This window comes from Mycobacterium sp. KBS0706 (assembly GCF_005938675.2).
In the GTDB taxonomy this organism is placed as follows: Bacteria; Pseudomonadota; Alphaproteobacteria; order DSM-16000; family Inquilinaceae; genus Inquilinus.
In genome coordinates this window covers 1-113,080 of record NZ_VCCH02000014.1, presented here as the reverse complement: position 1 = coordinate 113,080, position 113,080 = coordinate 1, and the positions used below count along the sequence as shown (strand labels likewise).

At 69.5% G+C, this 113,080-nt stretch carries 106 protein-coding genes (1 of these 106 cut by a window edge); 64 read left to right on the top strand and 42 right to left on the bottom strand.

The window, feature by feature from the left end:
• From FFK22_RS10405 to FFK22_RS10375, 7 genes are all read left to right on the top strand, one after another.
• Positions 1-82, top strand: partial view of an ABC transporter permease gene (locus FFK22_RS10405; RefSeq protein ID WP_138886414.1) — the 3' end only. It extends 689 nt beyond the left edge of the window; 82 of the gene's 771 nt are visible here — the last part of the coding sequence; its start codon lies beyond the left edge, outside the window; it ends in the stop codon at positions 80-82.
• 5 nt (positions 83-87) lie between these two features.
• Positions 88-864 (top strand): ABC transporter ATP-binding protein, encoded by a 777-nt coding sequence (locus FFK22_RS10400; protein ID WP_138886413.1) that lies wholly within the window; start codon positions 88-90, stop codon positions 862-864.
• Positions 865-942: 78 nt separating this feature from the next.
• Entirely contained in the window at positions 943-1,191 is a 249-nt protein-coding gene (locus FFK22_RS10395; protein WP_138886412.1) for an antitoxin, read from the top strand.
• A 117-nt stretch (positions 1,192-1,308) separates the two neighbouring features.
• On the top strand, positions 1,309-2,745 hold the full coding sequence (radA, locus tag FFK22_RS10390; RefSeq protein WP_138886411.1) for a DNA repair protein RadA: 1,437 nt from the start codon (positions 1,309-1,311) through the stop codon (positions 2,743-2,745).
• On the top strand, positions 2,681-3,469 hold the full coding sequence (locus FFK22_RS10385) for a CvpA family protein (protein ID WP_138886410.1): 789 nt from the start codon (positions 2,681-2,683) through the stop codon (positions 3,467-3,469). The genes radA and FFK22_RS10385 overlap by 65 nt, the downstream gene beginning before the upstream one ends.
• A 68-nt stretch (positions 3,470-3,537) precedes the next feature.
• A complete protein-coding gene (gene purF / locus FFK22_RS10380; RefSeq protein WP_138886409.1) occupies positions 3,538-5,004 on the top strand; it encodes an amidophosphoribosyltransferase in 1,467 nt (488 codons plus the stop codon).
• Between the two features lie 4 nt (positions 5,005-5,008).
• Positions 5,009-5,728 carry an SDR family NAD(P)-dependent oxidoreductase gene (locus FFK22_RS10375; protein ID WP_138886408.1) on the top strand — a complete coding sequence of 240 codons (720 nt, stop codon included), beginning with the start codon at positions 5,009-5,011 and terminating at the stop codon, positions 5,726-5,728.
• Here FFK22_RS10375 and FFK22_RS10370 read toward each other — a convergent pair whose 3' ends face one another.
• Genes FFK22_RS10370 through FFK22_RS10355 form a run of 4 tightly spaced genes read right to left on the bottom strand, consistent with a single transcriptional unit; the run spans position 5,729 to position 10,115 of the window.
• Positions 5,729-6,907 carry an esterase gene (locus FFK22_RS10370; protein ID WP_138886407.1) on the bottom strand — a complete coding sequence of 393 codons (1,179 nt, stop codon included), beginning with the start codon at positions 6,905-6,907 and terminating at the stop codon, positions 5,729-5,731.
• Positions 6,908-6,962: 55 nt separating this feature from the next.
• Positions 6,963-7,856, bottom strand: a complete 894-nt coding sequence (gene mmsB, locus FFK22_RS10365) for a 3-hydroxyisobutyrate dehydrogenase (RefSeq protein ID WP_138886406.1) — start codon at positions 7,854-7,856, stop codon at positions 6,963-6,965.
• Between the two features lie 44 nt (positions 7,857-7,900).
• Positions 7,901-8,968 carry an enoyl-CoA hydratase/isomerase family protein gene (locus FFK22_RS10360; protein ID WP_138886405.1) on the bottom strand — a complete coding sequence of 356 codons (1,068 nt, stop codon included), beginning with the start codon at positions 8,966-8,968 and terminating at the stop codon, positions 7,901-7,903.
• 7 nt (positions 8,969-8,975) lie between these two features.
• Complete coding sequence (locus FFK22_RS10355; protein WP_138886404.1) at positions 8,976-10,115, bottom strand: acyl-CoA dehydrogenase family protein; 1,140 nt, start codon at positions 10,113-10,115, stop codon at positions 8,976-8,978.
• A 119-nt stretch (positions 10,116-10,234) separates the two neighbouring features.
• Between FFK22_RS10355 and FFK22_RS10350 the strand changes: the two genes are divergently transcribed.
• The 8 genes from FFK22_RS10350 to FFK22_RS10315 all read left to right on the top strand — a co-directional run bounded on the left by FFK22_RS10350 (position 10,235) and on the right by FFK22_RS10315 (position 19,241).
• Complete coding sequence (locus FFK22_RS10350) at positions 10,235-10,639, top strand: heme-binding protein (protein WP_138886403.1); 405 nt, start codon at positions 10,235-10,237, stop codon at positions 10,637-10,639.
• Positions 10,640-10,732: 93 nt separating this feature from the next.
• The gene (locus FFK22_RS10345) at positions 10,733-11,551 is read left to right on the top strand and encodes an ABC transporter ATP-binding protein (protein ID WP_138886402.1); all 819 of its coding nucleotides are present in this window, start codon (positions 10,733-10,735) and stop codon (positions 11,549-11,551) included.
• 163 nt (positions 11,552-11,714) lie between these two features.
• Positions 11,715-13,631, top strand: coding sequence for a long-chain fatty acid--CoA ligase (locus FFK22_RS10340; RefSeq protein ID WP_138886401.1), 1,917 nt, complete (start codon positions 11,715-11,717; stop codon positions 13,629-13,631).
• A gap of 4 nt (positions 13,632-13,635) precedes the next feature.
• Complete coding sequence (locus FFK22_RS10335; RefSeq protein WP_138886400.1) at positions 13,636-14,529, top strand: branched-chain amino acid ABC transporter permease; 894 nt, start codon at positions 13,636-13,638, stop codon at positions 14,527-14,529.
• A 173-nt stretch (positions 14,530-14,702) separates the two neighbouring features.
• Entirely contained in the window at positions 14,703-15,788 is a 1,086-nt protein-coding gene (locus tag FFK22_RS10330) for a branched-chain amino acid ABC transporter permease (RefSeq protein ID WP_138886399.1), read from the top strand.
• Between the two features lie 56 nt (positions 15,789-15,844).
• The gene (locus tag FFK22_RS10325) at positions 15,845-17,119 is read left to right on the top strand and encodes an ABC transporter substrate-binding protein (protein ID WP_138886398.1); all 1,275 of its coding nucleotides are present in this window, start codon (positions 15,845-15,847) and stop codon (positions 17,117-17,119) included.
• A 7-nt stretch (positions 17,120-17,126) separates the two neighbouring features.
• Positions 17,127-17,924 carry an ABC transporter ATP-binding protein gene (locus FFK22_RS10320; RefSeq protein ID WP_138886397.1) on the top strand — a complete coding sequence of 266 codons (798 nt, stop codon included), beginning with the start codon at positions 17,127-17,129 and terminating at the stop codon, positions 17,922-17,924.
• Between the two features lie 90 nt (positions 17,925-18,014).
• The gene (locus FFK22_RS10315) at positions 18,015-19,241 is read left to right on the top strand and encodes a phenylacetate--CoA ligase family protein (RefSeq protein ID WP_138886396.1); all 1,227 of its coding nucleotides are present in this window, start codon (positions 18,015-18,017) and stop codon (positions 19,239-19,241) included.
• Positions 19,242-19,459: 218 nt separating this feature from the next.
• Here FFK22_RS10315 and FFK22_RS10310 read toward each other — a convergent pair whose 3' ends face one another.
• Positions 19,460-20,107 (bottom strand): TetR/AcrR family transcriptional regulator, encoded by a 648-nt coding sequence (locus FFK22_RS10310; protein ID WP_138886395.1) that lies wholly within the window; start codon positions 20,105-20,107, stop codon positions 19,460-19,462.
• Between the two features lie 107 nt (positions 20,108-20,214).
• Here FFK22_RS10310 and FFK22_RS10305 point away from each other — a divergent pair, with 107 nt between their 5' ends.
• The 4 genes from FFK22_RS10305 to FFK22_RS10290 all read left to right on the top strand — a co-directional run bounded on the left by FFK22_RS10305 (position 20,215) and on the right by FFK22_RS10290 (position 24,541).
• Positions 20,215-20,964: an SDR family oxidoreductase gene (locus tag FFK22_RS10305; RefSeq protein ID WP_138886394.1), complete on the top strand. Its 750-nt coding sequence runs from the start codon at positions 20,215-20,217 to the stop codon at positions 20,962-20,964.
• A gap of 147 nt (positions 20,965-21,111) precedes the next feature.
• On the top strand, positions 21,112-22,386 hold the full coding sequence (locus FFK22_RS10300) for a tryptophan 2,3-dioxygenase family protein (protein WP_306770095.1): 1,275 nt from the start codon (positions 21,112-21,114) through the stop codon (positions 22,384-22,386).
• Positions 22,383-23,555, top strand: a complete 1,173-nt coding sequence (locus tag FFK22_RS10295; RefSeq protein ID WP_138886392.1) for an aminotransferase — start codon at positions 22,383-22,385, stop codon at positions 23,553-23,555. The genes FFK22_RS10300 and FFK22_RS10295 overlap by 4 nt, the downstream gene beginning before the upstream one ends.
• 8 nt (positions 23,556-23,563) lie before the next feature.
• Positions 23,564-24,541, top strand: a complete 978-nt coding sequence (locus FFK22_RS10290) for a phosphotransferase family protein (RefSeq protein WP_138886391.1) — start codon at positions 23,564-23,566, stop codon at positions 24,539-24,541.
• Here FFK22_RS10290 and FFK22_RS10285 read toward each other — a convergent pair.
• The 6 genes from FFK22_RS10285 to FFK22_RS10260 form a co-directional block, all read right to left on the bottom strand.
• Positions 24,538-25,758, bottom strand: coding sequence for an RNA polymerase sigma factor (locus tag FFK22_RS10285; protein WP_138886390.1), 1,221 nt, complete (start codon positions 25,756-25,758; stop codon positions 24,538-24,540). The genes FFK22_RS10290 and FFK22_RS10285 overlap by 4 nt on opposite strands.
• Complete coding sequence (locus tag FFK22_RS10280) at positions 25,755-26,117, bottom strand: YciI family protein (protein ID WP_138886389.1); 363 nt, start codon at positions 26,115-26,117, stop codon at positions 25,755-25,757. The genes FFK22_RS10285 and FFK22_RS10280 overlap by 4 nt, the downstream gene beginning before the upstream one ends.
• Positions 26,118-26,293: 176 nt before the next feature.
• A complete protein-coding gene (locus tag FFK22_RS10275) occupies positions 26,294-26,653 on the bottom strand; it encodes a YciI family protein (protein WP_138886388.1) in 360 nt (119 codons plus the stop codon).
• A 97-nt stretch (positions 26,654-26,750) separates the two neighbouring features.
• Positions 26,751-27,770, bottom strand: coding sequence for an ABC transporter permease (locus FFK22_RS10270; RefSeq protein WP_138886387.1), 1,020 nt, complete (start codon positions 27,768-27,770; stop codon positions 26,751-26,753).
• 11 nt (positions 27,771-27,781) lie between these two features.
• Complete coding sequence (locus FFK22_RS10265) at positions 27,782-29,308, bottom strand: sugar ABC transporter ATP-binding protein (RefSeq protein WP_138886386.1); 1,527 nt, start codon at positions 29,306-29,308, stop codon at positions 27,782-27,784.
• Positions 29,309-29,366: 58 nt separating this feature from the next.
• A complete protein-coding gene (locus FFK22_RS10260; protein ID WP_138886385.1) occupies positions 29,367-30,317 on the bottom strand; it encodes a substrate-binding domain-containing protein in 951 nt (316 codons plus the stop codon).
• Between the two features lie 192 nt (positions 30,318-30,509).
• Here FFK22_RS10260 and FFK22_RS10255 point away from each other — a divergent pair, with 192 nt between their 5' ends.
• A complete protein-coding gene (locus tag FFK22_RS10255; RefSeq protein ID WP_306770094.1) occupies positions 30,510-31,970 on the top strand; it encodes a mannose-1-phosphate guanylyltransferase/mannose-6-phosphate isomerase in 1,461 nt (486 codons plus the stop codon).
• Between the two features lie 21 nt (positions 31,971-31,991).
• Here FFK22_RS10255 and FFK22_RS10250 read toward each other — a convergent pair whose 3' ends face one another.
• Positions 31,992-33,452 carry a capsule assembly Wzi family protein gene (locus FFK22_RS10250; RefSeq protein WP_186002402.1) on the bottom strand — a complete coding sequence of 487 codons (1,461 nt, stop codon included), beginning with the start codon at positions 33,450-33,452 and terminating at the stop codon, positions 31,992-31,994.
• 277 nt (positions 33,453-33,729) lie between these two features.
• Between FFK22_RS10250 and FFK22_RS10245 the strand changes: the two genes are divergently transcribed.
• Positions 33,730-34,341 (top strand): hypothetical protein, encoded by a 612-nt coding sequence (locus FFK22_RS10245; protein ID WP_138886383.1) that lies wholly within the window; start codon positions 33,730-33,732, stop codon positions 34,339-34,341.
• Positions 34,342-34,355: 14 nt separating this feature from the next.
• Here the strand turns inward: FFK22_RS10245 and FFK22_RS10240 are convergent, their stop codons facing one another.
• From FFK22_RS10240 to FFK22_RS10220, 5 genes are all read right to left on the bottom strand, one after another.
• Positions 34,356-35,117 carry a DeoR/GlpR family DNA-binding transcription regulator gene (locus tag FFK22_RS10240; protein WP_138886382.1) on the bottom strand — a complete coding sequence of 254 codons (762 nt, stop codon included), beginning with the start codon at positions 35,115-35,117 and terminating at the stop codon, positions 34,356-34,358.
• Between the two features lie 311 nt (positions 35,118-35,428).
• The gene (locus tag FFK22_RS10235) at positions 35,429-36,094 is read right to left on the bottom strand and encodes an ABC-type transport auxiliary lipoprotein family protein (protein WP_221938509.1); all 666 of its coding nucleotides are present in this window, start codon (positions 36,092-36,094) and stop codon (positions 35,429-35,431) included.
• 2 nt (positions 36,095-36,096) lie between these two features.
• The gene (locus tag FFK22_RS10230; protein ID WP_186002401.1) at positions 36,097-37,074 is read right to left on the bottom strand and encodes an MlaD family protein; all 978 of its coding nucleotides are present in this window, start codon (positions 37,072-37,074) and stop codon (positions 36,097-36,099) included.
• Position 37,075: 1 nt separating this feature from the next.
• Positions 37,076-37,915 carry an ABC transporter ATP-binding protein gene (locus FFK22_RS10225; protein WP_138886380.1) on the bottom strand — a complete coding sequence of 280 codons (840 nt, stop codon included), beginning with the start codon at positions 37,913-37,915 and terminating at the stop codon, positions 37,076-37,078.
• Positions 37,916-37,917: 2 nt separating this feature from the next.
• Positions 37,918-39,072 (bottom strand): ABC transporter permease, encoded by a 1,155-nt coding sequence (locus tag FFK22_RS10220; RefSeq protein WP_138886379.1) that lies wholly within the window; start codon positions 39,070-39,072, stop codon positions 37,918-37,920.
• Positions 39,073-39,174: 102 nt separating this feature from the next.
• On the opposite strand from FFK22_RS10220, the gene FFK22_RS10215 reads away from it, so the two are divergent.
• Positions 39,175-39,690: an adenine phosphoribosyltransferase gene (locus tag FFK22_RS10215; protein WP_138886378.1), complete on the top strand. Its 516-nt coding sequence runs from the start codon at positions 39,175-39,177 to the stop codon at positions 39,688-39,690.
• A gap of 23 nt (positions 39,691-39,713) precedes the next feature.
• Here FFK22_RS10215 and FFK22_RS10210 read toward each other — a convergent pair whose 3' ends face one another.
• On the bottom strand, positions 39,714-40,031 hold the full coding sequence (locus FFK22_RS10210) for a hypothetical protein (RefSeq protein WP_138886377.1): 318 nt from the start codon (positions 40,029-40,031) through the stop codon (positions 39,714-39,716).
• 249 nt (positions 40,032-40,280) lie between these two features.
• Here FFK22_RS10210 and FFK22_RS10205 point away from each other — a divergent pair, with 249 nt between their 5' ends.
• The 7 genes from FFK22_RS10205 to FFK22_RS10180 all read left to right on the top strand — a co-directional run bounded on the left by FFK22_RS10205 (position 40,281) and on the right by FFK22_RS10180 (position 44,401).
• Positions 40,281-40,451 carry a hemin uptake protein HemP gene (locus FFK22_RS10205; protein WP_221938508.1) on the top strand — a complete coding sequence of 57 codons (171 nt, stop codon included), beginning with the start codon at positions 40,281-40,283 and terminating at the stop codon, positions 40,449-40,451.
• Positions 40,452-40,643: 192 nt separating this feature from the next.
• Positions 40,644-40,874 (top strand): hypothetical protein, encoded by a 231-nt coding sequence (locus tag FFK22_RS44400; RefSeq protein ID WP_306770093.1) that lies wholly within the window; start codon positions 40,644-40,646, stop codon positions 40,872-40,874.
• Positions 40,865-41,704 (top strand): hemin-degrading factor, encoded by an 840-nt coding sequence (locus FFK22_RS10200; protein ID WP_306770092.1) that lies wholly within the window; start codon positions 40,865-40,867, stop codon positions 41,702-41,704. The genes FFK22_RS44400 and FFK22_RS10200 overlap by 10 nt, the downstream gene beginning before the upstream one ends.
• A 196-nt stretch (positions 41,705-41,900) precedes the next feature.
• Complete coding sequence (locus FFK22_RS10195; RefSeq protein WP_138886375.1) at positions 41,901-42,335, top strand: hypothetical protein; 435 nt, start codon at positions 41,901-41,903, stop codon at positions 42,333-42,335.
• 10 nt (positions 42,336-42,345) lie between these two features.
• Entirely contained in the window at positions 42,346-43,014 is a 669-nt protein-coding gene (locus tag FFK22_RS10190) for a MotA/TolQ/ExbB proton channel family protein (RefSeq protein WP_138886374.1), read from the top strand.
• The gene (locus FFK22_RS10185) at positions 43,014-43,499 is read left to right on the top strand and encodes an ExbD/TolR family protein (RefSeq protein ID WP_138886373.1); all 486 of its coding nucleotides are present in this window, start codon (positions 43,014-43,016) and stop codon (positions 43,497-43,499) included. The genes FFK22_RS10190 and FFK22_RS10185 overlap by 1 nt, the downstream gene beginning before the upstream one ends.
• Positions 43,496-44,401, top strand: a complete 906-nt coding sequence (locus tag FFK22_RS10180; RefSeq protein WP_138886372.1) for a TonB family protein — start codon at positions 43,496-43,498, stop codon at positions 44,399-44,401. Before FFK22_RS10185 ends, FFK22_RS10180 begins: the two co-directional genes overlap by 4 nt.
• A gap of 18 nt (positions 44,402-44,419) precedes the next feature.
• Here the strand turns inward: FFK22_RS10180 and mobA are convergent, their stop codons facing one another.
• Both mobA and FFK22_RS10170 read right to left on the bottom strand, forming a co-directional pair.
• Positions 44,420-45,025: a molybdenum cofactor guanylyltransferase MobA gene (gene mobA / locus FFK22_RS10175; protein ID WP_221938506.1), complete on the bottom strand. Its 606-nt coding sequence runs from the start codon at positions 45,023-45,025 to the stop codon at positions 44,420-44,422.
• Positions 45,026-45,036: 11 nt separating this feature from the next.
• Positions 45,037-45,753, bottom strand: coding sequence for a DUF3592 domain-containing protein (locus FFK22_RS10170; RefSeq protein WP_138886371.1), 717 nt, complete (start codon positions 45,751-45,753; stop codon positions 45,037-45,039).
• Between the two features lie 107 nt (positions 45,754-45,860).
• Here FFK22_RS10170 and moaA point away from each other — a divergent pair, with 107 nt between their 5' ends.
• Positions 45,861-46,898 (top strand): GTP 3',8-cyclase MoaA, encoded by a 1,038-nt coding sequence (gene moaA / locus FFK22_RS10165; protein WP_138886370.1) that lies wholly within the window; start codon positions 45,861-45,863, stop codon positions 46,896-46,898.
• Positions 46,899-46,907: 9 nt separating this feature from the next.
• Here the strand turns inward: moaA and FFK22_RS44395 are convergent, their stop codons facing one another.
• The gene (locus tag FFK22_RS44395; RefSeq protein WP_306770091.1) at positions 46,908-47,033 is read right to left on the bottom strand and encodes a hypothetical protein; all 126 of its coding nucleotides are present in this window, start codon (positions 47,031-47,033) and stop codon (positions 46,908-46,910) included.
• A gap of 177 nt (positions 47,034-47,210) precedes the next feature.
• Here FFK22_RS44395 and FFK22_RS10160 point away from each other — a divergent pair, with 177 nt between their 5' ends.
• From FFK22_RS10160 to FFK22_RS10140, 5 genes are all read left to right on the top strand, one after another.
• A complete protein-coding gene (locus FFK22_RS10160) occupies positions 47,211-47,963 on the top strand; it encodes an NAD kinase (protein ID WP_221938505.1) in 753 nt (250 codons plus the stop codon).
• A gap of 130 nt (positions 47,964-48,093) precedes the next feature.
• Positions 48,094-50,025 carry a M10 family metallopeptidase C-terminal domain-containing protein gene (locus FFK22_RS10155; RefSeq protein ID WP_138886368.1) on the top strand — a complete coding sequence of 644 codons (1,932 nt, stop codon included), beginning with the start codon at positions 48,094-48,096 and terminating at the stop codon, positions 50,023-50,025.
• A 110-nt stretch (positions 50,026-50,135) separates the two neighbouring features.
• A complete protein-coding gene (locus FFK22_RS10150; RefSeq protein WP_138886367.1) occupies positions 50,136-51,149 on the top strand; it encodes an SPFH domain-containing protein in 1,014 nt (337 codons plus the stop codon).
• Positions 51,146-51,592, top strand: a complete 447-nt coding sequence (locus FFK22_RS10145) for an NfeD family protein (protein ID WP_138886366.1) — start codon at positions 51,146-51,148, stop codon at positions 51,590-51,592. The genes FFK22_RS10150 and FFK22_RS10145 overlap by 4 nt, the downstream gene beginning before the upstream one ends.
• Before the next feature lie 178 nt (positions 51,593-51,770).
• Complete coding sequence (locus FFK22_RS10140; protein ID WP_138886365.1) at positions 51,771-53,189, top strand: glutamine synthetase family protein; 1,419 nt, start codon at positions 51,771-51,773, stop codon at positions 53,187-53,189.
• Here FFK22_RS10140 and FFK22_RS10135 read toward each other — a convergent pair.
• Positions 53,183-54,388: a multidrug effflux MFS transporter gene (locus FFK22_RS10135; protein WP_186002400.1), complete on the bottom strand. Its 1,206-nt coding sequence runs from the start codon at positions 54,386-54,388 to the stop codon at positions 53,183-53,185. The genes FFK22_RS10140 and FFK22_RS10135 overlap by 7 nt on opposite strands.
• Positions 54,389-54,575: 187 nt before the next feature.
• Between FFK22_RS10135 and FFK22_RS10130 the strand changes: the two genes are divergently transcribed.
• Positions 54,576-55,316, top strand: coding sequence for a class I SAM-dependent methyltransferase (locus FFK22_RS10130; RefSeq protein ID WP_138886363.1), 741 nt, complete (start codon positions 54,576-54,578; stop codon positions 55,314-55,316).
• A 3-nt stretch (positions 55,317-55,319) separates the two neighbouring features.
• Here the strand turns inward: FFK22_RS10130 and FFK22_RS10125 are convergent, their stop codons facing one another.
• The gene (locus tag FFK22_RS10125; RefSeq protein ID WP_138886362.1) at positions 55,320-56,264 is read right to left on the bottom strand and encodes an alpha/beta hydrolase; all 945 of its coding nucleotides are present in this window, start codon (positions 56,262-56,264) and stop codon (positions 55,320-55,322) included.
• A gap of 76 nt (positions 56,265-56,340) precedes the next feature.
• Positions 56,341-57,438, bottom strand: coding sequence for an EF-P lysine aminoacylase EpmA (gene epmA / locus FFK22_RS10120; RefSeq protein ID WP_138886361.1), 1,098 nt, complete (start codon positions 57,436-57,438; stop codon positions 56,341-56,343).
• Between the two features lie 194 nt (positions 57,439-57,632).
• Here epmA and efp point away from each other — a divergent pair, with 194 nt between their 5' ends.
• From efp to FFK22_RS10085, 7 genes are all read left to right on the top strand, one after another.
• The gene (gene efp / locus FFK22_RS10115; protein WP_138886360.1) at positions 57,633-58,199 is read left to right on the top strand and encodes an elongation factor P; all 567 of its coding nucleotides are present in this window, start codon (positions 57,633-57,635) and stop codon (positions 58,197-58,199) included.
• A 9-nt stretch (positions 58,200-58,208) separates the two neighbouring features.
• Positions 58,209-59,036 (top strand): inositol monophosphatase family protein, encoded by an 828-nt coding sequence (locus FFK22_RS10110; RefSeq protein WP_138886359.1) that lies wholly within the window; start codon positions 58,209-58,211, stop codon positions 59,034-59,036.
• 152 nt (positions 59,037-59,188) lie between these two features.
• On the top strand, positions 59,189-59,887 hold the full coding sequence (locus FFK22_RS10105; protein ID WP_138886358.1) for an OmpA family protein: 699 nt from the start codon (positions 59,189-59,191) through the stop codon (positions 59,885-59,887).
• A gap of 11 nt (positions 59,888-59,898) precedes the next feature.
• Positions 59,899-61,116, top strand: a complete 1,218-nt coding sequence (locus FFK22_RS10100; RefSeq protein ID WP_138886357.1) for a flagellar motor protein MotA — start codon at positions 59,899-59,901, stop codon at positions 61,114-61,116.
• Positions 61,117-61,128: 12 nt separating this feature from the next.
• Positions 61,129-62,697 carry a peptidoglycan -binding protein gene (locus tag FFK22_RS10095; protein ID WP_186002399.1) on the top strand — a complete coding sequence of 523 codons (1,569 nt, stop codon included), beginning with the start codon at positions 61,129-61,131 and terminating at the stop codon, positions 62,695-62,697.
• Positions 62,698-62,787: 90 nt separating this feature from the next.
• Positions 62,788-63,417: an acyloxyacyl hydrolase gene (locus FFK22_RS10090; protein ID WP_138886355.1), complete on the top strand. Its 630-nt coding sequence runs from the start codon at positions 62,788-62,790 to the stop codon at positions 63,415-63,417.
• 141 nt (positions 63,418-63,558) lie between these two features.
• Positions 63,559-64,068, top strand: a complete 510-nt coding sequence (locus FFK22_RS10085; protein WP_138886354.1) for a cytochrome P460 family protein — start codon at positions 63,559-63,561, stop codon at positions 64,066-64,068.
• A 103-nt stretch (positions 64,069-64,171) separates the two neighbouring features.
• On the opposite strand, the gene FFK22_RS10080 is transcribed toward FFK22_RS10085, so the two are convergent.
• Positions 64,172-64,867 (bottom strand): DNA-3-methyladenine glycosylase I, encoded by a 696-nt coding sequence (locus FFK22_RS10080; RefSeq protein WP_138886353.1) that lies wholly within the window; start codon positions 64,865-64,867, stop codon positions 64,172-64,174.
• A gap of 181 nt (positions 64,868-65,048) precedes the next feature.
• On the bottom strand, positions 65,049-65,930 hold the full coding sequence (locus FFK22_RS10075) for a hypothetical protein (RefSeq protein ID WP_138886352.1): 882 nt from the start codon (positions 65,928-65,930) through the stop codon (positions 65,049-65,051).
• Positions 65,931-66,574: 644 nt separating this feature from the next.
• On the opposite strand from FFK22_RS10075, the gene FFK22_RS10070 reads away from it, so the two are divergent.
• Entirely contained in the window at positions 66,575-70,381 is a 3,807-nt protein-coding gene (locus FFK22_RS10070) for a ricin-type beta-trefoil lectin domain protein (protein WP_138886351.1), read from the top strand.
• Positions 70,382-71,041: 660 nt separating this feature from the next.
• On the opposite strand, the gene ettA is transcribed toward FFK22_RS10070, so the two are convergent.
• Positions 71,042-72,715 carry an energy-dependent translational throttle protein EttA gene (gene ettA, locus FFK22_RS10065; protein ID WP_138886350.1) on the bottom strand — a complete coding sequence of 558 codons (1,674 nt, stop codon included), beginning with the start codon at positions 72,713-72,715 and terminating at the stop codon, positions 71,042-71,044.
• 120 nt (positions 72,716-72,835) lie between these two features.
• Here ettA and FFK22_RS10060 point away from each other — a divergent pair, with 120 nt between their 5' ends.
• The 6 genes from FFK22_RS10060 (at position 72,836) to FFK22_RS10035 (ending at position 82,253) form a co-directional block, all read left to right on the top strand.
• Positions 72,836-74,026 carry a UbiH/UbiF family hydroxylase gene (locus FFK22_RS10060; RefSeq protein WP_138886349.1) on the top strand — a complete coding sequence of 397 codons (1,191 nt, stop codon included), beginning with the start codon at positions 72,836-72,838 and terminating at the stop codon, positions 74,024-74,026.
• An 87-nt stretch (positions 74,027-74,113) separates the two neighbouring features.
• Positions 74,114-74,452 (top strand): hypothetical protein, encoded by a 339-nt coding sequence (locus FFK22_RS10055; protein ID WP_138886348.1) that lies wholly within the window; start codon positions 74,114-74,116, stop codon positions 74,450-74,452.
• Positions 74,453-74,462: 10 nt separating this feature from the next.
• On the top strand, positions 74,463-75,503 hold the full coding sequence (locus FFK22_RS10050; RefSeq protein ID WP_138886347.1) for a C-terminal binding protein: 1,041 nt from the start codon (positions 74,463-74,465) through the stop codon (positions 75,501-75,503).
• Between the two features lie 299 nt (positions 75,504-75,802).
• Entirely contained in the window at positions 75,803-79,438 is a 3,636-nt protein-coding gene (locus tag FFK22_RS10045; RefSeq protein WP_186002398.1) for a TonB-dependent receptor domain-containing protein, read from the top strand.
• Entirely contained in the window at positions 79,439-81,433 is a 1,995-nt protein-coding gene (locus FFK22_RS10040; protein WP_138886345.1) for a CHASE2 domain-containing protein, read from the top strand.
• Positions 81,434-81,461: 28 nt separating this feature from the next.
• On the top strand, positions 81,462-82,253 hold the full coding sequence (locus FFK22_RS10035; protein ID WP_138886344.1) for a trans-aconitate 2-methyltransferase: 792 nt from the start codon (positions 81,462-81,464) through the stop codon (positions 82,251-82,253).
• Positions 82,254-82,275: 22 nt separating this feature from the next.
• On the opposite strand, the gene FFK22_RS10030 is transcribed toward FFK22_RS10035, so the two are convergent.
• The 5 genes from FFK22_RS10030 to FFK22_RS10010 all read right to left on the bottom strand — a co-directional run bounded on the left by FFK22_RS10030 (position 82,276) and on the right by FFK22_RS10010 (position 85,108).
• Positions 82,276-82,767 carry a DUF4304 domain-containing protein gene (locus FFK22_RS10030; protein WP_138886343.1) on the bottom strand — a complete coding sequence of 164 codons (492 nt, stop codon included), beginning with the start codon at positions 82,765-82,767 and terminating at the stop codon, positions 82,276-82,278.
• Between the two features lie 149 nt (positions 82,768-82,916).
• A complete protein-coding gene (gene rpmE, locus FFK22_RS10025) occupies positions 82,917-83,144 on the bottom strand; it encodes a 50S ribosomal protein L31 (protein WP_138886342.1) in 228 nt (75 codons plus the stop codon).
• Positions 83,145-83,215: 71 nt separating this feature from the next.
• Positions 83,216-83,647, bottom strand: a complete 432-nt coding sequence (locus FFK22_RS10020) for an HIT domain-containing protein (RefSeq protein ID WP_138886341.1) — start codon at positions 83,645-83,647, stop codon at positions 83,216-83,218.
• Positions 83,644-84,426, bottom strand: a complete 783-nt coding sequence (locus FFK22_RS10015; RefSeq protein ID WP_138886340.1) for an SDR family NAD(P)-dependent oxidoreductase — start codon at positions 84,424-84,426, stop codon at positions 83,644-83,646. The genes FFK22_RS10020 and FFK22_RS10015 overlap by 4 nt, the downstream gene beginning before the upstream one ends.
• A gap of 46 nt (positions 84,427-84,472) precedes the next feature.
• On the bottom strand, positions 84,473-85,108 hold the full coding sequence (locus FFK22_RS10010) for a hypothetical protein (RefSeq protein ID WP_221938504.1): 636 nt from the start codon (positions 85,106-85,108) through the stop codon (positions 84,473-84,475).
• Between the two features lie 26 nt (positions 85,109-85,134).
• On the opposite strand from FFK22_RS10010, the gene FFK22_RS10005 reads away from it, so the two are divergent.
• Positions 85,135-85,884, top strand: a complete 750-nt coding sequence (locus FFK22_RS10005) for an HAD family phosphatase (RefSeq protein WP_138886339.1) — start codon at positions 85,135-85,137, stop codon at positions 85,882-85,884.
• Here FFK22_RS10005 and FFK22_RS10000 read toward each other — a convergent pair.
• From FFK22_RS10000 to FFK22_RS09990, 3 genes are read right to left on the bottom strand one after another with little or no spacing between them, the layout of a single operon-like run.
• Positions 85,826-86,611 (bottom strand): inositol monophosphatase, encoded by a 786-nt coding sequence (locus FFK22_RS10000; protein WP_186002397.1) that lies wholly within the window; start codon positions 86,609-86,611, stop codon positions 85,826-85,828. The genes FFK22_RS10005 and FFK22_RS10000 overlap by 59 nt on opposite strands.
• A gap of 31 nt (positions 86,612-86,642) precedes the next feature.
• On the bottom strand, positions 86,643-86,960 hold the full coding sequence (locus FFK22_RS09995) for an antibiotic biosynthesis monooxygenase (protein ID WP_138886337.1): 318 nt from the start codon (positions 86,958-86,960) through the stop codon (positions 86,643-86,645).
• Positions 86,961-86,972: 12 nt separating this feature from the next.
• On the bottom strand, positions 86,973-87,698 hold the full coding sequence (locus FFK22_RS09990) for a GntR family transcriptional regulator (protein WP_138886336.1): 726 nt from the start codon (positions 87,696-87,698) through the stop codon (positions 86,973-86,975).
• Positions 87,699-87,875: 177 nt separating this feature from the next.
• Between FFK22_RS09990 and manD the strand changes: the two genes are divergently transcribed.
• The 5 genes from manD (at position 87,876) to FFK22_RS09965 (ending at position 94,191) form a co-directional block, all read left to right on the top strand.
• Positions 87,876-89,084, top strand: a complete 1,209-nt coding sequence (gene manD, locus FFK22_RS09985) for a D-mannonate dehydratase ManD (RefSeq protein ID WP_138886335.1) — start codon at positions 87,876-87,878, stop codon at positions 89,082-89,084.
• Between the two features lie 49 nt (positions 89,085-89,133).
• Positions 89,134-90,471 (top strand): MFS transporter, encoded by a 1,338-nt coding sequence (locus FFK22_RS09980; protein WP_221938503.1) that lies wholly within the window; start codon positions 89,134-89,136, stop codon positions 90,469-90,471.
• Positions 90,472-90,480: 9 nt separating this feature from the next.
• Positions 90,481-91,518 (top strand): L-idonate 5-dehydrogenase, encoded by a 1,038-nt coding sequence (locus FFK22_RS09975; RefSeq protein WP_138886334.1) that lies wholly within the window; start codon positions 90,481-90,483, stop codon positions 91,516-91,518.
• 152 nt (positions 91,519-91,670) lie between these two features.
• Complete coding sequence (locus FFK22_RS09970) at positions 91,671-92,960, top strand: MFS transporter (protein ID WP_138886333.1); 1,290 nt, start codon at positions 91,671-91,673, stop codon at positions 92,958-92,960.
• A 97-nt stretch (positions 92,961-93,057) separates the two neighbouring features.
• Positions 93,058-94,191 (top strand): cytochrome P450, encoded by a 1,134-nt coding sequence (locus tag FFK22_RS09965; RefSeq protein ID WP_138886332.1) that lies wholly within the window; start codon positions 93,058-93,060, stop codon positions 94,189-94,191.
• A gap of 298 nt (positions 94,192-94,489) precedes the next feature.
• Here the strand turns inward: FFK22_RS09965 and FFK22_RS09960 are convergent, their stop codons facing one another.
• Complete coding sequence (locus tag FFK22_RS09960) at positions 94,490-95,374, bottom strand: LysR family transcriptional regulator (protein ID WP_138886331.1); 885 nt, start codon at positions 95,372-95,374, stop codon at positions 94,490-94,492.
• 99 nt (positions 95,375-95,473) lie between these two features.
• Between FFK22_RS09960 and FFK22_RS09955 the strand changes: the two genes are divergently transcribed.
• From FFK22_RS09955 to FFK22_RS09930, 6 genes are all read left to right on the top strand, one after another.
• On the top strand, positions 95,474-96,463 hold the full coding sequence (locus FFK22_RS09955; RefSeq protein WP_138886330.1) for a zinc-dependent alcohol dehydrogenase family protein: 990 nt from the start codon (positions 95,474-95,476) through the stop codon (positions 96,461-96,463).
• Between the two features lie 175 nt (positions 96,464-96,638).
• On the top strand, positions 96,639-96,938 hold the full coding sequence (locus FFK22_RS09950; protein ID WP_138886329.1) for a hypothetical protein: 300 nt from the start codon (positions 96,639-96,641) through the stop codon (positions 96,936-96,938).
• Between the two features lie 168 nt (positions 96,939-97,106).
• On the top strand, positions 97,107-98,327 hold the full coding sequence (locus tag FFK22_RS09945; protein WP_138886328.1) for an SGNH/GDSL hydrolase family protein: 1,221 nt from the start codon (positions 97,107-97,109) through the stop codon (positions 98,325-98,327).
• Between the two features lie 49 nt (positions 98,328-98,376).
• Positions 98,377-98,715, top strand: coding sequence for a DUF1491 family protein (locus FFK22_RS09940; protein WP_138886327.1), 339 nt, complete (start codon positions 98,377-98,379; stop codon positions 98,713-98,715).
• Between the two features lie 55 nt (positions 98,716-98,770).
• Positions 98,771-100,819, top strand: coding sequence for a M3 family metallopeptidase (locus FFK22_RS09935; RefSeq protein ID WP_138886326.1), 2,049 nt, complete (start codon positions 98,771-98,773; stop codon positions 100,817-100,819).
• 135 nt (positions 100,820-100,954) lie between these two features.
• Entirely contained in the window at positions 100,955-102,547 is a 1,593-nt protein-coding gene (locus tag FFK22_RS09930; protein WP_138886325.1) for a peptide chain release factor 3, read from the top strand.
• Between the two features lie 6 nt (positions 102,548-102,553).
• On the opposite strand, the gene FFK22_RS09925 is transcribed toward FFK22_RS09930, so the two are convergent.
• The gene (locus tag FFK22_RS09925; RefSeq protein WP_138886324.1) at positions 102,554-103,081 is read right to left on the bottom strand and encodes an NADPH-dependent FMN reductase; all 528 of its coding nucleotides are present in this window, start codon (positions 103,079-103,081) and stop codon (positions 102,554-102,556) included.
• A gap of 219 nt (positions 103,082-103,300) precedes the next feature.
• On the opposite strand from FFK22_RS09925, the gene FFK22_RS09920 reads away from it, so the two are divergent.
• A complete protein-coding gene (locus FFK22_RS09920) occupies positions 103,301-104,386 on the top strand; it encodes a YeiH family protein (RefSeq protein WP_138886323.1) in 1,086 nt (361 codons plus the stop codon).
• A 117-nt stretch (positions 104,387-104,503) separates the two neighbouring features.
• Here FFK22_RS09920 and edd read toward each other — a convergent pair whose 3' ends face one another.
• The 4 genes from edd to FFK22_RS09900 all read right to left on the bottom strand — a co-directional run bounded on the left by edd (position 104,504) and on the right by FFK22_RS09900 (position 111,688).
• Positions 104,504-106,315, bottom strand: a complete 1,812-nt coding sequence (gene edd, locus FFK22_RS09915) for a phosphogluconate dehydratase (protein WP_138886322.1) — start codon at positions 106,313-106,315, stop codon at positions 104,504-104,506.
• 129 nt (positions 106,316-106,444) lie between these two features.
• Positions 106,445-107,143, bottom strand: coding sequence for a 6-phosphogluconolactonase (gene pgl, locus FFK22_RS09910; protein ID WP_138886321.1), 699 nt, complete (start codon positions 107,141-107,143; stop codon positions 106,445-106,447).
• Positions 107,144-107,172: 29 nt separating this feature from the next.
• A complete protein-coding gene (gene zwf, locus FFK22_RS09905; RefSeq protein ID WP_138886320.1) occupies positions 107,173-108,651 on the bottom strand; it encodes a glucose-6-phosphate dehydrogenase in 1,479 nt (492 codons plus the stop codon).
• A 172-nt stretch (positions 108,652-108,823) separates the two neighbouring features.
• On the bottom strand, positions 108,824-111,688 hold the full coding sequence (locus FFK22_RS09900; RefSeq protein WP_138886319.1) for an ATP-dependent Clp protease ATP-binding subunit: 2,865 nt from the start codon (positions 111,686-111,688) through the stop codon (positions 108,824-108,826).
• Between the two features lie 250 nt (positions 111,689-111,938).
• On the opposite strand from FFK22_RS09900, the gene FFK22_RS09895 reads away from it, so the two are divergent.
• The gene (locus FFK22_RS09895; protein WP_138886318.1) at positions 111,939-112,286 is read left to right on the top strand and encodes a hypothetical protein; all 348 of its coding nucleotides are present in this window, start codon (positions 111,939-111,941) and stop codon (positions 112,284-112,286) included.
• A 77-nt stretch (positions 112,287-112,363) separates the two neighbouring features.
• Here the strand turns inward: FFK22_RS09895 and FFK22_RS09890 are convergent, their stop codons facing one another.
• Positions 112,364-112,993, bottom strand: coding sequence for a chloramphenicol phosphotransferase CPT family protein (locus FFK22_RS09890; RefSeq protein ID WP_138886317.1), 630 nt, complete (start codon positions 112,991-112,993; stop codon positions 112,364-112,366).
• Positions 112,994-113,080: the final 87 nt, after the last annotated feature.

The window sequence follows — 113,080 nt, the reverse complement described above, 5'->3', positions numbered from 1 at the left end:
GGCGACCACCAATGCTGTGGTTTCCTCCTCGATCCTGATCCTGCTGTTCGACTTCATGATCACCGGCCTGTACGTGGGGTGACGGCGATGGCGACCACCCCCAAGATCAAGCTGGAGGGCGTGCACAAGGCGTTCGGCCCGAAGCAGGTGCTGCGCGGCATCGACCTGGAGATCGCGGCCGGCGAATCCCTGGTCGTGATCGGCGGCTCCGGCACCGGCAAGTCGGTGCTGCTGAAGTCGATCCTGGGCCTGATCCGCCCGGACCGCGGCCACATCCTGATCGATGGCGCCGAAACCACCCGGCTGTCGGGCGGCGACCGGGTTGACCTGATGAAGCGCTTCGGCATGCTGTTCCAGGGCGCCGCCCTGTTCGACAGCCTGACCGTCTGGGAGAACGTGGCCTTCGGCCTGATCCAGGGTCGCGGCGAATCCCGCAAGCGGGCGCAGGAGATCGCGGTCGACAAGCTGGCCCAGGTCGGCCTCGGGCCCGATGTCGCCGCCCTCTTCCCGGCCGAGCTGTCCGGCGGCATGCAGAAGCGCGTCGGCCTGGCCCGCGCCATCGCGGCCGAGCCGGAGATCATCTTCTTCGACGAGCCGACCACCGGCCTGGACCCGATCATGGCCGACGTGATCAACGACCTGATCGTGAAATGCCGCCGCGATCTGGGCGCCACCACCCTGTCGATCACCCACGACATGGCCAGCGCCCGCAAGATCGCCGACCGCATCGCCATGATCTATGAAGGCCGGATCATCTGGGCCGGGCCGGCGGCGCAGGTGAACGATTCCGGCAACGCCTATGTCGACCAGTTCGTGCACGGCCGGGCGGACGGGCCGATCCAGATGCAGGTCCGGGTTTCCTGACGCTGCCTGAGTGTGGCCTTTGCGGCTCTCCGAGCTGGATAGTATCTACTGGTGGTAGATATCAATTGGAGACGCCCCATGTCGAAAACCGGAATCGCCCGATTGTTCCGGCACGGGCGCAGTCAAGCCGTGCGTTTGCCCAAGGAATTTCGCCTGCCCGGCGAAGCCGTCCGCGTGACCCGCGTCGGCAATGGGGTGCTTCTGGAACCGATCGAAACGGATATCACGGTCTGGTTCGCCAACCTCGATCGCTTCGTCGAGACGCCTTTCATGCCGGAAGGCCGGGAGCAGCCCGCCATGCCGATTAACCAATTTGACCTTGTGTGATGCTCTGCCCATCAGCGAGTTTGCCCGGACGCCGATGCGTAGATGCTCCGTCCAACTCGGCATGACAGGATGAGAGTGCAACGCCTTTCCGTTCGGTTCCTCCGATAGGCCCCATCTGTGGCGAAGAACGCGACCCGCTACATCTGCCAGAATTGCGGCGCCAGCTATTCGCGGTGGGCTGGCCGCTGCGACTCCTGCGGCGAGTGGAACACCCTTGTCGAGGAGGTGGTCGAGGCCGCGCCGAAGGCGTTCGGGGGCGCCAAGGCCGGTGGCGGCCGGGCCATCGCCTTCACCGACCTGGCCGCGGCCACGATCGAGGAGCCGCGCTGGCGCAGCGGCAATGACGAGTTCGACCGGGTCTGCGGCGGCGGCATCGTCGCCGGCTCGGCCATCCTGATCGGCGGCGACCCCGGCATCGGCAAGTCGACCCTGCTGCTGCAGGTGCTGTGCCGCCTCGCCGGCACCATCGAATGCGCCTATGTCTCGGGCGAGGAGGCGGTCGACCAGATCCGGATGCGGGCCCGCCGCCTGGGCCTGGCCGACGCGCCCGTCCGCCTCGCCGCCTCGTCCAATGTCCGCGACATCATCGCCGCCATGGACCGGCCGGACGGGCCGAAGGTGGTGGTGATCGATTCGATCCAGACCATGTTCCTGGAGGCGCTGGAGAGCGCGCCGGGCACCGTGGCCCAGGTCCGCGCCTCGGCGGCCGAGCTGATCCGCCACGCCAAGCGCCGCGGCACCGCCCTTCTGATCGTCGGCCATGTCACCAAGGACGGCGCCATTGCCGGCCCGCGCGTGCTCGAGCACATGGTCGACACCGTGCTCTATTTCGAGGGCGAGCGCGGCCACCAGTTCCGCATCCTGCGCGCGGTGAAGAACCGCTTCGGCGCCACCGACGAGATCGGCGTGTTCGAGATGACCGATGGCGGCCTGGCCGAGGTCAGCAACCCGTCCGAGTTGTTCCTGGCCGACCGCAGCGGCGACGTCTCCGGCGCCGCCGTCTTCGCCGGGCTGGAGGGCACCCGGCCGGTGCTGGTCGAGATCCAGGCCCTGGTCGCGCCCTCGCCGCTCGGCACCCCGCGCCGCGCCGTGGTCGGCTGGGACAGCGCCCGCCTCGCCATGGTGCTGGCGGTGCTGGAGGCGCGCTGCGGCGTCGCCATCGGCATGAACGACGTCTATCTCAACGTCGCCGGCGGCCTGCGCATCGCCGAGCCGGCGGCGGACCTGGCGGTGGCGGCCGCCCTCATCTCCTCCCTCACCGGCGTGCCGGTGCCGCGCGACACCGTGGTGTTCGGCGAGATCGGCCTGTCCGGCGAGATCCGCGCGGTGGGCCAGGGCGATGCAAGGCTGAAGGAAGCCGCGAAGCTTGGATTCGCCGCCGCGATCGTGCCACAAGGACACCCGAAGCGGGGCCGCGCCGCCAGCCGCGACGCATTGCCGATCGAACGGCGCAGCATCGCCCGGCTGGAGGAGCTGGTGGCCCTGTTCCATGTCGACGGGCGCGGCGCTTCGGCAGGCCGCCGCAGGAGCTTCGAGGAGACCGATTCTGGATAGCCTTCCCATCGCCGCCGGCGACATCGCGATCCTGATCATCCTCGCCATCTCCGCCTTCCTGGCGCTGGCGCGCGGCTTCGTGGCCGAGGTGCTGTCGATCGCCGGCTGGCTCGGCGCCGCGCTGGTGACGCTGTGGACCTTCAACGACGCCCGGCCCTATCTGCGCCAGTACATCGAGATGCAGCTCCTGGCCGACATCCTGACCGGGGTCGGCATCTTCGTCGTGGCGCTGGTGATCTTCTCCACCATCAGCCACCTGATCGCCCGGGTGGTGAAGGGCTCCGCGCTCAGCGCGGTCGACCGCTCGCTCGGCTTCGCCTTCGGCGTGGTGCGCGGCGCCGTTCTGGTCTGCCTCGCCTATCTGCTGCTGACCTGGGTGTTCCCCGAGACCCGGCGGCCGCCCTGGCTGGAGAACGCCCGGATGCTGCCCTGGGTGCAGGCCGGCGCCGAATACCTGAAGACCCTGGTACCGCAGGAGGCGCTGGCCGGCGCCATCGACAAGGCCAAGCAGGAGGCCCCGGCCCTGACGCCGAAGGAGATTACCGACCCGATCGGCAGCCTGCTCAACCAGAACCAGCCCCCCGCCCCAGCGAACACTCCGGCCCAGCCGCAGCCCGCCCAGCCGCCGGCCTCCGCTCCGCCTGCCCCCGGCATCACGCCGACACACCCGACGCAGACGCATCCGGCCCCCCCGTCGAACGCGGGTGCAACCGGTGGCGGTTGACATTATATAGCTGCCAGACGTTCCGAATGGCGCCGATGGTGCCCAGGACCAGGAGCCCTCGCGGCGACATGCTGACGACTGATCCCTTCGATCTCACCGGCGACACGCTCCGTGAGGAGTGCGGCATCTTCGGCATCATGGGGCACCCCGAGGCCGCCGCGATGACCGCGCTGGGGCTGCACGCGCTGCAGCACCGCGGCCAGGAGGCCTGCGGCATCGTCTCCCATGACGGCGAGCAGTTCTACGTCCATCGGGCCAATGGCCTGGTCGGCGACGCCTTCTCGTCGCAAGCGGTCGTCGGCCAGCTCAAGGGCAATGCCGCGATCGGCCATGACCGCTACGCCACCACCGGCGGCGCGGGGCTGCGCAACGTCCAGCCGCTGTTCGCGGATTTCGAGTTCGGCGGCTTCGCCATCTCGCACAACGGCAACCTGACCAATGCCGGGCGGCTGCGGCACCAGCTGGTCAGCCGCGGCTGCCTGTTCCAGTCGACCTCGGACACCGAGGTGTTCCTGCACCTGATGGCGACCGCCCGCGGCGGCAACGTGATCGACCGGCTGGTCGAGGCGATGCGCCAGGTCGAGGGTGCCTATTCGCTGATCGCCCTGTCGTCCGAGCACGTCATCGGCATCCGCGACCCGATGGGCTTCCGGCCGATGGTGCTGGGCAAGCTGGAGACCGCGTCCGGCACCAGCCACGTGCTGGCGTCGGAGACCTGTGCGCTGGACATCATCGATGCCGAATTCGTGCGCGACGTCGAGCCGGGCGAGATGGTGGTGCTGACCGCCGAGGGCGTCACCAGCATCAAGCCGTTCCAGCCGGCCGAGCGGCGCTTCTGCATTTTCGAGTACATCTACTTCGCCCGCCCCGACAGCGTGGTCGAGGGCTCCTCGGTCTACGAGGCGCGGCGGCGGATCGGCGCCGAGCTGGCGGTCGAATCGCCGGTCGAGGCCGATGTGATCATCCCGGTGCCGGATTCGGGCGTGCCGTCGGCCATCGGCTTCGCCGCGCAGAGCGGTGTGCCCTTCGAGCTCGGCATCATCCGCAACCACTATGTCGGCCGCACCTTCATCGAGCCGACCGACCAGATCCGCCATCTCGGCGTGCGCCTGAAGCACAACGCCAACCGGGCGATGATCGAGGGTCGCCGGGTGGTGCTGGTCGACGATTCGATCGTGCGCGGCACCACCAGCCAGAAGATCGTGAAGATGGTGCGCGCGGCAGGCGCCAGGGAGGTCCATATGCGGATCTCCAGCCCGCCGACCACCAACCCCTGCTTCTACGGCGTCGACACGCCGGAGAAGTCGAAGCTGCTGGCGAGCAACTACTCGGTGCAGCAGATGGCCGAGCTGATCGGCGTCGACAGCCTGGCCTTCATTTCGATCGACGGTCTGTACCGGGCGATGGGCGCGCCGAAGCGGGCCGGCAACGCCCGCCAGTTCTGCGACGCCTGCTTCACCGGCGACTATCCGACGCCGCTGACCGACCACACGGCGGCGCCGCGCCGCAGCTCCGCCCTCTCCGAGCGCGTCTGACCCGATGGCCGAAACCACGAGGCCCCTGGAGGGCCGGATCGCGCTCGTCACCGGTGCGTCGCGCGGCCTCGGCGCCGCGGTCGCGGTCCGGCTGGCCGCCGCCGGCGCCCATGTCGTCTGCGCCGCCCGCACCGTCGGCGGGCTGGAGCAGACCGACGACGCCATCAAGGCTGTCGGCGGCAGCGCCACGCTGGTGCCGATGGACCTGTTCAAGTTCGAGCAGATCGACCTGCTCGGCGGTTCGCTGGCGCAACGCTTCGGCAAGCTCGACCTGCTGGTCGCCAATGCCGCGATGCTCGGCCATCTCGGGCCGGTCGCCTACAGCGACCAGAAGGTCTGGGGCCAGGTGCTCGACCTCAACCTCAACGCCAATTACCGGCTGATCCGCTCGGTCGACCCGTTGCTGCGTGCCGCCGCGGCGCCGCGCGCGGTCTTCGTCACCGATCGCATCGCCCGCAGCGGCATCGCCTATTGGAGCGCTTACGCCGTGGCCAAGGCCGGGCTGGACACCTTGGCCGGGCTGTACGCGGCGGAGACGGCGAAGACGGAGCTGCGGGTGGCGCTGTTCCATCCCGGCCCGATGGCCACCCGCCTGCGCGAGCAGGGCTTTCCGGGCGAGGCCCCCGGCGCCCAGCCGACGCCGGACGCCGCCGCCGCCCGGCTGGCCGCCCGCTTGCTGGCCGGGGACGGCCTCGCCCCCGGCAAGGTCGCGGACTGGGACTGATCAGTCCCTGAAAATCTTCTGCAGGAAATCCGCCAGCGAGGGGCGCCACGCCGCCATCTCGTGATAGAGGCCAGGATATTCCTTGTAGTCGTAGCGGATTCCGGCGGCGTCGAGGTCCTTGCGCAGCCCGGCGATGTCCTTGCCGGTGACGGTGTCGTCGCTGCCGACCGTCACGGAAAAGCCGCGCAGGCTGGCATTGACCTTGGCCGGGTCGGCCAGCGCCTTGGCGATGCCGGCATCCGGCACCGTGGTCTGCGACACGCCGCTCAAGGTCGCCAGCCAGGCGAAGGTGCCAAGATGGCCGAGGCCGGAGACCAGCGCCTGGTAGCCGCCCTGGGACAGGCCGGCCAGCGCGCGCCCCGCCGCATCGGTGCGCACCCGGTAATGCGCCTCCATATAGGGGATGATGTCGCCGATCAGCTCCTGGTCGGCCGCCGCGGCGTTCGCCGGGTAGAAGGTCTGGCGCCGGGTCGCGCCCGGAAAATCCTCCGGCACCGCCGCGGCAATGTCGGTCTCGGTGTCCGGAATGACCACGATCATCGGCACGATCTTCTTGTCGGCCAGCAGATTGTCGAGGATCTGCGGCGCCCGGCCCTGGGTGACCCAGGACCACACCGTGTCGCCGAAGCCGTGATAGAGATACAGCACCGGCAGCGGCGCCGAGCCGTCGCCATAGCCCGGCGGCGTCCACACCAGCATCTGCCGTTCGGAGCCCAGCGCCTGGCTGGTCAGGGTCACGACCCGCAGGTCGCCATGCGGCACCGGCTTGATGTCGACGATGCTGCCCGGCACCAGGATCAGGCTGCTGTTGACCTGGCGCTGCGGCTTCGGAGCGTTGCTGCCGGTGTCGGTGGCTCGGAAGCCATCGACGTTGAAATAGTACTCGTACAGGTCGGGCGCGACCGGGCCGATCGCGACGCTCCAGACGCCGCGCTCGTCCCTGGTCATCGCCGTCGCCTTGACCTTGGCCGGGTCCATCGAGCCGAACACGACCGAGACCGCATTCGCCTCCGGCGCGAACAGCCGGAAGGTGATGCGGCGATCCGCCTCGACCCGGGTGACGAAGTCGCGCAGCGGCTGATCGGCCGGCGGCAAAGCGGGAATGCCGGGATCGGCGGCCATCGACGGCGCTCCATAAAACGACAGAAGAACCGCGATCGACGCGGCGAACTTGCGCATGAGGTCCCTCCCGAGTCTTGGGCAGGAATTATGCCCGACAAACGGGAGAAGCCGCCTATTTCTCGCCGGAGATCAGCTTGAAGATGCCGGAGAAATCGGTGTCCGCAGCGCCCTCGTTGACGAACAGGGTGTACAGCGAGGCGGCGGCGGCGCCGAGGGGCGTGGCGGCGCCGGCGGCCTGGGCTGCGGCCTGCGACAGGCGCAGGTCCTTCAGCATCATCGCCGCGGTGAAGCCGGGCTTGTAGTCGCGGTTGGCCGGCGAGGTCGGCACCGGCCCCGGCACCGGGCAGTAGGTGGTCAGCGACCAGCATTGGCCGGAGCTCTTCGACGACACGTCGAACAGCTTCTGCCGCTCCAGCCCCAGCTTGTCGGCCAGGGCAAAGGCCTCCGACACCGCGATCATCGAGATGCCGAGCACCATGTTGTTGCAGATCTTCGCCGCCTGGCCCGTGCCCGGCCCGCCGGTGTGGATCACCGCCTTGCCCATCGCCTGCAGCACCGGCTCGGCCTGGTGGAAGGCCTTGTCCGGGCCGCCGACCATGAAGGTCAGGGTGCCGGCCGCGGCACCGCCGGTGCCGCCCGAGACCGGCGCGTCGACCATGGCGAAGCCGCGGGCCGCCGCCTCCTTCGCGATCAGCCGCGCGCTGTCGACATCGATGGTCGAGCAGTCGATCAGCAGCGCCCCCGCCGGCGTGTTGGCGCAGACCCCGTCGGCGCCGAGATAGGCTTCGCGGGCGTGGCCGCCGGTCGGCAGCATGCTGACCACCACCTGCGCCTCCTCCACCGCCGCAGCGATCGAGGGCTTGGCGGCGATCCCCTCCTTCGCCACGGCTTCCCGCACCGACTCCACCGGGTCGAAGCCGGACACGCGGTGCCCGGCCTTGACCAGGTTCAGCGCCATCGGCCGGCCCATATGGCCGAGCCCGAGAAAGGCGATTCGCAGCGACATCGGGGTCTCCTCACACCAGGGCGTTGGCCGCCCGTCCTGTTGGTTCAGTCGAAGCTCAGCTCATGGCCGGGCAGCGGCTGGAAATAGGCCGCCACCGCGGCATCGTCCACTGCGTCCAGCGTCGCCGGCCGCCACTTCGGATCGCGGGTCTTGTCGACCAGCTGCGCCCGCACGCCCTCGAAGAAGTCCGGCGCCGCCAGGAAGCGGTGGACCATGCGGTATTCCATCGCCGCCACCGCGTCGTAGATCATGGTCCTGCCCTGGCGGATCTGCCGCAGCGTCACCTTCAGGCTGGTCGGCGACCCGGCGCGGATCTGCACCGCCGCGGCCTGCGCCCAAGCGCCGCCTTCGGCATCGAGCGCCGCCAGGATCTCCTCCACCGTGTCATGGCCGAAGCAGCGGTCGATCGCCAGGCGCAGCGGCGCCAGGGTCGGCGCGCCCGGATCGGCGGCAAAATTCTGCAGCACCGACTCCGCCACCAGCCCCCCCTGGCCGATCCATTCGGCATCGGCCAGGGCGGCGACCAAGTCGTCGACCCGGGCCGAGGCGACGTGATGCGTGCCCATCCGGCTATACAGCATGTCGGCGGCGCCGATCCGTGCCCCGGTCAGGGCGAGGTAGGTGCCGATCTCGCCGGGGCACCGCGACAGGAACCAGCCGCCGCCGATATCCGGGAACAGGCCGATGCCGCATTCCGGCATGGCGCTCAACGTCTTTTCGGTCGTCACCCGGTGCGAGCCATGCACCGACAGGCCGAGCCCGCCGCCCATGGTGACGCCGTCCAGCAGTGCGATCCAGGGCTTGGGAAAGTGATGGATGGCATGGTTCAGCCGGTACTCGACCCAGAAGAAGTCCTGCTCCAGGTCGCCGTCCGGCGCGCCCGATTGCGGCCCCCGTTCATACACCGCACGGATGTCGCCGCCGGCGCAGAAGGCGCGGTCGCCGGCGCCGCGAACCACCACGGCATGAAGCTCCTGATCCTCCGCCCATTCCGCCAGCTTCGGCAGCAGCGCGCGGCACATCGGCAGCGTCAGCGCGTTCAGCGCCTTCGGCCGGTTCAGCGTCACGATGGCGATCGGCCCTTCGCGGTCGATCAGGATCTCGTCGGTCATCCGGCTTTCACTCTGCCAGCAGGCGGCGGGCCACGATCAGGCGCATGATCTCATTGGTGCCTTCCAGGATCTGGTTGACGCGGACATCGCGCAGGAAGCGCTCCACCGGATACTCCTTGATGTAGCCGTAGCCGCCATGCAGCTGCAGCGCATCGTTGCAGATCCGGAAGCCGGCGTCGGTGGCGAAGCGCTTGGCCATGGCGCAATGCTGGGTCGCGTCCGGGTCGCGCCGGTCGAGCGAATCCGCGGCGCGGTGGATCATCAGCCGGGCCGCGTCGAGGTCGATCGCCATGTCGGCCAGCTTGAACTGCAGCGCCTGGAACTCGGCGATCTTGCGGCCGAACTGGCTGCGCTGCAGCATGTGGCCGCGCGCCGCCTCCAGGCAGGCCCGGGCACCGCCGACCGAACAGGCGCCGATATTGACCCGGCCGCCGTCCAGCCCCTTCATCGCGAAGGTGAAGCCCTGCCCCTCCTCGCCCAGCCGGTTGACCACCGGGACGCGACAATCCTCGAAGATCACCATGGTGGTGACCTGGCTGTTCCAGCCCAGCTTCTTCTCCTTCTTGCCGAAGGACAGGCCGGGCGTGCCCTTCTCGACCAAGATGGCCGAGATGCCCTTCGGCCCCGCCTCCCCGGTCCGCGCCATCACCGCATAGACGTCGGAGGTCGAGCCGCCGGAGATGAAGGCCTTGGTGCCGTTCAGCACATAGTGGTCGCCGTCGCGCACCGCCTTGGTGCGCAGCGAGGCGGCGTCGGAGCCGGAGCCGGGTTCGGTCAGGCAGTAGCTGGCGAAGCGCTCCATCGTCATCAGCGACGGCAGGAAGCGCGCCTTCAGCTCCTCCGACCCGAAGCTGTCGATCATCCAGCCGACCATGTTGTGGATCGAGACATAGGCGGCGGTGGAGACGCAGGCCGCCGACAGCTCCTCGAACACGATCGCGGCGTCGCGCCGGGTCAGGCCGCTGCCGCCATGCGCCTCGCCGCAATAGATGCCGGCGAAGCCCAACGCGGCAGCCTGGCGCAGCGTGTCGACCGGGAAGATCTGCTCCTCGTCCCAGCGGGCGGCATGGGGCGCCATCTGCTCCACGGCGAAGGCGCGCGCGGCATCGCGGATGGCGTCCTGTTCGGCGTTCAGCGTGAAGCTCATGGAATGAGCGTGGCCGCAACCGGGCCCGGGATCAAGGGGTGCGCGTACGATTCTTTCGCGCTGCGGCGAAGGGGGCCGGCGCTGCTATCCTGGCCAGGCCGATTCCACCGGAGAGCGCCATGCCCGACTTCGCCCCTGCCCTCGCCGAAGCCCAGGCCGTTCTGGCCGCTGCCCTGGCCGAGGCCGGACGCCGCGAGCAGCAGGTCGCGGCGGTGGTGGTCGACCGCGGCGGCCACATCGTCGCCGCGGCGCGGATGGACGGCGTCGGCCACCTGACGCTGGAGATCGCCCGGCGCCGGGCGGCCGCGGCGCTGCATTTCGGCGAGCCGACCCGCGAGCCCGCCCTGCGACTTGCCCGCGACCCGGCCGAGGCGGCGCAGCTGGCCGGGCTGGGCGAGATCCTGGTGCAGCCCGGCGGCTTCCCGTGGCGCGACGCCGGCGCCGTGGTCGGAGCCCTCGGCATCGCCGGCGCCGGGGCCGAGGACGACCACGCCATCGGCGATGTCGCGATCGGCATGCTGTAGACGTTTTGCTGATTGCCTTTCCCGGCGCTTCCACGACACTGACTGGAACAAGGCATCCGCAAGAGATGCCGGACGCGAACAGGGGGAGAGAGCATGCAGGCTGGGGCCGCGCCGCCCGCACCGGGAGATGCGCTACTGACCGCGGACTCGGTCAGCCTGGCCTTCGGCGGGGTCAAGGCCCTGACCGATGTCGGCTTCAGCGTCCGCCGCGGCGAGCTGTTCTCGATCATCGGCCCGAACGGCGCCGGCAAGACCTCGATGGTCAACTGCATCTCCGGCCGCTACAGCCCGACCGCCGGCCGCATCCACTACAAGGGGCGCGACATCACCCGGCTCAAGCCCAGCGCCAGGGCCGAGCTCGGCCTCGGCCGCACCTTCCAGAACCTGGCGCTGTTTGCCCATATGTCGGTGCTCGACAACATCATGGTCGGCCGCCACCACCTGCTGAAGAACAACGTGCTGACCGGCGCGCTGTGGTGGCTGGGCGGGGCGCGGCAGGAGGAGCTGCGGCACCGCCGCGCGGTCGAGGAGATCATCGATTTCCTCGAGATCCAGCATGTCCGCCGCGCCCTCGCCGGCACCCTGTCCTACGGGCTGCGCAAGCGGGTGGAACTGGCCCGCGCCATCGCGCTGAAGCCCGATCTGATCCTGCTCGACGAGCCGATGGCCGGCATGAACCTCGAGGAGAAGGAGGACATGGCCCGCACCATCGTCGACCTCAACGCCGAATGGGGCATGACAGTGATCATGATCGAGCACGACATGGGCGTGGTGATGGACATCTCCCACCGCGTCATGGTGCTGGATTTCGGCCGCAAGATCGCCGAGGGCACGCCCGAGGACGTGCTGGCCGACGCCCATGTCCGCCGCGCCTATCTCGGCGAGGTCGATGACGAGGAGGCGGCGGCTTGAGACGGCGAGGCCATCCCCCTCACCCTCCCATTCGCCAACGCGAATGGGCCGCTCCCTCTCCCCGAGGAGAGGGATATGGCGCGCGACCCAGTCACCTCTCCTTGGGGAGAGGTCGAAATCGCATCGCGGTTTCGGGTGAGGGGGCGGCCGGGAACGGTCCGGCATGACCGACGCCTTCGACACCTTCCCCAAGCTGCTGGCCCGCAACGCCGCCCGATGGCCGGGCGAGGTGGCGCTGCGCGAGAAGGATTTCGGCATCTGGCAGGAGATCAGCTGGGCCGGCTTCCACGCCCGGGTGCGCGGCTTCGCCCTGGCGCTGCGGGCGCTGGGCATCGGGCGGGACACCGTGGTCGGGCTGATCGGCGACAACCGGCCGGACTGGGTGGCCGGCCAGATCGCCGCCCATGCCGCCGGCGCCATGAGCCTGGGCCTGTACCGCGACGCGCTGGATGAGGAGGTGGCCTATCTGATCGGCCACGCCTCGGTCGCCCTCGTCCTGGCCGAGGATGAGGAGCAGGTCGACAAGCTGCTGGGCCTGGGCGATCGCATCCCCAGCGTCCGCCACATCGTCTATTCCGACCCGCGTGGCATGCGGAAATACCAGGATCCGCGGCTGTCGCCGGTCGAGGATTTCATCACCCTCGGCGCCCCGCTGCTGGCAGCCGATCCCGGCCTGTACGACCGCATGGTGGCGGAGACGCGTGGCGAGGATGTCGCGGTGCTCTGCACCACCTCCGGCACCACGGCGCAGCCGAAGCTGGCCATGCTCTCGGCCGGGGCGGTGATCCGGCACACCGCCAGCTATCTGGCGGTCGACCCGCAGGGGCCGCGGGACGAGTACGTCTCGGTGCTGCCGCTGCCCTGGATCATGGAGCAGGTCTACGTCTTCGGGAAGGCGCTGCAATGCCGGATGGTGGTGAACTTCGTCGAGGAGCAGAGCACCAGCTGGGCCGATTTCCGCGAGATCGGCCCGACCTTCGTGCTGCTGGCGCCGCGGGTGTGGGAGGGGTTGGCCGCCGACGTTCGCAGCCGGATGATGGACGCCTCCTGGCTCAAGCGCCGCCTCTTCGATCTCGGCATGAAGTTTGGCCTGAAAGCGCTTGACCAGAAAAAGAAATCCGCGCTTGCGAAGATTCTTCTCTTCGCCGCTCTGCGCGACCGGCTGGGCTTCTCCCGGTTGCGTTCGGCCGCGACCGGCGGCGCGGCGCTGGGGCCGGAGACCTTCCGCTTCTTCCTGGCCATGGGGGTGCCGCTGCGCCAGCTCTACGGCCAGACCGAGCTGCTGGGCGCCTACACCATCCACCGGGCCGGCGATGTCGATTTCGACACGGTCGGCATCGGCTTCGACGACAGCGTCGAGCTACGGATCGAGGCGCCGGACCCGAACGGCGTCGGTGAGATTGTCACCCGCCACCCGAACATGTTCCTGGGCTACTACCGCAACGAGGAGGCGTCCAGGGCCGACCTGCGCGACGGCTGGCTTGCCACCGGCGACGCCGGCTATGTCGACGGCAAAGGCCACTTGGTCGTGATCGACCGGATGAAGGATCTCGCCACCACCAGCGGTGGTGACAGGTTCAGCCCGCAATACATTGAGAATAAACTAAAGTTCTCACCTTACGTCGGCGAGGCGGTGATCCTGGGCCATGGCCGGCCGGACCTCGCGGCGATCATCTGCATCCGCTTCCCGATCGTGTCGAAATGGGCGGAGAAGAGCCGCATCGCGTTCACCACCTACACCGACCTGTCGGCGCGCGAGGAGGTCTACGGCCTGATCCGCCGCGAGGTCGAGACGGTGAATGCCGGCCTGCCGGAGGCGCAGCGCATCCGCCGCTTCCTGCTGCTGTACAAGGAGCTGGACGCCGATGACGGCGAGCTGACCCGCACCCGCAAGGTCCGCCGCGGCGTGATCGGCGAGAAATACGGCGACATCATCGACGCGATCTATCGCGGCGACCCGGCGATCCCGGTCGACACCACCATCTCCTTCCAGGACGGCACGAGGCAGCGGATCCGCACCACGCTCAAGGTGGTCGACCTCGCGCCCGGCCGCGCCGGGCAGCGCCACGCGGCGGAGTGAGCCCATGAACCTCGCCTTCCTGTTCCAGCTGCTGGTCAACGGCGTGATCGTCGGCACGCTTTACGGCGTCGTCGCCATGTCCTTCGTGCTGATCTACAAGGCCAGCCGGGTGGTGAACTTCGCCCAGGGCGAGTTCCTGCTGATCGGCGCCTGGATCTGCTGGTGGGTGCTGACCAAGTACCAGGTGCCCTTCGTGCTGGGCTTCGCCATCACCCTGGCCTTCATGCTGGTGTTCGGCATCCTGCTGCAGGTGGTGGTGCTGCGGCCGCTGATCGGCGAGCCGGTGATCTCCGTCATCATGGTCACGATCGGGCTGTCGCTAGTGTTCCAGCCGATGATGGCCTGGATCTTCGGGGTCTCGGCGCAGCCCTTCCCGCCGGTGTTCGAGACCCAGTCGGTCGACATCCTCGGGCTGCAGGTGCAGACCGTCTACATCCTGTCGATGGCGATCAGCCTGTTCATCATGGGCGGCTTCGCCTGGTTCTTCAAATTCTCGCGCATGGGCCTGGCGATGCGCGCCACCGCCTTCGACCAGCAGGTGGCGCAGTCGATGGGCATCTCGGTGAAGCAGGTCTTCGCCACGGCCTGGGCGATCTCGGCCATGGTGTCGTCGGTCGCCGGCATCGTCGTCGGCGTGGTCAACGGCGTCTCCTCCGCCCTGTCCGGCTTCGGCATCAAGGTGTTCCCGGCGGTGATCCTGGGCGGGCTCGACAGCGTCGTCGGCGCGGTGCTGGGCGGGCTGATCATCGGCGTGCTGGAGCATTTCGCCCACTGGCTGGACGTCACCTTCCTGGGCTGGGGCAACATGCTGAAGATCGCGCCCTTCTACGTCCTGATCGTGATCCTGATGATCAAGCCATACGGCCTGTTCGGCACCCGCGACATCGAGAGGGTGTGAGGATGAGGGAATCCACCATCCTTTCCCCTAATGTCATGCCCGGGCTTGACCCGGGCATCCAGGGACGCAAGAGCGGCTCCAGGTGGCCCCTGGATCGCCGGGTCAAGCCCGGCGATGACAAAAAGGGGAAGCGTCGAGCCCTTGCCAATTCGCCGACGGGCAAGGCCTTCTGAATGGCCAACGCCTATGCCCGCCCCTGCGGCGACTTCCGCACCGGCTACGCCGCCGACACCACGATCTTCGCCGACGCCTTCAGCCGGCGCAGCGTCGTCGTCATCCTGCTGCTGCTGGTGGTCTCCCCGGTCGCGGTGCAGCTCGGCTGGCTGTCCAAGGGCTGGATCGACAGCTTCATCGAGATCGGCTACCTGGCCGTCGCCGCGCTCGGCCTCAACATCCTGGTCGGCTTCACCGGCCAGATCTCGATCGGCCATGCCGTGTTCTTCGGCTTCGGCGCCTTCGCCTCGGCCTGGCTGAACCGCACCACCGGCATCCCGGTGTTCTTCTGCATCCCGATCGCCGGGGTGATGACCGCCGCCGTCGGCCTGGTCTTCGGCATCCCGGCGGCGCGGATCAAGGGGCTGTACCTCGCCATCGCCACCCTCGCCGCCCAGGTCATCCTCGAGGACTTCTTCGCCCGCGCCGGCTGGTTCACCGGCGGCGTCGCCGGCGCCCATGCCGCCCCGGTCTCCCTGTTCGGCTGGGAGGTCGACCGCATCAACTACTTCTACATCGTGCTGTTCTGGGGCGTGCTCTTGTACCTGGCCGCGACCAACCTGATGCGCTCGCGCGACGGCCGCGCCTTCGTTGCCGTGCGCGACCACTACCTGGCCGCCGAGATCATGGGCATCAACCTGACCCGCTACCGGGTGCTGTCCTTCGGCATCGCCGCCTTCTACGCCGGGGTCGGCGGCGCGCTCTACGCCCATTACCTGCAGGTGGTCTCGGTCGAGGAGTTCACGATCCTGAAGTCGATCGAGTTCCTCGGCATGATCATCATCGGCGGTCTCGGCTCGATCATGGGCACCATCCTCGGCACCGTCTTCATGGTGTCGCTGCCCGACGTGATGGACTGGCTGGTGCGGCTGATCCGCGGCACCTGGCTGTACAAGACGCTCGACCTGCGGGTCGGCATCAACTTCCTGAAGGAGATGGCGGTCGGCGTCGCCATCATCCTGTTCCTGATCTTCGAGCCGGACGGGCTGGCCCATCGCTGGCGCCAGATCAAGGCCTGGTGGAAGCTGTACCCCTTCTCGTACTGAACATTATCTCAACGCCCATTGGCCGCGACAGAACGGCCGCCATGGAGGAGACACCGATGCGATCCTTGCTCGCCGCCACCGCCCTGGTCGGCCTCTGCGCCGCCCCGGCCCTCGCCGACGACATCCCGGTCGGCCATATCGCCGACCTGACCGGCCCGACCGCTTCGATCGGCGTGCCCTATGCCGACGGCGTCGCCGACACGCTGAACTGGGTGAACGAGAATGGCGGGGTCGACGGCGACGACATCGCCTTCGAGACCTATGACTACGCCTACAAGGCGCCGCAGGCCGTGTCGGAGTACCAGCGGCTGGTGGCGAACGAGCATGTCGTCGCCATCGCCGGCTGGGGCACGGCCGACACCGAGGCGCTGATCGAGTTCATCGGCAAGGACCGGATCCCCTACTATTCCGGCTCCTATTCCGGGGCGCTGACCGACCCGACCGGCAAGGCGCCGAAGGCGACCAAGGCGACGCCGTTCAACTTCTTCTACGGCCCCTCCTACTCCGACGCCTGCCGGGCGCTGGCGCAATGGGCGGCCGACGACTGGAAGAAGAAGGGCGGCCAGGGCAAGCCGAAATGGGTCCATATGGGCGACAACCACCCCTACCCGAACTCGCCCAAGGTTGCCTGCAACGAATACGCGCAGGAGCTGGGCTTCGAGGTGCTGGACCCGATCCAGTACACGATGGCGCCGGGCGACTTCACGCCGCAATGCCTGACGCTGAAGGAGAAGGGCGCCAACTACGCCTATGTCGCCAACATCGCCGGCTCGACCCCGTCGCTCCTGAACGCCTGCGCCACCGCCGGCACCAAGGTGCAGTTCGTGGCCAATGTCTGGGGCTATGACGAGAACATCATGAAGGCGGCCGGCCAGAACGCCGACGGCGTGGTGGTCGCGGTCCGCACCGGGTCGATCTGGACCGACAGGAACGCCGGCATGGACCGGGTGCGCGAGATCTCCAAGATCAGCGATTCCGGCGGCACGGCCTATCGGCCGCTGAGCTACATCGCCGGCGTCTGCGCCACCTCCTACATGGTCGAGGCGATCAAGGCGGCGAAGGCCAAGGGTACGGTCACCGGCGTCGCCATCCGCGATGCGATGTATGACAAGAAGGACTGGGTGCCGGCCGGGTTGGAAGGCGTGTGCCTGCCCTCGACCTGGACCGCGACCGACCATCGCGGGCTGATGACCGTGCCGATCTACCAGGGCCATGTGAAGGGCCCGACCCAGGGCAAGGAGGTCACGGCGCTGATGGCCGACGGCACCATGTCGCTCGAGAAGGTGGCCGAGATCACCCTGCCCCGCCGCCCGGAATGGCTGGGGTACTGAGCCGGGCATGACCGCCGCGCCGCTGCTCTCGGTCGAGAACATCGAGGTCGTCTACAACGACGTCATCCTGGTGCTGCGCGGGCTCAGCCTGGCGGTGCCGCAGGGGGCGATCGTGGCGCTGCTCGGCGCCAACGGGGCCGGCAAGTCGACGACGCTGAAGGCGATCTCGGGCCTCCTGCGCACCAAAGACGGGGCGGTCACCCGCGGCGCCATCCGCCATGAGGGCCAGCCGATCCACCACCTCGACCCCGGCGCCGTGGTGCGCCGGGGCATCTTCCAGGTGATGGAGGGGCGCCGCATCGTCGCCGACATGACCTGCGTGGAGAATCTCCGGCTCGGCGCCCACACCCGGCGCGACCGCGGGGTGGCCGACGACATCGACCGGGTCTACGGCTATTTCCCGCGGCTGCGCGAGCGCAACGGCCTGGCCGGCTACCTGTCGGGCGGCGAGCAGCAGATGCTGGCGATCGGCCGGGCGCTGATGGCACGGCCGAAATTGATCCTGATGGACGAGCCGTCGATGGGCCTGTCGCCGCTGATGGTGAAGGAGGTGTTCGGCATCATCCGCCGCCTCAACACCGATCTCGGCATTTCGATCCTGCTGGTCGAGCAGAACGCCCGGATGGCGCTGTCCTGCGCCGACACCGGCTACATCATGGAGAACGGCAAGGTGGTGCTGGACGGCACCGCCGAGGCGCTGGCCGCCAATGAGGACGTCAAGGAGTTCTACCTCGGCGGCGGTGGGGAGCAGCGCAAGAGCTTCAAGAACCTGAAGAGCTTCAAGCGCCGCAAGCGCTGGCTATAGCGGTATCCGCCTCCCGGCATTGTCTGCCCCGGCGGCCCGCGTCATGCTTGAGGACGGAGCTTTCGACACGACACAGGGTGGGGCAACCCGATGGCCGAGCACTATGACGATCTCGAGACCCGTCCGGCCGAGGCGCGGGAGGCGGCGCTGCTGGCCGAGCTGCCGGCCCAGATCGCCCATGCCAAGGCATCCGCCCCCGGCTACGCCAAGCGCCTGGCCGAATTCGACCCGGCGGCGGTGACCAGCCGGGCCGAGCTGGCGGAGCTGCCGCTGACCCGGAAATCCGAGCTGCCGACGATACAGGCGGTCGACCTGCCCTTCGGCGGGCTGACCACGATCCGGCCGGGGCAGTTCCGCCGGATCTTCGGCTCCCCAGGCCCGATCTACGAGGGCGAGGCCCACGGCATCGACAGCTGGCGCTTCGCCCGCGCCCTGTTCGCCAGCGGCTTCCGCGAAGGCGACATCCTGCAGAACTGCTTTTCCTACCACTTCACCCCGGCCGGCGTGATGTTCGAGACGGGCGCCGAGGCGCTGGGCTGCGCCGTGATCCCGGCCGGCACCGGCAACACCGAGCTGCAGGCCCGGGCCATGGCCGACCTGAAGCCGCGCGGCTATGTCGGCACGCCCGACTTCCTCAAGCTGATCCTGGAGAAGGCCGACCAGCTCGGCCACGACACCAGCTCGGTGAAACTGGCCCATGTCTCCGGCGGGCCGCTGCTGCCGCCGCTGCGCGAGTTCTACGCCGCCCGTGCCATCGACCTGTTCCAGAGCTACGGCACCGCCGATCTCGGCCTGATCGCGTACGAGACCGAGGCGCATGAGGGGCTGGTGCTGGCCGAGGGCATCCTGGTCGAGATCGTGCGTCCCGGCACCGGCGACCCGGTGGCCGAGGGCGAGGTCGGCGAGGTGGTGGTCACCAGCTTCGACCGCTGCACGCCCTGGATCCGCTTCGCCACCGGCGACCTGTCCGCCATCCTGCCCGGGCGCAGCCCCTGCGGCCGCACTGCGCCGCGGCTGCGCGGTTGGCTCGGACGAGCCGACCAGAGCACCAAGGTGCGCGGCCTGTTCGTCCACCCCGGCCAGGTCGCCGAGGTGCTGAAGCGCCACGGGCTGGAGCGCGGCCGGCTGGTGGTGTCGAGCCGCCAGGGCATCGACGACGTCGCGCTGCAGGTCGAGAGCGCCGACGCCGCGGTGGCCGAGGCCGTGTCGGAGACCATGCTCGACGTCACCAAGCTGCGTGCGGCGGTGTCGGTCGTGCCGCCGGGCAGCCTGCCGAACGACGGCAAGGTGATCGAAGACAGCCGCAAGCTCGCGTGATGACGGCCGGTCTGTCATCGAGGACGCCGACAGGCGATCAGGCGCCAGTCGCTGCCAACCAGCCCTGATGGGTGGGCGGGGCGGACCAAGATCAACCACCCCGCCGCTGACTGGATTCGATCCTGAGCGGACGGTAAAGAAGGACGCTCATTCCTTCTGGTATCCACTCCATTCCGGCCGTCTGGCTCGGCTGCTGTCAATGCGCGATAACTGCTGCCCTAATACTTAGCCTCCGCTGTGCCGCTCTGGTGTGCGACGAGATATGAACGGAACATAATTGTGAGCTGCCTTTCGGCCTCGATACCATCAGCGGGGGTCAAGACCCGGTGGCAGAAGGCCGGAACGGTTCCGTAAAGGGCTGCGGTCAGAGTCTGGGCGACCACGCCCGGATTGGCGATAGGGCCATCGCCGGTGGCGGACAGCATCACCTCGATCGCCCTTGCACTCCGCCGGGTCGCCGCCTCGATCAACTCGCGGGCGTCGAGCTCCATGGCGATGCGATAGAGGGCCGGAGAGATCTCGGCCTGCGCCATCTTCGCCTGAAGATAGGCCTTCACCACGGTCTCGGCGATCATCTCTTTCGTAGCGGGGCTTTCCTCGCATGCCGTCTCTATGGCGGCTGCCAGCATCGCGAGGTGCCGCTCCAGCACCGCGAAGAGCAAGGCCTGCTTGTTCGGAAAATACTGGTACAGGGTTCCGACCGAAACGCCTGCACGATGCGCGATGCGCGTGGTGTTCAGGCGGATCAGGCCATCACTCGACAGAACCTGAAGGGTCGCCTCGAAAATCGCCTCCACGGTGGCGATGGATCGGTCCTGACGCGGTGATTTCCGCGGGGTCAGCGGTGGCAGGGAGCCGTTTCCCATAAGCGAATCCAAAACCTGAAAGATGCTTCATATATATCGTCTGGTCCCGCCGCCCAGCAATACCGCGGTCCACGCCGGGCGCATTCGCAGACGAATTGGAGACGAAAATGGGCAGATTGGACGGCAAGGTCGCTGTCATCACTGGCGGCAATTCGGGAATAGGACTGGCAACAGCCAAGCTGTTCGCACGCGAAGGCGCAAAGGTTGTCATTACCGGTCGCGATCAGGCGGCGCTCGATGCTGCGGCGCAAGGCATCGGAAACGGCGCCGACGCGATCCGCAGTGATATTTCCAAGATGTCGGACATCGACGCGCTTCGCGAACATGTCGAGAGAAAGCATGGCCGCGTCGACATCATCTTCGCGAACGCCGGCGGCGCGCGACCGAACATGTTCGAATACATGTCGGAGGAAGAATTCGATTTCACGGTCCTGAACACGTTCAAAGGGACCTACTTTACCGTGCAGAAGCTTCTGCCACTGATGGGGTCCGGCGGCTCGATCATCCTGAACACCTCGACTCTGAGCACGCAAGGCCGCCCCTATGTCAGCGTCTATTCAGCAGGGAAAGCGGCCATTCGCTCGCTGGCACGGTCGCTCACCGTGGAGCTGACCGGGAAGGGGATCCGGGTGAATGCCATGGCGCCCGGCTACATCGATACGGATCAGGCGCGTAAGGCGGGAGTGAGCGAGGAGATGATCGAGCAGACGAAGACCCAGGTGCACGCCCAGATCCCGATGCACCGCAGCGGCACCGTTGACGAGATCGCAAGGGCCGTTCTGTTCCTGGCCTCTGACGACTCGGCCTACGTGACAGGCAGCGAACTGTGTGTCGATGGTGGCTGGGCCCAGGTCTGACCGCGCTTCCCGGCGCTCTTCGTGAGCGCCGGGTTGCATGCTGCCGCGCATCACCTCGCTAACGCTGCGACCGGGACGTCCGCTTTCGTTCGGAGCAGTCGTTTCGTGACCCACGCCCAACTTCCGCTCTCCGCGCTTCGCGGACCGATGACCGGCACGAGGTGGCGGTCGCGCTGGCAAGGCCGGGGGCTGTTATCGCCGGCTATACTCAGCCCTGACCCTTGCCGTCTCCGGCGCCGCCGCGCTAGCCTTCCGTCACCACCAGCACTGGACCGCGGCCGACTCCGTCGGCAACCGGCAGGCACAGCCACCGGGAGGCGCGCCATGGCCGAACCAGGCGTCCACTACGCATCCTATCTCCAGCTCGACAAGCTGCTCGACCTGCAGGCCCGCGAAAGCGAGAAGGCCGGGCGGCCGGCCCATGACGAGATGCTGTTCATCGTCATCCATCAGGCCTACGAGCTGTGGTTCAAGCAGATCCTGTTCGAGCTCGACGCCGTGCAGGGCGTGTTCGCCGCCGACCGGGTCGACGACCGCGCCATCGCCCGGGCCAGCCGCGCCCTGCACCGCATCCACGAGATCCTGAAGCTCGGCGTGCACCAGCTCGACGTGCTCGAGACCATGACGCCGCTCGACTTCCTCGACTTCCGCGACCTGCTGCGCCCCGCCTCGGGGTTCCAGAGCGCGCAGTTCCGGCTGATCGAGATCCGCCTCGGCCTGCGTGCTGCCGACCGGCTGGCCTATGAGGGCCGGTCCTTCGAGGCCCGGCTGGAATCGCCGGGGCGCGAGCGGGTCGAGGCTGCCGGCGGCCAGCCCAGCCTGTTCGACCAGCTCGACGCCTGGCTGGCCCGCACGCCCTTCATCGAGCTCGGCGGCTATCGCTTCCGCGAGGCCTACCGCCAGGCGGTGGTGGCGATGCTGGAGGGCGATATCGGCCACCTGACCGCCCATCCGACGCTGGACGAGACAGCACGGGAGGCCGAGGTCGCGGCGCTGCGCAAGGCGCTGTCGCGCTTCGATGCCCTGTTCGACGAGACGCGCCATGCCGAGGAGGCGGCGCAGGGCGCCTGGCGAATGTCCTGGCGGGCGCTGCAGGCGGCGCTGTTCATCAACCTGTACCGCGACGAGCCGGCGCTGCAGGTGCCGTTCGGGCTGCTGAGCCTGTTGATGGACCTCGACGAGACCATGACGCTGTGGCGCTATCGCCACGCGCTGATGGTCCAGCGCATGATCGGGCTGAAGACCGGCACCGGCGGCTCCTCCGGCCACGACTACCTGGCCCGCACCGCCGAGCGGCACCGGGTGTTCGGCGACCTGTTCACCCTGTCGACCTATCTGATCCCGCGCTCGGCCCTGCCACCGCTGCCGCAGGAAATCACCCGGCGCACCGGCCTGTCCTATGACGGGGAGGCCGGGGCATGAGCTTCAAGCCGCTGTTCTCCCGCTTCCTGGCGGCTGCGCCGGAGCGGCTGCACCTGGCCGCGCACAGCCACCATTTGTGGCCCGACACAGTGTTCGAGGCTCAGGCTCGGTATGTCGAGGACACCGCCCGCCTCGCCGACCACAAATGGGAGCTGATCTTCGGTGATGTGGTGCCGCGGCTGCAGGCGCGGATCGCCGCGATCCTGACTCTGCCCGATCCGGCCTCGCTCGCCTTCGCGCCGAACACGCATGAGTTCGTGCGGCGGCTGCTGTCCTGCCTGCCGACGGACCGGCCAGCCCGGGTACTGACCACCGATTCCGAGTTCCACAGCGTCCGCCGGCAGCTGGCACGGCTGGAGGAGGACGGGCTAGCGCGGGTCACCCGCGTGACGCAGGAACCGACAGCGGATTTCCCCGCCCGCTTCGCCGCAGCGGCCGAGGCCGGCGGCCACGATCTCGTCCTCTTCAGCCAGGTGTTCTTCAACTCCGGCTACGCCGTGCCCGACCTGGCGCCGCTGGTCGCGGCGGTGCCGGACCCGGAGACGCTGGTCGCGATCGACGGCTATCACGGCTTCATGGCGCTGCCGACCGACCTATCGGCCATCGCGCCCCGCGCCTTCTACATCGCCGGCGGCTACAAATACGCCATGGCCGGCGAAGGCGCCTGTTTCCTGCATGTGCCTCCCGGCTACGGCCCACGGCCGCGCGACACCGGGTGGTACGCCGCCTTCGGCGCGCTGGCCGGGGCACAGGACGGGCGGGTGCCCTATGGCGTCGACGGCAGCCGCTTCCTCGGCTCGACCTTCGACCCCTCCGGCCTCTACCGCATGCTCGCTGTGCTCGACCTGCTGGCGGAACGCGGCATCGACGTGCCGGCGATCCACGCCCATGTGCTGGCGTTGCTGGCGGCCTTCGCCGGGGCGCTGGACCAGGCCGGGCCGCCGGACCTCGCCCGCGGCCGGCTGCTGGTGCCGCTCGACACGTCGGTCCGTGGCCATTTCCTGACCTATCGCACCGACGCCGCCGGCCAGATCGACGACCAACTGCGGGCCGCCGGCATCATCGTCGACCACCGCGACGACCGGCTGCGCTTCGGCTTCGGCCTGTATCACGATCTCGCGGAGGTGCCGGCCATGGCCGAGCGCGTGGTCCGTGCCTTGGCCTGGTAGGCGGGATCATGCGCGAGAGCTGGTCGAGGCCCTATCCGGCGGCCGTCCTCAGCCCGGACCAGGCGTCTGCGCTGGTCCGGTCCCTGCCCGGCCGGCCGTCGGTGCTGCGGGTCACCGAGCTGTCGGGCGGCCTTGCCAACACCAACCTCCGCCTCGACCTCGACGGCCACCCGCCGGTGGTGCTGCGGCTGTTCCAGCGCGACCCGGCGCAGGCGGCCAAGGAACGGGCGATCCATGCCCTCGCCGCCGAACGCGGCCTCCCCGCCCCTCGGCTCCTGGGAAGAGGCGACGACCCGGTCACGGGGCTGCCCTTCACCCTGCTGGAATGGGTCGACGGGCAGCGCCTCGACGAGACAGCCCGCGGCCTCGAAGATCCGGCGCTGGTGCCGCTGGCCCGGTCCCTCGGCGCCGCATTGGCCGCGATCCACGCCGTGGCCTTCGACCGCAGCGGCTTCCTGGACGCGTCGCTCGCCGTGGCCGAGCCGGTCGATGCCGGTGGGGCCGGCCTGATCGGCTTCCTGCGCCACGTGCTGGTCGACGGGTCCGGCGGCCAGCGGCTGGGCCACGACCTCGCCGGCCGGCTGGTTGCCTTCGCCGAACGCGAGGCCGGGCTGCTCGACCGCTGGCCCGGCCCGCCCTGCCTGACCCATTCCGATTTCGGCGGCACCAACATCCTGGTCCGGCAAGGGCCGGACGGCTGGGCCGTGGCGGCCGTGCTGGACTGGGAGTTCGCCTTCAGCGGCAGCCCGTTCTTCGATTTAGGCAACCTGCTGCGGCCGCCGCTCGGCTCGCGCCCCGGCTTCGCCGACGCCGTCGCCGCCGGCTACCGCGCGGCCGGCGGCAGCCTGACGGTGGAATGGCGCCGGATGGCGGCGCTGGCGGATCTTTTCAGCTGGGCCGAGTTCCTGACCCGCCCGAGCGTCTCCGACGCGGTGGTCGCCACGGCCCGGCAGCGGATCGCGGAGACGATGAGGCTCCGGGACTAGCTCTCGGCAGCCCGCCGCAAGAGAAACGCCCGCATCGCCGGGTCCTCGCACAGGCCGATTGCGCGGTCATAGGCCGCATCCGCCGGCCGGCCGAGCCGGCGCAGGAGATGGGCGGCCAGCGCCCAATAGGGCTGGTAGCCCGCCACCGCCTCACCCGGGATCGCCTGCAGCAGCGCCCATCCGGCCGCGGCACCGCGCGCCTCGGCCACGGCGGCGGCCTGGCCAACCCGGGCGCCGATGGTGGGCGCCAGACGCACCAGCCCTCCATACAGCAGCGCGATCGATTCCCAGTCCGTGCGGCCAGTCCTGGCCCGTTGGGCATGCACCGACTGGATCGCCGCCTCCAGCTGGAACCGGCCGAAACGCTTGTCCTGGGCGGCGGCCGAGAGGATCCGCTCCGCCTCCGCCATCATTGGCGTCGACCACCGCGCCGTATCCTGCTCCGACAGCGGGACGTAGTCGCCCTCCGGATCGCGGCGCGCCTCCCGCCGGGCCTCGCAGTGCAGCATCAGGGCCAGCAGCCCCTCGACCTCCGGCTCGGCCGGCAGCAGCGGCCGCAGCATCCGGCCGAGATCGACCGCCTCCGCCGCCAGCCCCCGGCGGCGCGGATCGGCGCCGGCGACGTCGTCCCAGCCGCTGCCATAAGCGGCGTAGATTGCCTCCAGCACGGCGTCGAGGCGCGGCGGCAGCTCCTTCGCCTCCGGCAGCTCGAAGCCGATGCCGGCATCGCGGATCTTCACCTTGGCGCGCGACAGGCGCTGGCCCATGGCGGCGGGGCTGATCAGAAAGGCCGAAGCGATGCGAGCCGCGTCGAGGCCGAGCACGGTCTGCAGCATCAGCGGGGTGTGGATCGCCGGGTCGATCGCCGGATGGGCGCAGACGAAGAGAAGCTTGAGCCGCTCATCCGGGAACCGGTCGGCCTCGGCCAGATCCTCCGCCTCCTTCGCCACGAGGCGGAGGTCGGGAACGGCCTCCGCCCGCACCCGGAGATGGCGGGCGCCGTCGATCAGCCGCCGCCGCGCCGCGGTCAGCAGCCAGGCCTCCGGCCGATCCGGCACGCCGTCGCGCGGCCAGGTCTCCAGTGCCGCCCGGAAGGCATCGGCCAGTGCGTCCTCCGCCGCCGCGATGTCGCGCGAACGGGCGGCGAGGAAGGTCACCAGCCGGCCATAGGAGTCACGCGCCGCCCGTTCGACCGCGCGGCGCGTGTCCGTGCTCACTGCTGCGGCTTCGGCGGCGCCACCGGCCGAACCTCGACCCCGCCGCCCGGGCCGCCCGGATAGCGCGAGGCCCAGTCGAGCGCCACGTCCAGGCTCGGCACCTCGATGATGAAGAAGCCGGCGAGCTGCTCCTTGGTGTCGGCGAAGGGGCCGTCCTGCACCTGCCGCCCGTTGCCGCCGATGCGGATCGAGGTGGCGGTGGCGGGCGGCTCCAGCCCGGCGCCGGCGACCACGAGGCCGGCCTGCTTCAGCGCCGTCATATAGGGCATGAAGGCGGCCCAGAAGGCAGCCGCCTTCTCCGGATCACGGCGATCGGCAAATTCCTCGGGGGTCTGCTGGAACAGCAGGGCGTATTGCATGATCGACTCCTCGCATGGATCGAGCGGATCATTCCACTCACCCCCATGACGGGCCGGCAGATGGCCTTTCGACATCGTCCGCGAAAAAATCCGCAGCGGCTGCATCCGCCGGCGGCGCGACCTGGCGCCGTAGGAATCACGCGCCGCCCGTTCGACCGTGCGGCGCGTGTCCCGGGTCACGGGTTCATCGGCGGTAGGACGGGACGGACCTCGACGCCGGCACCGGCCGGCGCCGGATAGCGCGCCGCCCAGTCGAGCGCCGCATCGAGATTCGGCACTTCGATGATGAAGAAGCCGGCGAGCTGCTCCTTGGTGTCGGCATAAGGGCCATCCTGCACCAGCCGCTGGCCGTCGTTCAGCCGGACGGCGGTGGCGGTCTCCGGCGGCTCCAGCCCGGCGCCGGCCACGATGATTCCGGCCTCGCGCATCGCGGTCATATAGGGGAGGAAGGCGGCCCAGAAAGCGGCGCGCTTCTCGGGGTCCTGGCGGGCGGCAAACACCTCGGCGGTCTGGTGGTACAGCAAGGCGTACTGCATGATCGTCTCCATCCTATGGGTCGAGCGCATCTCGCTCACCCCCATGACGGGCCGGCAGATGGTCTTTCGACATCGTCCGCGAAAAATTCTGTGCGGGCTAGACCCGCCGGCGGCGCGACTTGGCGAAGGTGTCGAAGGCCACGGCCAGCACGATGATCACGCCGATGATGATCTGCTGGATGTAGGAGGAGACGTTCATCAGCACGAGGCCGTTCAGCAGCACGCCGATCAGCACGGTGCCGATCACCGTGCCGAAGATGGTGCCGATGCCGCCGAACAGGCTGGTGCCGCCGATCACCACCGAGGCGATCACCGTCAGCTCATAGCCCTGCCCCGCCACCGCCTCGGCCGAGTTCAGCCGGGCCGACAGCACGAATGCGCCGAGCCCGACGAAGAAGCCCATGATGATATAGACGCTGAGCAGCACCCGCCGCACCTTCAACCCGGACAGCCGCGCCGCCTCCGGATTGCCGCCGACGGCGTAGACCTGGCGGCCGAAGCGGCTGTAGCGCAGCACCAGATGAGCCAGCACGGCGAAGCCGAGGAAGACCAGCACCGGCACCGGGATCTCCAGGATCTTGCCCTGGCCCCAATAGCGGAAATCCGCGTCGAAGCCGCTGATCGGCCCGCCGCCGGACAGCAGCAGCGCGGCACCGCGGAAGGCGGACATGCCGCCCAGCGTGACCACGAAAGGCGGCACCTTCAGCCGGGTGATGCCGAAGCCCTGCACCGCACCAGCGGCCATGCCGAGCAGGATCGAGACCAGCGCGGCGGCACCCCAGCCCCAGCCCTGCGCCTCCTCGGAGCCGAGCGCGAAATTCCCGGTGGCGCTGCCCTTGGCGACGATCGCGGCGGCGAGGCCGCAGAAGGCCAGGACGGCACCGATCGACAGGTCGATGCCGGCGGTCAGGATGACGAAGGTCATGCCGATCGCCAGCAGCCCGTAGATCGAGACCTGGCGCAGCACGTTCAGCAGGTTGACGGTGGAGATGAAGCGCGGCTCGGCGATGGCGAAGCCGGCCATCAGCACCACCAGGAAGATCAGCGGCGCGAACCGCGCCAGAAGCCCGAACAGGTCGAAACCGCCCTGGTCCGGAAGTGTCGTGCCCTGCGCCATCTTGGTCTTCCCTATGCCGCCCGGCGGCGCGTCATCAGCCGCATCAGCGTTTCCTCATCGGCCTCGGCCCGGCCGAGCTCGCCGGTGATCCGGCCTTCGCACATGGTGACGATGCGGTCGCTGATCGCCAGCACCTCCGGCAGCTCGGAGGAGATGGCGATGACCGCGATGCCCTCCCGCGCCAGCCGGCCCAGCAGCTGGTGCACCTCGGCCTTGGCGGCGACGTCGATGCCGCGGGTCGGCTCGTCGACGATCAGCACCTTCGGCCGCAGCGCCAGCCAGCGGGCCAGCACCACCTTCTGCTGGTTGCCGCCGGACAGGTTGGCGATCTGCTGCTCCGGCCCCGCCATGCGGATGCCGAGCGCCCGCCGATACTCCTCGACCAGTCCCCGCTCCCGGCTGTCGGACACGTAGCCGAACAGCCCCGCCAGCTTGCCCAGGGCGGCGATGGCGAGGTTGCTGCGGATCGCCAGCGACAGGAACAGCGCCTGCTGCTTGCGGTCCTCCGGCACCAGGCCGATGCCGTGGCGGATCGCGTCGGCGGGAGAGCGGATCTCGACCGGCCTGTCCTCGACCAGGACGCGGCCGCCGGTGCGGGCATCGGCGCCGAAGATGGCGCGGGCAAACTCCGTCCGCCCGGCCCCGACCAGCCCGGCGATGCCCAGGATCTCGCCGCGTTGCACCGCCAGCGACACGTCGTGCAGCACCGTGGCATGCGGATTCAGCGCGCTGCGCTCGGTGGCGATGCCCTCGGCCCGCAGCGCCGGCGGCCCGGCCTGGGCCACGCCGCCCTCGATCCGGGCCAGGGCCCCGAGGTCGCGGCCGACCATCATGCGGATGATGTCGTCGACCGTGATCGCGGCGACCTCCGCATCGCCGACCAGCCGGCCGTCGCGCAGCACCGTGACCCGGTCGCACACCGCCATCACCTCGTCCAGCCGGTGGGTGACATAGATCACGGCGATACCCTGGCCGCGCAGCGTGCGAATGATCGCCATCAGCCGGTCGACTTCGGCGGAACTCAGCGCCGAGGTCGGCTCGTCCATCACGATCAGCCGCGATTCCATCGACAGGGCGCGGGCGATCTCGACCATCTGCTGCTCGGCGACGCTGAGGTCGCGCACCAAGCGGCGCGGGTCGATGGCCAGGCCGATGCGGTCCAGCGCCGCCTTGGCCGCCCGGTGCATCGCCGACCAGTCGACCAGCCCGGCCCGCCCCGGCTCGCGCCCGATCAGGATGTTCTCACCCACCGTCAGGCTCGGGATCAGGTTGAACTCCTGATAGATCGTGACGATGCCGCGCCGCTGCGCCTCATAGGGCGCGGTGAAGCTGACCGTCTCGCCGGCGAAGACGATGCTGCCGCCGTCCGGCGCCTGCGCCCCGGACAGGATCTTCAGCAGCGTCGACTTGCCGGCGCCGTTCTCGCCAAGCAGGCCGTGCACCTCTCCGGCCGCGACCTCCAGCCCGACGCCGTCCAGGGCGACGACGCCCGGGAAGCGCTTGGTGATCGCGGTCATGCGCAGCAGCGGTTCGGTCATGGTATCTCCAAGACGCGGGATCGGTCGGGTCCGCGTCACCGCGGACCCGACGGGCCGGCTACTTCACCTCGCCGATGCGCTCGGCCTTGTCGAGATTGGCCTTGGTGATGGCGATCGGGGTCAGCAGGATCAGCGCCGGGTCCGGCTTCTTCTCGGTCTTCAGATAGTCGACCAGCACCTCGACCGCCTTGCGGCTCTGGCCGCCCGGGAACTGCTCGATGGTGCCGGCGAGGCCGCCGTCGCGGATGCTGCCCAGCGCTTCCGGCAGCGCGTCGAAGCCGATGATCTTGATCTTGTCCTGCAGGTTGCGGCCGCGCACCGCCTCGAGCGCGCCGAGCGCCATGTCGTCATTGGCGGCAACGATCACGTCGGGCGGCGTCGACAGGCCGGCCAGGATCGATTCGGTGATGCTCAGCCCCTGGTCGCGGGCGAAGTTGGCGGTCTGCTCCGCCACGAACTTGTACTTGTCCTTGTGGGCGTCGAGGACGTTGTGCACGCCCTTGTTGCGGTCGATCGCCGGGCTGGCGCCCGGCTGGCCCTGCAGGTTCACGATGGTGGCGCCGTTCGGATAGCTCTCCATCAGCCATTTCGCCTGGGCCTCGCCGCCCAGCACGTTGTCGGCGCCGACATGGGCCAGGATGCCGTCCACTCCGGTGACGCGGCGGTCGATGGTGACCACCGGCACGCCGGCCTCCACCGCCTCGGTCAGCACCGGCGCCATGGCGTTGACGTCGATCGGGCTGATGACGATGCCGTCGACCTTCTGCACCAGCGCCGCCTCGACGTCGGCGGTCTGCTTCGGCGCGCTGTTCTGGCCGTCGGATTCGACCGAGGCGACGCCCAGCTTCTGCGCTTCGGCCTTCAGCTCCTTCATCATGTGCACGAAGAACGGGAAGCCCAGGCTGGGCACCGATGTCAGGATGGTCTTCTTGTCCTGCGCCGCCGCCGGCAGGGCGACCGCGATCGCCAGGACCGCGCCCAGCAGGGCGCGCTGCAACGTACCAGTCATGAGCTCTCCTCCACGGCGATTTGGCTGTCGGGGGCGGTGCCGCGCCGCGATCCCCGACTCTTTGTTCAGCAAGAATTGTCAGATGATTGTTCGGCCACTGTCAACGGACCGCTCGGGGCGCGGCGGCGTTGGACAGACCGGGGCGGATGGCGGATAAGCGTTCCGATCGAGGCCGCACGGAACGAGTGGACGATGGCGAAGACAAAGATGGTCGAGCGGTCGGCGGCGACGGCGGAGGCCGGCGCCCAGGCGGTGGTGCCGGTGGTGTTGTCGGGCGGGTCAGGGACGCGGCTGTGGCCGCTGTCGCGGGCCGGCTATCCCAAGCAGTTCCTGCCGCTGGTCTCGGACCGGACAATGATCCAGGAGACGGTGGCCCGCGTCGGCGAGACCGACGGCTTCGCGCCGCCGGTGTTCATCTGCGCCGACGACCACCGTTTCGTCGTCGCCGAGCAGATGCGCCAGATCGGCGTCTTCCCCGACGCCATCATCCTCGAACCCTCGGCCCGCAACACCGCCCCGGCCGTCGCCGTCGCCGCCCGCTTCCTGGCCGACCGCGACCCCGACACGCTGATGCTGGTGCTGCCCGCCGACCACCACATCGCCGACCCCAAGGGCTTCCGCGCCGCCATCGCCACCGCCGCCCCTGCCGCCCGCGCCGGCCACCTGATGACCTTCGGCATGCAGCCGACCGCGCCGGAGACCGGCTACGGCTACATCCTGCCCGGCGACGCCATCCCCGAGGCCCCCGGCGCCCGCACCGTCGCCCGCTTCGTCGAGAAGCCGCCGCGCGAGACCGCCGAGCGCTTCCTGGCCGAAGGCCGCCACCTGTGGAATGCCGGCATCTTTCTGTTCACCGCCGGGCAGTACCTGGCCGAATGCGCCCGCCACGCGCCCCAGGTGCTGGCCGCCGCCGACGCCGCACTCAAGGCCGCCTCGCGCGACCTCACCTTCCTGCGTCTCGACCCCGCCGCCTTCGTCCAGGCGCCCTCGATCTCGATCGACCATGCCGTCATGGAGAAGACCGACCGCGCCGGCATCGTCCCGGCCTCGATCGGCTGGACCGATGTCGGCTCCTGGTCGTCCTTGTGGGAGATTGGCGACCGCGACGCCGACGGCAACCTGACCCAGGGCGATGCCCTCACCCTCTCCTCGCGCAACTGCCTGGTCCGCTCCGACGGCATCCTCACCGCCGTGATCGGCCTCGACGACGCCATCGTCATCGCCACTGACGACGCCGTGCTGGTCGCCGCCAAGGACCAGGTCCAGGACGTCAAGGCCGTCACCGACAAGCTGAAGGCGGCCAAGCGGCCCGAAGCCGTGATCCATCGCGAGATCTACCGGCCCTGGGGCACCGTGAAGTCGCTGCATGCCGGCGACCGCTTCCAGGTCAAGCGCGTGCTGATCCATCCGGGCCAGGCCATCGCCCTGCAGCGCCACTACCACCGCTCCGAGCACTGGGTCGTGCTGTCCGGCACCGCCCGTGTCACCATGGAGGGCCAGTCCCGCATCCTGCGCGAGAACGAGGCCGTCTATCTGCCGATCGGCACCGACCACAAGCTCGAGAACCCCGGCAAGATCGATCTCGAGCTGATCGAGGTCCGCACCGGCCCCTATCTCGGCGAGGATGACGTCGTCCGTCTCGAGGAGACTTGAGGCAAAGCGTGTCGGCGACGATCAGAACCGGATCGTCGTCGACACTCCGAGTGCCGCCATCGGCTTCTGCTCGCCGGGGCTGTTGGCCGAATCGTCCTGCAGCCGCAGATTGATGCCGACCGTGTTGCGCCGCATCGGGATCGAGACGCCGAGATCGACGATGTTGATGTTCTCCTTGGTCTTGGTGACCTCGTTGTGCGTGTTGTTCTTCGGATTCAAGAAGGCGTGCGAGTAGGAGACCTTGTAGGTCCAGTCGTCGCTGTCGACGAAGGTGCCGGTGACCCCGAACAGCTCGGCGTCGCTGTCGAGGCTGTCGCCGATCGCGCGGTCGTAGAAGCGGTAGCCGTCCGGATAGGCGCCGCTCTCGTAGAAGTAGCCGTAGATCTTCTTGTTCAGGAAGTCCGCGGTCGAATTCGAGTATTCGACGTTGAGCTTCCACATCGCCCCGTCGTCGCCCCAGCCGTTCCACAGGGAGGCGCCGAGCACGCCAGCATTGCGCGACGGCAGCGGCAGGCCGATGTCGGAATACGCCGCGTCCTCGCCGGTCAGCTCGCCATAGATCTCGAAGGGCTGGCCGAAGATCTGGTTGCTGTAGCGGGCGTCGAAGCCGGCGATCTGGTTGGCCGGGTCCAGCGCCTGCTGCGAGGGATCGACGTTGGTGTTGCCGAAGAAGCCGTCGAAGAAGGTGCTGAGGCCGCAGGGCCGGCCGCTGCCGCAGAACATCATGATGCGCGAGCCGCCGAGCTCCAGCCCCGGGATCGGGCTGATCGAGAGCCGCAACCCGAACATCAGGGGATTGGATACCTGTCGGCTGTCCGGCAGGACGCCGAGGAAACCGGTGAACTGCCAGGGGCCGATCCAGCTCAGCCAGGGCGTCTCGAAGGCATGCGGGTTGGATCGCATGAAGCCGACCTTCGGGAACGGCCGGGCATTGGTCGAGAGGATCAGGCTGGTGGTCTCGCCCGGTCCCCACCATTCGTCGAGCCAGCCGGCATAGAGGATCCAGTTGTCGACCCGCTGGGCGATGTAGGTGCCGTCCAGCGATGCCTGGAAGTTGTCCTCGCCGGCGTAATACCAGGGGGCGTCACCCTTGGCGAAGCGGGAATAGGCGCCGAGCGACAGCCGCAGCGCGGTCGAATCGCCCATATATTCAAAGGATGTGGAAATCTCGCCGCGCTGCCGCGCCGTGTAGTCGAAGCCGCGGATCAGGGCCGGTTGGTTGGTCAGGTCGGCCTGCAACTCCGCATGCAACTGCCCCTGCCGGGTCTCGGCCGCGGCCCGGGCGCGGACGCGGTCGAGCGCCGCCTGGGCGTAGGGCGGCAGCGAATCGCGATCGGCCTTGGCCAGGCGATAAGTGATCTGCGCCCAGGGAAGCGGCCAGGCGCTGAGAACGCCGTCGATCAGGCGGAAGTTTTCCAGTATGTGGATGTCGTTGCGCAGGGTAGAGTCGCCCGGCTCTGCCCACGGGCTGGCCGTGGCCATTCCCGTCGTCACCGCCACGGCGCTGGCCGAAATCACGGCAGCGGCAACGGCTATGGCAATCTTCCTCGCAACGGCCATTATTCCCCCCGGACGGCCCCGAATACCTCGCCCTAATACACAAGAACACCCCGTAAGCCCAGTCGCCGCGTGGCTTAATAGATGCTTCTCCGCCACGGTCCCCTCGAGTGAGCGACAAATTTGTCACAACGGTAACCAGGGCCCTTGGCGGCTGCGATACGCTGCGCCATCTCTTTGAGATCGATTCTCAGGAGGCGTCATGCGCGCCCTTGTCTTCGTCCTGACTGCCCTCATCCTCGGCGCCTGCGCCCAGACGCAGGTGGCCAGCTTCGTCGACCCCGCCTATCGCGGCGGGGCGGCGATCCGCTCGATGGTCGTGGTCGCAGAGACGCCGCGGCTCGGGGAACGCGAAGCGCTGGAGAGCGCGGCCGTCGCCGAGCTCGCCGCCCGCGGCGTGCGGGCCCAGCGGATGATCGACCTGGCGCCGCCGACCCGGCCCGGCGGCCCGGCCGCCGAGGCCGCCGCGATCCGGGCCGCCGGCGTGCGCGCCGTGCTGCGCATCGCCGTCGACCAGCGCGCCACCGTCGCCCGCTACATCCCGCCGACCTATGTCGGAGACCCGTTCTTTCCCTATTACGGCTACGGATACGGCTACTATCCCGGCCCCTTCGCCGGGCTGACGACGGACGGCCGTTGGGTCGAGGAGCCGACGGCCCGCTATGAAGCCACGCTACAGGAGGCGGGCGGCGGTACCGCCATCTGGAAGGGCGAGGCCGTCGCGCGCGGCGGCTCGAACAGCAATTTCGCCGATCTCGCCGCCCGCGCGGCCAGGGACCTGGTCTCGCGGCTGCAGCAGGACAAGGTGATCTGAACCCCGAATCGGCGCTAGTCGGCGACGTGGACGCGGCAGGTGGTGGCGGCGATCGCCTCGCCGAAGGGCGCCGGCGGGGTCCGGTCGGTGAACAGGGCGTGGACCTCGCCGATCGAGGCCAGCCGCACCATGGCGTTGCGGCCGAACTTGGTGTGGTCGGCCACCAGGAACACCTGGCGCGAATTGTCGATGATCGCCCGCGCCACCCGCACCTCGCGGTAGTCGTAGTCGAGCAGCGTCCCGTCCCCGTCGATGCCGCTGATGCCGATGATGCCGACATCGACCTTGAACTGGCGGACGAAATCGAGCGTCGCCTCGCCGACGATGCCGCCGTCCCGGGCCCGGACCACGCCGCCGGCGACGATCACCTCGCAGCTCGCATTCGAATACAGGATGTTCGCAACGTTGATGTTGTTGGTGATCACCCGCAGCCCGCGATGGCCCAGCAGCGCCCGCGCCACCTCCTCCGTCGTCGTGCCGATGTTGAGGAACAGCGAGGCATTGTCCGGCACCTGCCGCGCGGCCAGCCGGGCGATCCGGCGCTTTTCCTCCAGGCACAGCACCTGGCGCGTGGAATAGGCGAAGTTTTCGACGCTGCCGGGCGCCGTGACGCCGCCATGGAAGCGCCGCAGCAGGGCCCGATCCTGCAGCAGCGAGATGTCGCGGCGGATGGTCTGCGGCGTCACCTGGAACCGGTCGGCCAGGGTCTCGACCGTGACATAGCCCTCCTGGCGGACCAGATCGACGATCTGGCTCTGTCGCGCCGTGGCGTTCATGGCCGCTCTTCTTCCCCTGGCTGGACGAAAAAGAATGCTAATGGGGAAGCGGAAACGATGCCAATATTTTCATTTGCGAACATCAGCCCGGCGCCATACCGCGGCGAGCGCCTTGCGATCGCGCCACGTCGTGCTATGAAGGGCGGCAAGACACACGGGGATGGATCGGATCATGGGTGCAGAGTGGGTCATCATCATCGGCGTCATCGCCTTCTTCTTCTGGCAGACCGTCACCCGCTGACGACGCGACCGATCCGCTGACGCCCGCGCCGGGCCCCGAGAGGACCGGCGCGCTCCCCCCTTCCCTTCTGCTATCGCCGCGGCCGGCCCGCGGCGCGGTCGTCGCGCTCGCCGGTGCGCAGCGTCCACTCGACCACTTCCTTCATCACGCTGCCGAGAGCGTCGTCCCAGGCCCGGATCACATCCGTGAAATCCGGTCCCTGCACCTCGACCACCCGCTCGAAGCTTTCGCCGCCGATGATCGTCCGCTGCGGGAAGCGCACCAGCTTGGCGCCGATCCGCACCCGCACCCGGTAAGGCTGGCCCGACCAGCGTTCGGCCCGGAACTCGCGGATCTCGGGCTGCAGCACGTAGTTGGCGCGCAGGCCGGAGATCTGCCGGCCGACCGAGACGATCTTGCCGGTGTTCTCGAAGCTCTCGACCAGCAGGCCGACGACCATCGCCGGGCCGCGGTCGACCCAGGCCACCTTGGCGAAATAGTCGAGCGCGGTCGGGGTCTCGCTGATCGCGATCCGGTCGGAATCGATGCCGGCATTGGCGGTGGGCATGTCGACCAGGAGCTGCCAGGTGACCTTCGGCAGGCCCGGGTCGAAGGTGCTCTTCGGGGTCAGCTCGTAGACCTGCGGCGCCGGCGGGGCCAGCGCGCTGATCCCGCCGCAGCCGGCCAGGCCGACCGCGGCCGAGGAGACAGCGGCCTGCCGCAGGAAGAGGCGCCGGGACAGGGGGGAGAAACTCATCTTCACCTCGAGGAACCTTTCGGCGGCACGCCGCCGGACGAGCCGCCGAACAGGAACTGCGCCGGGCTGCGGTCGAGCCGGGACAGGGTGCGGTTCAGGTTGTCGGTCAGTTGGCGGAGCTGGGTGATCAGCTGGGTGATCTCGTAAAGCCCGTCTGTCGAGAAGCTCTCCACCCCCGGGCCGGATTGCTTCAGCAGCCGGGCCACGTCGTCGGCGCTCTGGCGAAGCGAGGCGATCATCGCCCGGGCATCGGCCACCGCGGCATTGACCTGGGTGTCGGTGGTCGACAGGAAGCCGGTCGCGCCGGTGGTGAGCTTGTTCAGGTCGGTCCGCGCCTCGGTGACGAGCCCGTCGACATTCTGGGTCAGCGTGTCGATCCGGTCGATTGTGCTCGCCAGCTGGGTCGAACGCTGCGCCAGCGTCGCGGTCAGGGTATTCACATTGGCCAGGACCGAGGAGATGTTGCGAACGTTGTCCTCGGAGAAGATCCGCTGGACCTCGCGCGAGATGTCCGACAGCCGGTCGAGCAGCTGCGGCACCGTGTCGACGATCGCCTGCAGCCCGGACTGGCGCGACGGGATCACCGCATAGTCCTTGCCCTCCTCCTTCTCCAAAGGCGGCGCGCCCTGGACCCCGCCGCTGAGCAGGACGAAGGCGCCGCCGGTCAGGCCCTGGATTTCGAGCGACGCCACCGAGCCCTTGACGATCGGGGTCTTCGGCCGGACCGCGATCCGGACCTGCACCCGCTCGACATTGGACGGGTCGATCTCGACGTCCTCGACGGTGCCGACCGGAATGCCGCGATAGCGCACCTGGCTGCCTTCCTGCAGCCCGGTGACGTTGCCGGAGAAGTAGATCAGGTAGCGCTCGGCGTTCTCGCGCAGCCCCGATCCGCCGAGCCAGACGGCGAACACCACCAGCCCGACCATCAGAATCAGGACGAAGCTGCCGACGGCGACATAGCTTGCACGCGTCTCCATCTCAGCTCTCCGCCCCCGCCTGTGCCCGCTCTGCCGCGGCATGCTCGGCCGCTGCCGCCGCGCGGCCGCGCGGCCCGTGGAAGTATTCCTGAATCCAGGGGTGGTCGACCTTCAGCAGGTTTTCGTAGGTGTCGACCACGATCTTCTTGTCGATCAGCACGGCGATGCGGTCGCAGATCGTGACCAGGCTGTCGAGGTCGTGGGTAACCATGAACACCGTGAGCTTGAGGCTGCGCTGCAGCTCGGCGATGAGCTGGTCGAAGGCGGCGGCGCCGATCGGGTCCAGGCCTGCGGTCGGCTCGTCGAGAAAGATGATCTCCGGGTCCAGCGCCAGCGCCCGCGCCAGCGCCGCGCGCTTGCGCATGCCGCCGGACAGTTCGGAGGGATGCTTGATGCCGGCGCTGCAGGCCAGGCCGGCCATGGCGATCTTCACCCGCGCCAGCTCGTCCATCATGTGGTGCGACAGCCGGGTGTATTCCTTCATCGGCACCTGGATGTTCTCGGCCACGGTCATCGAGCTGAACAGGGCGCCGTCCTGGAACATGACCCCCCAACGCCGCTGCACCGCCCTGCGTTCCGCTTCGTCGGCCTGGTCCATGTCGATGCCGAGCACCTCGACCGTCCCGGCAGCGGGCCGGATCAGGCCGATGATCTCCTTCAGCAGCACCGATTTGCCGGTGCCGGAGCCGCCGACGACCCCCAGCACCTCGCCACGCCGGACGTCGAGGTCCAGCCCCTCATGGATCACCTGGGCGCCGAACTGGGTCTTGAGGCCGCGCACCCGGATCGCGACGCCGTCATCCGGCGCCTCGGGCGGCGGTGCCTGGGGGTCCTTATGCATGATCAGACCCCCAGGGTGGCGAACAGGATGGAGAACAGGGCATCGAGCACGATCACCAGGAAGATCGAGACCACGACGGATTGGGTGGTCAGCCGGCCGACGCTCTCGGCGCTGCCGGAGACCTTCAGCCCCTCATAGCAGCCGACCATGGCGATGGCGAAGGCGAAGACCGGGGCCTTGATCATGCCGACCCAGAAGGTGCCGACGCTGATCGCCGCCTTGAACTGCTGCAGGAACTGCGGCCCGCTGATGTCCAACACGAAATACGACATCAGCGCGCCGCCGAAGATCGCCATCATGCTGGCATAGAAGGTCAGCAGCGGCAGGGTGATGGCCAGGGCGAAGACCCGCGGGATCACCAGCACCTCGATCGGGTCGAGGCCCAGCGTCTCCATCGCGTCGACCTCCTGGTTGACCTGCATGGTGCCGATCTGCGCGGTGAAGGCCGAGCCGGACCGTCCGGCGACGATGATCGCGGTGATCAGGCCGCCGAGCTCGCGCAGCACCGACACGCCGAGCAGGTTGACCACGAAGATCTGGGCGCCAAAACGGCTCAACTGGTCCGCCCCCTGATAGGCGAGCACGACGCCGATCAGGAAGGACAGCAGGCCGACGATCGGCATGGCGTTGAGGCCGGTGGCCTCGATGTTGTGCGCCAGCGCGGTGATCCGGATCCGGCTTGGCCGCAGCAGCGTGGCGATGCTCTTGACCACCAGCATGCCGAGGAAGCTCAGCAGCTCCAGCGCCTCGTCGCGGAAACCGTAGGTCGCCTTGCCGGTGCGCAGCGCCAGCTCGTACAGGATGTTGCGGTGAGGGCGCTTGATCGGCTCGTCGCGCTCGACCCGCGACACGGCCTCGAGCAGGCCCTTCTGGTCGTCCGACACGCCCTCGACCCGGACCGTGGCGCCGGCCGCGGCGAGATCCTCCTGGGTGCGGTGCACCAGCCAGGCGCCGACCGTGTCCAGCCGGGTGACGCCGGACAGGTCCAGCACCACCTCGCCCTTCACCGACGACTGCACCAGCTCGGACAACTCGCGGTCCAGGGGCGCCGCGGCCCGCGTCACCCAGGGCCCTTCCAGGCGCAGCCGGGTGACGCCGCGCTCGACGCGGCTGTCGATCCGGGCCTCGGCGTCCGTGGCCGCCGCCGCTGTCGTCACCGCGCAGCCTCACGGCCGACCGGCTTCCGCACCTGCGAATTGCCTTTCGGGCAGCAGGCACTACGATGCAGGGTCGCTCCGGCCCGCAACCAAGGACGTCTCATGGATCTCAAGTCGCACATACGCGGTATCCCGGATTTTCCCAAGCCAGGCATCCTGTTCTACGACATCTCGCCGCTTCTGGCCCATCCGCAAGCGTGGCGGCACGCCGTCGACAGCCTGGCCACCCAGGTCCGCGAGTGGCAGCCCGACATCCTGGTCGGCATCGAATCTCGCGGGTTTCTGGCGGCGGCACCACTATCCTATGTACTAGGCTGCGGCTTCGTGATGTGCCGCAAGCGCGGCAAGCTGCCGGGCGAGACGATCGGCCATCTCTACCAGCTCGAATACGGGTCGGACGCGATCGAGATCCAGGCCGACGCGATCAAGCCGGGCATGAAGGTGGCGGTGCTGGACGACCTGCTGGCGACCGGCGGCACCATGGCGGCGGCGATCCAACTGCTGCGCCGCGTCGGTGCCGATGTCCGCGGCGCGGCCTGCCTGATCGAGCTGTCCTTCCTCGGCGGCCGCGAGAAGATCGACGCGCCGGTCGTCTCGCTGCTGAAATACGACAGCTGAGGCCACCGGACCGGGCGGGCGGCTCAGCGGGCCTCCTGTTGCACGGTCCCGCCTTCGTTCAGATCGTGCCAGGCGGTACCGATCAGCGCCGCCGCGCTCACCGCCAGCAGCGCCACTGCCGCCAGCATGACCAGGCTGCGCAGGCTGGGCACGCTCGGCCGGTATTCCGGCTCGTCGAACAGGCTGTGGTTGAGCTTGCGCAGGAAGTCGGTATCGCTGCGCGGGGCCGCGGAACGGTCGAGGAAGCGCTCGACCACCCGGTCCTCGCAGACGGCAAGCCCGGCTGAAGGCTGGACCGGCCGCTGCGCCGGCCTGCGCTCGATCTGCTGCACTTCGATCATCGCCCAGCCCCGGTGTCCATCCAAGCCCTCACCCGCGTCCACTGATACCGGCATTATATTGCGCGCCGAGGCGGTCGGCACCAAGCATCGCGTTTCGCAAGGTTTCCGCACCCGATTCCACATTGAAGCGACGCGTTTTCGATAAATGCAAATAGGAATGACACGCATTTTCTTGACCGCAGTAGATGGATATGAGAATGACTCTCAACATCGTCTTGTCCGATCAATCTCACCATGGATGGGGACACCATGCTGGATCAACCCACAGCGCATGCCGTCGAGCCGCCGCAGCGGCCCGCCCCGGCCAGCCTTGACACGCGCGACCTGTTCGGCGCCCGCCGCGAGCTGACGATCCAGCACGGCGACGACGTCTACCGCCTGCGGATCACCCGCAACAGCAAGCTCATCCTGACCAAGTAGCCCGTCCCGTTTCGCGCGCCCAGCAAGCCGGGCATCGCCCGCCGCCAGGTCTGCGTGAGGACCCGTCGCCCGAACAGGTTCTCGTCATGCTTCCGCAGCCCCCGGCGGCCCATGGTTTGGCCGCGTTTTCGCATGTCCTGTCGCACCCCGCCGGCCGCCGGCGCCCCTCGTCCCCGGTGATCGGAGAGCATGATGCAGAGCCTCGAACCTGATCTCCCGGCCCCGCCGACCGCCCTCGCCGCGCGCTGGGCGGCGCTGCGCGCCGAGCAGCCGCAGCTGTGCGCCCGCGACGCCGCGGCGGCGCTGGGCGTCAGCGAGGGCGAGCTGGTCGCCTTCCAGATCGGCGCCGGAACGGCCCGCATCGGGGGGATTGGAGCACGATCCTGCAGTCGGTCGAGGCGCTCGGCCCGGTCATGGCGCTGACCCGCAACGAGAGCGTGGTGCACGAGAAGACCGGCACGTATCTGAACGTCTCGGTCGGCAGCCATGTCGGGCTGGCGCTCGGCCCCGACATCGACCTGCGGCTGTTCTACACCCGCTGGGCGCATGGCTTCGCCGTCGGCGGCGCCAATCATCCGAAGCCGAGCCTGCAGTTCTTCGATGCCGCCGGCACCGCCATCCACAAGATCTTCCTGACCGAGGGCGGCGACCGCGCCGCGTTCATCGCCCTGGTCGACCGCTTCCGCCATGCCGACCAGGCGCCGCTGCTGGTGGCGCAGAAGATCGTCCGCCCGGCCGTCCTGGATGACGGCGAGATCGACGTCGCCGGCTTCCGCGCCGGCTGGGACGCGATGGAGGACACGCACCAGTTCTTCGGCCTGCTCAAATTGCACCGCCTCGACCGGCTGCAGGCGATACGCCTGGCCGGGCCGCAGCGGGCCGAGCCGGTCGGCCGCAATGCGCTGCGCCGGGTGCTGACCGACGCTGCCGAGACCGGCGCCGCGATCATGGTCTTCGTCGGCAACCCCGGATGCCTGCAGATCCACACCGGCCCGGTGCACCGGCTGCTCGATATGGGGCCCTGGCTGAACGTGCTGGACCCCGGCTTCAACCTGCATCTGCGCGAGGACCGCATCGACAGCGCCTGGGTGGTGCGCAAGCCGACCAACGACGGCGTCGTCACCTCGCTGGAGCTGTTCGATATCGACGGCACGCTGATGGCGATGCTGTTCGGCGCCCGCAAGCCGGGCCAGCCGGAGCGCACCGACTGGCACGAGCTGGTGGCTCGAGTCAGCGCCCTGGACGCGGCCTGATGCGCCCGCTCCTGGCCCTCGCCGCCGCGGCGCTGGTCGCGACCGCCCTGCCCGCCCGGGCGGATCGAAGCGGGTCGTCGTCGCCAGCGGCGAGGTGCTCACGCCACGACCGTGGAGGCCGTGCTCGGCTGCCCGGTCGAGGTCATTCCCCATCCGCAATCCGACAGGCCTTTCCTTGTGCCGCTCTGAGGACATCATGACCAGCCGACGCCAATCAGTGTCCGCGCTCTCCGCCCTGCTCCTGGCCCTCTCCGCGGCGCCGGCCCTGGCCGCCGCGGCGGCGCCGAACGGCGTCAGCCTGGAGCTCAACACGCTCGAGCCGCGCGGCCAGAACTGCGCCGTGAACATGGTGTTCGGCACCGGCGACGATGCCTATCAGTCGTTCAAGCTGGACCTCGTCTTCTTCGGCACCGACGGCGCCATCCGCAAGCGCCTGGCGGTCGAAGCGGCGCCGCTGCGCTCCCGCAAGACCAGCGTCAAGGCCTTCGAGGTCTCGGGCCTGGCCTGCGACGCGATCGGCTCGGTCCTGGTCAACGACGTGCTCGACTGCCGCACCGAGGCCGGCGCCGTGGCCGACTGCATCGACCGGGTCGAGACCAAGTCGCGCCTGCCCGTCGCCCTGATGCGCTGAGGAGGGCCCCATGTCGCACGATCTCTCGATCATCGCCCTGGTGCAGCAGGCGGACGTCATCGTCCAGAGCGTGCTGGCGCTGCTGGTGCTGGCCTCCATCGGCTGCTGGGGCATCGTCCTCGACAAGCTGTTCACCATCGGCCGGCTGCGCCGCGCCGCCGCCGCGCTGCGCCGCCGGGTCGACACCGAGCACGAGGTCGACGTGATCCCGGCCGACCCGGCCAAGCCGATCGTCGAGGCTGGCCTGGCCCAATGGCGGGCGGTCGACCCAGAGGAGAGCCGGGCCGAGTGCCGCGACCGGATCGAGCGCGCCATGCGCCGCGCCGCCGGCGAGGTGGTGCGCCGGCGCGAGCTGGGCCTGCCCTTCCTGGCCACCATCGGCTCGGCCGCGCCCTTCGTCGGGCTGTTCGGCACGGTCTGGGGCATCATGAACAGCTTCACCTCGATTGCCAGCTCGCAGGACACCAGCCTGGCGGTGGTGGCCCCCGGCATCGCCGAGGCGCTGTTCGCGACCGCGATCGGCCTGGTCGCCGCGATCCCGGCGGTGATGGCCTACAACAAGTTCTCGACCGATCTGCGCCGCATCAACCAGACCTTCATCACCGCGATCGGCCAGATGGCCGAGCACCTGTCCGGCACGCGGCGCACCGCCGCCGCCCGGCGTGAGGCCGCCGAGTAATGGCCGGCGCCCTGCTCGATTCCGGCGACGGCGGCGACGACTACGCGCCGCTGGCCGAGATCAACGTCACGCCGCTGGTCGACGTCATGCTGGTGCTGCTGATCATCTTCATGGTCGCGGCGCCCTTGATGATGGTCGGCGTACCGGTCGACCTGCCGAAGACCAGCGCCGCCAAGATCGGCCAGCCGCAGAAGCCGGTGATCCTGACCGTGGACAAGGACGGCACCTGGTCGATCGAGACCGGACAGGTGCTGACGCCGGAGACGGCGCCCGCGGCGCTGCAGGCGGCGTACCAGGCCCATCCGGAGGCGGTGGTCTATGTCCGCGGCGACCGCGACGTGCCCTACGGCAAGGTGATGGAGGCGATGGGCGTGGTCGGCCAGGCCGGCTTCGCCAAGGTGTCACTGATCGCCCAGGGGTCGCCGACCCAGCCGGCGTCGCCCGCCGGCGCACCCGGTGCCGGCGCCGCGCCGACCGCGCCATGACCCGCCTGCGCCTGTCGGGACGCGGCATCGCCTATGCCGCGTCCGCGCTGATTCACGGCGGCGTGGTCTGGGCGCTGCTGCCCAGCCTGACCGGATCGGCGGCGCCGACGCCGGCCGAGACCCCGATGGCGATCGAGATGGCCGGCTTCGGCACCCCGGCAGAGTCGGTGGACACGGCGGAACCGGTCGAGACCGCGCAGATCGAGCCGACCGAGGCGATGCCCGTCGAGACCGCGCAGACCCAGCCGGTCCAGGACCAGCCGGTGCAGGACCAGCCGGTCGAGACCGTTGTCGAGGAGCCGCCCCCGCCGGCCGAGACGACGGTGACCGAGACCACCGAGATCCAGCCGCCGGAGCCGGCGCCGGAAACCCCGCCGCCGGAGCTGGTGACCACGACCGGTCAGACCGAGGCCGTGGTCGCTGCCGTGCCCGAGACCGTCCAGGCGGAGGAGCCGGAGATCGTGCAGCCGCCACCGACCAAGCCGAAACCGCCCGCCGAGCGGCGGCCGCAGCGCCAGCAGCCGCCCCGGACCGAACGGCCGGTGGAGGCTGCTCCTGCGGCGACGCAGCAGGCGGCGCTCCCACCCAGGCTCGTCGTCCAGCCCCCGGCATCCTCGGCGGCCAGTTCGGCACGGGCCGCCGACTACCAGAGCAAGCTGAGCGGCTACATCCAGCGGCGCCTGAACCGGGCCGGCATCAATGTGCGGCAGGACACCACCATCACGGTGCGTTTCACGCTGCATCCGGACGGCAGCATCGAGAACCCGCTGGTCATCGGGTCATCGCAGAGCGAAAGCATCGACGACACTGTGTTGCGGGTTCTCAGCCGCTTGTCCGCGCCCGAACCCCCCGAGGGCTTTCCGACGCAGATCACTGCGCCCTTCGTGATTCAACGACGTTAGCGGCACCCCCTGCAGCCGTCATGCCAGCTCGGGGTGCCGGGCCAGCAGCCGCTCCGCCTCCGCCAGATCCTCGGGGGTGTTGCCGTTGAGGAAGGGATCGACGGGGTCGCAGACGAACTCGACCACCGCGGTCGGGTGGCGCCCGATCCAGCGCTCGACCTTGCGAATTTCCTCCTCGACCAGCGCCCGACGGAGGTCGCCGCGCAGCGCCACCGGCCACAGCGCCACAACAGGATGGGTTCGGCCGCCCGAAGCGGCGACGGTGATCTCCGCCCTCTCGCCGCGGCGCGCCGCCGCCAGCCGCGCCACCAGGTCGCGCGGGATGAACGGCGCGTCGCAGGGGAAGCTCGCCACCAGCTCGACCTCCGGCCGCGTGGCAGCCGCCCAGTCCAGCGCCGCCAGAATGCCGGCCAGCGGCCCCGGTGCGCCGGGCACGTCGTCGGGCACAACCGGCAGGGTCCAGCGGGCGAATCGGGACGGGTCGCCATTGGCGTTGAGGCACAGCGCCGACACCTGCGGCGCCGCCCGGGCGATCACCCGGTCGAGCAGCGGGACGCCGCCGAGCGGCCGCAGCGCCTTGTCGCCGCCGCCCATGCGCCGGGCCAGGCCGCCGGCCAGGATCACGCCGCAAGGACTCACGCCGCGGCGACCAGATAGACAACCAGCGCCAGCACCACGACGGCGAAGGCCAGGATCGGGAGCACGCCGCTCGGCCGCTCGACGATGCGGGTCACGGCCGGCTCACCGACCCGTTGCACCGTGACCGGGCTGTCGCGCATGCGCTGGATCACTGCGCCGGAGCCGGCCGGGCGCGCGACGCGGAACGACGCGGCTGTTTGCTGCTGCGGCGGTTGCTGCGGCGAAGGCTTGGCCTCCGTCCGCCGCGCCGCGACCTGACGCATCACTGTCTCGATCGCCGCCGCGGCAGTGCCGGCCGGCACCGGCCGGCGCATGCGGGAGCGCATCATCACCAGCCCGACCAGCGCCAGCACCGCGCCCAGGCCGCCGGCGATGATCTGATCGCCCCAGAGCGCCATGGGGTGGTCCAGCACGGCCCGGTCCCGCTGGTCCGGGTCGATCAGCACGGCCACCCGCTGGCCCGGCTGCGGCACCGTCGCCAGGCCGGTGTCGACCGCGGCGTAGACGGCGCGCAGCGTGCCCAGGCGCACCACGGTCTCGGCCGCGGCCAGCGCCGGCGTCGAGCGGTCCCCGGCCCCGGGCGGCAGCACCAGCCCCTGGATCTCCACCGCGCCCTGGCGCCACTGCTCGCGGTCCCAGGCGCCCTTGCCGGCGCCGACCGCCAGGAAAACGCCGAACAGGAGCAGCAGCACGCCCACCAATCTGCGGATCATCGGTCCCCGCTGTATCTCATCTCGTGGAAAAGCATACGCGTTCGTCGAAGGCCGGCCTATCGCGTTCGCCGGGGAGGCGTCCTATATTGTCGTATATGACGCTCCAGATGCCGACGCCCAGGATCGACCCGTCGCCCGCCTCCAGCGCCCCGCTGGTGGACCCGTTCGGTCGCGCCATCCGCTATCTCCGCGTGTCGGTGACCGACCGCTGCGATTTCCGCTGCGTCTACTGCATGGCGGAGGAGATGACCTTCCTGCCGAAGGCGGAGCTGCTGACGCTGGAGGAGCTGGACCGGCTGTGCAGCGCCTTCATCCGCTTCGGCGTCGGCAAGCTGCGCCTGACCGGCGGCGAGCCCCTGGTCCGGCGCGACGTGATGACGCTAATCCGCAGCCTGTCGCGGCATCTCGGCACCGGCGCGCTGGAGGAGCTGACGCTGACCACCAACGGCAGCCAGCTGGCCCGCCATGCCGAGGACCTGGCCGCCTGCGGCATCCGCCGGATCAATGTCAGCCTGGACACGCTCGACCCCGCCAAGTTCCTCGCCATCACCCGCTGGGGCAAGTTCGACAAGGTGATGGACGGCATCGCCGCGGCCAAGGCCGCCGGCATCAAGATCAAGATCAACGCCGTGGCCCTGAAGGGCGTCAATGACGACGAGTTCGATGCGCTGATCCGCTGGTGCGGCGAGAACGGCCACGATCTGACGCTGATCGAGGTGATGCCGATGGGCGACATCGGCGGCGAGGACCGGCTGGACCAATATCTGCCGCTGTCGCAGGTGCGGGCCGACCTCGCCCGGCGCTGGACGCTGACCGAGACCGACTATCGCACCGGCGGGCCGGCGCGCTATGTCCGGGTGGAGGAGACGGGCGGGCGGCTCGGCTTCATCACCCCGCTCACCCACAATTTCTGCGAGAGCTGCAACCGGGTCCGGCTGACCTGCACCGGCACCCTCTATATGTGCCTCGGCCAGGACGACGCCGCCGATCTGCGGGCGCCGCTGCGCACCGATCCGACCGATGCGGCGCTGGACGCCGCGATTCGCGAGGCCATCCTGCGCAAGCCGAAAGGACACGACTTCTTCATCGACCGCCGCCACACGCAGCCCGCCGTGGCACGGCACATGAGCGTGACCGGCGGCTAGCCCGCCGGGTCACAGCGTCAGCATCAGGATGGTCCCCGACAGCACGGTGCCGGTGGTCACCATGGCGAAGTGCAGGCCGCATCGCGACAGCACGGCGATCGTCACGAACGCTCCCATCAAAGCCGGAACCATCATTCCCTGTTCTCCCTCTACGGCTTTCCTCGTGATGACCGGGGCACTCTCCCCCATCTTCCGTGAAACGACCGTGAACGGCCCATTCACAGCGTCTCACGGCCGGGGTAGACGGCGGCTCCGCTTCGGCTACAGTCGCCGGCCATGACCCTCGCTTCCCCCGATCCGGCCCCGCCGCGAATGGCGATTCTCGCCGCCGACACCGCCGAGGCCCTCGCGGCCCAGGCCCGGCTCGTCGCCCGCTGGGGCCAATACCCCCCGGAATCGGCCGACGTGATCGTCGCGCTGGGCGGCGACGGCTTCCTGCTGGAGACGCTGCACCGCTGCGTCGAGCGGCGCCGGCCGATCTACGGCATGAATTGCGGCTCGGTCGGCTTCCTGCTGAACGACTTCCAGGAGGAGGATCTGGCCAGCCGGGTGGCGGCGGCGCGCACTGTGATCCTGCACCCGCTGCGGATGCGGGCGACCACGGTCGACGGCACGGTGCACGAGGCGCTGGGCATCAACGAGGTCTCGGTGCTGCGCCAGACCCGGCAGACGGCGAAGCTGCGAATCACGGTCGACGGCATCGTGCGCATGCCCGAGCTGATCTGCGACGGTGCCATCGTGTCGACCCCGGCCGGCAGCACCGCCTACAACCTGTCGGCGCATGGACCGATCATCCCGCTCGGCGCCGGCATCCTGGCGCTGACCCCGATCAGCGCCTTCCGGCCGCGGCGCTGGCGCGGCGCCCTGCTGCCGCAGCGCGCCCGGATCGTGCTGGACATGCTGGAGCTGCCGAAGCGCCCGGTCAGCGCCGTCGCCGATTCGACCGAGGTGCGCGACGTGGCGCGGGTCGAGATCGCCGAGGACCGGTCGGTGTCGCTGCACCTGCTGTTCGACCCCGGCAAGACGCTGGAGGAACGGATCCTGAAGGAGCAGTTCGAGCCTTAGGCGCGGCCCTGCCCGTTTCCTCGCATCCTGAAATATTCTATGCTTTTGTCAGCTTATCGGGACAGTTCGTTTTAGCGACAACCCTGCCGCTTGATTCATCGAGCAGGGATTTTCGATCGGGAGGTATCCCTTGGCGCCGACCAACACCTCGCTCCAGGGCTATATCGACTATCTGAAGACCGGCTATTGGCAATGGTCCCAGGGGCGCGACTACAAGCTCCCCGACCTCGACGTGGCGGTCGATCTCCGGGGGCTCGAGGACAACCCGGCCCAGCTCGCGGCGGCCCGGCTGGCACTGCAGCAGTGGAGCGCCGTCGTCCCGGTCACCTTCCGCGAGGTCACCGCCGGGGCCGAGATCATCTTCGAGAACATCGCCCCCGGCGCCTTCTTCACGCAGGCGTCGAAGCTGCTGAATATCGGCCAGACCTTCTGGGGCGGCAACTTCCAGCTGGGCGGCTACGGCTTCCAGGCCTTTCTGCACGAGATCGGCCACGCCCTCGGCCTCGGCCATGGCGGCCCCTACAACACCGGCGGCACCTACTGGACCGACGCGATCTTCACCAAGGATGTCTGGCCGTTCTCGGTGATGTCCTATTTCAACGGCGAGGATGCCGGGCTCGGCAGCACCGGCTACGCGACCTCGCCGAGGGGCGCCGACATTGCGGCGATCCTGCAGAAATACCTGCCCCGCGGCGCGGTCGTCGCCATGAACACCGGCAACGACGTCTACGGCTTCGGCGGCCGGGAGGGCTTCCGCTTCGGCGACGACGGGATGTTGGCCAATGCCGGCTTCACCATTCACGACACCGGCGGGCGCGACGTCCTCGACCTGTCCGGGTCGCTCTATGGCTGCTGGATCGATGTCCGGCCCGGCGCCTTCTCCAGCGTCAACGCCCGCGGCTACAACGTCTACATCTATCCCGGTGCCGATCCGTCGCCGATCGAGGAGGTGCGCGGCTCGAACAGCGACGACCGAATCACCGGCAGCGCCGGGGCCAACACGCTCCTCGGCAATGGCGGCAACGACGTGCTCCGCGGCGAGGCTGGCGGCGACCGCCTGGATGGCGGCGCCGGGCTGGACCAGGCGAGCTACGAATCCTCAGCTGCCGGGATCACCATCGACCTGATCCTGGGCACGGGCGCCGGCGGCGACGCGGTCGGCGACATGCTGAACGGAATCGAGATCGTGATCGGGTCGCGCCATGCCGACCGGCTCACCGGCAACAGCGAGAGCAACGCCCTGCATGGCGGCGACGGCGACGACATCCTGGTCGACGGCGGCGGCAACGACCGGCTCACCGGCGGTGCCGGGCAGGATCGGGTCGAAGGCGGCAGCGGCAATGATTCGATCGACGGCGGCATCGGCGATGACGTGCTCGCGGGCGGCGCCGACCACGACACCATCTCCGGCGGGCTCGGCGCCGATACGATCGACGGCGGCGACGGCTCCGACATCCTGGAGGGCAGCGCCGGCGCCGACATCCTGCGCGGCGGAGCCGGCGTCGACACCGCCAGCTACGCCGCGACCGCCACGGGGGTGATCGTCGACCTCTCCACCGGCCGGGGCACGGCCGGCGTTGCCGCGGGAGACCAACTCGAGGGCGTCGAGCGGATCCTGGGCTCGGCCCATAACGACGTCCTGACCGGCGATGCCGGCGCGAACACCCTGACCGGGAACAGCGGCGACGATGTGCTCCGCGGCAATGCCGGCGCCGACATCCTCAACGGCGGCGGCCATGCCGACCGCTTCGTATACACCGCCGCGGGCGACAGCACCGTCGCGGCGGCCGGCCGGGACACGATCGTCGACTTCTGGTCGGGCGACGGTGACCGGATCGATCTGCGCCTCATCGACGCCGACGGCAATGCGGCCAATGGCGACACGGCCTTCGCCTTCGGCACCGGCGGCTTCACCGGAGCCGGGGCGGAGCTGAGGATCGCGCCGACCGCCGCCATCCGCGTGGTCCTGGTGCTGGCCGATATCGACGGCAACCGGGTTCCGGACTTCGCCATCACCGTCTCGATCGTGCAGGATCTCGGTGCTGCCGGGTTCCTGCTCTGAGCCCATGCCCGCGGCTGCGATTCCGCCACAAAGTTCCGGTGAAATAATCGGGCCGGTCCGGTAGCCGCTATGGCACACTGCGGCCGCGCCAAGAGGAGCGGAATTCCATCATGTCGGTCTCGCCCTTTGCGATCGTCGTCCTGGCCATCCTGGTCCTGGCGATCCTGGTCATCTTCATGGGCGTCAAATCCGTGCCCCAGGGCCGCGAATGGACGGTGGAGCGGTTCGGCCGCTACACCCGCACCCTGCGCCCCGGCCTGAACCTGATCGTGCCCTTCGTCGACCAGATCGGCGCCAAGCTGTCGATGATGGAGACGGTGTTGGAGGTGCCGCAGCAGGAGATCATCACCCGCGACAACGCCATGGTGACGGTCGACGGCGTGATCTTCTACCAGGTGCTGGACGCGGCCAAGGCGGCCTATGAGGTCGGCAACCTGGAAACCGCGATCATCAACCTGACCATGACCAACATCCGCACGGTCATGGGCTCGATGGACCTGGACGAGCTGCTGTCCAACCGCGACCAGATCAACGTCCGGCTGATGAAGGTGGTCGACGACGCCACCGAGCCCTGGGGCGTCAAGGTCACCCGCATCGAGATCCGCGACATCACCCCGCCGCGCGACCTGGTCGAGAGCATGGGCCGGCAGATGAAGGCCGAGCGCGACCGCCGCGCCACCATCCTCGAGGCCGAGGGCACGCGGCAGGCGCAGATCCTGCGCGCCGAGGGCTTGAAGCAGGCGGCGATCCTGGAAGCCGAGGGCCGGCGCGAGGCGGCGTTCCGCGACGCCGAGGCGCGCGAGCGTTCGGCCGAGGCCGAGGCCAAGGCGACCAGCGCGGTCAGCGAGGCGATCGCCGCCGGCAGCGTGCAGGCGATCAACTACTTCGTCGCCAACCGCTACATCGACTCGCTGAAGGCGATCGCCAGCGCGCCGAACCAGAAGGTGCTGTTCATGCCGGTCGAGGCATCGAACGTGATCGGCGCCATCGGCGGCATCGCCGAGATCGCGCGCGAGGCCTTCGGCCGTGATGGAGCCACGCCGCCGGCCGCCCCGCCCCGGCGGCCGTCGACCGATCCTGCAGCGCCGGCGCCCGAGGGCGGGCCGTGGGGGCCGAAGGCATGATCGTCCAGGGCCCGGAATTCTGGTGGTGGTGGATCGCCGGCGTGGTGCTGCTGATCCTCGAGGTGATGGCGCCCGCCACCTTCTTCCTCTGGCTCGCCATCGCCGCCGGCATCGTCGGCCTGCTGTCCTGGGTGGTCCCGTCGATCGGCTGGGAATTCCAGGTGCTGATCTTCGCGGTGCTGTCGATCGTCAGTGTCGTGGCCTGGCGCGTCTGGCTGAAGCCGCACACCGAGGCCAGCGACCAGCCGACGCTGAACCGCCGCGGCGAGCAGTATGTCGGCCGCATCGTGACGCTGACCGAGCCGATCGCCAACGGCGTCGGCCGCATCCGGATCGCGGACGCGACCTGGGGCGTCGAAGGCCCGGACCTGCCTGCCGGCACCCGCATCCGCATCGCCGCCGTGGTCGGGACGCGGTTTCGGGTGGAGCAGGATTTCGGATAGCCGGCTGCTTCCACCATCCGGCGCAGGATCGACATCGGGGGCTGCTCTGGCGACGAATCGCCAGGCCCACCGAAGCTCTGGTGTTCGCGGCGAGATCTGCCAGACTGCCGAATGGGAACCGCGCCCCACAGGCGGACAACAGCCGGACCGGGCCCATGGATGGACGGGGAGGTCGACCATGCCGCGGAATCAGGACGATGTCGCGTCGCTACTCGACCAGGTCAAGCGTGACCTGCAGGATCAAGCCATCCGCCAAGTCAGGCTCGGCTGGGGCGACCAGCACGGCATCGTCCGTAGCAAGACCCTCACGACCGGGGAGTTTCTCAATTCCGTCGAGAGCGGCAAGGACTTCCCCAGCCTCACCATCTTCGACACGACGAACCACCCGATCACCTACCCGTTCGCCGCCAGCAACCATCTGGAGCTGCCGGGGATATCAGGGCTGCCGGATGTTGCGCTGGTGCCGGATCTGGCGACCTACCGCAAGCTGCCGTGGCTGGACGGCACGGCATGGGTTCTCGGCGACATGCATCTGCAGGACGGCGAGCCCGATCCCCTATGCACCCGCCAGTTCCTCAAGCGCCAGATCGCGCGGGTGAACCAGGCCGGCTTCGAGCCGATCATCGGCCTGGAGGTCGAGTTCCATGTCTTCAGGCTGATCGACGCCCATCTGAGCCCCGAGGAGTCCGGCAATCCTCCCGCTCCTCCCACGGTCGCGAATCTCGCGCATGGCTACCAGTACATGTCGGAGAACCGCACCGACGAGCTGGAGGATGTGCTGGCAGCGATCCGGTCCGCGATGCTCGACATGGGGCTTCCGCTCGCCGGCCTCGACGCGGAATGGGGGCCCGGGCAATGCGAGATCACCTTCCAGCCCGTGCCGGCGCTCGCCGCCGCGGATGCCATGCTGCTGCTGCGGGGCGCGGTCAAGCAGCTCTGCCGCCGTCGCGGCTACCACGCCACCTTCATGACCCTGCCGAAGATCCCGAACGCACTGGCGAGCGGCTGGCACCTGCACCAGTCGCTGCAGGACACCAAGACCGGCTCCAACGCCTTCGTCGGCGACGGCGGCGGTCGAGACCCGCTGTCCGACGTCGGCATGCGCTATCTCGCCGGGCTGCTGGCGCATGCCGCCGGGACCGCGCTCATGACCACGCCGACGATCAACGGGTACAAGCGCTATCGGCCCGATAGCCTCGCGCCCTGCCATGCCAATTGGGGACACGAGAACCGCGGCACCATGCTGCGCATCGTCGGTGCACGGCAGAGTGGCCAGATCCATATCGAGAACCGGGTCGGCGAACCCTGCGCCAACCCTTATCTTTACATCGCGTCGCAGCTCATCGCCGGGCTCGACGGCATCGAACGGGGGCTCGATGCCGGCCCGCCGGCGAACGCAGGCTATCAGGGTGGGCAGCCGCGGCTGCCGCGCAGCCTGATGGAGGCGATCGATGCGTTCCGCCAGGACGAACTGCTGCAGGCCGCGCTCGGCCGGCATCTGAGCACCTATCTCGCCGCGCTGAAGGAGTTCGAGGTCGCCCGCTTCCTGGCGAGCGTCACCGACTGGGAGCACCAGGAATACTTCGAAATCTACTGAGATTCGGGCGGCCCGGCCCGGACGAAGCCGGATTGCCGGAAGGTCGGGCGAACCAGGAAACCCCAGAGCGCGAGGGCCAGGACAGCGAACAGCGCCATGGCCAGCGGCATGCTGGCCGTCCCCAGATAGCCGAAGAGGAGCGAGACGAGGGCGCTGGCCGCGGTTCCGGCGACGATCTCCAGGCATCCGAGGACGCCCGAGGCGGCTCCCGCCCGACCATCCATCGGTTCTAACGCGGCTTGAACGATGCTCGGCATGACGAGGCCACGGCAGAACAGGGCCAGCACGAGGCTCGGCATCATCGTCGCGACGCCGGCCAGCCCGGCGATCGACAGCACCACCAGGAGGACCGCATTGGCCGCGGACAGGCTCAGGCCCAGATCGAGAATCGCGCCGGCACCGACGCCACTCCGGCCGAGCGGCCCGTTGATCCAGGCCCCGATCATGCCCCCGAACGCGGCGCAGGCGAACAGGAGGCTGAAGGTCGACGGGCCGACATCGAAGCCCGTCATCAGGATGAGCGACGAACCGGCCACGAAAGTGAACATGGCGCCGAAGCTCAGGGAGTCGACGAGCACGCGCGCGACGAAGGCGCGGTTTGCCAGGACCGGGACGTAGAGTTCGACGATGCCCACACGGTCCGACGCCCGGCGCGGCGCCTTGGACTCATCGAGACAGAGCCAAGTGATCAGGGCCAGTGCGGAACCTACGATGACGAGCGCACCGAAGATCCAGCGCCATCCGAAGGAGGCCAGGATCCAGCTGCCCAGGGTCGGGGCGACCAGGGGGATCACGCCGAAGAGAAGGTTCACGAAAGCGAGCTTCGTCCGGGCGCGGGCACCGTCGAAGAGATCACGAATGATGGCGAAGGCAATGGCCGCGCCGGCGGCCGCCCCGATGCCTGCGAACAGGCGCCAGATGATCAGCGCGGCGACGCTCGGGGCCAGCATGCAGGCCAGCGCCGAGAGGACGAACAGCCCGATCCCGGCGAGCAGGCTCGGTCGCCGGCCCAGCTGGTCGGACAGAGGCCCGAAGACCAGCTGGCCGACAGCGAGCCCGGCCATGAAGGCGGCGATCGTGAAGCCGATCTGGGAAGGAGATGCGGCGAGGTCCCGCCCGATCGTCGGAAAGGCCGGCAACGCGGCGTCGATCGCCCAGGAGGGCAATGCCGCAAACCCTCCCAGCAAGAGAGTGAACATCGGCGAGTCGTGTCTCAGTCGCATCGCTCGGGCGAGTCGGACGGAGTGATGTCGAAGCAAGAAAAGATCAGTCGAATGGAAAAAGATTACCCTACACGCAGGCGACCGCAATGCCTGTCCGCAGCGCAGCCCGCTACGGCAGGCGTCAAGGCCCGGGTGGTGATCACGAACGGCGGAGGACAGTCCCTTGACCAGCACGCCCTATGACGCGATCGCGCGCCGCTATGACAACGCCATCGGCGACCGGACTGCGGATCGGCTCTATCTGGCCGGGATCCTGGAACGCAACGGCGCCACGCAGGGCGATCTGCTGGAGCTCGCATGCGGCACCGGCGAGATGCTTCTCTCGCTCCGGGAAAGTTTCCGCCTGACCGGCCTCGACAGGTCAGCGGCGATGATCGACGAGGCGCGGAGGAAGCTCCCCGACGCGACATTCATCGAGGCCGACATGAGGTCCTTCGAGACCGGCCGGTGCTACGACGTCATCCTGCTGCTCTTCAACTCGCTGAACCAGGTTCCGGACGCCAATGATTGGGACCTCGTCTTCCGGCGGGCCGCGGGGCATCTGCGGCCGAACGGGCTCTTCGTGCTCGAGCTCAACATGCCGGCCAAGCTGGAGCGGCTGGCCGGCGCGCCGGCGCGCTACCACACCGGCGGCCGGGACCACTACATCATGGAGGTCGTGCGGCTCGATCGCCCAGGACCGATCGCCGTCGACATGCACATCCGCATCTTCACGCCGGCGTCGCCGGACCGCTACGAGCTCCTGGCCGAGACCATCCACGAGATCGCACTGGAGGCGGACGCGGTCCGCGGCAAGCTGGCCCGTCAGTTCGACGAGATCGAAGTCCGGGACAGGCAGGCCGGCTCCGATCCGGCCGATGCCCGGACCGAAGTCGCATTCTTCATCTGCCGCAAGCCGGGCTGAGCGTCACACCCCCCGCAACGCCTCGTCGATCGCGGCGATCTGCGGCAGGCCGCCGGGGATCAGGTGGATCAGGGCGTTGAAGGCGTGGACCATGCCGGGCGCCATGACATAGGTCACCGGCACCTTGGCCTCCTTCAGCATCCGGGCATAGACCCGCGCCTCGTCGCGCAGCGGGTCGCATTCCGCCGCCAGCACGAAGGTCTTCGGCAGCCGCGGCGGCACCGGATGCAGGATCGGCGAGGCCAGCGGATGGTCCGGCGCCTCGTCCGGCCCGAGATAGCATTGCCGGAACCATTCGAGATCGACCCGGTCCAGGCCGTAGCCTTCGCCGTAGTCCAGCACCGAATGCTGGCTCATGGTCAGGTCGAGCCAGGGGCACAGCAGATAGGTCAGGGCGATGCGCGGCCCGTTCTCGGTCGCCGCCAGCCGGCTGATTGCGGCGGCCAGGCCGGCGCCGGAGCTGGTGCCGCCGACCATCAGCCGGCGCGGGTCGCCGCCGAAGCTCGCGGCGTGATGCGCGGCCCAGAGCAGCGCGTCATAGGCGTCGTCGATCGCCGCCGGGAACGGATGGTCGGGGCCGAGGCGATAGCTGGCGGAGATCACCAGGGCCGGGGTGTTGGCCGCGATCCGGCGGGCCTCGTCCTCGCTCTCCTCGATGCCGCCCAGGACATAGCCGCCGCCGTGGAAATACAGCGCCACCGGCAGCGGGCGCCCGCCCGCCCCCTTGGGCCGCAGGATACGCAGCCGGCGGGGGCCGGCGCGGCCCTCGATCTCGTAATCCTCGACGAGGTCCATCTCCGGCAGCGTCGGCATCCGCGACAGTTTCAGCTCGCTGAACACCGCCCTGGCCCGGTCCGCCCCGATATCGGCCCAGGACTGGATGCTCGTCTTCTCCCGCCAGCGCTCCACCGCCTCCAGATACGCCTCGCAGTCGGGATGCAGGATCATCAAGAACTCCGGATCGACGGAACGGTGCGCGGTGCCCGGCCGAAACGCTCAGCGCGCGACCATCGTTCCGATGACGTCATCGCGTCGTCATCGTTCCGATGACGGGCGCCCAGAGCACGTCATCGATGTGGTCCGCCCCGGTCGCGAGCATCACCAGGCGATCGAACCCTAGCGCGATCCCGCTGCAGTCGGGAAGGCCGCCGCCGCGATCCGGGTCGAGTGCCGCCAGGAAGTCCTCGTCGATCGGGTAGCGCACGCCGTAGAGCTGTTGCTTCAGGTCCATGTCGGCCTCGAACCGGGCTTGCTGCGCCGTGGCGTCGGTCAGCTCGCCGAAGGCGTTCGCCAGCTCCAGCCCGGCGACATAAAGCTCGAATCGCTCGGCGGTGCGCGGATCGGCCGGGTTCGGCCGCGACAGCGCCGCCATCGACAGCGGGTAGTCGGTCAGCACGCAGGGGCTGCCAAGGCCGAGCCGGGGCTCGATCCGCTCCAGGAACACGCGGAAGAACAGGTCGTCCCAGCGATCGCCCTCGCGCGCCGGTATGCCGATCGCCGTGGTCGCCGCGTTCAGCAGGGCGAGGTCGGGGTCGAGCGGATCCGGCGCCGTCGCCAGCAGGTCGATGCCGGTGAACTCCAGGAACGCCTGCTGCACCGTCAGCACCCGCCATTCGGCGAAGGGGTCGCAGTCCTGTCCGCGCCAGCTCAGCCGGTCGCGCCCGGCCGCCTGCGCCGCCGCCTGGAACAGAGCGCGGCAGTCGTCGATCAGCACCCGGTACCCCTCGCCCGCCCGGTACCATTCGATCATGGTGAATTCCGGGTGATGGGTGGCGGAACGCTCGGCGTTGCGGAAGACGTGGCTCATCTGGAAGATCCGCTCCAGCCCCGCCGCGAGCAGCTTCTTCATCGCGAATTCGGGGCTGGTGTGCAGGTACAGCCGCTGCGCGTCGTCCGGATGCGGCCCGCGCAGCTCGGTCGAGAAGGCGACCAGATGCGGCTCCAGCCCCGGCGAGACCTGCAGCGCCGGGGTGTCGACCTCGAGGAAGCGACGCTCGGCGAAGACCTGCCGCACCGCGGCCGTGATCCGCGCCCGCGCCTCGAGATAGGGCCGCTTGCGGGCATAGACGCCGCTCTGCCACCAGCGGCCGCGCAAGCCCCGAATGCCCGGTTCCGTTGCCATGGTCCGATCCGATCCTGTCATCCCGCCTCGATAGCAGGTCGCGGCGCGCGGCGCAGCGTTGCTCTGACGGCGCCGACTCGACGTTGCCCTTGGCGGGACTTGCTGCTAGGGTCCGCGCCCATCGCGCCACCCTGTCGTGCCGCCCCAGGCGCGCCAGTGGGGCGCGAAACGCATTTATTCGCAGAAGATCCGCCATGAAGGTCAACGCCATCACGATCCGGCCCGGCAACGTCCTCGAATACGAGGGCAAGCTGATGCTGGTGACCAAGATCGAGATCATTCAGCCGGGCAAGGGCAACGCCGTCATCCAGGTCGAGATGCGCGACGCCCGCACCGGCACCAAGACGCAGCAGCGGTTCCGCACCCAGGAGACGGTCGAGCGTGCCCGCCTGGACGAGCACGAGATGCAGTTCCTGTACCAGGAAGGCGATCACTTCACCTTCATGGACAATGAGAGCTTCGAGCAGACCCAGGTGCCGGTCGACACGGTTGGCGACCCGGCGCGCTTCCTGCAGGAAGGCATGATCTGCACCGTGACCATGTATGAGGGCTCGGCCCTGTCGGTCGAGCTGCCGCAGACCGTCACCATGCAGATCACCGAGGCCGACCCGGTGGTGAAGGGGCAGACCGCCTCCTCCTCCTATAAGCCGGCGGTGCTGGAGAACGGCGTCCGCGTCATGGTGCCGCCGCATGTCTCCTCGGGCACCCGGATCGTCATCAACACGGCCGACGGCACCTATCTCGAGCGCGCGAAGGACTGATCTCCTCTTATGGCCGGACGTTCCCCCCTCATCACCGTCATGATCCGCGCGGCCCAGAAGGCCGGGCGCGGCCTCGTCCGCGATTTCGGCGAGGTCGAAAACCTGCAGGTCAGCCGCAAGGGTCCCGCCGACTTCGTCTCGGCGGCCGACCTCAAGGCCGAGGCGACCCTGCGCGAGGAGCTGACTCGCGCCCGTCCGCGCTTCGGCTGGCTGATGGAAGAAGGCGGTGTGATCGAGGGTGAGGACAAGGATCGGCGCTGGGTCGTCGACCCGCTCGACGGCACCACCAATTTCCTGCACGGCATCCCGCATTTCGCGATCTCGATCGCGCTGGAGCAGGAAGGCGTGCCGGTGGCCGGGGTGATCTACAACCCGGTGTCCGACGAGCTGTACTGGGCCGAGAAGGGCGCCGGCGCCTTCCTCAACGACCGGCGCCTGCGCGTCTCCAGCCGCAAGAACCTGCCGGATTCGCTGATCGGCACCGGCATGCCCTTCATGGGCCGCGGCGACAGCATCGCCTACCAGCGCGAGCTGCAGATGATCATGCCGCATGTCGCCGGCATCCGCCGGATGGGCGCGGCATCGCTCGACCTCGCCTATGTTGCCGCCGGCCGTTTCGACGGCTTCTGGGAGACCGGGCTGAACCCCTGGGACATCGCCGCCGGCATCGTGCTGGTGCAGGAGGCGGGCGGCTTCGTCACCGATATCGACGGCAAGGGCCCGGCCCTGACCGCCGAGACGGCGGTCGCCGGCAATGTGCTGATCCACAAGACCCTGGCCATGGCGATCGCCAAGGCCCGCGCCCCGCGCGCGCCGAAGGCCGCAGCCGCGTCCTGACCTCGGGCATCGGTCGTAAGGCTGCATTCCTTCGATCGATAGCCCTGTCCTGACGCTGCTTGGCGATTGTTTCGCCCTCCCCCGCTGAGCTATGGTCCGCCCCGTTGCATGCGGGTGTATGATCCATGGTCCGTAGCGTTGTGAGGTTCGGCTTGGCCCACCGTCAGCAGACCGACCAGCGGGGGTGGACCCGCCTGGCGGTCCTGGTTCTTCCCGCCGCCCTGATCCTGGGGGCGGCGAGCGCGAGGGCGGAGGATCCGCTCGACACCGGCGACCTGCCGCTCGACACCCGGATCCTGACCCGCGGCGAGACAGCGCCTCCGGCGGCGCTGCCGGTGCCGACCTCGGCCGGGCCGGTGACCGGCCCGATCCCGTTCCTGGAACCGTACCAGCCGGCCATCCCGTCCCTGCCCGGCCTGGTCGACGAGCCGGCGCCGGCCTACGACGCCGACGTGGTGGTCAGGGGCGCCGGCTTCGCCGACCCGAACGTCAAGGCCAAGGCCGTGCCGGGGATGGCGCCCGGCGACATGGTCGGGCTCGTGGTCGGCGACGGCTTCCGCATCCGCTTCACCCCCGGCACCGAGGAGATCGGCACCGAGGCCGGCGACCTGCTGTCCGGCCTGGTCGAGCGGCTGGCCGCCGACGGCACCAGCCTGATCGAGATCCGGTCCTATGCCGGGGCGAAGCCGGACCCGGCCAATGCCCGCCGCCTCTCGCTCAGCCGCGCGCTCAACATCCGCGCCTTCCTGATCGACCGCGGCGTCGACAGCAAGCGCATCGCCCTGCGCGCGCTCGGCAACACCTCGCCGCCGGACCAGCCCGCGGACCGCGTCGACCTCCGGATCCAGTAGAGAGCCCCCCGATGTCGATCACCGCCCTGGCATCCCGCCCGACCTCGATACGCCCGGCGATGTCCAGCCCCCGGCGGTACCTGGTCCGGATGACGGGCTTCGTCATCATCGTCGCCATCGTCGCCGCCGTGCTGGGGCCGGGCGTGTCCTCGGCCTTCATGGCCAATCCGGCGCTGAACGGCGTGATCCTGGCCACCACGGTGTTCGGCATCGTGTTCTGCTTCCGGGCGGTCTTGAACCTAGAACCCGACATCCGCTGGATCGCGGCGCATCTGGCGCAGCGCGCCTCGGGCGGCCGCATCGCACCGGTGCAGCCGCGCCTGCTGGCCCCGATCGCCCGGGTGATCACCGAGCAGCAGGGCGAGCTCAGCCTGTCGCCGATGGCGCTGCGCTCGCTTCTCGACGCGATCGGCGCCCGGCTCAGCGAAAGCCGCGAGATCTCGCGCTACCTGATCGGCCTCCTGATCTTCCTCGGCCTGCTCGGCACGTTCTGGGGCCTGCTGGAGACGGTGCGTTCGGCCAGCGGCGTGATCGCCGGGCTGGACATGGAGGCGGCGGATCCCAGCGCTGCCTTCGCCACGCTGAAGCATGGGCTGGAGGCGCCGCTGCAGGGCATGGGCACCGCGTTCAGCGCCTCGCTGTTCGGCCTCGCCGGCTCGCTGGCCCTGGGCTTCCTCGAGCTGCAGGCGAGCCAGGCGCAGAACCGCTTCTACAACGAGCTCGAGGACTGGCTGTCGGCCAACACCCGCCTCTCCGCCGGCCCGCAGCAGGGCAGCGGCTACGAGATCGAGGCCGGCGAGCCGGTGTTCCCTGCCTATGTCGAATCGGTGGTGGCCCAGACCGCGGAGAATCTCGAGGCGCTGCGCCGCCTGACCGTGCAGGCGGAGGAGGAGCGCCGTGGCCAGGGCGGCGTGCTCGGCTCCGTCGCCACCCAGTTGACGGCGATCGACGACCATCTGCAGAACCAGCAGGCGCTGACGGCCCGGCTGGCAGAGGGCCAGGTGGCGACTGCGGCGGTGCTGGCCCGCCTCGCCACCGCGCTCGAATCCGATCGCTTCGGCATCGACGAGCCGACCCGCCAGCACATCCGCAGCATGGACACCACGGTCAAGCGGATGATCGAGGAGCTGTCGACCGGCCGGATCCAGCTCTCCGGCGAGATCCGCGGCGAGATCAAGCTGCTGGCCCGCACCATCGCCGCCCTGGCCGAAGGCACCGAGGGGCGCTGACGGGCGATGGCGATGCGCGGCCGCTTCTCCTTCAACGAACGGCGCCAGGTCGATGTCTGGCCCGGCTGGGTCGACGCGCTGTCGTCCCTGCTGATGGTCGTCATCTTCCTGCTGATGGTGTTCCTGGCCTCGCAGTTCTACCTGTCGACCGTGGTCAGCGGCCGCGACGAGACCGTGGGCCGGCTGAACCGCCAGGTCTCCGAGCTGACCGACCGGCTGGCGCTGGAGCAGGACAGCGGTCGCGACCTCAAGACCCGCATCGACCGTCTGTCCGCCGACCTCGACGGCAGCGCCCGCGAGCGGACCGATCTCGGCAACCGCCTTGCCGCCGTGCAGCAGGACCGCGACGCCATCGACCGGCAGCTGCGCACCGCCCTCGCCCAGGTGGAGACCCTGACCGGCAGCACCACCGACCGCGACGCCCAGCTGCAGGAGGCGGCGCGGGTGATCCAGGACAACCAGGCGACGATCGAGAGGCAGCGGCGCGAGCTGGCCCAGCTGCAATCCGACCTGGCGACGCTGCGCACCGGCACCCAGGACCGCGACCTGACCGCAGGCCAGCTCTCGACCGCGCTCGACGCCAGCCGCAAGGAGGCCTCGGACCTCGGCGCGCAGCTGGACCGCACCCGGACGGAGCTGGACCGCACCCAGGCCGAGCGCGACCGCGCGCAGCAGGACGTCAAGGCTGGGCAGGAGCGCGCCCAGGCGCTGGAGGCGCAAGTCGCCGCGTCGCAGCAGGACGTGAAGACCGGGCAGGAGCGCGCCCAGGCGCTGGAGGCGCAAGTCGCCGCGTCGCAGAAGGATGTGCAGAATCTGACCGCCCAGGTCGCGCAGCTCGACGCCCGCATCGCCGAGCTCAGCGGCACGCTCGACCGCGCCACCGCGGCGTTGGCGACCGAGAAGTCGACCAGCGAGAGCGAGCACGGCCGCGGCGAGCGGCTGGCGGCCGAGGCCGCGGCGCTGCGCCAGCAGCTCTTCGAGATCGAGACCACGCTGCGCGATTCGGAGAAGACGGTCGGCGACAAGGATGTCGAGATCGCCAACCTGACCTCGCGGCTCAACCAGGCGCTGGTGCGCCGGGTCGACGAGCTCAGCCGCTCGCGATCGGCGTTTTTCGGCAAGCTGCGCGACGTGCTCGGCGAGCGGCAGGATGTCCGCGTCGTCGGCGACCGCTTCGTGTTCCAGTCCGAGGTGCTGTTCCCGGTCGGCTCGGCCGAGCTGCAGCCAGGCGGCGAGGAGCAGCTGGCCCAGTTCGCCGCGACGCTGAAGCGAATCGCCACCCAGTTCCCGCCCGATGTCGACTGGCTGCTGCGCATCGACGGCCACACCGACCGGCAGCCGATCACCGGCGGGCCGTTCCCCACCAACTGGCAGCTGTCGACCGCCCGGGCGCTGTCGGTGCTGAACTTCCTGGCGACCCAGGGCATCCCGCCGCAGCGCATGGCGGCCGCGGGATTCGGCGAGTGGCAGCCGCTCGACCAGGGCAACACGCCCGACGCCTATCGCCGCAACCGCCGCATCGAGCTGCGCCTCGACCAGCGTGGCGACAGCGGCCCGGACGCCGCGCCCGCGACGCAGTGAGCCGGCGGAAAAGCGTTGCGTCGGGTTTCGCACGCCCGTAATCATCCCGGACCCCGGGGCCGCGGCCCCGGCAGGAATGAAGGGTGCAGAATGAAGAAGCTCCTGACCGGCGTCGCGGTGGCTGCCGTCGTGCTCGGATCCGTGCAGACGGCGCAGGCCGCCAACGTGCCCATCTGGATCGGCATCGGTTCGGCCGCGATCCTCGCCGCCGGCATCCTCGGCGAGAATTCTGACATCGGCGACATCCATGTCGGCAATGGCGCCACCGACCTGCCGCTGTCGCTGACGCTCGGTGCGGGCTACTACAACATCCTGAACGACAAGGGCGAGCCGGGCCACGAGGACCGCGATAAGGGCGGCGCCGGCCTCGGCCGGGTGGAACTGCGCTTCAACGAGCAGTTCCTGCGCATCCGGCCCTTCATCGGCATCGAGGGCAACACGGACTCGGCCACCTATCTCTATGGCGGCGGCATGCTCGACGTCCGCTTCGGCCCGCACTTCATCCTGTCGCCGAACGCCGCGGTCGGCGCCTATTTCAACGGCGACGGCCGGGACATGGGCTCGACCGTCGAATTCCGGACCGGCATCGAGGCAGCCTGGGAGTTCGACAACCGGATGCGGATCGGCGCCGCCTTCCACCACATCTCCAACGCCGGCATCGGCGATGTGAATCCCGGCGTCGAGACCCTGACGCTGAACTTCTCGATCCCGCTGAACTGAGGAAACCGGGCCGCCCGGCGGCGACCGGGCGGCCCCGAATCCCATAGGAACCAGCGCCACTCACAACTCCTAACGGGCGGTGCGACGCGATCTCTGCTGGGATGCGCGCCACACCGAATCATCGCCGTGATGGAGTCTCCGATGAAACCCGCCCGCATCGCCCTGCTCGGGGCCGCTCTGGCCTGCACCGTTTTCGGCGCGGTGGCGCTGGCCGCGCAGGACGGCGCTCCCGACAACGCCTCGCCGATCTACGGGGTGACGATCCCCGAGGGCTACCGGCAATGGCCGTTCATCGCCCCGGCGCATGAGACCGATCCGCTGAACGAGCTGCGCGTCGTGGTCGGCAATCCCACCGCGATCAAGGCATATCAGGACGGCACCCTGCCCTTCCCGGACGGCACCATCCTGGTCAAGCTGGCCTGGAAGCATGTCCAGTCCACCGAGTTCGCGCCCGCCTATGTGCCCGGCGCGGCGACCACGGTGCAGGTCATGGTCAAGGATTCGAAGCGCTACGCCGACACCGGCGGCTGGGGCTTCGGCCGCTTCATCGACGGCAAGCCGGTCGACCAGGCCCAGCACGAGACCTGCTGGGCCTGCCACGAAGCCAATGTGAAGGACCATGACTACGTCTTCACGCGCTTCGCGCCCTGAGCCAGGCGGCCGGATGATCCCTGGCCGGCCGCAACGACCCGGCCCAACTCGGCATACCGGCTCTATCCGGCTGAGTTGGGAGCAAACCACCCGACGACGCGTCCTATCGGCGGCCGTGGCCGACGTCGCCGATGCTCATGGCGAGGATGCGGCTGATCTCGGTCAGGTCGCGCCCGGTTTCCGCGGACCAGCGGTTGAAGGCCTGCTGCATGGTCTTGAAGTCGCCCTTGCCACCCGGCGCCTTGGTCAGGACGCCCTCGCGGATCAGCGCGGCCACCACGTCGCCGGTCGGAATGAAGGCCGGCTTGCCGATCGCCCGCAGGAAGCGCATGCCGGTGTCGCCGCCCAGCCGGTTGCCGCGCTTCTTCAGCACCTCCAGCAGACCGACATAGTCGGCATCCGGCCAGTCCGCCAGGAACCGGGCGGCGCTGCCGTGCTCGGCCGCCAGGTCCAGCAGGAACCGGGCATTGGCGACGACGGACTGGATCTTGGCCCCATGCCGGACGATGCGGCTATCCTTCAGGAGGGCGTCGAGCCGCTCCTCCGACAGCGCAGCGCAGCGGTGGGGATCGAAGCCGTCGAACGCGGCCTCGAAGCCGTCCCACTTCGCGGCGATCACCTTGGAGGCGAAGCCGGCGTTGAAGATGCGCCGGGTCATCTCCGCCAGGATGCGGTCGTCCGGCGTGGCGGCGATCTCGTCGGGAATGCGCGACTTCGTCTCGGCCAGCGCGCGTTCGAGCCCATCCATGCCGCCGCGGCGCTCCGCCGCCAGAGCGACGACCTTCGCGAAATCACCCATGCCCGCAATCCCTCGGTTCCGGCGCCGGAGGCCAGGAGAGCCCCTCCGTCCGCGCCGATCCAGAGGAAAATGGCCAGGCCATGATGTTGTGGATCAACGTCGTGGTCGGACGCTGAGCGAGGATCCGAGCGACGGCACGGCCCCCCTCACCCTCCGTCCCATCCGGACCGGCCCGAAGCCGTCACCCGGTGTCGGCGGCCTCCAGGTCGTCGGCGGCCTCCGGGTCGTCGAAATACATGCCGATGCCGAGGGAGCGGCAGAGCCGGTCGGCGACGATGGCGGCGCATTCGGTGTCGAGCCACTCGATCACGTCAGGTTCCTGCAGCCGTACCGCCAGACCGGCCCGGAGCCCGGGGATCCGGGACGGGTCGGGAACATCCGCGAAGGCCCGTTCGACCACAGCGACCACGATATCCCGGCGCCGTGCCCGCTCGGCCCGGATCTTGGCCTCGCTGCCCGCCGGCCGGGCCGGGCGCGGCGTGGCCGGCCAGCCGGGAGCCCAGCGGCGCCATTCCTCGGTCAGGCCGAGGCCGCTGGCCAGACCGGCCATCACCGAGCCGACCGGCCGGTCCTCGACCCGGACATCTTCGTCCTGGTAGAGGTCCGCGACCCGCTCCTCGAGCTCGGCCTCGAGCTCCGCGACGCGGTCGAGATCCTCGACCTCGTCATTGATCATCAGCCCCAGGGTGAACTCGACCTCATCGCGGTGGCGGGCACGGCGCGCCTTGCGGGCGGCCTCCTGCACCGCGACATGGTCCTTGGCGCGGGCGCAGAGATGGTCTGCGGCGCGGCTGCGCAGCGCAAGGGAGTGCTGCACCGAGCGGGCGAAGCGGCTGAAGGCCAGCCCGGCCTGCCGGGCTTCGGCCCTGGCCCCGGTCGCGTCCGCAGCGGCGTCCTCGGCCCGGGCCTCGGCAACCCGGGCCTGGGCGGCGAGGGCATTGGCGCCTTCCGCCTCGGCCAGCTGCATGCCGATCTCGGCCAGGCGCGTGAGCACCCCGATCTGCTGCAGCGCGAGGCTGCGGCAGTGAGCGTGGATGTCGAGATCTTCCGATGCGGGCTCCATGGAACGTATCATGAACAAATGCCGCAGTTAACGCAATGAACTTTGCGTTAACAACTCGCCGCGGCCGGCGCAGGCGGCGGCAGCCTGGATCGGCGCCCGCACTGACGGTGACGATTGCGGGTACGGCAAAGGGTGAGAAGCGGCCCCGCGAACGGAGCTGCGAGACGTCCGGATCGCGCGAAAAGCGGTCATGGCGCTCGGCACCGGAGAGCAGACCTGACCGTATGCGATCCGAAGGCTCAGCACGGGCTGCACTCCGGAACGGTTGCTTCATCCGCTTTTGCGGACTGTCCCATGGCGTGAGCCGGCACCGTGAGCAAGGCCGGCGAGCAGCGTCGATGCGGACCCGTCGAACTCGGAATTTTCCTAAAATACCATACACTTATGCCCAACGGATCGAGTGGCCGCTTGCCGTGGCGATACACGCGATGCCTATCGGAATATGCAGAACTGGCGTAGGATGGGCTTCTCATCGGTCGTCGGAAGATCTGCCGGGGACATCGACCGCGGACGGGACGGCCGCGGCGTGAGGGCCGGGTGCTGCGGCAACTATCCCGGCAACGGCGGATCGGCGACCCTCGCACCGAAGCCCGGCTCATCGCATGACAGGGCGCGCCGCGGGCTCATCGCGACGGGAGGATGGTATGACCCTGATCGTCCAGATCGTGTCGGCGGCCAGCACAGACCAGCGCTACTTCGTGAACATCGGCGGCGGCCAGGCCCAGGCCGACCAGTCCATCATTGTCTGGGGTTGGTCGAACATCCAGTGGAACGACTGCTGGGAGCTGACGCCGCAGGGCATGATCGTGTGCGCCGTCGACCCGCAGCTGGTGATCGGTGTCGACGGTGACAACAATGTCATCACCGTAACGCGCGACGAGAGCGACTCGTCCCAATGCTGGACGATTGCGCGGCTTCCGAACTCGGCGGCCTGCACCATCCAGAACAAGAGCTCGTTACTGTATCTGACGGTGCCTGACTCGATCCAGGGCGGTGTGCAACTGGCCACCCAGGCATCTGGAAGCGGTGTGCCGGAGGGCCAGGACTGGATCATCGCACCGGCGCCGTTGCCGATGTCGAGGCAGTACTACGTACGGACCCTTCTGGACGACAGCATCGAGAGCGGAACGCCCTATGTCATGACCGCCTCCGGCTCATCAGCCGGGAGCACGGTGGCGGTCGACACCTGGCAGCCATGTGCCTCATCGCAGCTTTGGACCTTCAATTCCGACGGCACCATCAGCAGCGCCGTGGGCTCCTCGCTGGTGCTGACGGCCAGCGGGGCGACCGGTGGGGACAACTCCACCACGATCGAAACGGCGGTGCCGGACAACCCCCTGCAAGTCTGGACGGTGAACGACAACGGCACCATCACGGTCCAGGTCGCCGCGCAGAATCCGACCACCCAGTGCCTGAATGTCTCTGGGGGTCATCACAATACCAGTGAACCCATCATCACCTTTGAAGTGCAATCGGGACCGCCGGACAATGAGCTCTGGCAGCTGATTCCCGCCCAGCCGGTGCCGGTCGGAACGTGGTTCTCACTGCGGGTCGACGACAGCGCGGAGGGCTCCCCCTTCGTCCTGACCGTGGCCAACGCAACAACCGGCACCGCCGCGACCATCGCACCGTTCCAGCCCGGTGCGGCCAACCAGCTCTGGCTCATGCAGGACGACGGCGTGATCGTCAGCGCGCTCGACCAGACGATGGCGCTGACCGCGGACTCCAGCTCCGACAACCCGGTGACGATCACTGCCGTCCAGTCGCCGCTGACCAGTGCGCAGCAATGGTATGTGCAAGGCGAAGGCCTGGTCGTTAACTATGGCTCCAGATCGGGGCTGCAATACTTGAACGTCCAGCAGGGCGCGGCTCCCCAACCGGGTCAGTCCGTCATCACTTATGGTTTCCAGGAGGCGGCACCGAACTCCACCTGGTCGGTCGTGCCCTATCAGCCCCAGCCGTCCGGCCAGTGGTTCTCGATCCGGTCGGCGACAGTCGCGCCGGGCTCCGGGATGCCCTATCTGCTGACCGCCCGGTCCCATGGGCAGGTGCTGGCACTGCTGCCGCAGGACAGCACCATCGTTGCCGACGGACTGCCGGGCATCAACCAGCTGTGGCGCATGACGCTGCAGGGCGTCATTGTCAGCGCGGTCAACCCGAACCTGGTGCTGGCGGTGAACACCGACGGCGACGTCGTGCTGGCGCCGTCGAGCGGCGACCCCGATCAGCAATGGGCCTGGGGAACCTCGGCACCATTGTCGGGCACGATCGCCAAGCACAGCGAGGATATTCCCTGCGGTGTCCTGCAGACTCTCGGCGGGTCCCGCAAGGTGCTCTATGCCGGGCAGACGAATAACTTCTTCCGGCCGATCACCCTTCAGGCCGAACAAGGGTCCGGAACCGACGACAATCCGCAGACCTATCCCGGACAGTTCTGGTACGTGGTTCCGTTCCTGCCGGCCTTCGACCAATGGACCACGATCCGCAGCCCGGCGGGAGACGGCCTGTTCCTGCAACTGCCGGAAAAGCCGGCGGCGAATGTCGGCTTCCAAGCCTCCGTCGGACCGCAAAGCGGCGGCCTGTCGACCTGGCAGTTCGCCTGGCCGGGCTACATCGTCAGCGCAACCAACCCGGATTTCGTGCTCAGCCTGTCGACCGACGGCAGCAGCGTGGTGGCCTATCCGCGCCAGCCCGGCCCGCAACCTTTCCAGCTGTGGACGGCGACGCCGGAGGGTGCGCTGGTCAACCAGAAGAACGGACAGGCGATGACGGTGTCGGGCACCGTGGCTGGCTCGACCGTCAGCACCGCTGCGCTATCGGGCAGCCCCGACAAGACACAGCAGTGGGAGTTCTCGCCGGGCACCGCCCTGCAGACGCTGCTGGTGCAGCCGCCGGTGCCATATCAGGGCTCCGCGACCCCCGGCGAGACCGCGGCCTATGCCTATGTCGACCAGTCCCTCGGGCTGACGCCGGACGGGCTGCGGGCCCAGTATGGCAACCTGGCGGCGCCGCTCGGCAGCTACCAGTCGCGCCTCAACGTCCTGCCGCCGCCGCCGGCCAGCGACGGCGTGCTCAGCAGCGACTGGGCCACCGTGCTCGCGCGATTGAACGACGAGCTGACGGCCGTCATTGCCGTCCAGATCCTGTTCCAGCAGGTCACGGCGCTCTACCTGGAGCTAAGCCAGGCGCAGGCGATGGCGCTTTCGGAGGTGGTGACCGCAGCGGAGCTGCCGGGCGGCATGCAGCAGAAGTTCACGCCCAAGAAAAAGGGTCTGTGGGACGTCGTCGCCGATGTCCTCGAAGGGCTGACCTATACAGCCCTCAACGTTGCCGGCACCTTTGTCGGCGACCCGGAAGCCGGGACGCAACTGTCCAGGGGGGCCAACTTCGTCAAGAACGGCCTGCCCTGCATCGCCAACCTGATGGAGACCGGTGTCTCGACTGGCGAAGCATCCTATGCATACCGCCACTCGGCAGCGCAGGAAAAGTACCAAGCAATTCTTGATAACATTTACAACTACGAGATGACGGTCCTGGAGTTGCAGCAGGCGCTGCTCAGCGATTTCCAGGCATCGGGCGCCGCGCTCGGCGATATCGAGACCCTGATCCTGTCCGATTGGGGCAAGCTCCGGGCGGTCTACCGCATGATCCGCACTCCGGGCGGGATCTCTTCTCTGTACTGGCCGTCGACGATGACGCCGATTCTCGCCAAACGGATGCTGCCGGGCTACGTCACCGGCGTGCTCCAAGCCTTGATGCCGGCCAATAGCAATTTCACGATCAGCGCCACCCTTCACACCAACTCCGGGGCTCCCGGGCCAACAGGCCTGAGCTCCGATGGCACCGAATTTGCCGAGAACAACGATGATGGGACCCAGAACATCTATAAGACCACTGCCAGCAAGGAGGTGATGGCCATGGTCTGGGCCAACGGCACCGATCCGGCCGATTTCTTCCGTGGCTTGAACGGATGGGGCGTCCCGGTGGACTATATTGTCTATTACGGCGGACAGGGTGGGAATATCTCGTCCTTGGCGGCCGGCATCGTGGTGACGATACAGAATTTCACCGACCAGAAGCTCGATCTCACGATCCAGTGCATTGGGCTGCTCGGCGAGGGCGGCAATCTCTCCGGCACCGCCCCATCCGACCAGCCGCCGGTGCCGATCCCACCCTATGGCGTGCGCAATTTCGCCGGGACCACCTATTCATACTCCACAGGAGGATCCGGCGCCTGGCCCCTTGCCGCCATGTCCGGATCGTTCAGCGTCACCGACCCGGCGGGGCAGACAGTGCTCGTCGGCAAGATCTGCAATAACGATCCGACCAACAACCAGGCGCAGTATAGCTGGAGCGTGTCCGCCACCGCGCCGTATCGCTGCGTCACGACGCAGGATGTGGTGAGCAACCGCTACATGTACTTTGTCAACATCGGGATCTACGCGCCGTAGCCGGCGGTCGGGCAGATCGCTGGGCCGACGATCACACGCCGGTCCAGACCGCCTCCATCTCTGCCGAAGGGGCGCGTCGCTGCGGCGTGCCGGCTACGGTGCAAGCGGTTGGGTCGGCTGGAGGGCAGGAATGGATGGTGCAATCCGGACACCATCCGCTCGGCCGCCGAATGGTCGCTTTCCGCCCGATGCCGTCGGCGCGGCCGGTGAGATCGCGCCGAAAGCCGCCAGGGGCTTGGCTTCCCTTGATGTTCGAACCCGCTGCAGCCGGGGGATAGCCCCCTCCGTGAGCTGGGTCTGCTATCGGGCCTGGATGGGTCGCTGGAGAAGTCCGCTTCGGAGCAGTCGGTCGGGCCTCCAACCGTCCGCTCAGGGTCGGGTGCGGAAATTCACCGACTGCCTTCGTATCGTCCGCAATAGCCTCCAGGAGCGGACGGTCGTCAACCCTCGCGGAATTGTCTGCAACCGAATCCGGCCGGGACCGGGCGCGCCACGCCTCCCGACCGCGGGTCGCCTGCGGTCGGGAGCGCGGCCATCCGGGAAAGCGAATTCCCGGCATCGCCAAGTCATCCAGGGCGGCTCGCACCGGCCCCGGATGGCTCCATCGGCTTCGCCTCCTCGCTATGACGATGGGGGTGGACGCTCAGGCAGCGCCCCGCCTCAGCGCGTCAGCGGCTTGTACTTGATGCGGTGCGGCTGGTCGGCCTCGGTGCCCAGGCGGCGGTGGCGGTCCTTCTCGTAATCCTCGTAATTGCCCTCGAACCACACCACCTCGCTGTCGCCCTCGAAGGCCAGCATGTGGGTGGCCAGGCGGTCGAGGAAGAAGCGGTCGTGGCTGATGACGATGGCGCAGCCGGGGAAGGTCAGCAGCGATTCCTCCAGCGCCCGCAGCGTCTCGACATCGAGGTCGTTGGTCGGCTCGTCGAGCAGCAGGACGTTGGCGCCGGACTTCAGCATCTTCGCCAGGTGGACGCGGTTGCGCTCGCCACCCGAAAGCTGGCCGACCTTCTTCTGCTGGTCGCCGCCCTTGAAGTTGAAGGCGCCGACATAGGCGCGGCTGGGCATCTTGCGCTTGCCGAGGTCGATCTCGTCGAGCCCGCCGGAGATCTCCTCCCACACCGTCTTGTTCGGCGACAGGTCGTCGCGGCTCTGGTCGACATAGCCGAGCTTGACCGTCTCGCCGACCTTCAGCACGCCGCCGTCCGGCGTCTCCTGGCCGGTGATCATCTTGAACAGGGTCGACTTGCCGGCGCCGTTCGGCCCGATCACGCCGACGATGCCGCCGCGCGGCAGGCGGAAGCTGAGATCGTCGATCAGCAGCCGGTCGCCGAAACCCTTGGACAGGCCCTGGGCGTCGATCACGTTGTCGCCCAGCCGCTCCGGCGTCGGGATCAGGATCTGGGCCTGGCCCGGAGCCTGGTCGCGGCTCTGCGCCAGCAGGTCCTCATAGGCGTGGATGCGCGCCTTCTGCTTGGCCTGGCGGCCGCGGGCGCCCTGCCGGATCCACTCCAGCTCCTCGGCCAGGGTCTTCTGCCGGCTCGACTCCTCCTTGGCCTCCTGGGCCAGGCGCTTCTGCTTGGCCTCGAGATAGGCCGAGTAGTTGCCCTCGTAGGGGATGCCACGGCCGCGGTCGAGCTCGAGGATCCAGCCGGTGACGTTGTCGAGGAAATAGCGGTCATGGGTGACCATGACCACGGTGCCCTTGTAGTCCTCGAGGTGGTGCTCCAGCCAGGCCACGGATTCGGCGTCGAGATGGTTGGTCGGCTCGTCGAGCAGCAGCAGGTCCGGCTTGGCCAGCAGCAGCTTTGCCAGCGCCACGCGGCGGCGCTCGCCGCCGGACAGGTTGGTCACCGGGCTGTCGCCGGGCGGGCAGCGCAGCGCGTCCATGGCGATCTCGACGGTGCGGTCGAGGTCCCAGGCATCGGCGGCGTCGATCTTCTCCTGCAGCTCGGACTGCTCGGCGATCAGCGCGTCGAAATCGGCGTCGGGCTCGCCCATCGCCTCGCTGACGGCGTTGAAGCGGTCGACCAGCGCCTTGATCGGGGCCAGGCCCTCCATCACGTTCTCGGCCACGGTCTTGGCCGGGTCGAGCTCGGGCTCCTGCGACAGGTAGCCGACGGTGGCGCCCTGGGCGACCCAGGCCTCGCCGGTGAACTCCTTGTCCATGCCGGCCATGATCCGCATCAGGGTCGACTTGCCCGAGCCGTTCGGGCCCAGCACGCCGATCTTCACCCCCGGCAGGAAGGACAGCCAGATCTTCTCCAGCACGACCTTGCCGCCCGGATAGGCCTTGGTCATGTCCTTCATCACGAAGACGTACTGGTAGGAGGCCATCGGGAGCCGCTCCGTCGCAAACCGGTCTGGGAGGCCCGGGTTTTAGCCCATGGAGGCGCCGAAGACCAGGGGCGCTTCGGCCGCGGGCCGCGGGGCGGCGATGCCTGCTATGGTGTGCGCATGACTCGCACCCGCAAGACACTCGCCCCCGAGGCCGATGCGATCGTGGTCGGCGGCGGCCCGGCCGGGCTGCTGGCCGCGCTGCTGCTGGCCCAGGGCGGCGTCGCGACCGTTCTGGTCGCCCCGCCGGCGCCGGAGGACCACCGCACCACCGGCCTGCTGGCCGGGTCGGTCGCGATCCTGGACCGGGCCGGGATCTGGCCGGCCCTGCTGCCGGCGGCGGCGCCGATGCGGGCGATCCGGCTGATCGACGATGGCGGCCGCCGGATCAGCGGGCCGGAGGTGGTGTTCCGCGCCGCCGAGATCGGCCGGGAGACCTTTGGCCACAACATCGCAAACCGGGAGTTGGTCGCCGCCCTGGCCGAGGCCGTCGCCGCCATGCCGGGTCTGCGTCGCGTGACCGACACGGCAGCGGAGATCCGCATCGGCATCGGCGGCGTGACGATGCGGACCGGCGGCGGCGGGACGCTGCACGGCCGGCTGGTGGTCGGTGCCGACGGCCGCAACTCCGCCGTCCGGGCCGCCGCCGGGATCGGGGTGCGGCGCTGGGGCTACGACCAGGCGGCGCTGGTGACCACGCTGCGCCACGCCCGCTTCCATGACGACATCTCGACCGAGATCCACACCGCCGCCGGCCCCTTCACTTTGGTGCCGCTGGGCGAGCGGCGGTCGAGCCTGGTCTGGGTGACGCGGCCGGCGGAGGCCACGGCGCTGGCGGCGCTGGACCACGCGGCGCTGGCCCAGGCGATCGGGCGGCGGGCCGAGCCGATCCTGGGCGCGGTGACGCTGGACGGGCCGCGCCAGGTCTTCCCGTTGTCCGGCCTGGCGGCGCGACGCCTGGCGTTGCCGCGGGTCGCGCTGGTCGGCGAGGCGGCGCATGCGCTGCCGCCGATCGGCGCCCAGGGGCTCAATCTCGGCTTCCGCGACGCCGCGGCGATCGCCGAGGTCGCGGGCGAAGCCTGTCGCGCCGGCGCCGATCCGGGCGCCGCGGCGGTGACGGCGCGCTACGAGGCCAGGCGGCGCGGCGACGTCGCCAGCCGTACCACCGGGGTCGACCTGCTGAATCGGTCGCTGCTGACCGACGCGGCCCCTGCCCTCGCCCTGCGTGCGCTGGCGCTGCAGGCGGTGAAGCTGGTGGCGCCGCTGCGCCGCCTGCTGATGCGGGAGGGCATCGCCCCGGGAGGGGCCTAACGTCCAGTGGCGGCCGGCGGCGGGCGCTGCTACCGTTCCGTGACGGGCCCGCAACGGTCCGCCCTGTCTCACAACCGACGACGCCCGATGCCCGCCAAGACGAATCCCCTCGGCCTCAATCCGCTGCAGCTGAAGACCTTGACCGTGCTGCAGCAGATGGCCCAGAGCCCCCGCTTCGCCACGCAGCAGGAGGACGGCACGGTGCTGGTCTCCAGCTTCCCGCCGCCGCATGGCGACCACTACCATGTCGGCGACGCGGTGGTGATGGGCCGGGACATGACCGGGCTGCACAACATCGCGGTGTTCGCGGCGCTGGAACGCAAGGGGCTGATCCGCTCCGGCTTCCCCGGCGCCGCCATCGTCACCGCCGACGGCCTGGCCTACGACACCGGGCTGGCTTCGATCCTGCACCGCGCCGACCACTGACCGCTCCGCGATGGCGCCCCGCTTCACCATCCTGACGCCCGACGCGCAATATGCCGACGACGCCGTGATCGAACGGCAGGTCGGCGGCGCCGATGTCGAGTTCGTGATCCGGCGCGAGCGCGACCGGAAGAAGATCCCGGACGAGGTCTACGCGAATTGCGATGCGCTGCTGACCTGGCATGAGCTGCGGGTCAACCAATCGGTGATCGACAAGCTGACCCGCTGCCGCATCATCGTCCGCGCCGGGGTCGGCTTCGACCATATCGACCTGGCGGCGGCCGGCGCCGCCGGCATCCCGGTCTGCAACACGCCGGATTACGGCACCAGCGAGGTCGCCGACCATGCCATCGGCCTGATGCTGGCTCTGCTGCGCGGCATCCCGGCCTATGACCAGGCGCTGCAGGCCGACCCGGCCGGCCACTACACGCTGGAGGCCGGGCGCCTGACCCGGCGGATCCGCGGCACCCGCATCGGCATCGTCGGGCTGGGCCGGATCGGCACCGCCACGGCGATGCGGGCCAAGGCCTTCGGGCTCGAGGTCCTGGCCTATGATCCGTACATCCCGCGCGGGATGGAGATCGCGCTGGGCGTGACCCGGGTCGAGACCTTGTCGGACCTGCTGCAGGCCTCGGACATCGTGTCGATCCATGCGCCGCTGACGCCGGAGACGCACCGGCTGTTCGGCGATGCCGCCTTCTCGGTGATGCGGCCGCATGCGGTGCTGATCAACACCGCCCGCGGCGCCATCGTCGACCTCGACGCGCTGCATGGCGCGCTGCAGGCAGGGCGGATCGCCGGCGCCGCGCTGGACGTGCTGCCGGAGGAGCCGCCGCCCGACCCGCTGCCGGCGCTGCTGGCGGCGTATCGCGAACAGCCGGAATGGCTGCGCGGCCGGCTGATCCTGACCCCGCACGCGGCGTGGTCGAGCCCGGAGAGCCAGGCCGACGCCCGCCGCCTGTCGGCCGAGACCACAGTGGCCTATCTGCGCAGCGGCGCCCTGCGCAACTGCGTCAACGAGGCGGTGCTGGATCGCAAGAAACTCAGACGCTGAGCGCCCTTATCCGTCATGGCGAGGAGCGAAGCGACGTGGCATCCAGGGGGCGGTGCCGCTGGATGGCCACGCCCCTTCGGGGCTCGCCATGACGGATCAATATTTCGAACCGGTGGCCTGATATCGACGAAACCGCTTCAGCCCCTCCAATTGGAGGGGAGATCGCGGGGATTTTTCGCTTTATTGTCTTGATGTCTGCCGGCTGGGGGGCCGGGGTCGTTATCTTTTGATAAGTCCCCGCGGGGTATTTGATGGACGCAGCTTGTTCGATGCACCGCCGTGTTCTGCGGCGGATTTTGTTGGGCTCACTGAGCCTCGCTCTTCCTCTCTTCAGCTTCGATGCGGCCCGGGCCGCGGTGGTGCCGCGCGACGGCAACGCCGCGGGCTCGATCGTCCAGGCCACCGGGCAGTCGGAGGTCCGCTTCACCGCCGCGGAGCTGTGGCAGGACGCCGAGGTGCAGCAGGTGCTGCTGGGCGGCGACGCGCTGCGCACCGGGCCCCTGGGCGGGCTGGCGATCCTGTTCGCCGACCAGACCCAGATCCGGGTCCACAACAACTCCCAACTGCTGGTCCGCGAGGTCGGCGGCGACGGCGGCCCGGCACGCATGGATCTCGAATCCGGCGCGGTGTGGGCCCGGGCGGTGACCGGCGGCAGCGGCGTCGAGATCGCGACGCCGGCGGCGACCGCGGCGATCCGCGGCACCGACTGGTCGCTGGCGGTCGGACCGGATGGCAAGACCACGCTGGTGGTGCTGTCCGGCGTGGTCGAGCTGAGCAACGAGTTCGGCCGGGTCAGCGTCGGCCGCGGCGAGGCGGCGGTGGCGGCGGTGGGCAGCGCCCCGGCCAAGATCATCGTCACCACGCCGAAAGACCGCGAGCAGATGCTGTTCTGGCTGGCGCCGGACAGCGTGTTCGACGCCTTCCCGGCCTCGGACACCACCTCGCGCTTCCGGCGCGAGGCGCAACGCCGCGTCATGGCGGTGCCGGAGGCGCAGCGCTCGGCCGCGGACTGGCTGGCCCTGGCCGAGGCGGATCTCGACATCGCCGGCCCCGCGGCCGCGACGGCGGACCTTGCCAAAGCGCGAGCGGCGGGGCTGACGCCGGCGCAGGCGGCGCGGGCCGACCTGCTGGACGGCATCCTGGCCGGCCGGGCCGGACGCGCCGAGGACGCGGCGCGGGTCTTCGCCGCCGCCGAGGCCGGCAGCACCGGCCGGCAGCGCCTGCTGGCCCGGCTGGGCCGCTTCTTCGCCGGCACCGCCGCCGGTGAGGCCGTCGATGCGGCGGCGATGGAGCGCGAGCTCGCGGCCGGCGACGATCCGCTCGCGGCCGACGGGCTGGCCTGGCTGCAGGCGATCCGCGGCGACCTGCCGGCCGCCTATGCCACGCTGCAGGCCGGCGGCCGCCGCTTCCCCGGCGACCTCGACATCGCCGTCAGCGAGGCCATGGCGGCGCAGGTGCTGGGCGACCGGGAGGGGATGCGGCAGGCGTCCGACCGCGCCTTGGCGATCGACCCGGACGATCCCGAGGCGCTGCGCATGGCCGCCAACTACAAGGTCGCCTTCGCCAACGACCCGGACGGGGCGCTGGCGCTGCTGCGCCGCGCCACCGGCGAGGCCCCGGGCGATGCCGAGGCCTGGAACGACCTCGGCATGCTGCACGACACCCGCGGCGGGCTGGTCGAGGCCGATGCCGCGCTCGATAAGGCGGCGGCGCTCGACCCCAACGCCGCCAATATCCGGGTCAACCAGGCGATCCTCTATATCGAGGCCGGCATGGTCGACCGGGCCCGGGCGCTGCTGGGCCAGGCCCGGGCGATCGACCCCGATTCCGGCATCACCCTGATCGGCGAGGGCATCCTGGCCTTCGAGACCGGCGACATCGACGGGGCGCTGGAGAAGTTCCTGGCCGCGTCGGCCGCCAACCCGGCCTCGTCGGAGAACCTGCAGGGGCTGGCCGCGGCGCAATACGCCCTCGGCGACACCAAGCAGGCGAAGCAGACGCTGGAGAATGCCGACCGGCTGGACCCGAACGACCCGATGGTGCCGAGCATGCGCACCATCATCGCCATCGACGAGGCCGAGGCCGATGAGGCGATCCGCAACGCCCGCGAGATCGCCGCCCGCGCCAACCAGGGCAGCCTGGCGCTGAGCACCGCCAATCTCGGCAACCGGCTGGGGCCGCCGCTGCTGGCGGCCTACGCCAATCTCGGGCTGCTCGACTGGGGCCGCTACTACAACGACCGCACCGACGACCCGTTCAGCGCCGCCAGCTATCTCGGCCGCTCGGTGATCGCCCAGCAAACCGTCTTCGGCACCGACCTGGCCGTGCCGGACCCGGCGGCGCTGTCGTCGGAGATCCAGGCCCTGCTGCTGGACCCGACCGTGGCGTCGTCGCGCCAGCGCCGCACCGACCTGCTGCCCCGGCCGTTCCTGGACGCGCAGCTGACCGGCGGCATCGTCAGCGTCGGCGACGCGCTCGGCCACACCGAGGGGGTGGACATCGATGCCTACACCATCGCGCCGATCCCGCTGGCCTTCCGGGCCAGCTTCGCCCGGGTCGACAATGACGGCGACGACCATGGCGACGACAGCGACAGCTGGACCGGCAGCGCCCGCCTGGCCGGGCGGCTGGGGCTGGGCGGCAGCTTCGCCGCCTGGATCGACGGCGGCGAGGCCGGCAACGAGATCGCCGGGACGCTGTTCGCACCCACCCCCTTCGCCAGCGAACGCACCCGGGCGGTCTCCGGCGGCCTGGCCTTCGGCTATCGCCTCGGCGAGCGCAGCCGCCTGACCGCCATGGTCCAGCGCAGCCATGTCGAGCGCCGGGACTACAGCCGCACGCTGCTGAGCGACATCCCAGACCCGGATTTCCCGGAATTCGTCAGCTACGACATCCGGGCTGACGACACGTTCAAGCAGCGCAGCGACACCACCATGGGCGGCCTGGCCCATACCTGGGGCACGGGCGACATCACGGTGCAATACGGCTTCGAGGTTCTGTCGACCCGGTCGACCTTCGCCTTCGACGAGACGGCCTGGACCACGACCAACGTGTTCGGGCGGGAGTTCCAGACCGACCGGAGCCAGGATTCGAGCCGCAGCGAGATCGACCAGACGCTGGGCCGGGTCTTCGCCTTCGGCCGCTGGACCCCCTCCCCCGACCTGCGGATCGATTTCGGCACCGGCATCGTCCGCGCCGAGGAGGGCGGGCCGGTGCCCGAGGTGGTGCTGGAGCCGAGGCTGGGCGTGGCTTGGTCGCCGGCCGAGGGCCACTGGCTGCGCGCCGCGATCCAGCGCGGCGCCAAGACGCCGGGCAACCTGACCCTGGCCCCGGTCGACACCGTGGGCATCCTGGCGGACACGCTGCCGTTGGACGCCGGCGGCGTGGCCACCAGCTACACCGCCCGCTGGGAGGCGGAGTGGACGCCGCACATCTTCACCAGCCTGGAGGGCCAGCACCAGGAGCTGGAGAACCTGTCCTTCGCCTACCCCTCCGCCCAGCTGGTCACGGTGGATGTCGAGCGCGGCCGGACCGACCGCGTCACCGCCGGCGGCAACATCTGGTTCGACGGCGGCATCGGCGTCTATGGCTCGGCGTCGCTGATCCGGTCGGAGATCACCGAGGGCATCGACGAGGGCAAGCGGATCCCCTTCGTGCCGGACTGGACGGCGCGGATCGGCGCGGTCTGGGTGCACCCGCTGCAGATCCGGGCGCAGATCGAGCGGGTCTGGGCTGGGCCGCAGGCCAGCGGGCCGGGGCTGCCCGAGATCGACGGCTTCGGCAGCACCAACATCGCGATCAGCTGGGAGCCGCTGGAGAAGCGCATGGCGCTGGGCTTCGTGATCCGCAACCTGTTCGACGAGGATTACGACACCGCCTTCGGGGTCGAGGCGCCGGGCCGGCTGATCGCCGCCACCGCGTCGATCCGGTTCTAGATGAGACAGGCCGGCGTCCACGGGAGCCTGTGGCTGCCGCTGCTGCTGGCGGCGCTGCTCTTCGCCGGCCTGGTCCCCCTCGGTGCGTCGACCGGCTGGCAGGTGGTGGAGAACCGGGCCTTCGACCTGTTCTCGACCTACGATCCGCCGCGGCCGGCCGCGCACAGCGCCGTGGTGGTGGCGATCGACGAGCCGTCCTTCGCCGAGATCGGCCGGCAATGGCCCTGGCCGCGCAGCGTCCATGCCGGGCTGGCCGAGGCCCTGCGCCGCGCCGGTGCCAGGCCGATCGGCTTCGACATCGTCTTCGCCGAGCCGTCGCAGCCGGCCGAGGACGCCGCCCTGGCCGCGGCCCTGGCGGGCGACACGGTGCTGGCGGCCGATATCACCGCCATCGCCGACCAGCGCTTCGAGCAGCGGATCCGGACCGAGCCGCTGGCGCCGCTGCTGGCCGGCGGCGCCCGCTCTGGCGTCGCCTCGGTCGACCTGGATTCCGACGGCGTGCTGCGGCGCCTGCCGAATGTGCCCGACCCCTTCGCCGCGGTCCTGGCCCGCCTGGCCGGGCATGACGCCGCGCCGCCGCCCGGCGCCCTGCTGCAGTATTTCGGGCCGCCGCGCAGCTATCCGACCGTGTCCTACTACCAGGCGCTGGAGGCGGCGACGATGCTGCCGCCCGGGTTCCTGTCCGGAAAGGCCGCCATCGTCGGCTTCAGCCTGCAGGCCGTGCCGACCGTCACCAGCGGCGGCGCAGACGCCTTCGTCACGCCCTACACGGTGAAGACGGGTCGCCTGACCGCCGGTGCCGAGATCCAGGCCACCATCCTCGACAACCTGGTGCACGGGCTGTGGATCACGCCGGCGCCGCCCTGGCTGCCGCCGGCGGTGCTGGCCGCGCTGCTGCTGGCCGCGCTGTTCGGCACCCGCCGGCTGGGGCCGGTGCCGTCCCTGGCCGCCCTGGCGCTGCTGGCGATCGCCACCGCCGCCGGCAGCTATGCCCTGCTGCGCTTCGGCCGGATCTGGCTGCCGCCGGTGCTGCCGATGCTGGGCACGACCGCGGCCATCATCGTCCAGGGCGGCTATGGCTTCGCCCGCGAGCAGGCGCAGCGCCGCCGCATCACCCGCGCCTTCGAGCACTACCTGGCGCCGTCCATGGTGTCGCGCCTGGCGCAGGACCCCGCCCAGCTGCAGCTGGGCGGCGAGACCCGGGTGCTGACCGTGCTGTTTTGCGACGTGCGCGGCTTCACCACCCTGTCGGAGCGGATGCAGCAGGATCCCCAGGGCCTGACCCGCCTCCTGAACCGGATCCTGACGCCCTTGTCCGAGGCCGTGCTGGCGACCGGCGGCACCATCGACAAGTTCATCGGCGACTGCGTCATGGCGTTCTGGAACGCACCGCTGGACGACCCGGACCACGCCGCCCATGCGGTCGAGGCCGCCCGCCGGATGCTGGCGGAGACGGCGGCGCTGAACGAGGCGCTGCAGCGGGAGGGGGTGGCCAGCCCGATCGCGATCGGCATCGGCATCAACACCGGCACCTGCGTGGTCGGCAACATGGGCTCGGACCGCCGCTTCGACTATTCGGCGCTGGGCGACAGCGTCAACCTCGCCTCGCGGCTGGAAGGCGCCTGCAAGCGCTACGGGGTGGGCACGGTGATCGGGCCGGACACGGCCCGGGCGCTGGAGGGACGGGCGGCGCTGATCGAGCTCGACCGGCTGGTGGTCAAGGGCCGGACCGAGCCCGCGGCGGTGTTCACGCTGCTGGCCCATCGCGGTGTGGGAGATGGCGCCTATCAGGAGCTGGCCCGCCAGCATGACGCGGCGCTCGCCGCCTATCGCGCGCGCCGCTGGGACGAGGCGCGAGACGGCTTCGCCCGATGCCGGGAGATCGAGCCTTCCCTGTCGACGCTCTATCACCTTTATGCCCTGCGCATCGCGGAGCATGAGCGCAACCCGCCGCCCGAGGGCTGGGCCGGGGAAACCATCGCCGCGGAGAAGTAGGAAGGCGGTCACCAGCCGGTGCCATACCATGCGAAACGCCGACTCGCACATCGAGGCGGGCACCCAGCCGGCAGCGGAGACCAAGGTGGATCGACTCTACGACGACCCCGATCTGGCCAGCTTCTATGATGTCGAGAACGTCTGGTCCTCGGACCAGGATTATTGCCGGCTTCTGGCGGCGGGCTGCGCCTCCGTGCTCGATCTCGGCTGCGGCACCGGCTGGCTGGCGGCGGAGCTGGCGGGCGAGCGCACCGTGTTCGGCGTCGACCCGGCGGAGGCCATGCTGGAGATCGCCCGCACCCGCCCGGGCGGCGACCGGGTGACCTGGGTCCGTGGCGACGGCCGCAGCGTCCGGCTGGGCCGGCGCTTCGACCTGATCGTGCTGACCGGTCATGCCTTCCAGGTGTTCCTGACGCCGGAGGACCGGCTGGCGGCGCTGCGCACCATCGCGGCGCATCTGGCGCCGGGCGGCCGGTTCATCTTCGACAGCCGCAACCCGGCGCGGGAGGAATGGCGGGAATGGACGCCGGCGGAGTCGGCCCGGCGGATCGAGCATCCCCGCTTCGGCACGGCGGAGGCCTGGAACGATGTCGAACACGAGCCGGACACCGGCATCGTCACCTACGGCACCTTCTACCGGATCGTCGCCGACGGCCGGGTGCTGTCCTCACGCTCGCGCATCGCCTTCCCGCCGCGCGAGCAACTCGAGCGGCTGATCGGCGAGGCCGGGCTGGCGGTCGACACCTGGCTGGGCGACTGGACCGGCGCCCCCTGGACGCCGTCATCGTGCGATTTCATTCCGCTGGGCCGGCTGGACTGAGATCAGCGCATCCGCACTCCCGTCAGCGGGGCCGGGACGGCCGCACACGCCGCCACAGTCGCTCGGCCGGGACGATCACGAGCGCGAGTCCGAACTGCCGCGGTCCGGGCGCTGCGTCCAGATGTGGCAGGCCATAGGCTGCGAGATCGGCTGACGCTGCCTGCAAGGCTGTGTAGACGCTGGCCGGGTCGCCTGGCCGGTAGCGATACCAATGGTCCTGGCCGCCGGGGCGGAGCCGCCCGATGCGGAGCGGACGCAGGGCCGGGTCGAGCCGCGACACCCAGTCGTCCTCCAGCACCATTCGCCCTGCGGCGGCGCTGGCGACGTTCAGCGTCGCGGCGAGGTTGATGGTAAAGCGCGAATCCAGCGGGCTGTTGGTCTGCGAGCGCTGCAGGTTCACCTGATGGATGAAGAGCCCCCGCCGCCGGCTCCAGGTGCTGCCCCGGCGCGCGAAGCCGGCGTCGCGCAGCCGGGGCGCGAGATGGCGGTTCAGAGCCTGCTCGAACGGATCCATGGGCGATGACTCGCTGGCTGCGGTCAGGATCGCCCGCCATGATGTCGGAGGTGTGTCGATCCGGCATCACCCATGCGAAAAGCCGGCCTCCCTTGCGGGGGCCGGCTCGCAGACCAGCATCGGCAGGCGCCCCGCAGGGCGCCGCGCGATCAGGACTTCTTCAGGCCGAACGCCTCGAAGCGCTTGTTGAACTTGGCGACCTGGCCGCCGCGGTCCACGAGCTTCTGCACGCCGGTCCAGGCCGGGTGCGACTTCGGGTCGATGTCGAGACGGAGGGTGTCGCCCTCCTTGCCATAGGTGCTGCGAGTCTTGAACTCGGTCCCGTCGGTCATCACGACGTTGATTTCATGGTATTCAGGATGGATATCGGTCTTCATGGCCGCCGGCTCCGCACAAACGAGCGGGCCGTATACGCGACCCCATCGCGAATTGCAAGGTCGCACAGGACTCAGGTCGACTCCTCCAGCACCGTGGCCAGCCGGGCCAGCAGCGCCTCGGCCTCGCCCGGGCCGTAGGCCTCGGCCGTGCCGGCGCCCCAGACCGGTCCCGGCCAGGCGGCATCGCCCGGCTGCCGCGCCAGGACATGGACGTGAAGCTGCGGCACGACGTTGCCGAGCGCGCCGATATTGATCTTCCGCGCCGGGAACACCGCGGCCAGGGCGCAGGCGGCCAGCATGGTCTCCTGGTGCAGCCCTACCTGATCCTCCGGCGCCAAGGCGTGCCACTCCACCGCCTTGGCCCGGCGCGGCACCAGCAGCAGCCAGGGAAAGCGGCGGTCGTTCATCAGCCGCACCTGGGACAGCGACCAGTCGCGCCACTCCAGGGTCGAGGCCGCGATCCGCGGGTCGAGGGCGAAGCCCGCATCCTTCGCGGCGCTCATGACGGCAACCCCGTGCGGTGGCGCAGCTCCGGATCGCGGATGCTCAGCTCCTGCCCGACCAGGTCCTGCGCCTCGGGGCCACAGAGCCAGGCAATGACCCGGGCCGGATGCTCCGGCGGGGCGTGCGCCTCACGTGGCATCTTGCTGACCGGATTGATGCCGGAGGCGCGGATCTCGCCCTGCATCCCCGTGTCGACCGTACCCGGGCGGAAGCCGAAGGCGCGGATGCCCTGGCCGCCGTATTCGAGATGCAGCGACCGGGTCAGCATCGCCAGCCCGGCCTTGCCGGCGCAGTATGCGCTCCAGCCCTCATAGGCGTTCTCGGCGGCGCCGGAGCTGACATTGACCACCGTGCCGCCGCCGGACGCGATCATGCCGGGTAGCGCCGCACGCAGCATGGCATAGGCGCCCAGCAGGTTGACCGTGACGTTGCGGGCCCAGTCGGCGGGGTCGCAGTCGAGCAGCCGGCCGATCGGCCCGACCATGCCGGCGTTGTTGACCAGGATGGTCGGCGTGCCTAGCGCCTCGGTTGCCTGGCGCAGCAGGTCTCCGGCCCAGGCGACGTCGCCGATGTCGCCGGCAATGGCCACGGCCCGGCCGCCGGCATCGCGCAGCTCGCGGGCGAGGCCGTCGATCTCGCCGGCCGAGCGCGCGGTCAGCGCCACCGCCGCGCCGCGGAGCGCCAGCGCCCGCGCCGCCGCGGCGCCGATGCCGCGGCTGGCCCCGGTGACCAGGGCCACCTCTCCATCGAGGCGAGGCAAGGCATCAGCTTCGGTCATGGTCATACGTCCCCTTCTCTGGTCTCGCACAGTCTATCCCAGGCGCTCAGCCGCGCCACGCCCGGCCCTCGCCGAGGCGGACGGACTGCACCCGCCGCACCCGGTCCTCGACCGTGGTGTCGCCCTCGATGCACAGCACCGGGCAGGGCAGCCGGGACAGCCAGGCTTCATGCGCCTGGCGATTGCGGCTGACCCGGGTGCCGGTGTCGTAGGCCTCGGCCCAGTCGAGGAAGGCGTGGTGCGCCGCATGCATCGCGCCGCCGGGACCCAGCGTCTCGGCACCGTAGCGCTCGATCTCGCGGGCCCGCAGCCGCTGCAGCCGCAGCGCCGGCGGCACGTACAGGAAGACCACCAGGTCGAATCGCGGGATCAGCGGGTCGCCCCAGCCGATCAGCGAGCCGGCCAGCGCCCAGCGGTCGGTCCGGCCGAACGCCTGCTCCAGCAGCGCCAGCCGGTCGGGAATCGGCCGCTTTTCCTGGAAGGGCGGATCGGTCGGCAGCCAGTAGACATCGTCGGTGTCCAGGTGCAGCGCGCCGGTCGCAGCCGCCAGCGCCCGGCCCAGCGTCGTGGTGCCGGAGCCGGCCGCGCCGGTGATGTGGATGCGCCTGGGCACCATGCCTATCCCTGTGGCCGCTTGTGCGCCTTGCACATAGCGCAGCGGCATGATGTTGTCGCCCGCCATTCCCTGCTTTCCTGCCCGGGCCTGCCATGCTGGTGATCTTCGACTGCGACGGTGTGCTGATCGATTCGGAAGTGATCTTCTGCGCCATCGATTCCGAGGCGCTGGCCCGGCTCGGCCACACCGTGGCGCCGAGCGAGATCGCGCGGCGGTTCTGCGGCACGCCGCACCACGTGGCCTGGAGCACGCTGGCGGCGGAGCTCGGCTTCACCGTCGAGGACAGCATCATCGAGGAGATCAAGGCGGAGAGCGCCCGGCGCTTCGTCACCGAGCTGCGCGCCATCGCCGGCGCCGCCGAGGCGATCGCGGCCGCGGCCGGCCTCGGCCACCCGCCCTGCGTCGCCTCCTCCACCGGCCTGCCGAACCTGCGCCGCAACCTGGAGACGGCCGGGCTGCTGCCGTCGGTCGACCCTTATGTGTTCTCGGCCAGCCAGGTGAAGCGCGGCAAGCCGGCGCCGGACGTCTTCCTGTACGCCGCCTCGCAGATGGGCGCCGACCCGGCGGACTGCCTGGTGATCGAGGATTCGATCCATGGCGTCACCGCCGCCCGCCGCGCCGGGATGAAGGTCGTCGGCTTCACCGGCGGCGGCCATGCCGACCCCGAGCTGGCGCAGCGGCTGAGGGCCGCCGGCGCCGGCCGCAGCTTCGCGACGATGGCGGAGATCGCGGCCTGGCTGGCGGCGGGGACGCCGCCGCCGACCTACAGCCTGGGCGACGTGCTCAGACCAGCGCCCGGAGCTGGCGCGCCAGGTCCGCGACGCCCGGCGCCGCGGCGGTGACCGGGCCGCTCTGCGCCCCGCTGGCGATGAAGTCGTCGGTGACGCCGCCCGCCTCCTGCACCAGCACCAGCCCGGCCATGACGTCCCAGGCATTGGTGTGGGCGGCGGCGTAGCCGTCGAAGCGGCCGTCGGCGACATAGGCCAGCGACATCGCCGATGAGCCAAGGCGCCGGTACTCCGCGCCATGGGTCAGGATGTGGCCGATCTGCTGGACATGCTCCGCCACCTTGCGGCCGGGCGAGTAGCCGACGCCGATCACCGCCATCTCCGGCCGCGCCTTGGCGTTGACCTGGATCGGCGCGCCGTTGCGGGTGGCGCCCTGCCCCGCCACGGCGCTGTACAGCTCGTCCCGCACCGGTTCGTAGATCACGCCGAGCGCCGGCTTGCCGTCGATGGTGGCGCCGATCGAGACGCACCAGACCGGCCGGTCGCGCAGGAAGTTCGCGGTGCCGTCGATCGGGTCCAGCCCCCAGACGATGCGGGCGCCCTCCCGGTCCAGCCCGAACTCCTCGCCCAGCACGGCGTGGTCGGGGAAGGTGTCGCGCAGCTGGCCGCGGATCAGGGTCTCGACCGCCTTGTCGACCGCGGTGACGAAATCCTGCGGCCCCTTGGCCTCGATCGCGAGGTCCCGGTGCTCGGCCAGATGGGCCAGGGCCAGCCGGCCGCCGGCCCGGGCCAGCGCCTCGGCCACGATCCGCATCAGGGCGAGGGTCTGTTGATCGCTCACCGGCAACTCCTGTGTCTTCGGAAGGCCGCGATCATCCGGGACCCGCCCCCTCCTCGACAACCGTGTAGTGATGGACCCTGCCATCGAACCGGATCAGCGCCGCAACGGCGGCCGGCTCGACCACCGCCTGCTCCGGATCGGCGCCGGCGAAGGCGCGGATCGCCTCCATCGACTCCCAGCGGGTCAGCACCATGAACTCGATCTCGCCCGGCCGATCCTGGCGCAGTAGCGAGGCGCCCCGGAACCCGGCGATGCCGTGCAGCGCCGGCAGCACCGCGCCGCGGAAATGCTCGGGATAGGCCGACGGGTTCGACAGAGCGGCGGTGCCGCGCCAGACTCGGACGATCATGAGCAGCCTCCTTCAGGCGTCGAGCTCGAACAACTCCGGCCGCCGCTCGGCGATCGGCCCGAGCGACGACAGGATCTCGCGCAGGTGCCGCCGCATCGCCGCCTCGGCGGCGTCGGGGTCGTGCGCCCGAAGGCCGGCGACGATCTCCTCATGCTGCGCGATCAGCATCTCCAGCGGCGAGACATCGGGCAGGCTGAGATAGCGCACCCGATCCATCTGCGCCTTCATGTTCTCGATCGTGCTCCAGGCCGGCAGGCAGTCGATCGCCTCGATGATCAGGCGGTGGAAGCCCTCGTCCAGCGCCAGGAAGCCGGCATGGTCCTGGCGGCGGGCCGCGTCGTGCTGCGCCTCCAGGCTGCGGTCCAGCCGCAGCAGCCCGGCCGCGTCGATGCTCTCGGCCGCCAGGCGCACCACCGCGGCCTCCACCGCCTCGCGGATGAAGCGGCCCTGCTCGACCTGGCGGCGCGAGATCTTGCGCACCCGGGTGCCGCGCTGCGGCAGCACCTGCAGCAGCCCGGCCTCAACCAGCTTGATGAAGGCCTCGCGCACCGGCTGGCGCGACACGCCGAACATCTCCGACCCGTCCTTCTCCGACAGCGCCGTGCCGGGCGGCAGCAGTCCCGTGATGATCGCCTGGCGGAGCCCCTCATAGACCTGCCGGCCGATCGGCCCCTCGCCGCCCAGCGGAATGTTCCCCGGCAATGTCCTCGGCTGGTCGGCCCTTCGTCGCCCGGCCATGTCTCCTCCCGTTCCGGCCCGCTCCGACCCCCAGCATACAGGGGATCGCCCGGCCTGCTAGCGCACAGCAATCGATACTCGCCATACTTGTATGGTGATTTAAGATGCGCTATGGATCGCATCGCTTCCCGCCGCGCGAATGCGGCGATGGACAAGCGAGCCGGGAGAGAACGCGCCATGAAGATCGTCCGCGCCGATGTCATCGTCACCTGCCCCGGGCGCAACTTCGTCACGCTGAAGCTGGTCACCGACGAGGGCGTGCACGGCATCGGCGACGCCACGCTGAACGGGCGCGAGCTGGCAGTGGCCAGCTATCTCCGCGACCATGTCTGCCCGCTGCTGGTCGGGCGCGACCCGCATCGCATCGAGGACATCTGGCAGTACCTGTACAAGGGCGCCTATTGGCGCCGCGGCCCGGTGACGATGAGCGCGATCGCCGCCGTCGACATGGCGCTGTGGGACATCAAAGCCAAGGTCGCCGGGCTGCCGCTGTACCAGCTGCTGGGCGGCGCCTCGCGCGACGGCGTGATGGTCTACAGCCACGCCACCGGCCGCGATATCCCGGAGACGCTGGAACGCTACGCCGCGTACCAGGAGAAGGGCTACAAGGCGATCCGCGTGCAATGCGGCGTGCCGGGCATGGCCTCGGTCTACGGCGTCAGCAAGGGCGGCGACTCCTATGAGCCGGCGACCAAGGGCTGGCCCGAAGAGCAGGGCTGGTCGACCGAGAAATATCTCAACTACGTGCCCAAGCTGTTCGAGGCGGTGCGCGCGAAGTACGGCTTCGACGGCCATCTGCTGCACGACGTGCACCACCGGCTGACCCCAATCGAGGCGGCGCGGCTGGGCAAGGCGGTCGAGCCCTATGCCCTGTTCTGGATGGAGGATCCGGTCGCGGCCGAGAACCAGGAGGCCTACCGGCTGATCCGGCAGCACACCACCACCCCGATCGCGGTCGGCGAGGTGTTCAACAGCATCTGGGACTGCAAGCTGCTGATCGAGGAGCAGCTGATCGACTACATCCGCGCGACGCTGACCCATGCCGGCGGCATCACCCATCTGCGCCGGATCGCCGATTTCGCCGCCCTGCACCATGTCCGCACCGGCTGCCACGGCCCGTCCGACCTGTCGCCGGCGTGCATGGGCGCCGCCCTGCATTTCGACCTGTGGGTGCCGAATTTCGGCGTCCAGGAATACATGGGCTACCCCGAGCCGGCGCTGGAGGTCTTCCCGCACGCCTGGTCGTTCCAGGACGGGTACATGCATCCCGGCGAAGCGCCCGGCCATGGCGTCGATATCGACGAGAAACTGGCCGCGCGCTTCCCCTACGAGCCGGCCTACCTGCCGGTGGCGCGGCTCGAGGACGGCACCCTGACCAACTGGTAGCCCCATCACCATCGAAGAGGCCGCGGACGGCCCGCACGGGAGGGAGAGGATGGAAGAGCAGAAGAGCACAGGGGCGACATCGCCGGCGATGATGCGGCGGATCGCGATCGCGTCCTGCATCGGCACCACGGTCGAGTGGTACGATTTCTTCATCTACGCCACCGCCTCGGCGCTGGTGTTCAACAAGCTGTTCTTCCCCACCGACGACCCGCTGGTCGGATCGCTGGTGGCGCTCGGCACCTATGCCGCCGGCTTCTTCGCCCGGCCGCTGGGCGGCCTCCTGTTCGGCGCCATCGGCGACCGCTACGGCCGCAAGCAGGCGCTGGTCATCACCCTGCTGATCGTCGGCATCGCCACCTTCGTCATCGGCCTGATGCCGACCTACAACGAGATCGGCATCTGGGCGCCGCTGGCGCTGCTGTTCATCCGCCTGCTGCACGGCTTCGGCATCGGCGGCGAGCAGGGCAACGCCATCCTGATCATGTGCGAGCACGCGCCGGCGCCGCGCCGCGGCTTCTTCGGCTCCTGGGTGCAGATCGGCGCCCCGGCCGGCTTCGTGCTGCCGCTCGGCATCTTCGCGATCCTGACCAGCACCCTGTCGGAGGAGGCGTTCCTGAGCTGGGGCTGGCGCATCCCCTTCCTGCTTAGCATCCTGCTGGTCGGCATCGGCCTCTACATCCGCCTGCAGCTGACCGAATCGCCGCTGTTCCTGGAGATGCGGAAGCGCCGGGCCGAGGATGCGCACCCGCTGGTCGAGGTGCTGCGCAACCATCGCCGGTCGCTGGTGCTGGGCTGCGGCAGCAAGCTGGCCGAGAGCATCGCCTTCACCGCCTTCGCCGTGCTGATCGCCGCCTACGCCAACAGCCGCGGCATCGACCGGCCGACCATGACCACGGCGATGCTGGTCGCGATCCTGCTGGAGCTGGTGACCCTGCCGCTGTTCGGCGCGCTGTCGGACCGGATCGGCCGCAAGCCGGTCTATCTGTTCGGCGCCGCCTGCGTGCTGATCGCGACCTTTCCGGTCTTCGGCCTGGTCTATGCCCGGATGGACGGGCTGGTCTGGATCGGCCTGGCCGTGGCGCTCGCTCTGGGCCACAGCGCCATGTATGGGCCGCAGGCCGCCTTCTATTCCGAGCTGTTCCCGACCAAGGTGCGGGCCAGCGGCGTGTCCTTCGTGCAGCAGATCGGCGCCCTGATCGGGTCGGCCGGCACTCTGGCGGCTGGATGGCTGCTGGAGATCGGCGACGGCACGCCGTGGTATCTGTGCGCCTATATCGTGCTGGGCTGCGTGATCACACTATTCTGCGCCCGGGCGCTGCCGGAGACGGCGCCGCGCCTGTCCCACACCGAGGACCTGATCGGCGGCCGCGCTGCCGCCCATACCTAGGAGACCGCCATGTTCGCCGCCGTTCTGCACCAAGCGAAGGATCTGCGGATCGAGGACCGCGAGCCGCCGAGCCTCGCCGCCGGCGAGGTCAAGGTGCGGTTCCGCGCCGGCGGCATCTGCGGCTCCGACCTGGCCTATTATTCCAAGGGCAAGACCGGCGATTTCCACCTGCGCGAGCCGCTGATCCTCGGCCATGAGATGGCCGGCGAGGTGGCGGAGGTGGCGCCCGACGTCGAGGGCCTCGCCATCGGCCAGCCGGTCGCGGTCAACCCCAGCCGGGCCTGCGGCCGCTGCGACTACTGCATGGCGGGGCTGGAGAACCAGTGCCTGAACATGCGGTTCCTGGGCAGCGCCTCGATCTTCCCGCACATGCAGGGCGCCTTCCGCGAATACCTGCTCGTGCCGGCGAAGCAATGCGTGCCGGTGCCGGATCACGTCAGCTTCGCCGAGGCCTCGATGGCGGAGCCGCTGGCGGTGTCGCTGCACGCCGTCCGCCGCGCTGGGCCGCTGTTGGGCGAGGAGGTGCTGATCGTCGGCTGCGGTCCGATCGGCGCGCTGGTGCTGCTGGTGGCGCGCCAGGCCGGCGCCCGCCGCATCACCGTGGTCGACCTGGCCGAGAAGGCACGCGAGACCGCGCTCAGCCTCGGTGCCGACGAGGCGGTCGACGGCCGGGACGAGGACCGGATCGCGGCGTGGAGCCGCAACCGCGGCCGCTTCGGCGTGACCATCGAGGCCTCGGGCGCCCCGGCCGGGCTGGACACCGCGCTGCGCGCTGCCCGCGCCCGCGGCCGGGTCGTCCAGCTCGGCAACATGCCGGCCGGCCAGTCGCCGGTCTCGGCCAATCTGGTGATGTCGAAGGAGCTGGAATATCGCGGCTCCTTCCGCTTCGCCGAGGAATACGCGCTGGCGGTGGAGATGATCGCCGGCCGGCGGATCGACCTGAAGCCCTTGATGACCCACCGTTTCCCGGTCCGCGACGCCGACCAGGCCTTCCAGGTCGCCCTCGACCGCAACCAGTCGATGAAGGTCCACCTCTTGGACCTTTGACACCCAGAACCGTCATGGCGAGCCCCGCAGGGGCGTGGCCATCCAGCGACACCGCCCTCTGGATGGCCACGTCGGCTTCGCCTCCTCGCCATGACGAACCAAAGTTGAGAGGCCGTCAGGCCGCCACCGCCTCCGCAAGCGGAAGGAACCCCATGTTCAGAAGCGTTCGCTGGCTGATCGTCGGCCTGCTGTTCATCGCCGGCATGATCAACTATCTCGACCGCTCGGCGCTATCGATCGCGGCGCCGCTGATCCAGCAGGATCTCGGCCTCGACCACGCCCAGATGGGCGTGATCTTCAGCAGCTTCTTCGCCGGTTACGCCATCTTCAATTTCATCGGCGGCTGGCTGTCGGACCGGATCGGACCGAAGACGGTGTTCACCGGCGCCATGGGCCTGTGGTCGCTGTTCTGCGGCCTGACCGCGGTCGCCACCGGTTTCGTCTCGATGATCGTGCTGCGCGTGCTGTTCGGCGTCGGCGAAGGGCCGCTGAGCTCGACCATGAGCAAGACGGTCAGCAACTGGTTCCCGCGGCGCGAGGCGGCGACGGCGATCGGCATCGTCAATTCCGGCACGCCGCTGGGCGGCGCCGTGGCCGGCCCCATCGTCGGCTATCTGGCGCTGGCCTTCGGCTGGCGCCTGGCCTTCGTCATCATCATGCTGCTCGGCTTCGTCTGGCTGGTGTTCTGGGTGCGGATGTCGACCGACCGACCGGCCCAGCATCCGCGCATCAGCGACGCCGAGCGCCGGCTGATCGCGGAGGGCCAGGCCGACGTCGATACGGCGGCCCGGCTGCCGGCCCACGGCCTGGGCTTCTACCTGCGGCAGCCGATCGTGCTGGCCACCGCCTTCGCCTTCTTCACCTACAACTATGTGCTGTTCTTCTTCCTGACCTGGTTCCCGAGCTATCTGACAGAGGTGCACAAGCTCAGCATCAAGGATATGAGCCTGGCCACGGTGATCCCCTGGGTGCTCGGCTTCCTCGGCCTGGCGCTGGGCGGCTTCGTCTCCGACCGCATCTTCCGGCTGACCGGCCGGGCGCTGCTGTCGCGCAAGCTGGTGCTGATCGGCGGGCTCGGCATCGCCGCGGTGGGCGTCGCCCTGGCCGGCGACGTGGCCGATGTCAGCAGCGCGGTGGCGCTGATGTCGGTGTCGATCTTCGGCCTGTACCTCACCGGCTCGATCTACTGGGCGGTGATCCAGGATGCGGTGCGCGGCGAGAATGTCGGCGGCGTCGGCGGCTTCATCCACTTCCTGGCCAATCTCGCCGGGATCATCGGGCCGGCGGTGACCGGCTTCATCATCCAGGCGACCGGCGGCGTCTACACCAGCGCCTTCGTGCTGACCGGCGGTCTCGCCGTGCTCGGCGCCGTGGCGTCGCTGGTCTTCATCCGCGAGCCGCGCGGCCGGACCGGCAGGATCGCGGTGGAAGGGGCGGAGTAGCTCTTACCGCCATCCTTCGATGGAGGCCGAAGCGACTTCAGCCTCCGGACGGGGCCGAACGGCTACGATGGCGGCCACTCCAGCCGAGGGGCCGACCATGCAGCCAACCGATCCCGTCGCCGCCGTCACCCATCCCGACCCCTACCCCTATTATGCTGGCCTGCTGCAGCGGCCTTTCCATCGCGACGACGCGCTCGGCCTCTGGGTTGCGGCCGGCGCCGAGGCCGCCATGGCGGTGCTCGCCAGTCCGGCCTGCCGGGTCCGTCCGCCTTCCGAGCCGGTGCCGCGGCCGCTGCTGGGCGGCGCCGTCGGCGAGCTGTTCGGCCGACTGGTGCGGATGACCGACGGCGACGCCCAGGCCCGCGCCAAGCGGGCGGTCGCGGCGGCGCTGGATGGTCCGGCCGAGACCGTGGCGGCCGAGGCCCGGCGCTGGTCGGCCGCCCTGGCTCCCGATGGCGCCGGCCTCGACGCCTATCTCTTCGCCCTGCAGATGCATGTGGTCGGCGCGCTGCTGGGCTTCGCCCGGGACCGGCTGCCCGAGATCGCCGAGCGGATGCGCGACATCGTCACTGCCATCGCTCCCGGCGCCACGCCCGAGGCCATCGGGCGCGGCCATGAGGCGGCGGCCGGGATGGTCGCCGTGACCGAAGCCCTGATCGGATCTGCCGAAGACGGCCTGGCCGGCCGCCTGCGTGATGCGGCGGAGCGCGAGGGCGGTGTCGACGCGGCGGCGGTCACCGCCAACGCCGTCGGCTTCCTGTTCCAGACCCATGACGCCAATGCCGGCCTGCTCGGCAACGCCGTCGTCGGCCTCGGCGCCAGGCCGGAGCTGCGCCGACAGGTGGCCGCCGACCGCACGCTGCTGCCGGGGCTGGTGCAGGAGGTGCTGCGCTGCGACCCGCCGGCCCAGAACACCCGCCGCTTCGTCGCCGAGGACACCGAGATCGCGGGCCAAGCTCTGCGGGCGGGTGACGCGATCCTGGTCGTCATCGCCGCCGCCAACCGCGACCCGGCGCTGAACCCCGATCCGGACCGCTTCGACCCCGATCGCACCGACCGGCGGCTGCTGACCTTCGGCCATGGCCGCCACGCCTGCCCGGGCGACCGCATCGCCCTGGCCATTGCCGCGGCCGGGCTGGACGCGCTGCTGGACCGGATCCCCGATGCGGCATGGCCGGAGCGGCCGTTGGGCTACCGCCCCTCCCCGGTGCGGATTCCCCGGTTTTCGTGATTCACGCTGGTATCAATCCTCTCTTGTCATTGCCGGGCTTGACCCGGCAATCCAGAAGACGTCGACAGTCCCTGGATGCCCGGGTCAAGCCCACGGCTGTCCGGTTGAGGAGAAATCGCAACCAAAGCGTGTTCGTTTTGGGTTGCTATTCCATTTTATTGTCATCCTTGGGCTTGACCCGAGGATCCAGGGGCTTCCAGAGCCGCTCTCGGTGGCCCCTGGATTGCCGGGTTGATCCTCGGGTCAAGCCCGGGCATGACAGTTTTGGGATACCTTCAGCCGGCCGTCCCCTCATCCCCTACCCGAACGCCTCGACCACCGCGTCGATGAAGCTCCGCAGCTTCGGCGTTGGGCGGCGGTCCGGGGCGAAGAGGATGTGCATCGGCCGCGACGGCGGGTCGTAGCCCGGCAGCACCCGCACCAGCCGGCCGGCGGCGATGTCATCGCGCAGCAGGCCCTCCGGCTGCAGAATGATGCCCAGCCCCTCCAGCGCCGCGCTGCGCAGCGCCTGGCCGCTGTTGACCGAGAAGCGGCCGCCGACATGCACGGAATGCAGGCTCCCGTCCGGGCCGGTGAACTGCAGCAGGTCGCGCGGCTCCCAATGGGCGAAGCCGAGGCATTCATGGCTCGCCAGATCCCCCGGCCGCGCCGGCGCGCCGCGCTCGGCCAGATAGGCCGGCGCGGCGCAGGCGACCAGGCGGTAGGGCCGCAGCTTGCGGGCGACCAGGCTGGAATCCGGCAAGGGCGCGATCCGGATCACCGCCTCATACCCCTCCTCCACCAGGTCGACGATGCGGTCGCTCAGCGTCACCTCGATGCTGACCTCGGGGTTCGCCCGCAGATAGCGCGCCACCATCGGCATCAGCTCATGCGCGCCGAAGGTGACCGGCGCATTGACCCGCAGCCGGCCGCGCGGCACGGCGCGCAGGTCCTCGGCCAGCGCCTCCGCCGCCTCTGCCTCCACCAGCACGTTGCAGCAGCGCTCGTAGAAGGCGCGGCCGACCTCGGTCAGGCTCTGCCGCCGCGTGGTGCGGGCCAGCAGCCGGGCGCCGAGGCGATCCTCGAGGAAGCGGACATGCTTGCCCACCATTGGCGCCGACAGGCCGAGCGCCTCGGCCGCGGCGGCGAAGGAGCCGGTTTCGACCGCCCGGACGAACACCGCCATGCTGGTGAGTCGATCCATGATTGGAAACCATTGGTTCCGACTGTCGCGACGGAACTGATATTTATCTCATTCCGACGAGCAATCATATCGGAGGCCGTCCCGTCCACAGGAGCCGACATGGCCCGCATCGTCCGCATCCACGAACTCGGCGGCCCCGAGGTCCTTCGCATCGACAACGTCGAGGTGCCGCCGCCCGGCCCCGGCGAGATCCGCCTGCGGGTCAAGGCGCTGGGGCTCAACCGCGCCGAATCGATGTTCCGCACCGGCTACTATCCGGAATCGCCGGACTTCCCGGCCCGGCTGGGCTATGAGGCCGCCGGCGAGGTCGAGGCGCTGGGCCCCGGCGTCACCGGCTTCGCCGTCGGCGACGCGGTCAGCATCGTGCCGCCGCTGTCGATCACCCGCTGGGGCACCTATGGCGAGGTCGCCAATGTCCCGGCCGAGGTGACGGTGAAGCATCCGGCCAGCCTGTCCTGGACCGAAGCCGCCGCGGTCTGGATGCAATACGTCACCGCCTATGGCGCGCTGATCGAGGTCGCCGGGCTCGGCCGTGGCGATTCGGCGCTGATCACCGCCGCCTCCAGCAGCGTCGGCCTGGCCGCGATCCAGATCGCCAACCGGGTCGGCGCGACGTCGATCGCCGCCACCCGCACCGCCGCCAAGGCCGCGGCGCTGCGCGATGCCGGTGCCGCCCATGTCATCGTCACCGACGAGGAGGACCTCGCGGCGCGGGTCAAGGCCATCACCGGCGGCGCCGGTGTTCGCGCGGTGTTCGACCCGGTCGCCGGTCCGGGTGTGAACGCGCTGGCCGAGGCGCTGGGCCAGGGCGGTATCCTGGTCGAATACGGCGCGCTGAGCCCGGAGCCGACGCCCTTCCCGCTGTTCCCGGCCCTGGTCAAGGGGCTGTCCGTCCGCGGCTATCAGTACAAGGAGATCGTCAGCGACCCGGCCCGGCTGGAGCGCGCCAAGCGCTTCATCGTCGAAGGGCTCGCCGACGGATCGCTGAAGCCGATGATCGACCGTGTCTTCCCGCTGGACCAGATCGTCGAGGCGACCCGCTACCTCGAATCCAACCAGCAGATCGGCAAGATCGTGGTCACGGTCTGATCGCTCAGCCGAGTGAGTTTTATCCTAATCGGAGCAACAATCTGACCTGACCGTGATCGGTCCAATCACGGTGCATTCACGCGCAAGGATCTACCGTCCTTCCGATATCGACCGACACCATCGATCAAATCGGGGACTGATCATGCGCTGTATCGAACAACCTCCGCCTGCCCGGATGACCGCCGACTGGGCCCGTCGCTATCTGCAGCGTCTGGACCAGCCGCTCGATCCCTGGGAGGCGGATTACTTCCGCAGCGGCTGCAATTTCCTGGCCCGTGATTCGGCCATCGGCGCGATCGCCTGCTGGAAGTCGATGAACCTGCCGGTCGACCGGCGGCGCGAGACCTATACCGGGCCAATGGGCACCACGCCCCTGACCCGGCAGGAGATGGACCGCCTGTACGGCCTGCTGGAGAAGCTGGCCGACGGCGAGGACGCCTCGCACCAGGTGGCGGCGCTGCGGCGCTTCCGCTGACACCAATCGATCCGGGGGGATTGATCGCCGGGCGTGGAGCTTCTCCACGCCCGCGTTCATGTTCGCCCGGCGTTGCCCCGGCAGGCTTTGTTTCCTCATACTTCATCGCCGGCGCAGGTCCGGGGGGCCGCCGAATCCATCGGCGGCCGCAGCGGGAGGAAAAGCCGAATGATCCGATGCAACGCAATCGGCCGGTCCTGGCTGGCCGCCGCCGTCTTGTTGGCCGCCCTGGCCGGGCCGGCTTCGGCGCAGGACAGCTGGATCGGCAGCTGGGGCGCCAGCCCGGCGTTTCCGGTGGGGCCGGAGTTGAACAACGCCACCATCCGCCAGCTGGTGCGGATCAGCGCCGGCGGCAGCAAGGTCCGGGTGCGCTTCACCAACGAGACCGGCACCCAGCCGGTGGTGATCGGCGCCGCCACCATCGCCCGGCCCGGCAACGCCCCGGGCTCGATCGACCCCGCCAGCAGCAAGGCGCTGACCTTCGGCGGCGCCACCTCGATCACGGTGCCGCCCGGCGCGCCCGCGATCTCCGACCCGATCGACCTCGCCATCTCGCCACTCGACAGCCTGTCGATCAGCCTGTTCGTGTCGCGCTGGACCGGCCCGTCGGTGGTGCATCCGCTCGGGGTGCAGACCGCCTGGATCTCGCTCGCCGGCGACAGCACCACGGCGCCGACCTTGCCGGAGGCGACCGAATCGACCATGCGCCTCCTGCTGTCGCGAGTCGAGGTGGCGGCCGAGGGCGGCACGGTGGTGACCCTCGGCGATTCGATCACCGACGGCTATGGCTCGGGCACCGACGCCAACCGGCGCTGGCCGGACATCCTGGCGGAGCGGCTGGCCAAGGCGGGCGGCCCTGCGGTCGGCGTGGTCAATTCCGGCATCAGCGGCAACCGCATCCTGCACGACCTGCCGGAGCAGATGTTCGGCCCCAGCGCGCTGTCGCGCTTCGACCGCGACGTGCTGTCGGTGCCCGGCGTGCGCTGGGTGGTGATCATGGAGGGGATCAACGACATCGGCCATTCCGGCTCGGCCGGGCTGGCCGAGCAGGCGGTGTCGGCGGATGAGATCATCGGCGGGCTGCGCCAGTTGATCGCCCGTGCCCATGGCGCCGGCCTGAAGGTCTTTTGCGCCACGCTGACGCCCTATGAGGGCACCGTCTTCGCCAACTACTACAGCGCCGAGGGCGAGATCAAGCGCCAGACGGTGAACCAGTGGATCCGCACCGGCCAGGGTTGCGATGCGGTGGTCGACTTCGACGCCGTGGTCCGCGACCCGGTGCAGCCGTCGAAGCTGAGGGCCGAGTTCGACGTCGGCGACCACCTGCACCCCAACGCCGCCGGCTACGAGGCGATGGCGAATTCGGTGGATCTGGGACTGTTCAAGTAACGCGACGCCAGGTGCCCGGGGCAGGGGTTCCTCTGCTATACCCTGCCCCATGTCGACGGACCGTCTTCCGACCGAGCTGTGGGTCCAGGCCCATCTGCGGCAACTGGGGCACCAGGCCATCCCCGCCTATGTCGTCCGCAAGGGCGACCCGCGGGCCGGCCTTTTGATCCTGAAGCTCAACCTGGGCCTGCCGGGCTGCCGGGTGCTGAGCCAGTCGCGCGACCTGGACGGCGCCCTAGCATGGCTGCCGGCCAAGGGCGGCGAGGTCCTGGCAGAGGCCGAGGCCGATGCCTATATTGCCCGTGCGGTCCAGCGCGATCCCGACCTGTGGGTGGTCGAGATCGAGGACCGTGAGGGCCGGCACCCCTTCGAGGGCAAGGTCCTCTGACCGACCGGGCCCTGCCGCCCTGCCCTGCCCGCTAGCCAATGGACATCCCGGCCGCATGGACTCGCAATCTTCCGACAATCCGCTGATCGTGCCGTCGCCGCTGCAGGACCAGGCGGTGCCGTTCGACCGCATCGAGGTCGCGCACTACCTGCCGGCGCTGGACCATGCGATCGCCGAGGCGAAAGGCCGGATCGAGGAGATCCTGGCCAGCCCGGCCGCGCCGGATTTCGAGAACACCGTCGTGGCGCTGGAGCAGGCGGGCCAGGAGGTCGACCGCGTCTCCTCGGTGTTCTACAACCAGCTCTCGGCCAGGACCTCGGACGAGCTACAGGCGCTGGCCGCCGATTTCGGCGCCAGGAGCGCCAATTTCTCCTCCGACGTCTCGCTCGACCCCCGCGTCTTCGCCCGGGTCAAGGCGGTGTGGGACAAACGGGACGGTCTGGGCCTGACCGGCGAGAAGGCGCGGCTGCTGGACGACACCTATAGCGGCTTCGTCCGCAACGGCGCCCTGCTGTCGGACAATGAGAAGGGCGAGCTGCGGTCGATCGACGAGCGGCTGGCCAAGCTGACCCCCGACTTCCAGCACAATGTGCTGAAGGCGACCAACGCCTTCACACTGTGGATCGAGGATGAGGCCGACCTGGCCGGCCTGCCGGAGGGCGCGGTCAAGGCGGCCAAGCTGGCGGCGGAGGAGCGCGGCCGAGGCGAGGCCTGGGTGTTCACGCTCGACGCGCCGAGCTATGTCCCGTTCATGACCTATGCCGACCGCCGCGAGCTGCGCGAGCAGCTGTGGCGCGCCTTCAACGCCCGCGCCTTCGGCGGCGAGTTCGACAACCAGCCGCTGGTCAAGGAGATCGCGGCGTTGCGCTTCCAGCGGGCGAAGCTGCTGGGCTATCCGACCCACGCCGCCTTTGTGCTGGAGAAGCGGATGGCGGAGACGCCGGCCTCGGTGCATGCCTTCCTCGACCGGCTGCTGGCCGCCTCGAAGCCGGCGGCGGAGCGCGACCTGGCCGACATCCAGGCCCATGCCAGGACCCTCGGCGGCCCCGAGCCGCTGCAGCCTTGGGATGTCGGCTACTATTCCGAGAAGCTGAAGCAGCACCGCTTCGACTTCGACGAAGAGGCCTTGCGCCCCTATTTCCCGCTGCAGCAGGTCATCGACGGCGTTTTCGAGCACTGCCGGCGGCTGTACGGCCTGGTGTTCCGCCCGTCGGACGCCTATCCGGTCTGGCATCCGGACGTGAAGGCCTATGAGGTCTATGACGAGGCCGAGGACCGCTATGTCGGCCTGTTCTACGCCGATTTCTTCCCGCGCGCGTCGAAGCGCAACGGCGCCTGGATGACCACCTATCGCGACCAGGGCCTGTACCGCGACGGCATCAAGCGGCCGCATGTCGCCATCGTCTGCAACTTCACCAAGCCGACCGCGGATCGCCCCTCTCTCCTGTCCTATGACGAGGTGCGGACCTTCTTCCACGAGATGGGCCACGCCCTGCACGGCCTCTTGTCGCGCTGCACCTACCGGTCGCTCGGCGGCACCAACGTTTACTGGGATTTCGTCGAGCTGCCGTCGCAGATCTTCGAGAACTGGGTGCAGGAGAAGGACGGGCTCGACCTGTTCGCCCGGCACTACCGTACCGGCGAGCAGATGCCGGCCGAGCTGGTGCAGAAGATCCGCGACAGCGCCCGCTTCATGGCCGGCTGGCAGTCGCTGCGCCAGACCGCCTTCGCCCTGCTCGACATGGCCTGGCATGACGGCGACCCGACCGTGATCGGCTCGGTGCCGGAGTTCGAGCGCAGCGCCACCGCCCGCACCCAGGTGCTGCCGCCGATCCCGGAGGCCAACACCTCCTCCGGCTTCAGCCACATCTTCGGCGGCGGCTATGCCGCCGGCTACTACAGCTACAAATGGGCCGAGGTGCTGGACGCCGACGCCTTCGAACTGTTCCGGGAGAAGGGCCTGTTCGACGCCGAGGCCGCCCGCAGCTTCAAGGAGAACGTCCTGGAGCGCGGCGGCACCGAGCATCCGATGGAGCTGTACAAGCGCTTCCGCGGCCGCGAGCCGGACCCGGATGCGCTGCTGCGGCGGGACGGGCTGATGTAGCGGTTCGCCGATAGAGCGGTTCGCCTTTCTCCCTGCCTGTCATGCCCGGGCTTGACCCGGGCATCCAGAAGTTGTCGACATCCTCTGGATTGCCGGGTCGAGCCCGGCAATGACACTTATGAATGCCATTGCCTCATGCCTTCGAACATCGACCCGATCGACCGCCGCCGCACCTTCGCGATCATCGCCCATCCGGACGCCGGCAAAACCACGCTGACCGAGAAGCTGCTGCTGTTCGGCGGCGCCATCCAGATGGCCGGCGCGGTCAAGGCGCGCGGCGACCAGCGCCGCGCCCGGTCGGACTGGATGAAGGTGGAGCGCGAGCGCGGCATCTCGGTCACCGCCTCGGTGATGACCTATGATTACGACAACCACACCTTCAACCTGCTGGACACGCCGGGCCACGAGGATTTCTCGGAGGACACCTACCGCACCCTGACGGCGGTCGACAGCGCGGTGATGGTGATCGACGCGGCCAAGGGCATCGAGGACCAGACCCGGAAGCTGTTCGAGGTCTGCCGCATGCGGAACGTGCCGATCACGACGTTCATCAACAAGATGGACCGCGAGAGCCGCGATCCCTTCGACCTGCTCGACCAGATCGAGCAGGAGCTGCAGCTGCACGTCACCCCGGCGACCTGGCCGATCGGCAGCGGCCGCGGCTTCCTGGGCTGCTACGACCTGTTCCACGACCGTCTGGTGCTGATGGCCAAGGGTGCCAAGGGCGCCCTGCCCGAGCTCGGCGAGACCTGCACCGGCCTGGACGACCCGAAGCTGGATCGGCTGCTGCCGGCCGACGCCGTGGCGACGCTGCGCGAACAGGTCGAGATGGCGCGGGCCCTGTGCCCGGAATTCGACCTGGAGATGTATCGCGAGGGCCATCTGACGCCGGTGTTCTTCGGCTCGGCGGTCAACAATTTCGGCGTGCGCGAGCTGTTGGACGGCATCGGCGCCCTGGCCCCCTCGCCCCGGCCGCAGCCGACGGCGGGCCGTCTGGTCGACCCGGAGGAGGACAACGTCTCGGCCTTCGTGTTCAAGATCCAGGCCAACATGGATCCGAAGCACCGCGACCGCATCGCCTTCGTCCGCCTCGCCTCCGGCCATTTCAAGCGCGGCATGAAGCTGAAGCATGTCCGCTCCGGCAAGGTCATGAACATGCACAACCCGGTGCTGTTCCTGGCCCAGGACCGCGAGCTGGCTGAGGAGGCCTGGGCCGGCGACATCGTCGGCATCCCCAACCACGGCAACCTGCGCATCGGCGACGCGCTGACCGAGGGCGAGGATCTGCGCTTCACCGGCATCCCCAGCTTCGCGCCGGAGCTGCTGCAGCGGGTGCGGCCGGACGACCCGATGAAGGCCAAGCATCTCGGCCGGGCGCTGGAGCAGCTGGCCGAGGAAGGCGCCGCCCGGGTGTTCAAGCCGCTGCTCGACGCCAACTGGATCGTCGGCGTGGTCGGCGCACTGCAGTTCGAGGTGCTGGCCGACCGCATCCGCACCGAATACGGCATCCCGGTGCATTTCGAGCCGGCGCCCTACTACACCGCCCGCTGGGTCGAGTCGGACGACGCGATTGCCCTGAAATCGTTCCAGGACGGGCTGCGCAGCGCCATGGCCGAGGACCATGACGGCGCCCCGGTCTTCCTGGCGCGCAACGCCTGGCACCTCGACACGGTGACCAAGGAGAACCCGGCCCTGCGCTTCCTGAAGACCAAGGAGCAGACGGCGTAAGGCAGCCTACACAACGACTTCGATCGCCCGAGCGAAGGACGCGATCGCGCCGCGCAGGGCGTCGGCGATCTCGGCATCGGCGAGCATGCCGCCCTCCGGCAGCTTGCGGCCGAGCAGCGGCACGGCGATCGAGGCTTCGGGTACCATCCGCGCCGTCATCACCACCAGCGTCTCAGTCAGCGCCTCCTGGGCGTGATGCGCCCGCGGCGAGGCGTTGATCAGCGCCACCGGCTTGTCGACCAACTCGCCCGTCGCCACCACCCAGTCGAGGGCGTTCTTCATCACCCCGGCCACGCCATGGGCGTATTCCGGGCTGGAGATCAGCACGCCGTCAGCCGCCGCCAGCCGGGCCCGGAAATCCACCACCGCCGGGATGGTCTCGGGATCGAGGTCCGGGTTGAAATGCGGCAGGTCGGCCAAGCCACCGTAGATCGACACGTCGACCCCCTCCGGCGCCAGGGCCGCCATGGCGTGCAGCAGGGCGGTGTTGGACGATCCGGCGCGCAGGCTGCCGGAGATGGCAAGGATGTCCACGACGTCACCGGATCAATCGAGGGGACAGGCGATCCCGCCGGATCGCTCCGCCTGGATCTTAGGGTGGTTCCCGGCCCGGCCGCCACACCCGACTGGTCGATCATCCGCTCCGAAAGTACAGACCGATCGATAAAATCGATCGATTTCAGAGATTGAATGCGTTGGATTGCTGAAAAGCAGCGGATCATCTTGATGACAGTCGTGTGAAGCGAGTCTGTCATGGCGATCGTCGATCCGTTCCGGCCTTCCCTTCCTGCAACGCAGCGCCTGACGGCCATCGGGTCGATCCCGGGCGCCCGGCTGGTTCCCGGGCTGCTCCTGTGCGGTGCGGTCACCCTCGCCGCCCTGGGGCTGGAGCGGGTCGAGACCGGGCTGTTCGGCCATGCCTGGCTGGAGGCATTGGTGCTGGCGATCCTGGTCGGCGCCCTGGTGCGCACGCTGTGGACCCCGAGCCGGCGCTGGATGCCCGGCATCAGCTTCAGCGCCAAGACGCTGCTGGAGATCGCCGTCGTCCTGCTCGGCGCCTCGGTCAGCATCGGCGCCATCGTGTCCGCGGGTCCGCTGCTGCTGGTCGGCATCGCCGCAGTGGTGGTGATCGCCATCGCCGCCAGCTACGGCATGGGTCGCATGCTCGGCCTGCCGCACCGCATGGCGGTGCTGGTCGCCTGCGGCAACTCGATCTGCGGCAACTCCGCCATTGCCGCGGTGGCCCCGGTGATCGGCGCCGACGGCAAGGAGGTGGCGGCGTCGATCGCCTTCACCGCCGTGCTCGGCGTGGTGGTGGTGCTGGGCCTGCCCTTCCTGCCGGCGCTGATGCATATCAGCGAGGTGCAGTACGGCGTGCTGGCCGGGCTGACCGTCTACGCGGTGCCGCAGGTGCTCGCGGCCACGGCGCCAATCGGGGCGATCGCGCTGCAGCTCGGCACCCTGGTCAAGCTGGTGCGCGTGCTGATGCTGGGGCCGATGATCCTGGTGCTGACGCTGGTGACGCGCCGCCGGACCGATGGCGGCGGCGCCGCCACCGCAGGGCGGATGCCGTGGCACAAGCTGGTGCCATGGTTCATCGACGGCTTCCTGCTGCTGGCCGTGCTGCGCTCCTTCGGGATGCTGCCCGAGGTGGTGCTGGCCCCGGCCGCCACGGCGGCGACCGCGCTGACCGTGATCTCGATGGCCGCGCTCGGGCTCAGCACCGACCTGGGCAGCGTCGCCAAGGCCGGCGGCCGGGTGACGGCGGCCGTGACCCTGTCGTTGCTGGTGCTGGGCGCGATCAGCTTCGGGCTGATCCGGCTGCTTGGGATCGTGTAAGGCCAGACATCCACTTCTCATCGTCATTCCCGCGAAAGCGGGAATCTCTTTCCGGTCGAAGCGTCACGAGATCCCCGCTTTCGCGGGGATGACGACTCTGTGATGGGCTCCAGGACTTCAGAAGATCGACGCCCCCGTATCCGCTCGGCCGGCGGCGTGGCGGAAGGCGGCGAACAGCTCGCGGCCGACGCCGACATGGGACGGGGCGAGATCGGCCGTGGCGTCTTCGCGCGCGGCCCATTCCTCGGCGTCGATGTCGCGGATCTCGAGCCGGCCGGTCACCGCGTCCAGGCGCAGGATGTCACCGTCGCGCAGCTTGGCGATCGGGCCGCCGACTGCCGCCTCCGGCGTCACATGGATCGCCGCCGGCACCTTGCCCGAGGCGCCGGACAGCCGGCCGTCGGTGACCAGCGCCACCTTGCGGCCACGGTCCTGCAGCGCGCCGAGCGGCGGCATCAGCTTGTGCAGCTCGGGCATGCCGTTGGCCTTCGGGCCCTGGAACCGGACCACCGCGATGAAGTCGTGGTCCAGCGCCCCGGCGCGGAACGCCGCCTGCAGTTCCTCCTGCGAATGGAAGATCTTCGCCGGCGCCTCGATCACATGCCGCTCCGGCGCCACCGCCGAGGTCTTGATCACCGCCCGGCCGAGGTCGCCGTCCAGCACGCGCAGGCCGCCGGTCGACTGGAACGGCTCGGCCGCGCCGCGCAGCACCGCGGTATCGCCGCTGGCCGTGGCCGCGTCGCGCCACACCACCTCGCCCTTGTCGTCCAGGCCGGGCTCGACCGTGTAACGGTCCAGCCCGCCGCCCCAGATGGTGGCGACGTCGCCATGCAGCAGGCCGCCGCCGAGCAACTCGCGGATCAGGAAGCCGGTGCCGCCCGCGGCGTGGAAATGGTTCACATCGGCCTTGCCGTTCGGATAGACGCGGCACAGCAGCGGCACGATCTCGGCGAGGTCGGAGAAATCGTCCCAGGTCAGGGTGATGCCGGCCGCCGCGGCCATGGCGATCAGATGCATGGTGTGGTTGGTCGACCCGCCGGTGGCGTGCAGCCCGACCACGCCGTTGACCACGGCGCGCTCGTCCATCAGCCGGCCGACCGGCATGAACTCGTTGCCCAGCGCCGTGATCGCCAGCGCCCGCTTCGTCGCCTCCAGCGTCAGGGCGTCGCGCAGCGGCGTGTTCGGGTTGACGAAGGATGAGCCCGGCAGATGCAGGCCCATGATCTCCATCAGCATCTGGTTGGTGTTGGCGGTGCCGTAGAAGGTACAGGTGCCCGGCCCATGATAGGATTTGGCCTCGGCCTCCAGCAGGGCGTCGCGGCCGACCTTGCCCTCGGCATAGAGCTGGCGGGCCTTGGCCTTGTCGTCATTGGCCAGGCCGGAGGTCATCGGCCCGGCCGGGATGAACACCGCCGGCAGATGGCCGAAGGACAGGGCGCCGATCACCAGCCCCGGCACGATCTTGTCGCAGACGCCGAGGAACACGGCGGCGTCGAACATCTGGTGCGACAGGGCGACCGCGGTCGACAGGGCGATGACGTCGCGCGAGAACAGCGACAGCTCCATCCCGGCCTCGCCCTGGGTGACGCCGTCGCACATCGCCGGCACGCCGCCCGCCACCTGGGCCGTGCCGCCGACCGCACGCGCGGCCTGCCGGATCAGGTCCGGATAGCGCTCGAAGGGCTGATGCGCCGACAGCATGTCGTTGTAGGAGGTGACGATCGCCAGGTTCGGGCCCTCGCCCTCGCGCAGCGCGCCCTTGTCGATGCCGCAGGCGGCGAAGCCATGCGCGAAATTGGCGCAGCCCAGGCGCCGGCGGGCCGGGCCGGCCTCCGCCGCCGCGGCGATGCGGTCGAGATAGGCGGACCGGGCGTCGTGGCTGCGCCGCGCGATCCGCTCGGTCACCTCGGCAATGCGGGCTTGCACCATCGGGCTGGCTCCTTGGTCACTGTCTCGCCGCCGACCGGGCCAGACAGCATCCTCCGACCCAATCATGCATCATGATCAATACGTTAACACACTATGTTGAAGTTTTTTCTTAGCCTTCCGGCGGCGCCTCTACGGGCACCAGAAGATCTCGACCGGGCGCTCGGACCGCGTCAGCACGGCGCGGATCGGCATCGCCTCGGCCGGGCCGCACACCAGGGCCGCCTCCAGGACGCGCTGCTTGCCCGCCCCTTCGATATGAAGACACAGAGTCTCCGCCGCGAGCAAGACCGGCAGCGTCAAGGTGATGCGCGGCTCCCCCGCCGCCGGCGCCCGCATGGTCTCCAGCAGCTGGCCGACCGCCGGCTCCAGCGCCTGAGCCAACCGGTCGGCGCCGGGGAAGAAGGAGGCGGTATGGCCGTCATCGCCCATGCCTAGGATCGCCACGGCGAAGGGCAGCGGCAGGGCGGCGATCCGCGCCGTCACCTGCGCCATGCCGTCCTCGGGCGTCGGCACGTCGATGTGCAGCGGCACGAAATTCGCCGCCGCGGCCGGGCCCTGCAGCAGGTGCTGCCGGACCAGGGCGGCGTTGGAACGGTCGGACTCTTCGCCCACCCAGCGCTCGTCGACCAGGGTGACGTCGATCCGCGACCACTCGACCGGCTTCTGCGACAGCGCCTCGAAGAACCGGGTGGGCGTGCGCCCGCCGGAGACGGCGAGCGCCGCCCGGCCAGGGCGCGACAGCCGGGCCGTCAGTGCGTCGGCGACATAATCGGCGAGGCCGCTGGCCAGCGCCTCGTTGGTCGGGAAGTCGTGACGGGCGATCGGCATCGGTCTGTCCTCGTGCGTGACCCTCGGGCTCAGTCCTCATCCTCGTGCCAGGTGCGGCCGTCGCGCTCGATCAGGGCGATCGCGGCAGACGGGCCCCAGGTGCCGGCGGTGTAGGGCTTCGGCGGCTCCTTCGACGCCTTCCAGGCCTCGATGATCGGATCGACCCAGGTCCAGGCCTGCTCGACCACGTCGCGGCGCATGAACAGGCTCTGGTTGCCGCGGACGACATCCATCACCAGCCGTTCATAGGCGTCCGGATTGCGCACGTTGAAGGCCTTGGCGAAGCTCATGTCCAGCGGCACGTGCTGCAGCCGCATGCCGCCCGGGCCTGGATCCTTGATCATCAGCCACAGCTTCACGCCCTCGTCGGGTTGCAGCCGGATCACCAGGTGGTTCTGCGAGATCACACCGGCCGACTCGTCGAACACCGAATGCGGGATGGCGCGGAAGGTGACGACGATCTCCGACATCCGCGCCGCCAGCCGCTTGCCGGTGCGCAGGTAGAACGGGACGTTGGCCCAGCGCCAATTGTCGATCTGCGCCTTCAGCGCGACGAAGGTCTCGGTGTGGCTGCTGGTGTTGCCCAGCTCGTCGAGATAGCCCGGCACCGCGCCGCCGGCCGAGGCGCCGGCGCGATACTGGCCGCGCACGGTCGTGGTGTTGACCATGCCGTCGGTGATCGGCTTCAGCGCCTTCAGCACCTTCAGCTTCTCGTCGCTCAGCGCCGCGGCCTCCATCGAGGTCGGCGGCTCCATGGCGACGAGGCAAAGCAGCTGCAGGATGTGGTTCTGCACCATGTCGCGCAGCGCGCCGGCGCCGTCATAGTAGCCGGCGCGGCCCTCGACCCCCAGGCTCTCGGCCACGGTGATCTGGACATGGTCGATGTGGGACGAGTTCCACAGCGGCTCGAACAGGGCGTTGGCGAAGCGCAGCGCCATCAGGTTCTGCACCGTCTCCTTTCCGAGGTAGTGGTCGATCCGGTAGATCGACTCCTCGGGGAAGACGCGGCCGATGGCGTCGTTCAGCGCCCGGGCCGACTCCAGGTCCTTGCCGATCGGCTTCTCGACCACGACACGGGCCCGCTCGGTCACCAGGCCGTGCGCGCCCAGCTGGTCGCAGATGTCCCCGAACAGGTCGGGCGAGGTGGCGAGGTAGAAGATGCGGATGCGCTGGGCATCGTGGCCCAGCGCCACGCCCAGCCCATCCCAGCCCTTGCCGGCGGCGACATCGACCGGGACGTAGGACAGCCGCGCCAGGAAATCCTCGAACACCGTGCCGCTCTGCTCGGCCGACGGCACATGCTGCAGGATCGCCTTGCGGGCGAAGTCGCGGAACTCGGCATCGGACATCGGCCGCCGCGACGTGCCGATGATCCTGGCATCCGGCGGCACCTGCCCGGCCTTGTCGCGCTCATAGAGCGCCGGCAGCAGCTTGCGCTGGGACAGGTCTCCCGTCGCGCCGAAGACGACGATGTCGAACGGCTCCACGGCGATGACGCGCGCGATCATGTATCCAACCCTCGGACCAAATCGAGCCGCTGTTATCGGCGGGTCGGCGGCCGAGTGCCAGAGGGAAATGCGGACCGAGGGCCGGTCCGGCGCATGCGTCGGTTGAGTCAGGCGCGGGTGCGCCCCGTTGCCGGGCCCGCGCCTGCCCAAACGCTGGGCATTTGCCCGGAAATCAGCCCCGGGCGCGCGGCGACGGGCCGTTCTTGGCCGATCCCCTGCCCTTGGCGGTTCCTGCCGCCTTGCCCTTGGCCGCGGTGGCGCGCTTCGCCGGCGCAGCCTTGCCGTTGCCGGCCGGCTGCGCCTTGGCCGGCTTCGGCTTGCCCGGTTTCGCAGCCTTCGCCCGGGCCGGCTTCTCGGCCTTGGCCGGCGGCTTGGGCTCGACCTTGTAGCTGACCTCGCCCTCGTCGAAGCGGAAGACGACGCGGTCGCCCTCCTTCACCTCGCCCTTCAGCATGCCCTTGGCCAGCCGCGTCTCGACCAGCTGCCGGATCTGGCGCCGCAGCTCGCGGGCGCCGTATTCCGGCTGGTAGCCCTCGGCGGCCAGGTGGTCGACCAGCGTGTCATCGATCGCCAGGTCGATGTCCTGGCCCCGCGCCGTGCCGACCACCCCGTCCAGCTGCAGCCGGATGATCTGCTTGATCTGGTCGGTGGTCAGGGCGTGGAAGATGATGATCTCGTCGATCCGGTTCAGGAACTCCGGGCGGAAATGCTGGCGCAGCACGCCCATGACGTCGCCCTTGACGCCGTTGACGGTGGAGTTGAAGCCGATCCGGCTCTGCCGACCCATGATGATGTCGGAGGCGAGGTTCGACGTGGCGATGATCAGCGTGTTGCTGAAATCGACCACCCGCCCCTTGCCGTCGGTCAGGCGGCCGTCGTCGAACACCTGCAACAGCACGTTGTAGACGTCCGGATGCGCCTTCTCGATCTCGTCGAGCAGGATCACGCTGTACGGCCTGCGGCGCACCCGCTCGGTCAGCTGGCCGCCCTCGTCATAGCCGACATAGCCTGGCGGGGCGCCGATCAGCCGGGACACGGCGTGGCGCTCCATATACTCGCTCATGTCGACGCGGATGATGGCATCCTCGTCGCCGAACACCACCTCGGCCAAGGCCTTGGCCAGCTCGGTCTTGCCGACGCCGGTCGGGCCCAGGAACAGGAAGTTGGCGATCGGCCGGTGGCCGTGCTGCAGCCCGGCGCGGGACAGGCGGACGGCGTCGCTGACCGCCTGGATCGCCTCCTCCTGCCCGATCACGCGGCGGTGCAGCCGCTCCTCCATCTGCAGCAACTTGGCCTTCTCCTCCGCCGTCAGCTCGGTGACCGGAATGCCGGTCAGCTTCGACACGATCTCGGCGATGTGCTCGACCGTGACCTCGGCGGTGCTGGACCCGATGCGGTGCTTCCACGCATCGGTCAGCTCGGCCAGCGTCTTCTCCTTCTCGGCGACCTGCTCCTCGAACGCCTTGGCCCGGTCGAAGCGCTTGCGCGAGCTGGCATAGGCGTGCTCGCGCTTCAGCTGCGCCACCTCCGATTCCAGCTCCTGGATCTCGGCCGGGCGCGAGGTGGTGGAGAGGTGCACCCGGGCCGCCGCCTGGTCGATCAGGTCGATCGCCTTGTCCGGCAGGAAGCGGCCGGAGACATAGCGGTCCGACAGCTCCGCGGCAGCGACGAAGGCCTGGTCCTGGATCGTCACCTTGTGGTGGCCTTCCAGCCGGTCGCGCAGGCCGCGCAGGATGTTGACCGTCTGCTCCACCGTCGGCTCGGCCACGAAGACCGGCTGGAAGCGCCGCTCCAGCGCCGCGTCCTTCTCGATGTGCTTCTGGTACTCGTTCAGCGTGGTGGCGCCGATCAGGTTCAGCTCGCCGCGCGCCATCGCCGGCTTGAAGGTGTTGGCGACGTCCAGCCCGCCCTCGCCGCCGCCCTGGCCGGCGCCGACGATGGTGTGGACCTCGTCGATGAACAGCAGCAGCTCGTCGCGATGCTCGGCGATCTCGTCCATCACCTGCTTGACCCGTTCCTCGAACTCGCCGCGGAACTTGGAGCCGGCGACCAGGCTGTTGACGCTGAGCTCGACCAGCCGCTTGTCGCGCAGCGTGTCCGGCACCTCGTTGTTGACGATGCGCTGCGCCAGCCCCTCGACGATCGCGGTCTTGCCGACGCCGGGCTCGCCGATCAGCACCGGGTTGTTCTTCTTGCGCCGGGCCAGGATCTCGATCGTGGTCTCGACCTCCTTCGACCGGCCGATGACGGGGTCCAGCTTGCCCTCGCGCGCCAGGGCGGTCAGGTCGCGGCTGTACTTGTCGAGCTGCGGCGTGTTGGACGGGCCCTCGACCCGCCCCTCCTCAGCCCCGGTGCCGACGGTGCGCACGGTCTGCTGCCGCAGCGCCTGCGGCGTCAGCCCGTATTTGCGCAGCAGGTTGCCGGCGAAGCTCTCCGGCACCTGGGCCAGGCCGAGCAGCATGTGCTCCGGCCCGACATAGGAGTGGCCGAGCTGGCGCGAGATCAGGAAGGCATGGTCCAGCGCCGCCTTCATCCGTGGCGAGACGCCGATCTCGGTGCGCGGCCCGGCCTCCTCCTTGCCACGGATGGCGTTCTGGTCGATGTAGCTGCGCAGCTCCTCCGGCGAGATCTTGAAGCGCCGCAGGATCGCCTGGATCACCTCGCTGTCCGCCAGCTCGTACAGCAGGTGCTCGGTGTCGACCTCGCGCTTGCCGAACTGGATCGCGCGTGCGGCGGCGCGCTGCAGCAGCTCCTTCGCCTGCTCGCTGAAATGGCTCTGCAGGTTCAGGGCCGCCTGCTCCGGCCCCGGCGGGCCGCGCCGCGGAGTGCCGCCGGCGGGCACGGTCTGGCCGAAGAAATCCTCCAGCCCGGAGCCGCGGACCAGCGCCTCCAGCGGCGAGACGTAGCGCTGGTGCCGGGCGAGCTGCTGGTAGTGGAAGTCGCAGACATCGAGCTGCCGGCGCTGGCCGTTCTGCAGCACGGTGACGCGCACGGTGGCGGGCCGCTCCTTGCAGATGTCGCAGAGCTTCTGGGCCATGATGACGTCTCCGGGTCCGATCGGCCTTCGGCCTGTTGCGGGATGGCCCGGGCACGCGTCCGGGTCCGAAGTTGGGCTGCCCCCGTTCCCGCCAACGTCTGGCGTCGGCGGCGGTTCCGGCGTCGGGCCATCATGCACCCGCCGAAACGCGAATTTAAGCATCGTGGGCGGCAGCCTCCCTTGACGCCCGCATCCGGCCGCATTTCCTTTCCATGTCTTTCACGAATTCAAAAAGCACCGGAGAGATGGAATGCGGACCGATGCCATGCTGATCGTCGATATCGCCGGCTCGCCCTATCACCGTGGCCGGGCGCATGGCGAGGCGCTGCGGCCGCAGATCGCCGAGATGGTGGGGCGCTGGAGCCGCCGGGTCGAGCAGCGGACGGGCGTCGGAGTCGGCACCTTCCTCGACCGTTTTCCGGCCGACACCGATTTCCGCCCGGCGATCGCCCGCTGGACGCCGGAGCTGGAAGCCGAAATCCGTGGCATCGCCGAAGGCGCGGGCCAGCCGGAGCAGATCATCGGCGACGTGACCATCCTGCACTATACCGGCGGCGCCCCGTCGGCCGCCGATTGGGCGACGCTGCGGGTGGCCTGAGATCCCGGGCCTTGTGTCCGGGCATCATCCGATCGAGAAGGCTCAGGCGAATTGGCAGCCGGGAGACTGATCGATCACTATCCAGCCAGCCGGCGGAAGGCCGTGGGCGGCACCGGGTCGTCGAGGCGCTGGCGGATAGCGGCGGCGCAGTCCTCCGGGCTCAGCACCGAGGTGTCGAGCTCGAGATCGTAGATCCCGGGCTGATGCACCTCTCTCTGCCAGCGCAGCACAGGCTCCGGGACCGGCTCCTCGACCGATCCGGCCACGTATTCGCCCTCCCGCCCCGCCTGCCCGGCCCGGCGGCGGCGCATGATCTCTTCGACCGGGCAGCGCACCCCGACCAGCAGCGCCGGCAGGCCGAGCAGGCGGCGGGCGCAGTCGCGCAGGATGCCGAGCGGCGCCGAATAGGCGTCATGGATGCCGAAATCGGCCACCACATTCAGCCCGAGCCGGCTGTGGGCGGCGATCGAGTCGGTGAACGCCGCGTAGAACACCGGCACCCAGGCTTCGAGCTCCGGCCGCTCGCCGCCGGGCCGCAGCCCGATGCCGGGCCGGTAGCGCGACGGTGTCACATGCCGGACATGGACGTCGACGCCAAGATTCATCCAGGGGCCGTCGTCCCAGTCCTGGATCGCCGCGACGATGCTCGACTTGCCCGACCGCGGCGCGCCGTTGAGGACGACGATCCATCCCGGTTCCTGGGTCATCTCGCTGCTCCCGTTTCGATACCAGAACGCCCCTGAGAACAGACGCTCCCAACAAAAGCGGCTCCCCTACTGTCATTGCCGGGCTTG

Coding starts and splice junctions, on each gene's coding strand:
- FFK22_RS10150 (WP_138886367.1), top strand. CDS start 50,136: ATGTCGGTCTCGCCCTTTGCGATCGTCGTCCTGGCCATCCTGGTCCTG.
- FFK22_RS10125 (WP_138886362.1), bottom strand. CDS start 56,264: ATGATCCTGCATCCCGACTGCGAGGCGTATCTGGAGGCGGTGGAGCGC.
- FFK22_RS10060 (WP_138886349.1), top strand. CDS start 72,836: ATGACTCGCACCCGCAAGACACTCGCCCCCGAGGCCGATGCGATCGTG.
- FFK22_RS09975 (WP_138886334.1), top strand. CDS start 90,481: ATGTTCGCCGCCGTTCTGCACCAAGCGAAGGATCTGCGGATCGAGGAC.
- zwf (WP_138886320.1), bottom strand. CDS start 108,651: ATGATCGCGCGCGTCATCGCCGTGGAGCCGTTCGACATCGTCGTCTTC.
- pgl (WP_138886321.1), bottom strand. CDS start 107,143: ATGCCGATCGCCCGTCACGACTTCCCGACCAACGAGGCGCTGGCCAGC.
- FFK22_RS10335 (WP_138886400.1), top strand. CDS start 13,636: ATGAACCTCGCCTTCCTGTTCCAGCTGCTGGTCAACGGCGTGATCGTC.
- FFK22_RS10035 (WP_138886344.1), top strand. CDS start 81,462: ATGCGAAACGCCGACTCGCACATCGAGGCGGGCACCCAGCCGGCAGCG.
- FFK22_RS09995 (WP_138886337.1), bottom strand. CDS start 86,960: ATGATCGTCCGAGTCTGGCGCGGCACCGCCGCTCTGTCGAACCCGTCG.
- FFK22_RS10240 (WP_138886382.1), bottom strand. CDS start 35,117: ATGAACGCCACGGCGCGACAGAGCCAGATCGTCGATCTGGTCCGCCAG.
- FFK22_RS10055 (WP_138886348.1), top strand. CDS start 74,114: ATGCCCGCCAAGACGAATCCCCTCGGCCTCAATCCGCTGCAGCTGAAG.
- FFK22_RS10280 (WP_138886389.1), bottom strand. CDS start 26,117: ATGCAATACGCCCTGCTGTTCCAGCAGACCCCCGAGGAATTTGCCGAT.
- FFK22_RS10340 (WP_138886401.1), top strand. CDS start 11,715: ATGACCGACGCCTTCGACACCTTCCCCAAGCTGCTGGCCCGCAACGCC.
- FFK22_RS10090 (WP_138886355.1), top strand. CDS start 62,788: ATGAAGAAGCTCCTGACCGGCGTCGCGGTGGCTGCCGTCGTGCTCGGA.
- FFK22_RS09930 (WP_138886325.1), top strand. CDS start 100,955: ATGCCTTCGAACATCGACCCGATCGACCGCCGCCGCACCTTCGCGATC.
- FFK22_RS10200 (WP_306770092.1), top strand. CDS start 40,865: ATGGCGCTGACCCGCAACGAGAGCGTGGTGCACGAGAAGACCGGCACG.
- FFK22_RS10140 (WP_138886365.1), top strand. CDS start 51,771: ATGCCGCGGAATCAGGACGATGTCGCGTCGCTACTCGACCAGGTCAAG.
- rpmE (WP_138886342.1), bottom strand. CDS start 83,144: ATGAAGACCGATATCCATCCTGAATACCATGAAATCAACGTCGTGATG.
- FFK22_RS09955 (WP_138886330.1), top strand. CDS start 95,474: ATGGCCCGCATCGTCCGCATCCACGAACTCGGCGGCCCCGAGGTCCTT.
- FFK22_RS10360 (WP_138886405.1), bottom strand. CDS start 8,968: ATGACCGACGAGATCCTGATCGACCGCGAAGGGCCGATCGCCATCGTG.
- FFK22_RS44400 (WP_306770093.1), top strand. CDS start 40,644: ATGCAGAGCCTCGAACCTGATCTCCCGGCCCCGCCGACCGCCCTCGCC.
- FFK22_RS10160 (WP_221938505.1), top strand. CDS start 47,211: ATGGCGATTCTCGCCGCCGACACCGCCGAGGCCCTCGCGGCCCAGGCC.
- FFK22_RS10230 (WP_186002401.1), bottom strand. CDS start 37,074: ATGGAGACGCGTGCAAGCTATGTCGCCGTCGGCAGCTTCGTCCTGATT.
- FFK22_RS10255 (WP_306770094.1), top strand. CDS start 30,510: ATGGCGAAGACAAAGATGGTCGAGCGGTCGGCGGCGACGGCGGAGGCC.
- FFK22_RS10135 (WP_186002400.1), bottom strand. CDS start 54,388: ATGTTCACTCTCTTGCTGGGAGGGTTTGCGGCATTGCCCTCCTGGGCG.
- FFK22_RS10005 (WP_138886339.1), top strand. CDS start 85,135: ATGCTGGTGATCTTCGACTGCGACGGTGTGCTGATCGATTCGGAAGTG.
- purF (WP_138886409.1), top strand. CDS start 3,538: ATGCTGACGACTGATCCCTTCGATCTCACCGGCGACACGCTCCGTGAG.
- FFK22_RS09920 (WP_138886323.1), top strand. CDS start 103,301: ATGGCGATCGTCGATCCGTTCCGGCCTTCCCTTCCTGCAACGCAGCGC.
- FFK22_RS10205 (WP_221938508.1), top strand. CDS start 40,281: ATGCTGGATCAACCCACAGCGCATGCCGTCGAGCCGCCGCAGCGGCCC.
- ettA (WP_138886350.1), bottom strand. CDS start 72,715: ATGGCCTCCTACCAGTACGTCTTCGTGATGAAGGACATGACCAAGGCC.
- efp (WP_138886360.1), top strand. CDS start 57,633: ATGAAGGTCAACGCCATCACGATCCGGCCCGGCAACGTCCTCGAATAC.
- FFK22_RS10010 (WP_221938504.1), bottom strand. CDS start 85,108: ATGGCGGGCGACAACATCATGCCGCTGCGCTATGTGCAAGGCGCACAA.
- FFK22_RS10245 (WP_138886383.1), top strand. CDS start 33,730: ATGCGCGCCCTTGTCTTCGTCCTGACTGCCCTCATCCTCGGCGCCTGC.
- FFK22_RS10310 (WP_138886395.1), bottom strand. CDS start 20,107: ATGGGAAACGGCTCCCTGCCACCGCTGACCCCGCGGAAATCACCGCGT.
- FFK22_RS10395 (WP_138886412.1), top strand. CDS start 943: ATGTCGAAAACCGGAATCGCCCGATTGTTCCGGCACGGGCGCAGTCAA.
- FFK22_RS10235 (WP_221938509.1), bottom strand. CDS start 36,094: ATGAGTTTCTCCCCCCTGTCCCGGCGCCTCTTCCTGCGGCAGGCCGCT.
- FFK22_RS10375 (WP_138886408.1), top strand. CDS start 5,009: ATGGCCGAAACCACGAGGCCCCTGGAGGGCCGGATCGCGCTCGTCACC.
- mmsB (WP_138886406.1), bottom strand. CDS start 7,856: ATGTCGCTGCGAATCGCCTTTCTCGGGCTCGGCCATATGGGCCGGCCG.
- FFK22_RS10145 (WP_138886366.1), top strand. CDS start 51,146: ATGATCGTCCAGGGCCCGGAATTCTGGTGGTGGTGGATCGCCGGCGTG.
- edd (WP_138886322.1), bottom strand. CDS start 106,315: ATGGTGCAAGCCCGCATTGCCGAGGTGACCGAGCGGATCGCGCGGCGC.
- FFK22_RS10260 (WP_138886385.1), bottom strand. CDS start 30,317: ATGACTGGTACGTTGCAGCGCGCCCTGCTGGGCGCGGTCCTGGCGATC.
- FFK22_RS10070 (WP_138886351.1), top strand. CDS start 66,575: ATGACCCTGATCGTCCAGATCGTGTCGGCGGCCAGCACAGACCAGCGC.
- FFK22_RS10295 (WP_138886392.1), top strand. CDS start 22,383: ATGAGCTTCAAGCCGCTGTTCTCCCGCTTCCTGGCGGCTGCGCCGGAG.
- FFK22_RS10320 (WP_138886397.1), top strand. CDS start 17,127: ATGACCGCCGCGCCGCTGCTCTCGGTCGAGAACATCGAGGTCGTCTAC.
- FFK22_RS10170 (WP_138886371.1), bottom strand. CDS start 45,753: ATGATCCGCAGATTGGTGGGCGTGCTGCTGCTCCTGTTCGGCGTTTTC.
- FFK22_RS10315 (WP_138886396.1), top strand. CDS start 18,015: ATGGCCGAGCACTATGACGATCTCGAGACCCGTCCGGCCGAGGCGCGG.
- FFK22_RS10330 (WP_138886399.1), top strand. CDS start 14,703: ATGGCCAACGCCTATGCCCGCCCCTGCGGCGACTTCCGCACCGGCTAC.
- FFK22_RS09960 (WP_138886331.1), bottom strand. CDS start 95,374: ATGGATCGACTCACCAGCATGGCGGTGTTCGTCCGGGCGGTCGAAACC.
- FFK22_RS10355 (WP_138886404.1), bottom strand. CDS start 10,115: ATGAGCTTCACGCTGAACGCCGAACAGGACGCCATCCGCGATGCCGCG.
- FFK22_RS10030 (WP_138886343.1), bottom strand. CDS start 82,767: ATGGATCCGTTCGAGCAGGCTCTGAACCGCCATCTCGCGCCCCGGCTG.
- FFK22_RS10015 (WP_138886340.1), bottom strand. CDS start 84,426: ATGACCGAAGCTGATGCCTTGCCTCGCCTCGATGGAGAGGTGGCCCTG.
- FFK22_RS10265 (WP_138886386.1), bottom strand. CDS start 29,308: ATGACCGAACCGCTGCTGCGCATGACCGCGATCACCAAGCGCTTCCCG.
- FFK22_RS10195 (WP_138886375.1), top strand. CDS start 41,901: ATGACCAGCCGACGCCAATCAGTGTCCGCGCTCTCCGCCCTGCTCCTG.
- epmA (WP_138886361.1), bottom strand. CDS start 57,438: ATGGCAACGGAACCGGGCATTCGGGGCTTGCGCGGCCGCTGGTGGCAG.
- FFK22_RS10180 (WP_138886372.1), top strand. CDS start 43,496: ATGACCCGCCTGCGCCTGTCGGGACGCGGCATCGCCTATGCCGCGTCC.
- FFK22_RS10075 (WP_138886352.1), bottom strand. CDS start 65,930: ATGGAGCCCGCATCGGAAGATCTCGACATCCACGCTCACTGCCGCAGC.
- FFK22_RS09940 (WP_138886327.1), top strand. CDS start 98,377: ATGTCGACGGACCGTCTTCCGACCGAGCTGTGGGTCCAGGCCCATCTG.
- FFK22_RS10085 (WP_138886354.1), top strand. CDS start 63,559: ATGAAACCCGCCCGCATCGCCCTGCTCGGGGCCGCTCTGGCCTGCACC.
- FFK22_RS10100 (WP_138886357.1), top strand. CDS start 59,899: ATGTCGATCACCGCCCTGGCATCCCGCCCGACCTCGATACGCCCGGCG.
- FFK22_RS10275 (WP_138886388.1), bottom strand. CDS start 26,653: ATGCAGTACGCCTTGCTGTACCACCAGACCGCCGAGGTGTTTGCCGCC.
- FFK22_RS10080 (WP_138886353.1), bottom strand. CDS start 64,867: ATGGGTGATTTCGCGAAGGTCGTCGCTCTGGCGGCGGAGCGCCGCGGC.
- FFK22_RS10345 (WP_138886402.1), top strand. CDS start 10,733: ATGCAGGCTGGGGCCGCGCCGCCCGCACCGGGAGATGCGCTACTGACC.
- FFK22_RS10250 (WP_186002402.1), bottom strand. CDS start 33,452: ATGGCCACGGCCAGCCCGTGGGCAGAGCCGGGCGACTCTACCCTGCGC.
- FFK22_RS10110 (WP_138886359.1), top strand. CDS start 58,209: ATGGCCGGACGTTCCCCCCTCATCACCGTCATGATCCGCGCGGCCCAG.
- FFK22_RS09895 (WP_138886318.1), top strand. CDS start 111,939: ATGCGGACCGATGCCATGCTGATCGTCGATATCGCCGGCTCGCCCTAT.
- FFK22_RS09965 (WP_138886332.1), top strand. CDS start 93,058: ATGCAGCCAACCGATCCCGTCGCCGCCGTCACCCATCCCGACCCCTAC.
- FFK22_RS10050 (WP_138886347.1), top strand. CDS start 74,463: ATGGCGCCCCGCTTCACCATCCTGACGCCCGACGCGCAATATGCCGAC.
- FFK22_RS10370 (WP_138886407.1), bottom strand. CDS start 6,907: ATGCGCAAGTTCGCCGCGTCGATCGCGGTTCTTCTGTCGTTTTATGGA.
- FFK22_RS09890 (WP_138886317.1), bottom strand. CDS start 112,993: ATGACCCAGGAACCGGGATGGATCGTCGTCCTCAACGGCGCGCCGCGG.
- FFK22_RS10020 (WP_138886341.1), bottom strand. CDS start 83,647: ATGAGCGCCGCGAAGGATGCGGGCTTCGCCCTCGACCCGCGGATCGCG.
- FFK22_RS10350 (WP_138886403.1), top strand. CDS start 10,235: ATGCCCGACTTCGCCCCTGCCCTCGCCGAAGCCCAGGCCGTTCTGGCC.
- FFK22_RS10190 (WP_138886374.1), top strand. CDS start 42,346: ATGTCGCACGATCTCTCGATCATCGCCCTGGTGCAGCAGGCGGACGTC.
- FFK22_RS10305 (WP_138886394.1), top strand. CDS start 20,215: ATGGGCAGATTGGACGGCAAGGTCGCTGTCATCACTGGCGGCAATTCG.
- moaA (WP_138886370.1), top strand. CDS start 45,861: ATGCCGACGCCCAGGATCGACCCGTCGCCCGCCTCCAGCGCCCCGCTG.
- FFK22_RS09935 (WP_138886326.1), top strand. CDS start 98,771: ATGGACTCGCAATCTTCCGACAATCCGCTGATCGTGCCGTCGCCGCTG.
- FFK22_RS10225 (WP_138886380.1), bottom strand. CDS start 37,915: ATGCATAAGGACCCCCAGGCACCGCCGCCCGAGGCGCCGGATGACGGC.
- FFK22_RS10210 (WP_138886377.1), bottom strand. CDS start 40,031: ATGATCGAAGTGCAGCAGATCGAGCGCAGGCCGGCGCAGCGGCCGGTC.
- FFK22_RS10040 (WP_138886345.1), top strand. CDS start 79,439: ATGAGACAGGCCGGCGTCCACGGGAGCCTGTGGCTGCCGCTGCTGCTG.
- FFK22_RS10185 (WP_138886373.1), top strand. CDS start 43,014: ATGGCCGGCGCCCTGCTCGATTCCGGCGACGGCGGCGACGACTACGCG.
- FFK22_RS10300 (WP_306770095.1), top strand. CDS start 21,112: ATGACCGGCACGAGGTGGCGGTCGCGCTGGCAAGGCCGGGGGCTGTTA.
- FFK22_RS10400 (WP_138886413.1), top strand. CDS start 88: ATGGCGACCACCCCCAAGATCAAGCTGGAGGGCGTGCACAAGGCGTTC.
- FFK22_RS10290 (WP_138886391.1), top strand. CDS start 23,564: ATGCGCGAGAGCTGGTCGAGGCCCTATCCGGCGGCCGTCCTCAGCCCG.
- FFK22_RS10095 (WP_186002399.1), top strand. CDS start 61,129: ATGCGCGGCCGCTTCTCCTTCAACGAACGGCGCCAGGTCGATGTCTGG.
- manD (WP_138886335.1), top strand. CDS start 87,876: ATGAAGATCGTCCGCGCCGATGTCATCGTCACCTGCCCCGGGCGCAAC.
- FFK22_RS10215 (WP_138886378.1), top strand. CDS start 39,175: ATGGATCTCAAGTCGCACATACGCGGTATCCCGGATTTTCCCAAGCCA.
- FFK22_RS09945 (WP_138886328.1), top strand. CDS start 97,107: ATGATCCGATGCAACGCAATCGGCCGGTCCTGGCTGGCCGCCGCCGTC.
- FFK22_RS09990 (WP_138886336.1), bottom strand. CDS start 87,698: ATGGCCGGGCGACGAAGGGCCGACCAGCCGAGGACATTGCCGGGGAAC.
- FFK22_RS09980 (WP_221938503.1), top strand. CDS start 89,134: ATGGAAGAGCAGAAGAGCACAGGGGCGACATCGCCGGCGATGATGCGG.
- FFK22_RS09970 (WP_138886333.1), top strand. CDS start 91,671: ATGTTCAGAAGCGTTCGCTGGCTGATCGTCGGCCTGCTGTTCATCGCC.
- FFK22_RS44395 (WP_306770091.1), bottom strand. CDS start 47,033: ATGATGGTTCCGGCTTTGATGGGAGCGTTCGTGACGATCGCCGTGCTG.
- FFK22_RS10385 (WP_138886410.1), top strand. CDS start 2,681: ATGTCGACGGGCGCGGCGCTTCGGCAGGCCGCCGCAGGAGCTTCGAGG.
- FFK22_RS10325 (WP_138886398.1), top strand. CDS start 15,845: ATGCGATCCTTGCTCGCCGCCACCGCCCTGGTCGGCCTCTGCGCCGCC.
- FFK22_RS10270 (WP_138886387.1), bottom strand. CDS start 27,770: ATGGCGCAGGGCACGACACTTCCGGACCAGGGCGGTTTCGACCTGTTC.
- FFK22_RS09900 (WP_138886319.1), bottom strand. CDS start 111,688: ATGGCCCAGAAGCTCTGCGACATCTGCAAGGAGCGGCCCGCCACCGTG.
- FFK22_RS09950 (WP_138886329.1), top strand. CDS start 96,639: ATGACCGCCGACTGGGCCCGTCGCTATCTGCAGCGTCTGGACCAGCCG.